The 115,343-nt window shown below is 62.3% G+C and carries 91 protein-coding genes, 1 tRNA gene and 1 pseudogene (2 of these 93 cut by a window edge); 43 read left to right on the plus strand and 50 right to left on the minus strand.

Features of this window, described 5'->3' with window-relative positions; genetic code table 11:
- The 3 genes from M1D43_RS15705 to M1D43_RS15715 form a co-directional block, all read left to right on the plus strand.
- Positions 1-41 carry the 3' portion of a MarR family winged helix-turn-helix transcriptional regulator gene (locus M1D43_RS15705; protein ID WP_003528917.1) on the plus strand. Its footprint begins 463 nt before the window's first position, so 41 of the gene's 504 nt are visible here — the last part of the coding sequence; the start codon falls outside the window, past its left edge; its stop codon occupies positions 39-41.
- 108 nt (positions 42-149) lie between these two features.
- Entirely contained in the window at positions 150-1,172 is a 1,023-nt protein-coding gene (locus M1D43_RS15710) for a LacI family DNA-binding transcriptional regulator (protein ID WP_003528919.1), read from the plus strand.
- A gap of 73 nt (positions 1,173-1,245) precedes the next feature.
- Positions 1,246-2,214: a 2-hydroxyacid dehydrogenase gene (locus tag M1D43_RS15715; protein ID WP_153313047.1), complete on the plus strand. Its 969-nt coding sequence runs from the start codon at positions 1,246-1,248 to the stop codon at positions 2,212-2,214.
- On the opposite strand, the gene M1D43_RS15720 is transcribed toward M1D43_RS15715, so the two are convergent.
- On the minus strand, positions 2,211-2,966 hold the full coding sequence (locus M1D43_RS15720; protein WP_003528923.1) for a gamma-glutamyl-gamma-aminobutyrate hydrolase family protein: 756 nt from the start codon (positions 2,964-2,966) through the stop codon (positions 2,211-2,213). The genes M1D43_RS15715 and M1D43_RS15720 overlap by 4 nt on opposite strands.
- Before the next feature lie 222 nt (positions 2,967-3,188).
- On the opposite strand from M1D43_RS15720, the gene M1D43_RS15725 reads away from it, so the two are divergent.
- The 5 genes from M1D43_RS15725 (at position 3,189) to M1D43_RS15745 (ending at position 9,226) form a co-directional block, all read left to right on the plus strand.
- Complete coding sequence (locus M1D43_RS15725; RefSeq protein WP_153313046.1) at positions 3,189-5,510, plus strand: putative bifunctional diguanylate cyclase/phosphodiesterase; 2,322 nt, start codon at positions 3,189-3,191, stop codon at positions 5,508-5,510.
- Positions 5,511-5,712: 202 nt separating this feature from the next.
- A complete protein-coding gene (locus tag M1D43_RS15730) occupies positions 5,713-5,937 on the plus strand; it encodes an aa3-type cytochrome c oxidase subunit IV (RefSeq protein ID WP_003528928.1) in 225 nt (74 codons plus the stop codon).
- A gap of 318 nt (positions 5,938-6,255) precedes the next feature.
- Entirely contained in the window at positions 6,256-7,404 is a 1,149-nt protein-coding gene (locus M1D43_RS15735; protein WP_318853645.1) for a Re/Si-specific NAD(P)(+) transhydrogenase subunit alpha, read from the plus strand.
- A 1-nt stretch (position 7,405) separates the two neighbouring features.
- The gene (locus M1D43_RS15740; RefSeq protein WP_003528932.1) at positions 7,406-7,816 is read left to right on the plus strand and encodes an NAD(P) transhydrogenase subunit alpha part 2; all 411 of its coding nucleotides are present in this window, start codon (positions 7,406-7,408) and stop codon (positions 7,814-7,816) included.
- A gap of 9 nt (positions 7,817-7,825) precedes the next feature.
- Positions 7,826-9,226 carry an NAD(P)(+) transhydrogenase (Re/Si-specific) subunit beta gene (locus M1D43_RS15745; RefSeq protein ID WP_028009841.1) on the plus strand — a complete coding sequence of 467 codons (1,401 nt, stop codon included), beginning with the start codon at positions 7,826-7,828 and terminating at the stop codon, positions 9,224-9,226.
- Between the two features lie 512 nt (positions 9,227-9,738).
- Here M1D43_RS15745 and M1D43_RS15750 read toward each other — a convergent pair.
- The 5 genes and pseudogenes from M1D43_RS15750 to rpsU form a co-directional block, all read right to left on the minus strand.
- Positions 9,739-10,918 (minus strand): annotated as a pseudogene (locus M1D43_RS15750) (IS110 family RNA-guided transposase).
- A 227-nt stretch (positions 10,919-11,145) separates the two neighbouring features.
- A complete protein-coding gene (locus M1D43_RS15755) occupies positions 11,146-12,417 on the minus strand; it encodes an adenylate/guanylate cyclase domain-containing protein (RefSeq protein WP_192923421.1) in 1,272 nt (423 codons plus the stop codon).
- A gap of 107 nt (positions 12,418-12,524) precedes the next feature.
- Positions 12,525-12,998 (minus strand): DUF992 domain-containing protein, encoded by a 474-nt coding sequence (locus tag M1D43_RS15760; protein WP_153313655.1) that lies wholly within the window; start codon positions 12,996-12,998, stop codon positions 12,525-12,527.
- 239 nt (positions 12,999-13,237) lie between these two features.
- Complete coding sequence (locus M1D43_RS15765; RefSeq protein WP_013844854.1) at positions 13,238-14,161, minus strand: tetratricopeptide repeat protein; 924 nt, start codon at positions 14,159-14,161, stop codon at positions 13,238-13,240.
- Positions 14,162-14,312: 151 nt separating this feature from the next.
- The gene (gene rpsU, locus M1D43_RS15770) at positions 14,313-14,525 is read right to left on the minus strand and encodes a 30S ribosomal protein S21 (RefSeq protein ID WP_003533884.1); all 213 of its coding nucleotides are present in this window, start codon (positions 14,523-14,525) and stop codon (positions 14,313-14,315) included.
- A gap of 305 nt (positions 14,526-14,830) precedes the next feature.
- Here rpsU and M1D43_RS15775 point away from each other — a divergent pair, with 305 nt between their 5' ends.
- From M1D43_RS15775 to M1D43_RS15795, 5 genes are all read left to right on the plus strand, one after another.
- Entirely contained in the window at positions 14,831-16,084 is a 1,254-nt protein-coding gene (locus M1D43_RS15775; protein WP_010970244.1) for a sarcosine oxidase subunit beta family protein, read from the plus strand.
- 114 nt (positions 16,085-16,198) lie between these two features.
- Positions 16,199-16,540: a sarcosine oxidase subunit delta gene (locus M1D43_RS15780; protein ID WP_010970243.1), complete on the plus strand. Its 342-nt coding sequence runs from the start codon at positions 16,199-16,201 to the stop codon at positions 16,538-16,540.
- On the plus strand, positions 16,537-19,530 hold the full coding sequence (locus tag M1D43_RS15785) for a sarcosine oxidase subunit alpha (protein ID WP_153313654.1): 2,994 nt from the start codon (positions 16,537-16,539) through the stop codon (positions 19,528-19,530). The genes M1D43_RS15780 and M1D43_RS15785 overlap by 4 nt, the downstream gene beginning before the upstream one ends.
- Complete coding sequence (locus tag M1D43_RS15790; protein WP_153320917.1) at positions 19,523-20,077, plus strand: sarcosine oxidase subunit gamma; 555 nt, start codon at positions 19,523-19,525, stop codon at positions 20,075-20,077. The genes M1D43_RS15785 and M1D43_RS15790 overlap by 8 nt, the downstream gene beginning before the upstream one ends.
- A gap of 247 nt (positions 20,078-20,324) precedes the next feature.
- Positions 20,325-21,449 (plus strand): zinc-dependent alcohol dehydrogenase family protein, encoded by a 1,125-nt coding sequence (locus M1D43_RS15795; RefSeq protein WP_192923502.1) that lies wholly within the window; start codon positions 20,325-20,327, stop codon positions 21,447-21,449.
- A gap of 16 nt (positions 21,450-21,465) precedes the next feature.
- Here the strand turns inward: M1D43_RS15795 and M1D43_RS15800 are convergent, their stop codons facing one another.
- The 12 genes from M1D43_RS15800 to M1D43_RS15855 form a co-directional block, all read right to left on the minus strand.
- Positions 21,466-22,542: a DUF2332 domain-containing protein gene (locus tag M1D43_RS15800; RefSeq protein ID WP_107608398.1), complete on the minus strand. Its 1,077-nt coding sequence runs from the start codon at positions 22,540-22,542 to the stop codon at positions 21,466-21,468.
- Positions 22,535-23,023: a MaoC family dehydratase gene (locus M1D43_RS15805; protein ID WP_003533898.1), complete on the minus strand. Its 489-nt coding sequence runs from the start codon at positions 23,021-23,023 to the stop codon at positions 22,535-22,537. The genes M1D43_RS15800 and M1D43_RS15805 overlap by 8 nt, the downstream gene beginning before the upstream one ends.
- A 152-nt stretch (positions 23,024-23,175) precedes the next feature.
- Positions 23,176-25,164: a glycogen debranching protein GlgX gene (gene glgX / locus M1D43_RS15810; RefSeq protein WP_153315180.1), complete on the minus strand. Its 1,989-nt coding sequence runs from the start codon at positions 25,162-25,164 to the stop codon at positions 23,176-23,178.
- Between the two features lie 230 nt (positions 25,165-25,394).
- Positions 25,395-27,023, minus strand: coding sequence for an alpha-D-glucose phosphate-specific phosphoglucomutase (locus tag M1D43_RS15815; protein ID WP_153315178.1), 1,629 nt, complete (start codon positions 27,021-27,023; stop codon positions 25,395-25,397).
- A gap of 4 nt (positions 27,024-27,027) precedes the next feature.
- Positions 27,028-28,470, minus strand: a complete 1,443-nt coding sequence (gene glgA, locus M1D43_RS15820; protein WP_027992155.1) for a glycogen synthase GlgA — start codon at positions 28,468-28,470, stop codon at positions 27,028-27,030.
- A 6-nt stretch (positions 28,471-28,476) separates the two neighbouring features.
- Positions 28,477-29,739: a glucose-1-phosphate adenylyltransferase gene (gene glgC, locus M1D43_RS15825; RefSeq protein ID WP_003533906.1), complete on the minus strand. Its 1,263-nt coding sequence runs from the start codon at positions 29,737-29,739 to the stop codon at positions 28,477-28,479.
- 113 nt (positions 29,740-29,852) lie between these two features.
- A complete protein-coding gene (gene glgB, locus M1D43_RS15830) occupies positions 29,853-32,018 on the minus strand; it encodes a 1,4-alpha-glucan branching protein GlgB (protein ID WP_318854086.1) in 2,166 nt (721 codons plus the stop codon).
- A 41-nt stretch (positions 32,019-32,059) separates the two neighbouring features.
- Positions 32,060-34,537 (minus strand): glycogen/starch/alpha-glucan phosphorylase, encoded by a 2,478-nt coding sequence (locus tag M1D43_RS15835; RefSeq protein ID WP_017263123.1) that lies wholly within the window; start codon positions 34,535-34,537, stop codon positions 32,060-32,062.
- Positions 34,538-34,734: 197 nt separating this feature from the next.
- Positions 34,735-35,991 (minus strand): vWA domain-containing protein, encoded by a 1,257-nt coding sequence (locus tag M1D43_RS15840; RefSeq protein ID WP_153315174.1) that lies wholly within the window; start codon positions 35,989-35,991, stop codon positions 34,735-34,737.
- A gap of 177 nt (positions 35,992-36,168) precedes the next feature.
- Positions 36,169-37,056 carry a transglutaminase family protein gene (locus M1D43_RS15845; RefSeq protein ID WP_153315171.1) on the minus strand — a complete coding sequence of 296 codons (888 nt, stop codon included), beginning with the start codon at positions 37,054-37,056 and terminating at the stop codon, positions 36,169-36,171.
- Positions 37,057-37,061: 5 nt separating this feature from the next.
- Positions 37,062-39,470 carry a circularly permuted type 2 ATP-grasp protein gene (locus tag M1D43_RS15850; protein ID WP_153315169.1) on the minus strand — a complete coding sequence of 803 codons (2,409 nt, stop codon included), beginning with the start codon at positions 39,468-39,470 and terminating at the stop codon, positions 37,062-37,064.
- A 177-nt stretch (positions 39,471-39,647) separates the two neighbouring features.
- Positions 39,648-40,682 carry an aldo/keto reductase gene (locus tag M1D43_RS15855; protein WP_498814020.1) on the minus strand — a complete coding sequence of 345 codons (1,035 nt, stop codon included), beginning with the start codon at positions 40,680-40,682 and terminating at the stop codon, positions 39,648-39,650.
- A 105-nt stretch (positions 40,683-40,787) separates the two neighbouring features.
- Between M1D43_RS15855 and M1D43_RS15860 the strand changes: the two genes are divergently transcribed.
- Entirely contained in the window at positions 40,788-41,744 is a 957-nt protein-coding gene (locus M1D43_RS15860; protein ID WP_153315165.1) for a LysR family transcriptional regulator, read from the plus strand.
- 66 nt (positions 41,745-41,810) lie between these two features.
- Here M1D43_RS15860 and M1D43_RS15865 read toward each other — a convergent pair whose 3' ends face one another.
- On the minus strand, positions 41,811-42,572 hold the full coding sequence (locus tag M1D43_RS15865) for a VOC family protein (protein WP_003533923.1): 762 nt from the start codon (positions 42,570-42,572) through the stop codon (positions 41,811-41,813).
- Positions 42,573-42,771: 199 nt separating this feature from the next.
- Positions 42,772-43,245: a DUF1579 domain-containing protein gene (locus M1D43_RS15870; RefSeq protein ID WP_153315163.1), complete on the minus strand. Its 474-nt coding sequence runs from the start codon at positions 43,243-43,245 to the stop codon at positions 42,772-42,774.
- A gap of 152 nt (positions 43,246-43,397) precedes the next feature.
- Between M1D43_RS15870 and M1D43_RS15875 the strand changes: the two genes are divergently transcribed.
- The 7 genes from M1D43_RS15875 (at position 43,398) to M1D43_RS15905 (ending at position 49,027) form a co-directional block, all read left to right on the plus strand.
- Positions 43,398-43,844, plus strand: coding sequence for a MarR family winged helix-turn-helix transcriptional regulator (locus tag M1D43_RS15875; RefSeq protein WP_003533927.1), 447 nt, complete (start codon positions 43,398-43,400; stop codon positions 43,842-43,844).
- 149 nt (positions 43,845-43,993) lie between these two features.
- Complete coding sequence (locus M1D43_RS15880; protein WP_027992149.1) at positions 43,994-44,530, plus strand: RNA polymerase sigma factor; 537 nt, start codon at positions 43,994-43,996, stop codon at positions 44,528-44,530.
- A complete protein-coding gene (locus tag M1D43_RS15885; RefSeq protein ID WP_027992148.1) occupies positions 44,527-45,300 on the plus strand; it encodes an anti-sigma factor family protein in 774 nt (257 codons plus the stop codon). The genes M1D43_RS15880 and M1D43_RS15885 overlap by 4 nt, the downstream gene beginning before the upstream one ends.
- A 144-nt stretch (positions 45,301-45,444) precedes the next feature.
- On the plus strand, positions 45,445-46,644 hold the full coding sequence (gene sorT, locus M1D43_RS15890; RefSeq protein ID WP_192923501.1) for a SorT family sulfite dehydrogenase catalytic subunit: 1,200 nt from the start codon (positions 45,445-45,447) through the stop codon (positions 46,642-46,644).
- Positions 46,645-46,716: 72 nt separating this feature from the next.
- The gene (gene sorU / locus M1D43_RS15895) at positions 46,717-47,058 is read left to right on the plus strand and encodes a SorU family sulfite dehydrogenase c-type cytochrome subunit (RefSeq protein WP_003533937.1); all 342 of its coding nucleotides are present in this window, start codon (positions 46,717-46,719) and stop codon (positions 47,056-47,058) included.
- Between the two features lie 46 nt (positions 47,059-47,104).
- Entirely contained in the window at positions 47,105-47,548 is a 444-nt protein-coding gene (locus M1D43_RS15900; RefSeq protein ID WP_003533939.1) for a pseudoazurin, read from the plus strand.
- Positions 47,549-48,622: 1,074 nt separating this feature from the next.
- Positions 48,623-49,027, plus strand: coding sequence for a GFA family protein (locus M1D43_RS15905; RefSeq protein ID WP_010970222.1), 405 nt, complete (start codon positions 48,623-48,625; stop codon positions 49,025-49,027).
- A gap of 172 nt (positions 49,028-49,199) precedes the next feature.
- On the opposite strand, the gene ilvD is transcribed toward M1D43_RS15905, so the two are convergent.
- From ilvD to M1D43_RS15920, 3 genes are all read right to left on the minus strand, one after another.
- Complete coding sequence (gene ilvD, locus M1D43_RS15910) at positions 49,200-51,038, minus strand: dihydroxy-acid dehydratase (protein ID WP_010970221.1); 1,839 nt, start codon at positions 51,036-51,038, stop codon at positions 49,200-49,202.
- Between the two features lie 193 nt (positions 51,039-51,231).
- Positions 51,232-51,576, minus strand: a complete 345-nt coding sequence (locus tag M1D43_RS15915) for a hypothetical protein (protein WP_153314315.1) — start codon at positions 51,574-51,576, stop codon at positions 51,232-51,234.
- Positions 51,577-52,123: 547 nt separating this feature from the next.
- Positions 52,124-53,095: a hypothetical protein gene (locus M1D43_RS15920; protein WP_153314317.1), complete on the minus strand. Its 972-nt coding sequence runs from the start codon at positions 53,093-53,095 to the stop codon at positions 52,124-52,126.
- Between the two features lie 260 nt (positions 53,096-53,355).
- Here M1D43_RS15920 and M1D43_RS15925 point away from each other — a divergent pair, with 260 nt between their 5' ends.
- From M1D43_RS15925 to M1D43_RS15935, 3 genes are read left to right on the plus strand one after another with little or no spacing between them, the layout of a single operon-like run.
- Positions 53,356-56,940, plus strand: a complete 3,585-nt coding sequence (locus M1D43_RS15925) for a helicase-related protein (RefSeq protein ID WP_153314319.1) — start codon at positions 53,356-53,358, stop codon at positions 56,938-56,940.
- Entirely contained in the window at positions 56,937-59,861 is a 2,925-nt protein-coding gene (locus M1D43_RS15930; protein ID WP_153314321.1) for a DUF1156 domain-containing protein, read from the plus strand. The genes M1D43_RS15925 and M1D43_RS15930 overlap by 4 nt, the downstream gene beginning before the upstream one ends.
- 12 nt (positions 59,862-59,873) lie before the next feature.
- Positions 59,874-63,206 (plus strand): DUF499 family protein, encoded by a 3,333-nt coding sequence (locus M1D43_RS15935; protein ID WP_153314323.1) that lies wholly within the window; start codon positions 59,874-59,876, stop codon positions 63,204-63,206.
- A 206-nt stretch (positions 63,207-63,412) separates the two neighbouring features.
- Here the strand turns inward: M1D43_RS15935 and M1D43_RS15940 are convergent, their stop codons facing one another.
- From M1D43_RS15940 to M1D43_RS15955, 4 genes are all read right to left on the minus strand, one after another.
- Positions 63,413-64,078 (minus strand): recombinase family protein, encoded by a 666-nt coding sequence (locus M1D43_RS15940; RefSeq protein WP_153314325.1) that lies wholly within the window; start codon positions 64,076-64,078, stop codon positions 63,413-63,415.
- Positions 64,079-64,267: 189 nt separating this feature from the next.
- Complete coding sequence (locus M1D43_RS15945) at positions 64,268-64,978, minus strand: hypothetical protein (RefSeq protein ID WP_153314327.1); 711 nt, start codon at positions 64,976-64,978, stop codon at positions 64,268-64,270.
- On the minus strand, positions 64,975-65,388 hold the full coding sequence (locus tag M1D43_RS15950; protein WP_153314329.1) for a hypothetical protein: 414 nt from the start codon (positions 65,386-65,388) through the stop codon (positions 64,975-64,977). Before M1D43_RS15950 ends, M1D43_RS15945 begins: the two co-directional genes overlap by 4 nt.
- Positions 65,389-65,390: 2 nt before the next feature.
- Positions 65,391-66,449 carry a hypothetical protein gene (locus M1D43_RS15955; protein ID WP_153314331.1) on the minus strand — a complete coding sequence of 353 codons (1,059 nt, stop codon included), beginning with the start codon at positions 66,447-66,449 and terminating at the stop codon, positions 65,391-65,393.
- A gap of 929 nt (positions 66,450-67,378) precedes the next feature.
- Here M1D43_RS15955 and M1D43_RS15960 point away from each other — a divergent pair.
- Positions 67,379-67,642, plus strand: coding sequence for a helix-turn-helix domain-containing protein (locus M1D43_RS15960; RefSeq protein WP_153314333.1), 264 nt, complete (start codon positions 67,379-67,381; stop codon positions 67,640-67,642).
- A gap of 70 nt (positions 67,643-67,712) precedes the next feature.
- Here the strand turns inward: M1D43_RS15960 and M1D43_RS15965 are convergent, their stop codons facing one another.
- The 6 genes from M1D43_RS15965 to M1D43_RS15990 form a co-directional block, all read right to left on the minus strand.
- Positions 67,713-68,825, minus strand: coding sequence for an HNH endonuclease (locus tag M1D43_RS15965; RefSeq protein WP_498814023.1), 1,113 nt, complete (start codon positions 68,823-68,825; stop codon positions 67,713-67,715).
- A gap of 344 nt (positions 68,826-69,169) precedes the next feature.
- On the minus strand, positions 69,170-69,901 hold the full coding sequence (locus tag M1D43_RS15970; RefSeq protein WP_210251806.1) for a hypothetical protein: 732 nt from the start codon (positions 69,899-69,901) through the stop codon (positions 69,170-69,172).
- A complete protein-coding gene (locus M1D43_RS15975) occupies positions 69,882-70,655 on the minus strand; it encodes a terminase large subunit domain-containing protein (RefSeq protein WP_153314339.1) in 774 nt (257 codons plus the stop codon). The genes M1D43_RS15970 and M1D43_RS15975 overlap by 20 nt, the downstream gene beginning before the upstream one ends.
- A 739-nt stretch (positions 70,656-71,394) precedes the next feature.
- Entirely contained in the window at positions 71,395-71,880 is a 486-nt protein-coding gene (locus tag M1D43_RS15980; protein ID WP_153314340.1) for a hypothetical protein, read from the minus strand.
- A gap of 190 nt (positions 71,881-72,070) precedes the next feature.
- Positions 72,071-72,574 (minus strand): hypothetical protein, encoded by a 504-nt coding sequence (locus tag M1D43_RS15985; protein ID WP_153314342.1) that lies wholly within the window; start codon positions 72,572-72,574, stop codon positions 72,071-72,073.
- The gene (locus M1D43_RS15990; RefSeq protein WP_153314344.1) at positions 72,571-72,843 is read right to left on the minus strand and encodes a hypothetical protein; all 273 of its coding nucleotides are present in this window, start codon (positions 72,841-72,843) and stop codon (positions 72,571-72,573) included. The genes M1D43_RS15985 and M1D43_RS15990 overlap by 4 nt, the downstream gene beginning before the upstream one ends.
- Positions 72,844-73,061: 218 nt before the next feature.
- Between M1D43_RS15990 and M1D43_RS15995 the strand changes: the two genes are divergently transcribed.
- The 3 genes from M1D43_RS15995 to M1D43_RS16005 all read left to right on the plus strand — a co-directional run bounded on the left by M1D43_RS15995 (position 73,062) and on the right by M1D43_RS16005 (position 75,997).
- Positions 73,062-74,036 carry a hypothetical protein gene (locus M1D43_RS15995; RefSeq protein ID WP_153314346.1) on the plus strand — a complete coding sequence of 325 codons (975 nt, stop codon included), beginning with the start codon at positions 73,062-73,064 and terminating at the stop codon, positions 74,034-74,036.
- A 334-nt stretch (positions 74,037-74,370) separates the two neighbouring features.
- Positions 74,371-74,826: a helix-turn-helix domain-containing protein gene (locus M1D43_RS16000; protein ID WP_153314348.1), complete on the plus strand. Its 456-nt coding sequence runs from the start codon at positions 74,371-74,373 to the stop codon at positions 74,824-74,826.
- 19 nt (positions 74,827-74,845) lie between these two features.
- Positions 74,846-75,997, plus strand: coding sequence for a tyrosine-type recombinase/integrase (locus M1D43_RS16005; RefSeq protein ID WP_340086019.1), 1,152 nt, complete (start codon positions 74,846-74,848; stop codon positions 75,995-75,997).
- Between the two features lie 217 nt (positions 75,998-76,214).
- On the opposite strand, the gene M1D43_RS16010 is transcribed toward M1D43_RS16005, so the two are convergent.
- Positions 76,215-76,289 (minus strand) — tRNA-Val (locus tag M1D43_RS16010).
- Positions 76,290-76,572: 283 nt separating this feature from the next.
- Positions 76,573-76,935, minus strand: coding sequence for a response regulator CpdR1 (gene cpdR1, locus M1D43_RS16015; protein WP_003531148.1), 363 nt, complete (start codon positions 76,933-76,935; stop codon positions 76,573-76,575).
- A 190-nt stretch (positions 76,936-77,125) separates the two neighbouring features.
- Here cpdR1 and M1D43_RS16020 point away from each other — a divergent pair, with 190 nt between their 5' ends.
- Positions 77,126-78,007 carry an N-formylglutamate amidohydrolase gene (locus M1D43_RS16020; protein WP_010970220.1) on the plus strand — a complete coding sequence of 294 codons (882 nt, stop codon included), beginning with the start codon at positions 77,126-77,128 and terminating at the stop codon, positions 78,005-78,007.
- Positions 78,008-78,308: 301 nt separating this feature from the next.
- A complete protein-coding gene (hisN, locus tag M1D43_RS16025) occupies positions 78,309-79,088 on the plus strand; it encodes a histidinol-phosphatase (RefSeq protein WP_003531143.1) in 780 nt (259 codons plus the stop codon).
- On the opposite strand, the gene M1D43_RS16030 is transcribed toward hisN, so the two are convergent.
- Positions 79,085-80,068, minus strand: coding sequence for an alpha/beta fold hydrolase (locus M1D43_RS16030; RefSeq protein WP_003531142.1), 984 nt, complete (start codon positions 80,066-80,068; stop codon positions 79,085-79,087). The genes hisN and M1D43_RS16030 overlap by 4 nt on opposite strands.
- Positions 80,069-80,442: 374 nt before the next feature.
- On the opposite strand from M1D43_RS16030, the gene M1D43_RS16035 reads away from it, so the two are divergent.
- Positions 80,443-80,904 (plus strand): Hsp20 family protein, encoded by a 462-nt coding sequence (locus tag M1D43_RS16035; protein WP_003531141.1) that lies wholly within the window; start codon positions 80,443-80,445, stop codon positions 80,902-80,904.
- A 108-nt stretch (positions 80,905-81,012) separates the two neighbouring features.
- Here the strand turns inward: M1D43_RS16035 and M1D43_RS16040 are convergent, their stop codons facing one another.
- The 5 genes from M1D43_RS16040 to M1D43_RS16060 are packed head-to-tail and all read right to left on the minus strand — an operon-like array spanning position 81,013 to position 86,974.
- Positions 81,013-82,527, minus strand: coding sequence for an ABC transporter substrate-binding protein (locus M1D43_RS16040; RefSeq protein WP_498814025.1), 1,515 nt, complete (start codon positions 82,525-82,527; stop codon positions 81,013-81,015).
- 18 nt (positions 82,528-82,545) lie between these two features.
- Positions 82,546-84,249, minus strand: a complete 1,704-nt coding sequence (locus M1D43_RS16045; protein WP_153314354.1) for a dipeptide ABC transporter ATP-binding protein — start codon at positions 84,247-84,249, stop codon at positions 82,546-82,548.
- Positions 84,246-85,097, minus strand: coding sequence for an ABC transporter permease (locus M1D43_RS16050; protein WP_010970214.1), 852 nt, complete (start codon positions 85,095-85,097; stop codon positions 84,246-84,248). The genes M1D43_RS16045 and M1D43_RS16050 overlap by 4 nt, the downstream gene beginning before the upstream one ends.
- Complete coding sequence (locus tag M1D43_RS16055) at positions 85,094-86,032, minus strand: ABC transporter permease (protein ID WP_010970213.1); 939 nt, start codon at positions 86,030-86,032, stop codon at positions 85,094-85,096. Before M1D43_RS16055 ends, M1D43_RS16050 begins: the two co-directional genes overlap by 4 nt.
- Before the next feature lie 51 nt (positions 86,033-86,083).
- Positions 86,084-86,974: a proline iminopeptidase-family hydrolase gene (locus M1D43_RS16060; RefSeq protein WP_153314356.1), complete on the minus strand. Its 891-nt coding sequence runs from the start codon at positions 86,972-86,974 to the stop codon at positions 86,084-86,086.
- Between the two features lie 124 nt (positions 86,975-87,098).
- On the opposite strand from M1D43_RS16060, the gene M1D43_RS16065 reads away from it, so the two are divergent.
- Entirely contained in the window at positions 87,099-87,881 is a 783-nt protein-coding gene (locus tag M1D43_RS16065) for a LuxR family transcriptional regulator (protein ID WP_010970211.1), read from the plus strand.
- Between the two features lie 53 nt (positions 87,882-87,934).
- Entirely contained in the window at positions 87,935-88,858 is a 924-nt protein-coding gene (locus M1D43_RS16070; RefSeq protein WP_028009817.1) for a proline iminopeptidase-family hydrolase, read from the plus strand.
- Positions 88,859-88,889: 31 nt separating this feature from the next.
- Here M1D43_RS16070 and M1D43_RS16075 read toward each other — a convergent pair whose 3' ends face one another.
- Both M1D43_RS16075 and M1D43_RS16080 read right to left on the minus strand, forming a co-directional pair.
- A complete protein-coding gene (locus tag M1D43_RS16075) occupies positions 88,890-89,885 on the minus strand; it encodes a bile acid:sodium symporter family protein (protein WP_027992140.1) in 996 nt (331 codons plus the stop codon).
- 234 nt (positions 89,886-90,119) lie between these two features.
- A complete protein-coding gene (locus tag M1D43_RS16080; protein WP_153314358.1) occupies positions 90,120-91,166 on the minus strand; it encodes a threonine aldolase family protein in 1,047 nt (348 codons plus the stop codon).
- A gap of 577 nt (positions 91,167-91,743) precedes the next feature.
- Here M1D43_RS16080 and gltB point away from each other — a divergent pair.
- Both gltB and M1D43_RS16090 read left to right on the plus strand, forming a co-directional pair.
- Positions 91,744-96,468: a glutamate synthase large subunit gene (gene gltB, locus M1D43_RS16085; protein WP_013844846.1), complete on the plus strand. Its 4,725-nt coding sequence runs from the start codon at positions 91,744-91,746 to the stop codon at positions 96,466-96,468.
- Between the two features lie 100 nt (positions 96,469-96,568).
- The gene (locus tag M1D43_RS16090; protein ID WP_003531126.1) at positions 96,569-98,026 is read left to right on the plus strand and encodes a glutamate synthase subunit beta; all 1,458 of its coding nucleotides are present in this window, start codon (positions 96,569-96,571) and stop codon (positions 98,024-98,026) included.
- Between the two features lie 325 nt (positions 98,027-98,351).
- Here the strand turns inward: M1D43_RS16090 and M1D43_RS16095 are convergent, their stop codons facing one another.
- Together M1D43_RS16095 and M1D43_RS16100 are read right to left on the minus strand one after the other, a co-directional pair.
- Positions 98,352-99,614 carry an SGNH/GDSL hydrolase family protein gene (locus M1D43_RS16095; protein WP_153315410.1) on the minus strand — a complete coding sequence of 421 codons (1,263 nt, stop codon included), beginning with the start codon at positions 99,612-99,614 and terminating at the stop codon, positions 98,352-98,354.
- A 102-nt stretch (positions 99,615-99,716) separates the two neighbouring features.
- Positions 99,717-100,934 (minus strand): lytic murein transglycosylase, encoded by a 1,218-nt coding sequence (locus M1D43_RS16100; protein WP_498814027.1) that lies wholly within the window; start codon positions 100,932-100,934, stop codon positions 99,717-99,719.
- 302 nt (positions 100,935-101,236) lie between these two features.
- Here M1D43_RS16100 and galU point away from each other — a divergent pair, with 302 nt between their 5' ends.
- Positions 101,237-102,124, plus strand: coding sequence for a UTP--glucose-1-phosphate uridylyltransferase GalU (gene galU / locus M1D43_RS16105; RefSeq protein WP_003531120.1), 888 nt, complete (start codon positions 101,237-101,239; stop codon positions 102,122-102,124).
- A 45-nt stretch (positions 102,125-102,169) separates the two neighbouring features.
- Here the strand turns inward: galU and M1D43_RS16110 are convergent, their stop codons facing one another.
- The 5 genes from M1D43_RS16110 to M1D43_RS16130 form a co-directional block, all read right to left on the minus strand.
- Positions 102,170-103,606 carry an outer membrane beta-barrel protein gene (locus M1D43_RS16110; RefSeq protein ID WP_153315408.1) on the minus strand — a complete coding sequence of 479 codons (1,437 nt, stop codon included), beginning with the start codon at positions 103,604-103,606 and terminating at the stop codon, positions 102,170-102,172.
- Between the two features lie 105 nt (positions 103,607-103,711).
- Entirely contained in the window at positions 103,712-104,167 is a 456-nt protein-coding gene (locus tag M1D43_RS16115) for an NfeD family protein (protein WP_153315406.1), read from the minus strand.
- Positions 104,168-104,176: 9 nt separating this feature from the next.
- Positions 104,177-105,163 carry an SPFH domain-containing protein gene (locus tag M1D43_RS16120; protein ID WP_003531115.1) on the minus strand — a complete coding sequence of 329 codons (987 nt, stop codon included), beginning with the start codon at positions 105,161-105,163 and terminating at the stop codon, positions 104,177-104,179.
- A gap of 144 nt (positions 105,164-105,307) precedes the next feature.
- Positions 105,308-106,813, minus strand: coding sequence for a xylulokinase (locus M1D43_RS16125; protein WP_153315404.1), 1,506 nt, complete (start codon positions 106,811-106,813; stop codon positions 105,308-105,310).
- 124 nt (positions 106,814-106,937) lie between these two features.
- Positions 106,938-107,924: a sugar-binding transcriptional regulator gene (locus M1D43_RS16130; protein WP_033048848.1), complete on the minus strand. Its 987-nt coding sequence runs from the start codon at positions 107,922-107,924 to the stop codon at positions 106,938-106,940.
- A 110-nt stretch (positions 107,925-108,034) separates the two neighbouring features.
- Between M1D43_RS16130 and M1D43_RS16135 the strand changes: the two genes are divergently transcribed.
- From M1D43_RS16135 to M1D43_RS16165, 7 genes are all read left to right on the plus strand, one after another.
- A complete protein-coding gene (locus M1D43_RS16135; RefSeq protein WP_027992132.1) occupies positions 108,035-109,390 on the plus strand; it encodes a sn-glycerol-1-phosphate dehydrogenase in 1,356 nt (451 codons plus the stop codon).
- Between the two features lie 4 nt (positions 109,391-109,394).
- On the plus strand, positions 109,395-110,207 hold the full coding sequence (locus tag M1D43_RS16140; RefSeq protein WP_003531108.1) for an HAD-IIB family hydrolase: 813 nt from the start codon (positions 109,395-109,397) through the stop codon (positions 110,205-110,207).
- A complete protein-coding gene (glpD, locus tag M1D43_RS16145) occupies positions 110,204-111,739 on the plus strand; it encodes a glycerol-3-phosphate dehydrogenase (RefSeq protein WP_153315402.1) in 1,536 nt (511 codons plus the stop codon). The genes M1D43_RS16140 and glpD overlap by 4 nt, the downstream gene beginning before the upstream one ends.
- 135 nt (positions 111,740-111,874) lie before the next feature.
- Positions 111,875-112,762 carry a carbohydrate ABC transporter permease gene (locus M1D43_RS16150; protein ID WP_003531104.1) on the plus strand — a complete coding sequence of 296 codons (888 nt, stop codon included), beginning with the start codon at positions 111,875-111,877 and terminating at the stop codon, positions 112,760-112,762.
- Position 112,763: 1 nt separating this feature from the next.
- Positions 112,764-113,645: a carbohydrate ABC transporter permease gene (locus tag M1D43_RS16155; protein ID WP_003531102.1), complete on the plus strand. Its 882-nt coding sequence runs from the start codon at positions 112,764-112,766 to the stop codon at positions 113,643-113,645.
- A 70-nt stretch (positions 113,646-113,715) separates the two neighbouring features.
- The gene (locus M1D43_RS16160; protein WP_003531099.1) at positions 113,716-115,212 is read left to right on the plus strand and encodes an ABC transporter substrate-binding protein; all 1,497 of its coding nucleotides are present in this window, start codon (positions 113,716-113,718) and stop codon (positions 115,210-115,212) included.
- Positions 115,213-115,284: 72 nt separating this feature from the next.
- A protein-coding gene (locus M1D43_RS16165) for an SDR family oxidoreductase (protein ID WP_153315400.1) crosses the window boundary here: on the plus strand, positions 115,285-115,343 show its 5' portion. 667 nt of this gene lie beyond the right edge of the window; 59 of the gene's 726 nt are visible here — the first part of the coding sequence; it begins with the start codon at positions 115,285-115,287; its stop codon lies off the right edge, out of view.

The following is a 115,343-nucleotide window of genomic DNA, read 5'->3' on the forward strand; positions in this document are numbered from 1 at the left end:
CCGTCGACAGCAATCTGCAGGCCGCCAGAGCTGCGGATTGAGCCCGGGTTTGAGAACCGGGCGGCTTGAACTTCCCGATTGCAGCGATAATTTAAACAGTTTAAAGGAATTTAAACTGGCTGACGGCAGCGACTGCAACGGGGGATATGGTGGCGCAAAAGGTCAAGCTTTCTACAATCGCGGAAACACTCGGCCTTTCGACGGCGACGGTATCCCTGGCATTGCGCGACAGCCCGCTGGTGGCGGCGGTCACACGCGACAAGATCAAGGAACAGGCGCGCGCACTCGGCTACATCTACAACCGCCGTGCCGCAAGTCTCAGGACGTCGCGCTCGGGCATCATCGGTGTCGTCGTGCACGACATCATGAACCCGTTCTACGGCGAGATCCTCAAGGCGATCGAGGCTGAGCTCGATCGCGACAAGCAGACCTTCATTCTGTCCAATCACTACGATTCCGTCGAGAAGCAGCGCGATTTCATCGAGACGCTGCTGCAGCTCGGTGGCGACGGCGTCATCATGTCGCCCGCTATCGGCACGCCGCCGCAGGACATTCAGCTTGCCGAGGACAACGGCATGCCGGCGATCCTGATCGCCCGCTCGATCGAGGGGCTCGACGTCCCCATCTTCCGCGGCGACGACGCCTATGGCATTTCGCTCGCGACCAATCATCTCATCGGGCTCGGCCATCGCTGCATCGCGATGGTCGGGGGAACGGACCAGACCTCGACCGGCCGCGACCGCTACCAGGGCTACGTCAACGCGCTGCGCAAGGCGAATATCGAGGTCGACCCGGACCTGCGCATCCCGGGGCCACGCTCCAAGCAGGGCGGTTTCGAGGCCGCGGTGCATCTCCTTTCGCTGCCGCAGAAGCCCACCGCGGTCGTCTGCTGGAACGATCTCGTCGCCATCGGCATGATGAACGGCATTGCCCGCGCAGGCCTCGTGCCGGGCGTCGACATCTCCGTCACCGGCTACGACGATCTCGAGGAAGCGTCGATCGCGACGCCGGCGCTGACGACCGTCTGGAACGGCCAGGCGGAGGTGGGGCGCAGTGCTGCGCGCGCGCTCCTGGACAAGCTTTCCGGCAGCCACGAACCCGACGGCATCCATCTGATCAAGCCGGAAATGCGCATCCGCCAGTCGACCGGTCCGCTGCGCGTAACGGCTTGATCGATCCCTCCGAGTCTGAACAGGATGCGTGAGTGTTCGTCCGCATTCCCGTCATGTCCGGAAAGGAAACCCGATGAGTCGTCCTAGAATTCTCGTGCCCGGCAAGATCAACCCGAGGGTCCTCGAACGATTGCCGGAAATGTTCGAGACCGTGCGCATCGAGCGCGCCGATGCGGCCCTCGTGACAGCCGACATGCGCGACGTTTCCGGCATTGCCGTTTCGGGCAAGCTGCCGGTGCCGCTGATGGATGCATTCCCCAGCCTCGAGATCGTTGCGAATTTCGGCGTCGGCTACGACGGCGTCGATGTCTCGCGTGCAGCAGCCCGAGGGATTGTCGTCACCAATACGCCTGATGTCCTGACCGAGGAAGTCGCCGACACGGCCATCGGCCTCCTCCTCAACACGCTGCGCCTCCTGCCGCAGGCCGAGCAATGGCTGCGCCAAGGCCGGTGGGTGCGCGAGGGGGCCTTCCCGCTATCCCCGCTTTCGCTCCGCGGCCGTACGGTCGGGCTGTTCGGCCTGGGCCGGATCGGCCTCGCGATCGCACGGCGGCTCGAAGCCTTCGGCGTCTCGATCGCCTACCACACGCGCACGCCGCGCGAAGGCCTCGGCTTCACCTATCATCCGACCCTCGTGGGTATGGCCGAGGCCGTCGACACGCTCATCGTCATCGTGCCCGGAACAGCGAGCACGCTGAAAGCGGTCAATGCCGATGTCCTTTCGGCGCTCGAACCGAAGGGCGTGCTGATCAATGTGGGTCGCGGCTCGACGGTGGACGAGGCGGCGCTTGTCACCGCACTTCAGAACGGCACCATTGCCGGCGCCGGCCTCGACGTCTTCGAGAACGAGCCCAATGTTCCCGAGGCGCTTCTTTCGTTTCCGAACGTCTCTCTGCTGCCGCATGTGGCGTCGGCCTCTGTCGTCACCCGCAACGCCATGTCCGATCTCGTCGTCGACAACCTGAAGGCATGGTTCTCGACCGGTGAAGCTTTGACACCGGTGGTCGAGACGCCGTTCCGGCGTAGAGCGATCCAAAACTAACTGGCCTTGCTCTCACGATAGGCGCGCGCGGCATCGCCGAAGGCCTTGAACAGGGCGGCCGACGGGGCGTCGGTCCGGACCCAGTATTCGGGATGCCACTGCACGCCGACGGCGAAGGCCTTGGCGCCGATGACCGAGACCGCCTCGATGGTCCCGTCGTCGGCCACGGCTTCGACCGCAAGCCGCGGAGCGGCGGCTCCGATCGCCTGGCGATGCAGCGAATTGACCCTTACGCGGCCGGTGCCGAGGACCGGGGCCAGACAGCTTCCTTCCTTCACGACCACATCCTGGCGAATGCCATAGGCGACATCGAGATCCGGAACCTCCGGCTTGCGGTGGTCCCATATGCCGGGCTGCTCCTGGATCTCGCTCGCAAGCGTGCCGCCAAGCGCGACATTGAGCTCCTGTATGCCGCGGCAGATCGCGAACAGGGGGACGCCGCGGTCGAGTGCGCGGCGGATCAGCGGCAGGCTGGTCGCATCGCGGCCCGGGTCGAAAGGCCCGTCCGCTTCGCTCGCCTCCCTGCCATAGAGCGAAGGGTGGACGTTGGAGCGGGCGCCGCTGGCGAGCACGCCGTCGACGCGGTCGAGAATCTCGTCCACATCGTTCCCGGCCTCCAGAGCGGGAACGAGAAACACCATCAGCCCGGCGCCCTCGACCGCCGCGCGGACATATTGGTGGGCGGCAACATGCCAGACATTGCCGTCGAATTCGCGGAAATCGCAGGGGATGGCAACGACAGGTTTCGACATCGTCAGACTCCGGTTATGATCCGCAAAAGCCTTGCCGCCAGAACCCTCAAAAAGTCAACTGGGGGAGAGCTCGGACACCGTCGCCAGTCGGCGACTGTAACGTCGCGCATAGCACGGGGACACATATCCGAAACGCTGATACCGACAGGGGCCAATATCTGCCGGGGCAATCTTTCGTTAAGTCCTCGACCCTAACAATCCGGCAAACCGGAGCTTAGGTTCATGACCCGCAATGAACGGGGCGCTCTTCCGGCAGACATCTATCTGTCGTTCGTAAGCTCGCTCTACCAGAATCGAGGGACGTTGGTGATCGGCATGCTATCGCATGTCGTGACCTTTCTGCTTGTCTTTCTGAAGACCTCCGACACGCTCTATCTCGGCTGCACCGTCGCGATCGTCGTCCTGTGGATCGTGCGCAATCTCGACATGATGCGCTTCGACCAGCTGGATCTGTCCGGGGCGGACTACGCGGCCATCAGAATGTGGGAGAACCGCTACATCGTCGGCGGCGTCGCCGTTACGCTGACCTGCGGCATCGCCTGCGGATATGCGATAGCGGTCACCCGGGACGTGTTTTCCCAGGTTGCATGCGTGTCGGTGACGCTTGCCTCGATGATCTCACTGGTGGGCCGCAACTACGGTTCCGAGCGGGCGGTACTGCTTCTTTCGTCTTCGGCCTGCCTGCCGATGATGATCGGCGCCCTGTCGCTGGGCGATCCCTTCATGGCCGTCCTCGCGGTTCTGATCGTGCCCTTCATCCTGACGACCTGGATGATGGCGAATAATGTGCGCGGCTATCTTTTCGAAAAAATCCTCGCAGCCCGGGACGAGAACGTCCTTGCGGCACTGGAAACGAAGACGATCGCGGGGCAGTTCGACGCGGCACTCAACAACATGACTCACGGTCTTTTCATGCTGGACGACCGGCATCGCATCGTGGTGGCGAACGAGCGTGCCTGCGAACTTCTGCACCTAGGCGACAAGGCGCAACTCAAAGGCTGGCTGCTCGGTGATGTCCTCGAGCGCGGGAGCGATGCGCTGGCGCTCGACCCGGAAAGAAGCGACAGCATAGCGCGGCAGCTGGACCTGCTGATCGAGGGAAAGCGTTCGCGCGCGCTCGTCACCATATCGGAGGAGCTCCTTCTCGAATTCTCGGCGAACCGCCGCGAGAACGGCGAAATCGTTCTTATCTTCGAAGACGTGACGGCGCGCGTTCAGGCAGAAAGGCAGGTTCTGCAGATGGTGCGCTTCGACACGCTCACCGGTCTGCCGAGCCGGGACTATTTCGCCGAGCTCACCCACAATGCGGTTGCGGCCGGCACGGCGCATGATCGCGACATCGGCCTCCTGCTCGTAGACATCGCCGAATTCAAGCACGTCAACGACACGAGAGGCCACGTCGTCGGGGACAAGCTTCTTCAGGCCATTGCCGATCGTCTCAAGGGTCTCGCAGGCAGTGAGGCGATCGCCGCCCGGCTGATGGGCGACGAGTTCGTCGTGTTCTTTCATAACAGGGTGGGCCGTTCCGGTCTGGAGGAACGGATTCGCGCCGTCCATGCGAAGCTGCACGGCACCTATATGGCCGACGGTTTCACCTTCAACATGGCGATGAATGCCGGATTCGTCATTGTGAGGAAGAGCGAATTCCGGTTAGAGGAACTACAGATCAAGGCCGATCTGGCGCTATCCGAGGCCAAGGCCCGAAACAACGGCGGCTGCACCGCCTTCGAGGCCGAGATGGAAGCGCGCTACCTCGACCGCCAGAAGCTCAAGAGCGACCTGCGCGAGGCGGTTGGAAGAGGCGATCTCAGCCTTGCCTACCAGCCGATGTTCACGCCGGATGGATCGCGTGTCGTAAGCTGCGAAGCGCTGGCGCGCTGGACTCATCCGGAGCGCGGCCCAGTCCCGCCCGACATTTTCATCCCGCTTGCAGAAGAGATGGGGCTTGTCACGGACATAACGCGCTTCGTTGTGCGGCATGCCTGCCGCGATTGCCTGACTTGGCCGGCCGAGGTGGCGGTTTCGGTCAATCTCTCCGTTCTCGACCTTCACGGGGACGAGATCGTCGCGATCGTGGCGGAAGCACTTGCAGAGAGCGGCCTCAACCCCGCCCGCTTGCATCTCGAAGTCACCGAAAGCTGCCTGATGGACGAGCCCGTCAAGGTCCAGGCCGTGCTTCGGGAGCTGCGCGAGCGCGGCATGGCGATCGCGATAGACGATTTCGGAACCGGTTATTCGAGCCTCAGCTACCTCGATGCGCTTCCGGTCAGCATCATCAAGGTCGACCGGTCCTTCGTGCGCGACATCCATGTGAATTCCCGGCGCTTCAAACTCCTGCTCGGCACGGTCAATCTTGCCCGCGCCCTGGAGCTCAAGGCGGTCGTCGAGGGGGTCGAGACGGCCGAACAGCTGCAGCTCATAAACGAGTACAATTGCGCCGATCTGATCCAGGGCTTTGTCTTCGCGGCCCCGATGCCCGCCTCTGCCGTGGCCGTCCTGTGCGGGCATGGCATGCCGGAACCGGTTGCGGAGCGGTCCGCCTGACGCCTTTCGGCGCAATGTCGCCCCTGCGCCGGCCGCACTATCGATTATGCCGCAGGGCTCGCGGGGCGGTTTTCGTTGCGAAGGGGCGGCGCATTGTGTATGCGGAGCTAAAGGAACCGATTGCGCCTCGCGGGCAAGCGGTCATGGGTGGATAAGACAGGGCCGCCATCGGCGGTGCCGCAGAATTTTGGAGAATTGGACGATGGCAGAGCATCATTCGGGACCGGTCGAAACGGGCGCTCCGATGGACTATTCCGAGCATGAGAAGACATATGATTTCTTCATCAGCGCCACGAAATACGGCACTCTGTTTTGCGTCGCGCTGCTGATTGCGATGGCTGCTGCTTTCTTCACGACGATGGGCTTTTTCAGCTCGCTCGTTCTTTTCATTCTCATCAACGTTGCCGGTTACTTCTTTCTTCGCTGACCGGCGTCGCTGATCCGTCCCGCCGAAGATGGGGAGGGGGTCCCCATCTTTGTCGCGGGCCGATCGAGTTTTTCCCGCACCACGTGGGAGTATCGTCTCGGCGGCGGATGTTTCCGCCCCGCAGGAGGAGTTCTGTCGCTACGACGATGCGCCAAGGGTGCACTAAGGTCGCTGTAGCGCATTGAGGTGCCGCATGGTTCTCTCCCGAAATCGGCTCGATTCGGGGACCGTGTGAGTGAAGAGGCGGCGTGCAATGCTGTCGCCTGGAGGACAACGTCCGCAACCCGGCCAGCCGGGGCGGACCGGGGAGGGGGATTTGTGAGCGAGATCGTCTTTATCGCCAAGGAATCGGATCCGAACGAGGGACGCGTTGCCGGTTCCGTCGAAAGCGTGAAAAAACTGAAGTCGCTTGGCTTCGACGTGGTTGTCGAAGCGGGTGCCGGCCTCGGTTCACGCATACCCGATCAGGAATACGAGAAGGCCGGTGCGCGTGTCGGTACGGCGGCGGATGCGAAAACCGCCGACGTGATCCTCAAGGTCCGTCGGCCGAGTGCGCACGAGATTTCCGGCTACCGGTCCGGCGCTGTCGTCATCGCCATCATGGACCCCTACGGTAACGAGGAAGCGATATCGGCCATGGCCGGCGCGGGCCTCACAACCTTCGCCATGGAGCTGATGCCGCGCATCACCCGCGCCCAATCCATGGACGTGCTTTCCAGCCAGGCAAACCTTGCCGGTTATCAGGCGGTGATCGACGCCGCCTACGAATATGACCGCGCGCTGCCGATGATGATGACCGCTGCCGGCACCGTGCCCGCGGCCAAGATCTTCGTCATGGGCGCGGGCGTTGCCGGCCTGCAGGCGATCGCTACCGCCCGCCGCCTGGGCGCGGTCGTCTCGGCGACGGACGTTCGCCCCGCCGCAAAGGAGCAGGTAGCCTCTCTCGGCGCCAAGTTCATCGCCGTCGAGGACGAGGAGTTCAAGGCGGCCGAGACCGCCGGCGGCTATGCCAAGGAAATGTCCGGGGAGTATCAGGCCAAGCAGGCGGCGCTCGTCGCCGAGCACATTGCCAAGCAGGACATCGTCATCACCACGGCGCTGATCCCCGGCCGTCCGGCGCCGCGGCTCGTGACCCGCGAAATGCTCGATTCCATGAAGCCCGGATCGGTCGTCGTCGACCTCGCGGTCGAGCGCGGCGGCAATATCGAGGGGGCCGAAGCCGGCAAGGTGACGGAGGTCGGGGGCGTCAGGATCGTCGGCCATCTGAACGTGGCGGGCCGCATCGCCGCTTCCGCCTCGCTGCTCTACGCCAAGAACCTCGTGACCTTCCTGGAGACGATGGTCTCGAAGGAGACGAAGGCGCTGGCATTGAACATGGAGGATGAACTCGTCAAGGCCACGGCGCTGACCCATGGCGGGGCAGTCGTGCACCCGGCCTTCGGTGGTGCCATGAGGGGGGAGAAGTAAGATGGCAAACGAACTTCTGGACAAGGCACTGACCGATCTCGAGCGGGCGGTCGAGGCGGTGAAGACCGCCGCCGAATACGTGCCCGATGCGGCCGGAGCGGTGGCGCATGGCGCGACCGGCGGCGCGATCGATCCCTTCGTCTTCCGCCTCGCGATCTTCGTGCTGGCCATCTTCGTCGGCTACTACGTCGTCTGGTCGGTGACGCCGGCGCTGCATACGCCGCTGATGGCGGTGACCAATGCGATCTCGTCGGTGATCGTCGTCGGCGCCTTGCTCGCGGTCGGGATCTCCGCCTCGGGGCTTGCCACCGGCTTCGGCTTCGTCGCACTGGTACTTGCTTCGGTGAACATCTTCGGCGGCTTCCTGGTCACCCAGCGCATGCTCGCCATGTACAAGAAAAAAGAAAAGTGAGGCGGGCCGATGAACGCTAATTTCGCTGCCTTCCTCTATCTCGTCTCGGGCGTGCTCTTCATCATGGCGCTGCGCGGCCTGTCGCATCCGACCACCAGCCGCAAGGGCAATACCTACGGCATGGTCGGCATGGGCATCGCGATCGTCACGACGCTGTTCCTGGCACAGCCGTCGATCGGCGGGTTTCTCCTGATCGTCGCAGGTCTGGCCGTCGGCGGCGGTGCCGGCGCCTATATCGCAAAGCGCATCCCGATGACGGCGATGCCGCAGCTCGTGGCCGGCTTCCACTCGCTCGTCGGTCTCGCCGCCGTTCTGGTGGCGGCCGCCGCACTCTATGCCCCGTCCTCCTTCGGCATCGGCGAGGTCGGCTCGATCCCCGCGCAGGCGCTGGTCGAAATGGCGCTCGGCGTGGCGATCGGCGCCATCACCTTCACGGGCTCGATCATCGCCTTCCTGAAGCTGGACGGCCGCATGTCCGGGAAGCCTATCCTTCTGCCCTACCGCCACGCGATCAACCTCGCGCTTGCCGTGCTCGTCGTCTTCTTCATCATCGGGCTGGCGCTCAGCGAAAGCCATTTCGACTTCTGGGCGATCGTCGCGCTGTCGCTGGCGCTCGGCGTGCTGATCATCGTTCCGATCGGCGGCGCGGACATGCCGGTCGTCGTATCGATGCTGAACTCCTATTCCGGCTGGGCAGCGGCCGGCATCGGCTTTACCCTCGGCAACCTGGCGCTCATCATAACCGGGGCGCTCGTCGGCTCGTCGGGTGCGATCCTCTCCTACATCATGTGCAAGGGCATGAACCGGTCCTTCATCTCGGTGATCCTGGGCGGCTTCGGCGGCGAGACGGCGGCTGCCGGCGGCGACGACGGAGTCCAGAGGACGGTGAAACAGGGCTCGGCCGACGACGCCGCCTTCCTGATGCAGAACGCCTCGAAAGTGATCATCGTGCCGGGCTACGGCATGGCGGTCGCCCAGGCACAGCACGCGCTCCGGGAGCTTGCCGACAAGCTCAAGGAGAACGGCGTCGAGGTGAAATACGCGATCCACCCGGTCGCCGGCCGCATGCCCGGTCATATGAACGTGCTGCTCGCCGAAGCGAACGTCCCCTATGACGAGGTGTTCGAACTGGAGGACATCAATTCGGAATTCGCCCAGGCCGACGTCGCCTATGTCATAGGCGCCAACGACGTCACCAATCCGGCGGCGCGCGACGACAAGTCCTCGCCGATCTACGGCATGCCGATCCTCGACGTCGACAAGGCCAAGACCTGCCTCTTCGTCAAACGTTCGCTCGGCTCCGGCTATGCCGGCATCGACAACACGCTGTTCTACAAGGACGGCACGATGATGCTGCTCGGCGACGCCAAGAAGATGACCGAAGAGATCGTCAAGGCGATCAATCACTGAGGGGAGCGAGGCCGGCCCCTCACATGAGGAATTCGCTGTCAATCCCTGCCGTGTAAGAGGACTTTCCTCGTTGTTCGACGGGTGCGGTCTTCCTCTCGTCCCGACCTTGTGCGTTTTTCTGGGATCGGGGGTGGATCGGGGCAAGGGTCGGCCATCGGCCGGCCGCGCAGCGGCTTGCCCTTGCGGCGATCCACCCCCGATCCCACGATGGCGTGTCGGTCGGGGGTCCGTGGTTGCATGCCCGTGTGTCGAGGCATTGCCGCGTTGCCTGCGATCGTTTTCGCGAGAAGCCGGGGAGCCCTTGTCACCATGCGCGTCGGACGGGCCGTTCGGCGCATAACCTCACATACGGTCGCCGCCGGCCGGCGGCTGCACCAATCTTCCGCTTGCAGCGGGAGGGCTCGGGAGAACGGGACCAGTCTCATCCACGGCGTTGTCTGCCAAGGGGCAGTCGGTTCGTTCACCCGGATTCTCCGAAGCCGATCAGGCTGCGGAGAAAGCGTGCAGCGGCATCAGGCGGTGGTCATCGCCATGCCCTCGATGTCGACGCCTTGGGTGACGTATTTCCACACCGCCACGAGAAGCTTGCGCGCCAGCGCTGTGATCATCACCTTTTTGAAGCGGCCGCCGTTCTGCCTGACCCGGTCGTGGAACCAGCGGCTGAGTGCGGTCTGCGGCTGATGGCGCAGCCACAGCCAGGCCAGCTGGATCAGCGTCGCGCGCAGCCGCGGATTGCCCGCCTTGGAGACGCCCTGCTCGTAATCGATCGTGCCGCTTCGCCAGGGCGTCGGCGCCAGTCCGGCATAGGCGGCTACTTGCCGGCGGTTGGCGAACGGCCGGAACAGGCCTTCGGTGAAGAGGACGCTGGCAAAGCCCCAGGCCGATGCCCTTGATCTCGAGTAGCCGCGCCATGACGGCGGCGTCCGTCCCACTGGCGGCCGCCTGCGCCTCGGCCGCCAGTGCCTTGAGCGCCGCCAGCAGCGCCTTCAACTGCTCAAGAAGCAATTCCAGCCGCTCGAGCAGCCGCGCGAGTTGCGCCTGCAGATGCGGCCCGAGCGCACGCCCGTCGCCGCCGCGCAGCTCCGCCAGGCGCTGCCGGCGGTCGCGGCGCAGCGGCCGGTAGTCGCGGATCCCCTGGGCGAACAGCAGGCCCTTGATGCGGTTGACCGCGCGGACGCGCTCGGCGGTCAATTCCTGGCGCTCCCGCACCAGCCGGCGGCGATCCTCATGCTCCGGCGTCGGCGCCTTGACCATCGCGCAGACGCGCGGCTCGCCGCGCTTGAAGGCCAGCAGCGTGCGCACCAGCATCTCGCCATCGATCCGGTCCGTCTTCGTCCGCCGGCGCCGCCGCGGCATGGCGATCGAGGCAGGATCGACGACATGGCTCTCGATCCCCTCGGCCTCCAGAGCCCGGTGGATCCAGAAGCCGTCGAGACCGGCCTCCTGGACGACGATCACCGGAAAGCGGCGACCGGTGCGCGCCTCGGCCTTGCGCCTGAGCGTCGCGAAGCGTTCGAGAAGCCCGGCCAGATCGCCGCCATCCACCTGGTGCCGCGACATCTTCTCGCCCCCGCCCGGCGACAGCGACGTCACCAGCCATGTCGACCGCGACAGTTCCAATGAAACGAAAATTGCGCCAAGATCAGTGCGGATAGTGCCCGTGCAATCGGGGCTTCGTGTAATCACAGCCATGAGACCCTCCAAGGTGCTGGGTTGGTAACACCACCACTTTGGCAAAAGCCGCGGCGCTATCCACCCCCTCATGGAATCTCATCCGGCTGCCGCCACCTTCTCCCCGCAGGCGGGGAGAAGGGATATGCCGCGCTGCCGAAGTCCCCTCTCCCCGCCTGCGGGGAGAGGGTTAGGGTGAGGGGCTTTTGGGCCCTGAACCGGCTATCGTCATCGTATCTCGGCTCCGCTCAGCCGCCCGCGATCTCCGGATCCCAGGTGAAGAGTTCCTTCGCTTTGGCAATGCCGCGGAGCGCAAACCGGCCGAGCGAAACGGCATTCGCGCGATGCTCGACCGGGCAGGCCGCGATGAATTCCGAGGACATGATCACATGCCGCTCGACTGAGCGGCACATGGCGGAGATACGGCTCACCTCGTTGACGGCTGGTCCGACGACGGTGAAATCCAGCCGGTCCTGGCTGCCGATATTGCCATAGAAGACTTCGCCGATGTGCAGTCCGAGATAGACGTCGGTGGTCGGCTTTCCCTCATCGAGCCGCCGCGCGTTCAACTCCGAAAGCATCACCCGCAGTTGACGCTCGGCCGCGATGGCGGCGCCGCAGGCCTCGGCCGGTTTGCGGCCGTTGAAGATGGCAAGCACTCCGTCGCCGATAAGCTTCAATACGCTGCCGCCATGATCGTGGACGGCGGTGATCACCATGCCGGAATAGTCGTTCAGAAAGGGGATGACATCCTCCGGCGCGACGCTGTCGGCTATGCGCGTGTAGTTGCGCAGATCGGAGAACCACATGACCGCCTCGATCCGCTCGGCCGAGCCCCTTTCGATGCTGCCCTCGACGACGCGGCGGCCGGCATCCCGGCCGAGATAGACATCCGCAAGCGTCCCGATGATGCGCATGCACGAGGCTGTCTTCACGGCGAGCGCGAGGGTGGGCAACAGCACTCTCAGTGCCGCGATGTCCTCCTCACGGAAGCCGGCTTGCCTTTTTGTGGTCCAATAGGAGTACAGGCAGTCCATCTGCCCTATGCGGCCGCGATCGGTGAAGTGATGAATCATGCTGACGCAGTCGGTGTGGCCCTCTGCCTTGAGCGTGTCGAGCACGGTGAAGGGAATATGCTTCTCCCCGGCAAGGCGGGTGCGGCGCTCGGTTTCATTGTCCCTGAGCATATGGAAGAAGACGGAGCGCTGCCAGTTGGCCTGAGCCTCGCCGCCGCTGGTCGAGCCGTATTGCACGACCTCGGGAACCTCGTCGCTTTCGCTGTTCCATTGGAAGGCGCGCCCTTCGAACTCCGGGTGCAGCGTGTCGATGATGCCGAGCGCGCGATCAATGGGCAGGCCCGCGGAGTGGCACCGGTCACAGAAGCCGGCAAGAAGGTCCTGCTCCTTCAGGCCTCGAATTCCCTCTTCCGACATCCACTGAACGATGTCGCGGATCAGCTGTTCCTTCATCCTGCATCCCGTCGTGCCGGCGTTACCGCGTCCGGCAACGATCATCACCATCACAGTGCCGCGCCTTGCAGCGGCGCGCAAGGTGGGCCGTACGGATCACGCAATGTGCCGCGGACGGGAGGAGGGGAGAGGAGCCGGCTTCATCGCTCGCGAAGCGATCAACCGGCCGGCGCCAGGACCAGGTGATCCACGCCGAGGGCGACATTCAGGCCCTCCTGCACCTGGACATTGACCGGTTGCAGCATGAAGGCCTTGTTCGTGCCGCCGGCAATGACCTTGGCGCCGCCACCGACTGCGAAGCTCGCATCGGCGCCGACACCGACATATTCGCCAGCCAGCGCAAATTCGTTCAGCGGAGTGCCGGTTTTCGCCAGCACGTCCCAGATCATGACGGTTTTGCCGGTGGAGCCGATATCCAGGCCGATCTTGGTGATCTTGCCCGCATAGACCCCTCCAGGCGAGCCATCCGCCGGCGAGAAGGTGCACATCAGGTTCTTGGTCGAGGTGACGATAAGCCCGGTGCCGCCTTCCGAGCCGCATGTGAGACGCCCGAGCGTGACGTAATTCTGGGCGGCGGCAGCTCCGGAGAGCGCCGCAAAGGCGATTGCGGTAATGAGGGTCTGTCGAATCATGGCTCGGATCTCCGTGCTGAAGCGTTTCACTGCTCATTCAAACTGTGAAACGCTCGAACCCCTTTGAAACTGCGCGCTTCCGGACGGAAAACCGCTACGCTTTTCCTGGAAGTGCTCTAGGCCATGGTCAAACGGATTGAATTCAGGATGGTTCCGCAACCCTGATCGGCGCAGATGAAACGACGACGCCCGCGACAGGGCCGCGGGCGTATGATGTCCGACGGAGGGTGGGCGAAGTTTCAGGACATCGCCTTGGCGCGGGCAAGGCCGGCACGCGCCGGCTCGTATTTGGGATCGAGCGACAAAGCATGCGAATAGGACTTCGCCGCCTTGGCCTTGTCGCCGCGGCGCTCGTAGATCAGCGCCTGGTTCGCCCAGGACTCGGCCAGCTTGCCATTCAGGTTGATGGCAGTGTTGAAGTCGGAGAAGGCGTTGTCGTCGTCGCCCTGCGCCACATAGGAGATGCCGCGGCCGTTATAGGGTTCGGGTGAGCTCGGCGAGAGCGAGATTGCCTTGGAGAAATCTTCGATAGCCTGCGCGTGCTGATTGCGCGCCTGATAGATCAGGCCACGATTGTGGTAGGCGCGGGGGTCTGCCGTATCGAGTTCGATCGCCTTGTTGAAGTCGTTGAAGGCGGCGTCGAGCTGGTTCGCCTGACGGTAGAGATTGCCGCGGCCGATATAGGCGACATCGTAATTCGGATTGATCTGCAGTGCCGCATTGTAATCCGCAAGAGCGGCCTGCTGGTTGCCCAGGTTGCGCTGAACCAGCGCCCGATTGGCATAGGCCTGATAGAAGCGCGGGTTGAGCTGGATCGCCTGGTCGAAATCGGCGACCGCCCGGCGGAATTCGCCGGCGCGCCCGTAGGCCGAGCCGCGCACATTGTAGCCCTCGGGGTCGCTCGGATTGGAGGCAATGACGCTCGAGAGCGAGGCGATGTTTTCTTCCGAGCCCTGAGCCCGTTCGACGCGGAACATCGATTCGGGCTTGTCGGTCTGGCATCCTGCGATGAGCAGGGCCGAGCCGAGCACGAGAAAGGCGGCAAGCTTCGGCTTGCGCTGGTGGCGGCGGTTCGCCTCCTCGGTGATGAGGCCGGAGACGTCCGCAGTCATGGCAGCAAGTGTCAAAGTCGATCCCTCAATGCGACAAGGCCCGAAAGCCATCGGCTTTCCGTTTACGGAGCACGCGAGTGCGGCGGCTGACCGTCGCCAGCTGTCACGCTAGACTGTCGACGGACTGGGTGTCCATACCAAAATGGCGGCGGCGATCCCTCGCCTCCGCCACTTGCATTGGAAAGCGTCGAAAAAAAGACGATCAGCGGGCCACGATGCCTTCGCGCTGCGCCCGCTTGCGGGCCAGCTTGCGAACGCGGCGGACGGCTTCTGCCTTTTCGCGCGCACGCTTCTGGGACGGCTTTTCGTAGAAGTCACGCATCTTCATTTCGCGGAAAATGCCTTCGCGCTGCATCTTTTTCTTAAGAGCGCGGAGCGCCTGATCGACATTGTTATCGCGGACAAGTACCTGCACGTGAATCCCGTTCCTTTGCTTCGAGTTGGTAAGCCTCACCATCAGGTTTGGAGAGGCAATAAATTTGCGTTCGCTGGGCGAGAACCCTACGATTAGAAGAGCGGATAACAGATCGCGTGCCGAAAGTCCAGCGGCGAGAGAGCGCGCGTGGGGAAAAAGCGCCGATGGCTCTGCGGCGGCGGCCGTCGATGTCGCAAGACCGCGCAAGTCCGCCGGATCGCGTCGCAAAAGAAACGTTGCGTGGTCCTCGGATTTGCGATTTCTAACGCCAACGAACGTTACCGGGTTCATGGAGTAGCAGGCGGATGCGCAAATATTCTGTTTTTGCCGTGGCGCGCGAGGCGCTGCGCGGCCACAAGGGGTGGGGCCCGCACTGGGCTTCGCCGGAGCCGCGCAAGCAATATGACGCAATCATCATAGGCGGCGGCGGTCATGGCCTCGGCGCCGCCTATTATCTCGCCAAAGAGCACGGCATCACCAATGTCGCCGTGCTCGAGAAGGGCTGGATCGGCGGCGGCAACACCGGCCGCAACACGACGATCATCCGGTCCAACTATCTCTATGAAGAGAGCATGGACATCTACGAGCATTCGCTGAAGCTCTGGGAAAACCTGTCGCAGGACCTGAACTACAACGTCATGTATTCGCCGCGCGGCGTGATGATGCTGTCGCACAACATCCATGACCAGCAGTCCTTCAAGCGTCACATCAATGCCAACCGGCTCTACGGCATCGACAATGAATGGCTGACGCCGGAACAGGCCAAGGCCTACTGCCCGCCGCTCGACATATCGAAGACTGCCCGCTACCCGATCAACGGCGCGGCACTGCAGCGCCGCGGCGGCACTGCGCGCCATGATGCGGTCGCCTGGGGCTATGCGCGCGCGGCTTCGGATCGCGGCGTCCACATCATCCAGAATTGCGAAGTGACCGGCATCCGCCGCGACGAAACCGGCCGCGTGACCGGCGTCGATACCAATCGCGGCTTCATCGGCGCGAAGAAGGTCGGCATCTCTGCTGCGGGCCACTCGTCGGTCCTGATGCAGATGGCGGATGTGCGCGTGCCGCTGCAGAGCCAGCCGCTGCAGGCGCTCGTCTCCGAGCCCTTGAAGCCGATCTTCCCCTGCGTTGTCATGTCGAACTCCGTGCATGCCTATATCTCGCAGTCGGACAAGGGCGAGTTCGTCATCGGCGCCGGCACCGACCAGTACAATTCCTACTCGCAGACCGGCGGCCTGCAGATCATCACGCATACGCTGGATGCGATCTGCGAGCTTTTCCCGATGTTCCGCCGCGTCAAGATGATGCGGCAATGGGGCGGCATCGTCGACGTCACTCAGGATCGTTCGCCGATCCAGGGCGTGACGCCGGTGCCCGGGCTCTACCTCAATGCCGGCTGGGGAACGGGCGGCTTCAAGGCGACGCCGGGTTCGGCCAATCTCTTTGCCCATCTCATCGCGCGCGGCGAGCCGCACCGGCTTGCCGCGGGGCTCACGCTCGAGCGCTTCCGCACCGGGCGGCTCATCGACGAGGCAGCCGCGGCCGCCGTTGCGCACTAAAGCATGATCCGACGGAGCGAAGCGAAGATCGATGATTACGCTTCAGAGAAAAGAACGTAGAGCGGCCTTGCGCCTTCCAAGAAAGGTGCGGCGCTCTGATCGAGGACATTCCAGATGCTTCTGATTTACTGCCCCTATTGCGAGGAAGAGCGCTCGGAGCTCGAATTCCGCAATGCCGGCGATGCCCATATCGTCAGACCGGCCAACATCGCCGAGATCAGCGACGAGGAGTTCGAGGAATACTTCTTCCTCCGTCAGAATCCGAAAGGGCTGATCTATGAAAGGTGGCGGCATATCCACGGCTGCGGTCGCTTCTTCAATGCGGCCCGCGATACCGTGAGCGACCGCTTCCACGTGACCTACAAGGCCGGTGAGCCGAGGCCGGATCTTAACGCCGAGCCGAAGACGAGCGAAACGGTCGAGACCTACGAGGCGCTGGAAGGAGTGGCAGAATGACCGGGGTCAACCGAATTTCGGGCGCCGGGCGCCTGACGCCGGCGCGCACCGCCCGCTTCACCTTCGACGGCCGGACGCTGACGGCGCTCGAGGGCGACACGATCGCCTCGGCGCTCATCGCCAACGACATCCATCTCGTCGGCCGCTCGTTCAAATATCACCGCCCGCGCGGCATTCTTTCGGCAGGCGCCGAAGAGCCGAATGCGCTGCTCGACGTTTCGCGCGATGCCGCGCGCCGGCAGCCGAACGTCCGCGCCACCGTGCAGGAAGTCTTCGACGGCATGAAGGTGTTGTCGCAGAACCGTTGGCCGTCGCTCGCCTTCGACGTCGGCGGCTTCAACGATCTCCTGTCGCCCTTCTTCGCCGCGGGCTTCTACTACAAGACCTTCATGTGGCCGAAGGCCGCCTGGCACAAGCTCTACGAGCCTTTCATCCGCCGCGCAGCCGGTCTCGGCGTCGCGCCCACGGAGCCCGATCCGGATCATTATTCAAGCCGCTACGTCCATTGCGACGTGCTGGTGGTCGGCGCCGGCGCTGCCGGACTTGCGGCCGCACTCGCGGCCGCGAATGCCGGTGCGAAGGTGATCCTGTGCGACGAGCAGCCGGCTGTCGGCGGCGCCCTGCATTACGACAGCGGCACCATGATCGACGGCAAGCCAGGCTATGACTGGGCGCTGGCGACGGGCAGGGCGCTTGCGGCGATGGACAATGTCACGCTGCTGACCCGCACGACGGCCTTCGGTTACTACAACCACAATTTCGTCGGCCTCGTCGAGCGAGTGACGGACCACCTCCCGGCTCCCGATAAGGGGCTTCCGCGCGAGCGTCTGTGGCAGGTGCGCGCGAAGAAGGTCATTCTCGCCAATGGCGCGATCGAGCGCCACATGGTCTTCGCCAACAACGACCGCCCTGGAATCATGCTGGCCTCGGCCGGCCGCACCTATCTCAACCATTTCGGCGTCGCAGTCGGCAAGAAGGTGGGCATCTATACGGCCCATGATTCCGCCTATGAGGCGGCCTTCGACCTGAGGAAGGCCGGCGTCGACGTTCCCGTGATCGTCGACTGCCGCGACAAGCCGGGCGACATGGTGCTCGCGGAAGCCCGCAGCCTCGGCATCGAGGTGCTGAGCGGCCACTCGGTCGTCGATACCGCCGGCAAGCTCAGGATCGCATCCATGAGTGTCGCTCGCAACGGCGGCGGAGCATCCCGCAAGATCGCGGTCGACGCACTGCTCGTCTCGGCCGGTTGGACCCCCTCGGTGCATCTCTTCTCCCAGTCGCGTGGCAAAGTGACCTTCGATGCGGCGACGGAGCGGTTCCTGCCGGGAACCTATGCACAGGAATGCCTGTCCGTCGGCGCCTGCAACGGCACGGACGACCTGCAGGCGACGATCGACGAGGCGCTTGCCGCCGGTGAACTGGCGGCCCGTGCCGCGGGTGCGGAAGGCGGCGCGCAGGTCGCGCTCTCCGGCCGCAACGCCTTCGAATGGACGGGCGGCATGATCGGCGCGGCGGAAGGCGCGGGTGCGGATAAGACGGTCAAGGCCTTCATCGACTTCCAGCACGACGTCTGCGCCAAGGACATCCGTCTCGCGGTGCGCGAAGGAATGCATTCGATCGAGCATATCAAGCGCTTCACCACCAACGGCATGGCTTCCGACCAGGGCAAGCTTTCCAACATGCACGGTCTCGCGATCGCGGCGGAAGCGCTCGGCAAGGAAATCCCCCAGGTGGGGCTCACGACCTTCCGCCAGCCCTATACGCCGGTGACCTTCGGGACGATCGTCAGCCACTCGCGCGGAAGCCTCTTCGATCCGGCCCGCAAGACGCCCATCCATGCCTGGGAGGAGGCGCAGGGCGCCGAGTTCGAGGATGTCGGCAACTGGAAGCGCGCCTGGTTCTATCCGAAGGCGGGCGAGAATATGCATGAGGCGGTTGCGCGCGAGTGCAAGACCGTTCGCGAAGCGGCCGGCGTCTTCGACGCATCGACCCTCGGCAAGATCGAGGTGGTCGGCCCGGATGCCGCCGAGTTCCTGAACCTCATGTACACCAACGCCTGGGACAATCTGAAGCCCGGCCGCTGCCGCTACGGCATCATGCTGCGCGACGACGGCTTCGTCTACGACGACGGTGTCGTCGGCCGGCTTGCGGAAGATCGCTTCCATGTGACGACGACGACCGGCGGCGCGCCGCGCGTCCTCCACCACATGGAGGACTATCTCCAGACGGAGTTCCCGCATCTGAACGTGTGGCTGACCTCGACGACCGAGCAATGGGCGGTCATCGCCGTGCAGGGTCCGAAGGCGCGCGAGATCATCGCGCCGCTCGTCGAGAGCATCGATCTCTCGAACGCAGCCTTCCCCCATATGAGCGTTGCCGAAGGCCGCATTTGCGGTGTGCCGACCAGGCTCTTCCGCATGTCGTTCACCGGCGAGCTCGGCTTCGAGGTCAACGTACCGGCCGATTACGGCCAGGCCGTGTGGGAGGCGATCTGGGCACGGGCCGAGCCGATGGGCGCCTGCGCCTACGGCACCGAGACCATGCACGTGCTGCGCGCCGAAAAAGGCTACATCATCGTCGGCCAGGATACGGACGGAACCCTCACGCCGGACGATGCCGGCCTCTCCTGGGCGGTATCGAAGAAGAAGCAGGACTTCGTCGGCATTCGCGGCATGAAGCGCCCCGACCTCGTCAAGGAAGGCCGCAAGCAGCTCGTCGGCCTCCTCACGAAAGACCCGCAGGTGGTGCTGGAGGAAGGGGCGCAGATCGTTGCCGATCCGAACGAACCGAAGCCGATGACCATGCTCGGTCATGTGACCTCGTCCTACTGGTCGCCGAACTGCGGCCGTTCGATCGCGCTCGCGGTCGTCGCCGGCGGCCGCGCGCGCCTCGGCCAGACGCTCTACGTGCCGATGGCCGACCGGACGATCGCCGTCGAGGTGAGCGACATGGTGTTCTTTGACAAGGAAGGAGGTCGCCTCCATGGCTGACCAGGCAATCGCTACCCGCAAAGCCCCGCTTGCCGGCCGCCGTGGCGGCTCGCCGGCGGCAATCCTGACGCCGGCGGAGCCGGCCTCGCGCGTATCGCTGCGCGCCGGGGCCGACGCGGTTCCCGCACTCTCGGCCGCGCTCGGCGTGACCATTCCCGTGCGGCCGAAGACGTCCGCCTCGACCGGCCGGCGTCATGTTCTCTGGCTCGGTCCCGATGAGTGGCTGGTGATCGACGAGGACGGTGCCGACCTGATGGCGGCGGCGGCCTCGAGCCGGACGGTGCACGCGGCCGTCGACGTTTCGCACCGGAACACGGCCGTCATCGTCAGCGGGCCGGGCGCGGAAGCGGCAATCAACAGCGGCTGCCCGCAGGACCTTTCGCTCTCCATTTTCCCCGTCGGAGCCTGCTCGCGCACGATCTTCGGCAAGGCGGAAATCGTTCTCTTCCGAACCGCCGAGGATACGTTCCGTGTCGAGTGCTGGCGGTCGTTCTCGCCCTTCGTGTTCGGGCTGCTGGCCGAAGGCGCGGAAGACGCGGGGCACTGACGGGCAAATTCCGGCCCCTCATCCGGCCTGCCGGCCACCTTCTCCCCGCAAGCGGGGCGAAGGAGACTCGTAGCAAGCTCCAATTCCTTTCTCACCCGTAGTAAGGGGACGAGGCGGTGCAGCATCTCCCTTCTCCCCGTAAAGCGGGGAGAAGGTGGCGGCACCCGGATGAGGGGCATTCCATCCTCACGAACGGATGGCTAAGTTCTGCCGGTCGAACCGGGATTCGGGAACGGGAGGAGCGAGCTTGAAGACGCGTGCGGCGGTGCTGAGGAAGTCACCGGTCGAGAGACCCTATGCCCATACGAGACCGCTCTCGATCGAAACGATCGATCTCGCCCCGCCGGGACCGGACGAGTTGCTCGTCAAGATCGGTGCGGCCGGGCTTTGCCACTCGGACCTGTCGGTCATAAACGGCGACCGGCCGCGGCCGGTGCCGATGGCGCTCGGCCACGAAGCCGCCGGCACGGTGGAGGCGGTCGGAAGCGGCGTTCGCGACATCTCCCCGGGAGACCGGGTGGTGATGAGCTTCATGCCGAGCTGCGGCCACTGCCTTCCCTGCGCGGAAGGGAGGCCGGCACTGTGCGTTCCTGGAGCGGAAGCGAACGGCAAGGGCACGCTGCTTTCTGGCGAGCGCCGGCTCTCTTGCGGGGAAGTCCCCGTCAATCACCATCTCGGCGTCTCCGGATTCGCCGATTATGCGGTGGTTTCCCGCCACTCCGCGGTCAGGATCGAGGCGGATCTGCCGATGGTGGAGGCGGCTCTGTTCGGCTGTGCGGTGCTGACCGGCGTCGGTGCGGTCGTCAATACGTGCCGGGTGCGGCCGGGTGAATCCGTTGCCGTGGTCGGGTTGGGCGGGGTCGGGCTGGCAGCCCTTCTCGGGGCCATCGCCGCCGGCGCCGAGCGTATCGTCGCCATCGATCTCGCGGAGGACAAGCTGAAGCTCGCCCGCGCGCTCGGTGCGACCGACACCTTCCTCGCAGCCGATCCGGATGTGGCCGAGAATATCCGCCAGGCGACCCGCGGCGGCGTCGATCACGCGATCGAGGCGGCGGGCTCCGTCAGGGCCTTCGAACTTGCCTATCGCATCACGCGGCGAGGCGGGCTCACGGTTTCCGCGGGCCTTGCCCATCCATCGAGCCAGATCTCCATCCCCGCGGTGAGCCTCGTGGCCGAAGAGCGCAGCGTGCGCGGCAGTTACATGGGAAGCTGCGTTCCGGCTCGGGACATACCGCGCTTCATCGCCCTCTACGAGCGCGGCAGGCTCCCGGTCGACCGGCTGCTGTCGAGCACCGGGCCGCTGGAAGAAATCAACGAGGCCTTCGACCTTCTCGATCAGGGCCGCGTGATCCGCCACGTGATCACTTTCTGACGGCTCACATGAGCGATCAACTGCGGCTTTCCGGCCATCCTTTCCAATCGACCCATCGGCCGTGGAAATCCGCACGGCCGACGGCATGCGTCTCGCCGGCAGGCCATATCTGAAGCGATAGGGCTGCTCCGGGTGTCTGTCCGTCCGCCTCCATTTGCAGCCGGGCAATCGGCGCCTCCTGCGTTGCCGCCGCGCCGGCGGCAGCAATCAAGGCGTCTCCTTCTTTCCGGGCGGCTTCCGGCAGATACTGCCAGGCAATCGAATGGTAGACGACGTGGGCAGCGCCCGGATAGATGCGCGCCAGCCGCGTTTTCAGCCAGTCGATGGCATCCGCCCGTTCAACCGGATTGCTCCGTGATGCGGCAATTTTCAGCGCCTGCCTGGTGCGATCGATCCGATCCTGCTGGTCTGCCCATATGTAGGAGAGAAGCCGCAGCCGATCGTCGCCGTCCCCCGGATTGAGCGGATGGAGGTCGCAGCCGGCTCGGTCGATGATTTCGACGGGCCGGAGGGGAGGAGGTCCGCCAGACCATTCAGGGGCAATGACCACAGCAGCGGCTTCATCGCCCCAGCGGCCACTTGCCAGATCGTAACGATAACGGTCCCAGTGCAGGTTCAAACCGGCGCTGGCGCCGATCTCCGAGATGACAAGCGGCTTCCCGAAAAGCTGCGCTACCGTAAGGAATCCGGGAAGCAGGGCGCCGGAGCGCCGCACTTCGTTCGTCTGCGGCGCTGAGGTGAGCCGGTCGAGGAGGAAGCGGGATTCCTGCCGGATGGCCTGATCGATCGCCCGCCAGAGGGTTTCGTCATCGGCGGAGTTCGGCGGGTAACTTGCTCCGAGGCTTTCGCTGCGGCCCGAGAGAACCAGGGCATGCAGGGCGCCGGCAAGGCGAAGGGCGACAGAATCGCCCTTGGAGGTCGGATCGCCGCGCCAGCCGAGAATCCGCTCCCCGACCGCCGAGCTCGCATCCAGCCGGTCGGCCACCAGACGGCAGAGCCGGGCGGTAAAAGGCGAACCCAGTTCGTCGCAGGACTTCGCCTGACCGCGGAAGGCGTTGCGTACGCACGTCTCGCCCGCCACCGCTTCAGACATCGGCCGGACGGTCCTTCGGGTCGAACTGGATGATCGTCTGCCAGGTGGCGGTCAAGGCCGGTTTTCTTTCGCCCTCGATCTCGACCGTGACGTCATAGGTGATCATCAGCATTCCGGCCCCGCGGAAGCGTGCATCTGCCATGGTGAAGCGGCCGCGCACGCGCGCGCCGCTCTTGACCGGCGCCACGAAGCGCACCTTCTCGAATCCGTAATTGATGCCCATCGTCTGCTCGCGGATCTTGGGCAGGCAATTGTAGTTCATCGCCGAAAGCAGCGACAGCGAGAGGAAACCATGCGCAATGGTGCCGCCGAAAGGCGTCTCCGCCGCGGCGCGCACCGGGTCGGTATGGATGAACTGGAAGTCACTCGTCGCCTCGGCAAAACGATCGATCGTCTGCTGCGTCACGGTGATCCAGTCGGAGACGCCGAGCTCCTTGCCGATCAGATCCTTGATATCGGAAAGTGAAATATCCTGCGGCATATGATTTTCCTGAAATGGGCCTCCCCGCTGATCTATAGGCCGGCTCGGCAAGGTCTAGCAAGTGGTCCTAAGTCTTGAGATGGTTTCACTGTTTTCATGAAACAGCGAAACCATCCAACTCTCTGGAACTGGGCACTTCCGGACAGAAACCGTTAGATGCGTTTCCTGGAAATGCTCTCGAAAACCTCGACGAGAAAGGTGACCGAACGGGCCGGTGCGAAGGATGGAACGGTAAGGTCCGAGAGTGCGTCGCGCCATTCGCCCTCGAGGCTCAAAGGCAGGCGGAACGGGTGCGGAGCGTGGCTGCGGTTGATGACCACCGCAAGTCGGGTCGGGCGCTTCTGACGGCGATCTTCGGTCGCGAGCATCACGACGAGATTGTCGGTTGCTGGGTGCTCCCAATCCTCCACCGTCAGCGGCTCCCCGTCGAGGCGCAGCCAGGCGACGTCGCCGTTGCCCGTGAAGAAACCGGTCTCGCCGAAGACCGAGAAGCGCCGGCGCATGGCGGAAAGCCTGGCGGTGTGCTCGACGAGCTTATCGTCGAGTTTGCTCCAGTCGAGCCAGGTCACGGCATTGTCCTGCGCATAGGCATTGTTGTTGCCGCCCTGGCTGCGCCCGCCTTCGTCGCCGGCCGTCAGCATGATTGCGCCGCGCGAGGTGAAGAGCGTGCCGAGGAGCGCCATGACGTCGCGTTGCCGGAAGGCGGCGATCTCCGGATCTCCGGTCGCGCCCTCGGCGCCGTTGTTCCAGGAAAAGTTCTCGTCGTGGCCGTCACGATTGCCTTCGCCGTTCGCCTCATTGTGCTTGCGGGCGTAGGAAACGAGATCCATCAGCGTGAAGCCGTCATGGGCGGCGATGAAGTTGACGCTGCGCGTGGCCGTCTCGCCCCAGCGGGAAAAGCTGTCCGAGGAGCCGGCAAGCGCGGTCGCAAGGACGCCGATCGCGTGCCGGTCGCCGCGCCAGTAGCGGCGGATGTCGTCGCGGGCCCGGTCGTTCCATTCGAGGAAGGAATGAGGGAAATTGCCGAGCTGGTAGCCGCCGGGGCCGGTGTCCCAGGGCTCGGCGATGAGCACGCGGCCGCAAAGGATGGGGTCGGCGGAGATGGCCGAGAAAAGCGCGGCATCGCGGCGGAAGCCGCCCATGTCGCGGCCGAGGATCGATGCGAGGTCGAAGCGGAAGCCGTCGACGCCGGCAGCAAGAACGAAATGGCGCAGGCTGTCGAGGATCAGACGCTGGACGACAGGATGGTCGCAGGCGATCGTGTTGCCGCAGCCGGTGTCGTTGATGAGCTCGCCCGGGCGGCCCGCCGCGTGGCGATAATAGGTCAGGTTGTCGAGCCCGCGCATCGAAAGCGTTGCACCGAAGCGGTCGCTCTCCCCGGAGTGGTTGAAAACGAGATCGAGGACGACGCCGATACCAGCCTGGTGCAGGACCTCCACGGTCCTGCGCAGTTCCTCGATGCCGCCGGGCACCAGGCGTGGATCGAGCGCCATAGGCGCGATCGGATTGTAACCCCAGCCGTTGTGGAGACCGAGCGGAGGCAAGTGCCGCTCATCGATCCAGGCCACGACCGGCATGAGTTCGACCGCGGAAACGCCGAGGCTTGTGAGGTGATCGATGATGACGGGTTCGGCGAGAGCAGCCACCGTGCCACGCTTCCTTTCGGGCACGCCCGGATGAAGGATGGTGAACGGCTTGACTGCAATCTCGTAGATCAGCCCCCCAGCCTGAAATAGCGGCGGCCTCGGCTCTAGCGGTTTCACCTCGGTCACGATGGCCTTCGGCACGAGGTCCGCCGTCTCCTCGCCGAAGACCGTCAGCCGCTGGTCGTGACGAAAGGGCCGGTCGAGTTGCGCCGCATAAGGGTCGACCAGAAGTTTCGACGGATCGAACCAAAGCCCGTGGTCCGACGAGTAGACCCCCTCGGCGCGCAAGCCGTAGCGGGTGCCGGCAGCTATGTCGGGCAGCGCGATGCTGTGGACATCGCCGTCGCGCTGCATCGGCAGGCGGCTGAGTTCGGTGTTGCCCGCTTCGTCGAACAGGCAGAGATCGATGCGGGCGGCATTGTGCGACCAGACCGTAAAGCGCGTCCCGTCGGGTGTGCGCGTCACGCCGAGAGGTGGAATTCCGGTCGTCGGCATGGGGGTGCTTCCCTTCTTGACACTGAGTTGAAGACAGTGGTCCGCTTACCCCCTCTGGCCTGCCGGCCATCTCCCCCACAAGGGGGGAGAATACAAGCGGCTGCCTCGCGCTCGACAGACAGGTCGCTGAACGCGGAATGCTTGGTCAGAGCGAGAAGCGTGCCGCATCCTTTCTCCCTCCTTGTGAGGGAGATGGCCGGCAGGCCCGAGGGGGTAAGCGGCGTGCACCCTCAGGTGATGACGCTCGGTTTATCGCGGCCGGTGCGCGCCTTGATCTCGGCGATCTCGTCGGCAACGGCGATCAGATCGGCAAGCGCTTCCTGGGTGTCGAGATCGTGGCGGGCCGGATCCGGCTCGTAGCGCTCGATATAGACGCGCAGCGTCGCACCCGACGTCCCCGTGCCCGACAGGCGGAAGACGACGCGGGATCCGCCCTTGAAGAGGATGCGGATGCCCTGGTTCTTGCTGACCGATTTGTCGACCGGATCGTGGTAGGAGAAATCGTCGGCCGTCTCGACCGTGAGCGCGCCGAAGCTCTTGCCGGGCAGCGCGGGGAGCTTGTCGCGGAGCGCGGCAATCAGGCCGTTCGCCGCATCGGTGTCGACCTCTTCGTAGTCGTGGCGGGAATAATAGTTGCGGCCGTAGGTCGCCCAGTGCTTGCGGGCGATTTCGAGTGCGCTTTCCTTGCGCGCGGCGAGGATGTTGAGCCAGAGCAGCACGGCCCAGAGCCCGTCCTTCTCGCGTACATGGTTCGATCCGGTGCCGGCGCTTTCCTCGCCACAGATCGTCGCCAAGCCCTCGTCGAGCAGGTTGCCGAAGAACTTCCAGCCGGTCGGCGTTTCATAGATGCCGATGCCGAGCTTTTCGGCGACACGGTCGGCCGCGCCGCTCGTCGGCATGGAGCGAGCGATCCCGGCAAGTCCCTTGACATAGCCCGGCGCCAGATGCGCATTGGCGGCAAGCATGGCGAGGCTGTCGGACGGTGTGACGAAGATTCCCTTGCCGATGATCAGATTCCGGTCGCCGTCGCCATCGGAGGCGGCGCCGAAATCGGGCGCATCCGGCGCCATCATCGTCTCGTAGAGTGCTCGGGCGTGGACGAGATTCGGGTCCGGATGATGGCCGCCGAAGTCGGGCAGCGGTATGAAGTTCATGACCGAGCCCTTCGGGGCGCCGAGCCGTTTTTCGATGATCTCCTTGGCATAGGGCCCGGTGACCGCGCTCATCGCGTCGAACACGACCCGGAAGCCGCCGGCGATCAGCTTGCGGATCGCATCGAAGTCGAACAGGCTCTCCATCAGTTCCGCATAGTCGGCGACGGGATCGATGACCGTCACCGTCATATCCTCGACCTGCTGGCTGCCTTCGACGTCGAGATTGACGTCGGGCGCGTCGGCGATCTTGTAGCTGTCGATCGCCTTGCTGCGGGAGTAGATCGCGTCCGTGACCTTTTCGGGAGCCGGGCCGCCGTTGCCGACATTGTACTTGATGCCGAAGTCCTCGGTCGGTCCGCCGGGATTGTGGCTCGCCGAGAGCACGATGCCGCCGAAGGCCTTGTATTTGCGGATGACATTGGAGGCGGCAGGCGTCGAGAGGATGCCGCCGCGGCCGACGAGCACGCGGCCGAAGCCGTTCGCCGCCGCCATCTTGACGGCTTTCTGGATCACCTCGCGGTTGTAGTAGCGGCCGTCGCCGCCGATCACCAGCGTCTGGCCTTCGAAGCCCTCGAGCGAGTCGAAAATCGACTGGATGAAGTTCTCGGCATAGTTCTTCTGCTGGAAGACCGGGACTTTCTTGCGCAGGCCCGAGGTGCCGGGTTTCTGGTCCCCATAGGGGTTGGTCGAGACGGTTCTTATCATCTGTTTAGCCTTTCGCGAGAAGAGCGGAGTAAAGCGAGACGTAGCGTTCCGCGCTTTTGGCCCAGGAAACGTCGGATTTCATGCCCTGGTTCTGCAGGCGTGCCCAGAGCTTGGGTTCATTGTATGCGCGCAGGACGCGCCGGATCGCAAGCCTTAGCCCGTCGGTCGTCACCGGCAGGAAATGAAAGCCGGTGGCGCACTTCGCCGACAGCGCCGCCTCGTTGGCGTCGATGATGGTGTCGGTGAGACCGCCGGTGCGGGCCACGACCGGAACGCAACCATAGCGCAGGCCATAGAGCTGCGTCAGGCCGCAGGGTTCGAAACGCGACGGAATGAGGATCGCATCGGCGCCTGCCTGCATGAGATGCGACAGCGGCTCGTCATAACCGGTCACCATGCCGATATGCCCGCGGTGGCGCGACGCGGCCGCCATAAGCGCGCTTTCGAGCGCCGGATCGCCCGAGCCGAGCACGACGAGCTTGCCGCCGAGTGCCACGATATCGTCGGCGGCTTCGGCGACGAGGTCCATGCCTTTCTGCCAGGTGAGGCGGCTGATGACGCAGAAGATCGGCCCCGGACCTTTTTCGAGGCCGAAACGCTCTTCCAGCGCCTTGCGGTTGCCGGCGCGCCGTTTGAGCGTTCCCGGCCCGTAATGCGCCGGAATGTGCGGGTCCGTCTGCGGGTCCCACGTCTCTCCGTCGATGCCGTTGACGATGCCCGTCAGGTCCGCGACACGGCTCGACAGGAGTCCATCAAGACCCATGCCGAATTCGGGCGTCAGGATTTCCTGCGCATATGAAGGGCTGACCGTGGTGATTGCGCTTGCCGTCTGCAGGCCGCCTTTGAGGAAGCCGACATCGCCGTAATATTCGACGAATTGCGTGGAGAAGGCATCCGGAGGCAGCGCCAGTTCCGGGAACACCGAGGCGCCGAACTGGCCCTGGAAGGCGATGTTGTGGATCGTCATCACCGTCGGCAGGTCCGGCGCCGGGCCGAAGCGCATATAGACGGGGGTGAGCGCCGTCTGCCAGTCGTGGACGTGAACGATGTCCGGCTTCCAGTTGGGGATGATGCCGTTCCCCGCGATCTCCGCAGCTGCCAGCGAGAGTGCGGCGAAGCGCCGGAAATTATCGGGATAGTCGCGCCCGGTCGAATCGAGATAAGGGCCGCCGTCCCGTGCATAGAGTGCGGGCTGGTCGAGGACGAGCAGGTCCACTCCGTTGACCTCGGCGGCAAGCACCGTGGCTGGATGGCCGAAGAGATTGTCGAATCGGCCGACCGGTTTTTTCTTCTTCAGCTTCTTCAGCACCGAGGGATAGCCGGGCACCAGCGTGCGCGTCCGCACACCATGCGGGAGAAGTGCGGAGGGCAGCGCGCCGACGACATCGGCGAGGCCCCCCGTCTTCACCAGCGGGTAGACTTCGGACGCAACTGACAGGATGTTCATACTCGGCTACATTCCCAGCTTGTCGATCATCGTTTGCGTGATCAGGCAAACGCCGCTCTCCGTGCGGCGGAAGCGTTTCGCGTCGAGCTCCGGATCGTCACCGACGACCAGGCCCTCCGGAATGACGACGCGGCTGTCGATGACGACATTGCGCAGAATCGAATGCCGCCCGATCGTCACGTCGGGGAGAACTACGGCATTTTCGAGTCTGGAGTATGAATTCACCCGGACCCCGGTGAAGAGCAGGCTCCTGTTGAGCGCGGCACCCGAGATGATGCAATCGCCCGAGACGAGCGAGGACGTGGCCGAGCCGCGGCGGTTCTCGTCGTCATGGACGAATTTGGCCGGCGGCTTGATTTCAGAGAAGGTCCAGATCGGCCAGGTGCTGTCGTAGATGTCGAGCTCGGGCGTGATATGGGTGAGATCGATATTGGCCTGCCAGTAGGCGTCGATGGTGCCGACGTCGCGCCAATAGGCCTCGCGCTCGAAGTCGGACCGGACGCAGGAATGGGTGAAGCGGTGGGCCACCGCTTTGCCGTGTTCGACGATATAGGGAATGATGTCCTTGCCGAAGTCGCGGCTCGATTTGGGATCAGCGGCATCCCGACGCAACATGTCCATCAGGAATTTCGTGTGGAACACGTAGATGCCCATGGACGCGAGTGCCATGTCCGGATTGCCGGGGATGCCCGGCGGATCCGCCGGCTTTTCGACGAAGGCGATGATACGGTCCGCGTTGTCGACATGCATGACGCCGAAGCCCGTCGCCTCCATGCGCGGCACTTCCAGGCAGCCGACGGTCACGTCGGCGCCCGAATCGACGTGCTGCTGCAGCATCAGTTCGTAGTCCATCTTGTAGACGTGATCGCCGGCGAGAATCACCATGTATTCGACGCCATGGTCCTCGATGATATCGATGTTCTGATAGACCGCGTCGGCGGTGCCCTCGTACCACTGCGTTTCGGAAACGCGCTGGCTCGCCGGCAGGATATCGAAGCTCTCGTTACGCTCCGGCCGGAAGAAGTTCCAGCCGCGCTGGAGATGCCGGATCAGCGAGTGGGCCTTGTACTGCGTGGCGACGCCGATTCGACGGATGCCGGAATTCAGCGCATTGGAAAGCGCGAAATCGATGATCCGCGCCTTTCCGCCGAAATAGACGGCAGGTTTCGCACGCCGGTCGGTGAGTTCCTTGAGCCGGCTGCCGCGGCCGCCGGCGAGCACATAGGCCATGGCATCACGGGCCAGGGGTTGCGTACGTTTTTCCACCATTTATCCTCCCCAAAATCATTTCGGGGGACTGCTTGGCGCCTCTTCGGCGCCTCGAGCCCAAACGATTTCCTCCTGTTCCGCCCGTCGAGCCAGTCCCCGTCGGGCGGGACGCTCTAATCCTGCTCCAGCATCAGCGTCGCCAGAGGCGGCAGCGTGATGGTGGCGATCGTCTCTCCGTTCGCTCTCTTCTCTGCATGGACGGCGCCGCCGTTGCCCTTGCCACTTCCTCCATAGATTTCCGCGTCGGTATTGAGGACTTCCTTCCAGCGCCCTGCCACCGGAAGCGGTATGTCGTAATGCTCCCGGTAAACCGGAGTGAAGTTGGTGACGACCGCGACCAGCTTCTCTCCGGGCGCTTTCCTCAGCCAGGCGAAGACGGAATTCTCACGATCGTCGGCAATCAGCCATTCGAAACCGTCGCCCTCGCAGTCGCGCGCATGCAGCGCCGGCTTCGAGCGATAGGTGCCGTTCAGGTCGCGCACCAGACGGCGCATCCCCTCATGCAGATTGTATTCGAGCAGGTTCCAGTCGAGACCGCGGTCCTCCGACCATTCGCGCCATTGGGCGAATTCCTGTCCCATGAAAAGGAGCTTCTTGCCGGGATAGCCCCACATGAAGCCGTAATAGGCGCGGAGATTGGCGAACTTCTGCCAGTCGTCGCCGGCCATCTTGGCGATCAGCGACCCCTTGCCGTGGACGACCTCGTCATGGGACAGCGGCAGCACGAAATTCTCGCTGAAGGCGTAGAGCAGCCCGAAGGTCATGTCGTTGTGGTGGAACTTTCGGTGCACGGGCTCGCGCGAGAGATATTGCAGCGTGTCGTGCATGAAGCCCATGTTCCACTTGAAGCCGAAGCCGAGCCCGCCGGCATGCACCGGGTGCGAGACCTTCGGCCAGGACGTCGATTCCTCGGCGATGGTCAGCACGCCCTGGTGGATGCCGTAGATGCGGGTGTTCATCGTCTGCAGGAAACGCACGGCCTCGAGATTTTCGTTGCCGCCATATTCGTTCGGCACCCATTCGCCATGCTTGCGCGAATAGTCGAGATAGAGCATCGAGGCGACCGCATCGACGCGCAGGCCGTCGACATGGAATTTCTCCGCCCAGTAGAGAGCGTTGTTGACCAGAAAGGCGACGACCTCCTGACGGCCGAAATTGTAGATCGCCGTGTTCCAGTCGGGATGGAACCCCTGGCGCGGATCCGCATGCTCGTAAAGCGCGGTGCCGTCGAACCAGCGAAGCCCGTGTTCGTCGGTCGGAAAATGCGCCGGCACCCAGTCGAGGATGACGCCGATGCCCACCTTATGGCAGCCGTTGACGAAACGGGCAAAGCCCTCCGGCTCGCCGAAGCGTGCGGTCGGCGCATAGAGGCCGGTGGTCTGATAGCCCCAGGACGGATCATAGGGATATTCCGAAATGGGCAGGAACTCGATGTGCGTGAAGCCCATATCGACGCAATAGGGGATCAGCCTTTCCGCCAGTTCGTCCCAGGTGAGCATGTCGCCATTGTCGCGGCGCTGCCATGAGGCCGCATGGACCTCGTAGATCGAGATCGGCTGCCGGCGCGGATCGATCTCGGCCCAGTGACGCCGATGCGCCTCGTCCTCCCAGTTCTGGGCGATCTCGTCCGCGGTCATCGAAGCGGTGTCGGGCCTGAGCTCCGAGCGCCGGGCAAAGGGGTCGGCCTTCAACGGCAGCAGCGTGCCGTTGCTGTCGACGATTTCGTATTTATAGGGCGTACCCACGGGCACGCCGGGGATGAAGATCTCCCAGATGCCCGTGTCGACACGCAGGCGCATGACGTGCCGGCGTCCGTCCCAGTCGTTGAAACTCCCGACCACGGAAACACGGCGGGCGTTCGGCGCCCAGACGGCGAAGTGAAAACCCTCGGCGCCGTCATGCCGGATCGGATGCGCGCCCATCTTGTCGAAGAGGCGAAGGTGCGAGCCCTCGCGGATATAGTAGTCGTCCATCGGACCGAGCACGGGGCCGAAGCTGTAGGGATCGATGACGGTCCACTCGCCGCCGTCGTTACGGGCGCGGTAGCGGATGGGCTGCTCTTTGCGGAGCGCCACCGGACCCTCGAAGAAGCCGGCCTCGTCGCGCCGCTCGAGCGTGCCGAGTTCCTTGCCGCTGAGCGTTTCCGCAACTACCGTTTCCGCGCCCGGCACGAAGCACCGGGCGACATAGGTCTTGCCCGCGGCATGCACTCCAAGGACGGCGAAGGGGTTGCTGTGGGTACCGGAAAGTATTGCCGCGATTTCCGGCGCTGGCAGCATGCCTGGCGGGGCGGGGGCTGGATCCTTGCCGGGCGGAACCGTCATCCGGCTCTCCAGATCTCTCCGGCATATTGCCGGATCGTGCGATCGGACGAGAACCAGCCCATCCGGGCGGTGTTGCGGACCGCCTTCGAATACCAGGCGGACGGGGTGGTCCAGAGCTGGTCGATCTCGCGCTGCGCCTTGGCATAGGCCTCGAAATCGGCTGCAACCATGAACCAGTCGTGGTTGTAGAGCCCGTCCACGAGGCCGGAGAAGCGATTGCGGTCGTCGGGCGAGAAGACGCCGGAAGCGATCGCATCGAGCGCCTGCGAGAGTTCGCGCGAATTTTCGATGACGGCGCGCGGATTGTGTCCTTCCGCTCGCGCCTTGCCCACCTCCTCGGCGGTCATGCCGAAGATTTTGATGTTTTCCTCGCCGACCCAGTCGCGCATCTCGACATTGGCGCCATCGAGCGTGCCGATGGTCAGCGCTCCGTTGAGCGCGAACTTCATGTTGCCGGTACCCGAGGCTTCCATGCCCGCCGTCGAGATCTGCTCGGAGAGATCGGCCGCCGGTACCATCACTTCCGCAAGCGACACATTGTAGTTGGGGACGAAGACGACCTTCAGAAGGCCGCGGACGGCCGGATCGTTGTTGATGACGCGGGCGATGTCATTGGCAAGTTTAATGATCAGCTTGGCGTTATGATAGCTCGGTGCCGCCTTGCCGGCGAAGAGCTTGACGCGCGGTACCCAGTCGAGCTCGGGATGGGAGCGGATCTGGTCGTAAAGCGCCACCGCTTCGATGAGGTTCAGCAACTGCCGCTTATATTCGTGGATTCGCTTGATCTGGATGTCGAACATCGCCGACGGATCGATCCGGATGCCGAGATTCGCCTGGACCAGCTTTGCCAGCCGCACCTTGTTGGCGCGCTTTACGGCTGCGAAGTGCTCCTGGAAATCCGCCTTGTCGGCAAAGGCGTCGAGGGCCTGAAGCGCCTCGGTATTGTCCATGAACTCGTCGCCGATCGCCTCTCGGATCAGGCCGAAAAGACCCGGATTGCACTGCATCAGCCACCGGCGCGGCGTTATGCCGTTGGTCTTGTTGTTGATGCGGTCCGGATAAAGCGCGTGAAGGTCGGCGAAGACCGTTTCCTTCATCAGCTCGGTATGGAGAGCCGATACGCCGTTGATCGAGTGCGAGCCGACGAAGGCGAGATTGCCCATGCGCACGCGCCGGTCGCCGGTTTCGTCGATCAGCGAGATGTTGCGGATCGCCTCGTCCGTCGCGTGCCTCTCCCGGCGTGCCTCGATCAGGATCTTGGCGTTGATGGCGTAGACGATCTGCATGTGGCGCGGCAGCAGCCGCTCGAAGAGCGGAACCGGCCAGCTCTCGAGCGCTTCCGGCAGCAGGGTGTGGTTCGTATAGGAGAAGGTCCGCCGCGAAATGTCCCAGGCCTGTTCGAAATCGAGCCCGTGCACATCGGTCAAGAGACGCACCAGCTCGGCGACGGAGACCGCCGGATGCGTATCGTTAAGCTGGATGGCGACGGCGTCCGGCAGCGACGTGAAGTCGGGATACTGCTGCAGATGCCGGCGCAGGATGTCCTGGAGCGAGGCGGAGGAGAAGAAATATTCCTGCCTGAGCCTGAGTTCCTGGCCGGCCGGCGTGGCGTCGGCCGGATAGAGCACGCGCGTCAGGCTTTCCGCCTTGTTGCTTTCGCGCAGCGCCCCGATATGGTCGCCGGCATTGAAGGCGTCGAGCAGGATCGGGTCGATCGGCTGCGCGGCCCAGAGGCGAAGCGTGTTGACGCGCGTTGCCCGCCAGCCGACGGCCGGTGTGTCGAAGGCGGTGGCGATAACGCGCTCGGCCGGCTTCCACACGTAACGCTGCACTTCCTCGTCGATATTGACCGTTTCGACGCTGCCGCCGAAGCCGATCTCGTAGGAGCTTTCGCGGCGCTCGAATTCCCAGGGATTGCCATGCGCCAGCCAGGTCTCCGGCAGTTCCACCTGCCAGCCGTCGGCCATCTGCTGGCGGAAAAGACCGTGCATGTAGCGTATGCCATAGCCGTAGGCAGGCACGTCGACGGTCGCCATGGATTCCATGAAACAGGCGGCGAGGCGGCCGAGACCGCCATTGCCGAGCGCCGCATCCGGCTCGAGAGCGGCAACGACGTCGATATCGACGCCGAGCGAGGCAAGCGCATCGCGCATCTCGTCCATGAGGCCGAGATTCGTCATCGCGTCGCGCATCATACGGCCGATGAGGAACTCGAGCGACATGTAATAGACGCGCTTGGCGCCGGTCGAATAGGTCTTGCGGGTGGAGTCCATCCATTTGTCGGTGATGCGGTCACGCGCCACGAGGATGGCGGCCGTCAGCCAGTCGTGCGGCTTGGCGACTTTCGGGTCCTTGCCGATGCGGTATTTCAGACGCTCGAGAATCTCGACTGCAAGCTGGCTGGGTTCCGAGGATCTGAGGGCGGGTTGCGGCAGTTCGGTGGTTGAGAGCCGAGTCATCATGAGAACTGTCATACCCTTATTGCATTCCGGAAAGCCCCAGGTCGGAACCGACCAGGTACAAGGGCAATTTATGCATCGATCCGAAGCGCTTGCAACAGGTGTTTTTAAAAGGATTAAAACAGCAGATGCTTGTCAGCGCCCACTTCCGGTAGCAGTTGAGCTTTAGGCCGCCCGGCAAGACCGGGCGGCACTTCAGCCGGACTCCCGGTTCATTTCGTCAGGCGGGAAGCCAGTGCGGCGGCGCGCTCGCCGATCGCCTTGAAGGCCGCGACCAGATCGGATGCCTCGTCTGCTTCGAAATAATGCGAGGAGGACGAGGCGCAGTATTTCAGCAGCTTCTGGCCGCGATCCGGCGCCATGAAAGCTACGCTGTATATCTGAACCTTGCTCGCTTTGGCCGTGTCGCACCATTGCTTGGTTACGGTATCGTCATTGGCGTAGTTGTTTTCGCCATCGGTCATGAAGACGATGTATTTCGTCGGCACCTGTCCGTTCTTGGCGCCGTGCGCGCTGTCTTCCGTCAGGGCTGTCACCTTCTGGTAGGCGGTCTTGAAGGCGCTGCCGGAGGCAGTCCCACCCGTGGCCACCAGCGCGTTGACATAGCTGGCTGCACCATTCGTTCCCCAGGAGAGACTGCTCGCCATGTCCTGGGCGGAGTTGTAGGAAACCGCGCCGGTACGAACATAGATCGATTCCGGGTCCGCCGTCACAAGTTGCGCAAGGAGGTCGCCAACGGCCGCTTTCAAGGCGTCGACCTTGGTGACGTAGCAAGGGCTGGTCGCCTTCAGGTCCGGAAACTTGCTCCAGTTCGCTTCCGTGTAGTTTTGGCATTTCGCCTTTGCAGTGTTGACCGTGTTGGTCTTCCACGCCATCGAACCGGACCGGTCGAGCACCAGATACATGGACAGGGCGTTCTTGCTCTCCGTTGCGCTCTCGGCGATCGACTGCGTTTCGATCTCGATCGACTCCTGGCCGAGCAGACGCGTCATCGCATTGAACTGGAGGCGGTGTTTGTTGGCGACGGTAACCTGGAACGTCTTCCCCTTGGCGCCGTTCGCCGTCTCGGCGATATTGATCTCCGTCGTGTTGACGTCGTCCCATTGTGGTGCGGCGGCGGCCGATCCCTCGCCTCCAGCCTGGCGGCTCGCAACCTGCTGTTCCTCGCCCGGCGTATCCGTCGCGGAGGCCACTGCCGTCTGGGTCTTCAGGAACTTGCGTGCGATCGCCTTCGCTTCTTCGATGTCCGGTCTCGCATCGGAAACGAGCGCGGAAGCCGCCGCGAGCGCTGCCGCGTCGGTTGCGTCCTGAAGTTGGTTCTTGGTCATCAGCATGTTGGCGACATCGACGGACACTCCGCCGACGGCCAGGAGCAGCGGCGCGATCAGCGCCGTCATCATTCCGAAATTGCCGCCCCGATCCCGCAGCATCGCCAAGAAGGATCGGCCTATGGTTGATCGTCTTCGCATCTGTGAACACCCCAGCAAATACATTGCAAGCCCGGGGCGACAATTAGCGGCGATACCTTGCTCTTATGTTCAGGAAATCGGTTCAATTTTAGCGAAGTTCCTGAAAAACCCATGGCTTCTAGTGGGAATTTCGCCCGGTGCGGCCGTGCAGAAGCGGGACATATGTGCCGTTTCGGATCAACCGACAGGGACGACGTCGACGGCCTGTTCCGTCGTGTGACGGCCGTAGCCTTTCAGCACGCCGATCACGGGCGCGACATCGCCGTAGTCGCGGCCATGGCCGACGACGATGTGGTCGGTGCCGGCTGGAATATTGTTGGTTGGATCGAGCTCCATCCAGCCGCCCGTGGTGCCGCACCAGAAGCGGACCCAGGCATGCATCGCGTCGGCGCCCTCCAGCCGTTCCTGACCCGGCGGCGGCAGGGTTCTCAGGAACCCGCTGACATAGCCGGCGGGAATCCCGAGACTGCGCAACGCCACGATCATCACATGGGCGAAGTCCTGGCAGACGCCGCGCTTCAGATCGAAGGCCTCGGCGGGGGTGGTGTTCACGGTGGTCGCTTCGGAGTCGTAGGCAAAGTCGCGGTGGATGCGATCGCAGACGGCGGCTCCGATCTGCTCGACCGTCATGGTATCGCGGGCGATCGCGCGGGCATAGGCGGCGATCTCCGGGACGGCGGGAAGGAGCGGGCTCGGACCGAGGAAATGATGCGGGGATTCGGCGTCGACCGACCAGCAGGCGGCAAGCTCGGGCGCAAGACCGCCGAGTGGAGGCGAAAGGTCGGCCGTGAGCGCCGGCGCCTCAGCCTGGACACGCGCCTGCATCCGGATGACGAGATGATCATGCACGGAGCGGAACAGGATGGACGTCGTGGGGTTGGCGAAGAAATCCCTGCCTTCCCGGCGTTCGAAGGGCACCGGCTGGCAGGTCACCGATCCGGCCACAAGACGTTGCCGTCCGGGAATGGACACCGGCAGCACACGTACGAGATGTCTTCCGCCGCTTACCGGGGCCTCGTAACCGTAGGTGATCTTCAGGCTGATGTCGTAGAGCACGGCAACCATCTCCTTCAGCCGAGATAGGTCTGCGCCAGCAGTTCGGACAGGTGTTCGAGATCCTGCATCAGGCGCCTGTAGACGGCCCTGTCCATCTGCTCCGGCGTCATGATCGCAAGGCCGGAATGGAGCCGCATCGTTTCCCGGTAGAAGGGTGACATCTGCCCGTTGACGAAGGCGTTCGGCAGGAGCTCGACCTCTTTCTTGATCTCGTTGAGCTGATAAAGGACCGAGCGCGGATTGAGCGGATCGAGCGCCAGAAGGTCGGTGACCGTCGGTGCCGCCGTGTTGACGTTGTAGCGCCGGCGGTGCGTCATGACGCTGTCGCCGATCTCCAGCAGCATGTCATAGGCGCCGTCTGGAGCCTCTGGTCCGGACATGTGGCCGAGCAGTCCCGTCATATGCAGGCCGCGTTCGAGATAGCGTCCGATCGACAGGAACCGCCATCCGGTGAAGCGGTACATGTTTTCGTGTACCAGGCCCGCGAAGCCGGCGAGCTTTCGCAGGAGGATCGTCATCGCGTGCGTGGCGTCGTCGCCCGCCTGAACGGTCGCGTGGAACTTCCGCGCCGTTCTGGAGAGGTCGTTGAGCGCGAGCCACCCGTCCGGCGAGAAGCGGTCGCGGATGTTTCCGGCGCTGAAAAGGGCGCTGTCGATACTGGAAAGCAGGCTATCCGGTACCGGCTCCCCGGTGCTGATGCCGAGCACGGCGAGGTAGTCGCTCACATCTTTCAGGAGCGGCATGTTCGGATCGGCGGATTCAGCGAAACGCCCGTGCCAGGCGCGCAGAACCCGAAGGGCGCCTTCCGCCCTTTCTATGTAGCGGCCGAGCCAGAAGAGGTTGTCCGCTGCCCGGCTGGGCAGGCTGCCGGGCAGGTTACGGGTGAAGCTCTCCTCCGCCGGCAGCAAGGTCGTGCGGTCGACGGGCTTGGCGCTGACGATCCAGACGTCGGCGGCAGTGCCGCCGGCCTGCATTGCTATCGCCGCCACGTCGTCGCCGGAGCCGATGCGGGCGAAGCCGCCCGGCATGATCTGCCAACCGTCGCGCGTGCGCGCGGCAAACACCCGGAGGCTCATCGGTCGAGGTGTGAGCCGGCCATGCACCCAGGCCGGCGTCGTCGACAGCGTAACGACCTCCTGGCCCACCAGCTTGCCGCCGTCCGCGGCGAGCCATTCGCCGATGGAGGTCCCGGCGCTTTCGCGGAAGGAGGCGCCGAGTACCGATTGGCCTTCGTCGTCGAAGAAGGGCCGCGTCGAATAGGCCGGGCCGATGACCATGCGCTCGATATTGCCGGCGACATGCCGTCGTTCGGCTTCCTGTCCGCACCACCAGGTGGCGATCGACGGCAGCTTCTGCTCCTCGCCGAGCAGATGACGGCAGATCGCCGGCAGGAAAGCCAGGAAGGCGCGCGTTTCCAGAATACCGGAGCCGAGTGCATTGACGATCGAGACGGAGCCGGCCCTCAGCGCCTCGACGATACCCGGGGTGCCGATATGCGAGGATTGGTTGAGCTCCAGCGGATCGGCAAAGGATGCGTCGAGGCGCCGCCAGAGCACGCCGACGGGTTTCAGGCCGGCCACCGTGCGCACCATGACCCGTCCGTCGACCACGGTCAGATCTTCGCCCTCGAGCAGCATGAAGCCGAGATAGCGGGCGATATAGGCATGCTCGAAATAGGTCTCGTTGGCGATGCCCGGTGAGAGCACGGCAATGCGGTCGTCCGCATGTTGCTTGTGCCCCTGCAGCGTGTCGCGGAAAGCACCGAAGAATCCCGCCAGCCGATGGACATGGCTTTCGGCATAGAGGTCGGAAAAGGCCCGCGTCGTCGCCACCCGGTTCTCGAGCGCAAAGCCTGCGCCGGAGGGGGCTTCGGTCCGGTCGGAGAGCACCCACCAGTTTCCGTCGGGGCCGCGTCCGATCTCGAAGGAGCAGAAGTGCAGGAAATGTCCGTTCGCCGGTTCGAGACCGACGATCGGGCGCAGGAACTCCGGATTGGAAGCGATGAGGGCGGGGGGCAGCAGGCCGGCCTTGACCAGCCGGTTCTCGCCATAGACGTCGGCAAGCACCCGCTCGAGCAGTTCGGCCCGCTGGACGAGGCCGGCGGAAACCGTGGCCCATTCCGCCTCGTCGATCAGCACGGGAATGTGCGAAAGCGGCCAGCTGCGCTCGGAATTCTCCTTGCCGTAGGCGCGATAGAAGACCCCGGCATCGCGCAGATACCGGTCTGCGCGTGCGAAGCGGTTGGCAAGATCCGTCTCGTCCATGCGGCCGAGCGTCGCAAGCAGCCGCTGCCATACCGGCCGAACGTTGCCGCGCGCGTCGAGCATTTCGTCGGCGACGCCCGGCAAGGCGCGATAGCCAAAGGCCGGGCCGCCCTCGATTCGGCTCATCTGTTCCGGCCCTGCGGCCTGCTTCTTCGCCATTCCAACCCCTGCCGGACGCCCCGCTCGCGCAACATCATCGGCTGAGCCGCCGATCCCGATTCGACCATGTATCACAAATCTGGAGTGTTTCGCTGGCGAAGCTTTAGGCAGACGGCCGGCAGCCCCGTTTTCGATGGAGCTGCCGGCTTCGTCGCTTGCGTGCATGTCTCGTCTTCTTCAGACGACCGGCGGGTTGATCCGCGCGAAGCCTTCCTGCCGGTAATAGGGGAAGTATGGGTAGGGGGCGGTCGTCGCACTCGCCGCGTCGAGCCGGGCGACCTCCTCGGGGGTGAGCGACCAGCCGGCGGCACCGAGGTTCTGTCTGAGCTGCTCTTCATTGCGCGCACCGATGATGACACTCGAAACGATCGGGCGCTGGAGAAGCCAGTTGATGGCGATCTGCGGAACGGTCTTGCCGGTTTCCTGCGCGATGGCGTCGAGGACTTCGACGACGTCGTAGAGCTTTTCCTCGTCGACCGGCGGCCCGAAGGCGGCGGTGTCGTGCAGGCGGCTGCCCTCGGGCCAGGGCTCGCCGCGGCGGATCTTGCCGGTGAGCCGCCCCCAGCCGAGCGGGCTCCAGACGAGTGCGCCGACGCCCTGATCGAGACCGAGCGGCAAAAGTTCCCATTCGTAATCGCGGCCGACAAGCGAATAATAGACCTGGTTGGCGACGTAGCGCGGATATCCCTGGCGGTCGGCGGCGGCGAGGGATTTCATCAGCTGCCAGCCGGAAAAGTTGGAAACGCCGACATAGCGCAGCTTGCCCGAGCGCACGAGCGTGTCGAGGGTCGACAGGACCTCTTCGACGGGCGTTCCGGCATCGAAGGCGTGCAGTTGCAGCAGGTCGATATAGTCGGTTCCGAGCCGTTTCAGCGCCTTTTCCACACCGCTGATCAGGCGCGAGCGCGACGATCCGGCGGCGTTCGGTCCTTCGCCCACAGGAAGCGACAGTTTCGTCGACAGAATGACGTCGTCGCGCCGGCCCTTGATCGCGGCACCAAGGACCTCTTCCGAAGCGCCGTCTGAATAGACATCCGCGGTGTCGAAAAGATTGACGCCCGCCTCGAGGCAGATGTCGACGAGGCGGCGCGCCTCGGCCGCATCCGTGCTGCCCCAGGCGCCGAAGAGCGGCCCCTTGCCGCCGAAGGTGCCCGCTCCGAAGCTGAGGACCGGTACTTTCAGTCCCGAGGAACCAAGCCGTCTATATTCCATAGCTGCAACTCCACTCTTGCTCATGAATCGGTAACATGAAGATGGAGCTGTACTCGCTTTGGATATAGACTGTCTCCGGGAATATTATCTGTGAGCTGAATTCATATGTCGAGACCCTCGGTCAACCGCTCGGGCGAAATGGAGATCTTTGCGAAGGCGGTGGAGCTGGGCGGATTTTCGGCTGCTGCCCGCCATTACCGCATGACGCCTTCGGCCGTCAGCAAGCTCGTGCTGCGTCTTGAGGAGCGGCTCGGCGTGAGGCTGGTGAACCGCTCGACGCGCAAGCTTCAGCTGACGCCGGAGGGACATGCATTCTACGAGCGTACGGTGCGCATCCTCGCCGATATCGACGAGGCGGAGCGCTCTGCATCGGCCGGCGAGAGCCCGGTCGGCCGGGTCCGGCTGAACGTCAACGCCTCGTTCGGCACCCACGTCCTGATGCCGCTGGTGCCCGAGTTCCGGGCGCATTTTCCTGCCGTCAGCCTCGACATCGTCATGACCGACGCCGTCGTGGACCTGATGGAGGCGCGCGCCGATGTGGCTATCCGCGCTGGACCGCTGAAGAGCTCGACGCTGATTGCGCGCAAGCTCGGGGCGACGCGGATGATGATCGTGGCGGCACCGTCCTACACAGAACGGTACGGAATGCCCTCGTCGCTCGAGGAGCTCAAGGGGCATGAGCGGCTCGGCTTCTGCTACGCGCGCGCCGTCGACGGCTGGCCGTTGAGGACGGATGGGGAAACGGTCGTGCTGCCGGCCTCGGGAGCGGTACAGGTGAGCGATGGCGAGGGGTTGCGCCAACTGGCGCTTGCCGGCGCCGGGCTGGCACGGCTTGCGGAGTTCACGGTAAGGGAAGACGTCCGCGCCCGGCGCCTCGTGCCGGTTCTGGAAGACCTCAATCCGGGCGATCTCGAGGAGGTTCACGCCGTCTATCTCGGCCAGGGCGGCGCGCTTCCCGCGCGCGTGCGCGCCGTCCTCGATTTCCTCGCCCGCCATGCCCGCATCACGCCGGGGCAGGACGCGGGCAGGCGCCGGACTTCACCCATACCGGCTCCGGCATGAGGATGATCGCCGAAGCAGGACAGCGGCGGAGATGTCCGCCGCGTTCCCGTTGAGATGCGCCAACCCTCAGCGTTTCGGCGCGACCAGCGCGAAGAGCGCCCCTTGAGGGTCGGTGAACTGCGCGATCCACGCTCCGCCGGGCACTTCCATCGGACCCATCAACAGCTTCGCGCCGCCGGATTGCGCCCGATCGATTGCCGCGTCGATCGCCTCGACATTGAAGTAATAGAGCCAGAAAGGATTGGGAACCTCTCTCGGCCTGGTCATCATCCCGCCGATCGGCTGACCATTATGGGCGAAGATCTGGTAGACGCCCATCTCGCCCATATCCATCGCCTGGTCCTTGGTCCAGCCGAACAGCTTCGAATAGAAGCTGAAGGCCGTGTCGAGGTCGCCGGCCATCAGTTCGTGCCAGCCGATGTTGCCGGCAGCCATTTGCTCCATTGCCGGTGGCGGTTCGCCGTCGCCCCTGAAGAGGGCGAAGGCGGCGCCGTGCGGGTCGGTCACGATTGCGAAGCGGCCGATATTCGGAATGTCCTCCGGCGCGCGATGGACCGTTCCGCCCTCGGCGGCAAGCTTGGCGGCGGACTCGTCGACATCGTCGACGGCGATATAGCCGAGCCATGCCGGCGGTATCTGCATGTCGAGCGCACCTTCCGGCATCGTCATGAGACCCGCTACCTGGTGGTCTCCGGCGGAAAGGAGCGTGTAGTTCATGCCGGGCATTCCCGCGTCACGCGCGCTCCAGCCAACGATGTCCTTGTAGAAGGCTTCCGCCGCCTTCATGTCCGTCGTCATCAGTTCGTACCAGACGAATTTCCCATGCATTGTCGGTCCTCCGGTTTTTCTGGATGTGCCGTTGCGGTCGGCGACGACGGTCGCGTGGGGGAACGCGAACGCAATCGAAGGCTGCTTTCCGGTCCGTCCGCACGCGCTTCATGTCGGTGTGTCGACCTAAAATCGTGAACGTGATCGAATATAAGTTAAAGCGGAATGCGGGCGGAAAACCGCACGCACTTTTCCCGCTCTAGCGGCGGCGGTATTCCGCGCTCATCATTTCTTTCCAGTCGCCGTTTTCGGTCTGGACGCGGGCGGTAAGGGTCCGGCGGTTCGCGTCGATGAGGGTTATTCTATCCTGATATCGGGCGGTCCTGCCGGGATTTTCGAAGTCGGGGCCTTCACAATTGAGGGCAAGCGTCTTCCCGTCGTCCTCTATAACGCCGTCATAGACCCACATATGCGTCATCATGGAGCCGACCCACGTACCGAGATAACGCTTTGTCTCGGGATTGTAGCCGAGCGTCATCAAAGTCTGGCCGGGGCTGCCCCCCGGCATGATGCCCTCTCCCTCGCACACGACCCAGAGACCGTGCATCGAGCGGACGTTTTCGATCCAGGGCCGGCTGTCCTCGCCGCTTCCCGTCGAATCCTCGGACGTGACCGTCCACTCGCCGAGCAGCTGTTCCAGCCATCGGTGTTCTTCCTGCGGCTCTACTTTCATTGATTTCCCTCCCGGGTCGTGCACAGCCATTCCCGTCGGGCGGGTGCGGCGCTGAAACGCCGCTCAGCGTCCGAAGGTTCCTGCCACGCTTCCTTTGCGCTCGCCTCATGCCGGCGCTTGACTAATTATGTTGATATCAACATTACTATTTTATGTCAAAGCCGCTGCCGATACCTTTTTCCACCACGCTCTTCGTCAGGGACACCTGCCTGTGCCTGCATGTCCAGCGCGCCGCCCGGGCGCTCGCCCGTCGGTTCGACGAGGCGCTGAGACCGCTCGAGATTACCAATGGTCAGTTCTCGCTGATGATGTCGCTCAACCGGCCGGACCCGCCGAGCATGAGCGCGGTGGCCGCCGTGCTCGCCATGGATCGCACCACGTTGACGGCGGCGCTGAAGCCGCTGGAGCGACGAGGCATTGTCGAGTCGTTCGCCGACCCTGGCGACAGGCGTCTGAAACGCGTGCGGCTGACGACGGAGGGCGGCCGGCTGCTCGCCGAGGCGCTGCCGATCTGGAAGGCAACCCATGAAGCGCTCGACGAACGTCTGGGAGAGGGCGGCGCGGAACGTCTGCGGGCGGATCTGATCGCACTGACCTGATGGGACCGGCAAGCGCGCCGAGAAATCGCCAGCGGACGTAGCGCATCATGGAATAAGCGAGGCAGCTCGCTCGTCTCTACGCCGCGGAGGAAAAATGGAACGAACCGGAAGCTTCGAGGCGGGAACGCGTGCAGCCCTGATCGGGTGTCATGTCGGGTATCATGCGCTCGCGCGTTGAACGGAGACTGGAACCGCATTATGCGCGGCTTTTCGCTTATGCCGTCGCGCTTTCGCGCGATCGCGACGGAGCACAGGATATTTTCCAGGAGTGCATCGCCCGCGCCTTGGATGCGCGAAGCGTGCCCGAAACGGAGCCCGCATTTCGTGCATGGCTCTTCGCGATCCTTCGGAACATCTGGATCGACCAGTCGCGCCTGCGCCGCCGGCGTTCCGACCTGGAACAGGAGTTCGTCACGGACCTGGTGCCCGCGCCGGTCGCCCCGGAAACCGTGCTGGTCGATGCATTTTCGGTCCGCCAGGCGTTTACCCGCCTCAGCACCGAGCATCGCGAAATCCTCGCGCTGGTCGACATATCCGGTTTCAGCTACGAGGAGGTGGCAATGATGATCGCAGTGCCCAAGGGTACCGTCATGAGCCGGGTCAGCCGTGCAAGGCGGGCGCTGGCGTCTCACCTCGGCGATGCCAATGTCGTCGAACTCGCGCGGCATCGAGAAGGCCGAAAATGACAGAAAACGACCTGAATCCCGATATTTTGAGTGCCTATGTCGACGGCGAACTCGAGCCGGAGGAGGCGTCGCGCGTCGCCCGCCTGATTGCTTCCGACGAGGCGGTGGCGCGGCGCGCGGCCAAACTGTCCGAGATGAAGGCGGCAGTTGCGGGAATGGCTCCGGAGATCGTGGTGGTGACGGTGCCGCGTCCGCGGCCGGCCAGCCGATGGATGCTGTCGTTTGCTGCGGGTGCGTGTGCCAGCCTGCTGGTCTTTGCGGTGGCCTGGTTCGGCCTGGCAAGGGCTCCGGTGGGGGGGCCGGCGGGACTGCCGGGGGACGCGGCGGTTCGCGATGCCGTGCTGGAGCATGCGGCCTGGGTCGGAGGTTCTTTCACGCCGCCAATGCTTCCGGCCTCCGCACCCGCTGATGTGTTTGTGCCGGAGATGAACGCGGCCGGATTGACGCCCGTCTTTGCGCGCGAAACCTCCGTGAATGGCGAAGCCGCGTTGCATACAGGCTACGTCGGCAGTTCCGGCTGTCGGCTGAGCCTGTTCCGGACCGCTCGCCCGGACGTTGAGCACGGTTTCGACATGTCAAGCGACGACGGCCTGCTTCATGCCTCCTGGTCGGGCGACGCCGCAAGCTTCCTGCTTGTAGCCCGGGGGATGGACGAAGCCCGCTTCGCCCTTCTCGCCGGCGCTCTGAAGCTGGCGAGCGAAGAGAATGGCCGGGGAAAGCAGAAAATAATCGCAAGCCTCGGCGCGATGCGTCAGCCGTGCATCGGCTGACGCATCGCCGGATCGGACGCGCGATGCTGCCGGTTCACAAAAATGATCGGCGCGAGGGAATTTTCCGGGGCGTCAGTCGTCTCTTCCAGTCATTTCGAGGACGATCGGATCGGCATGCTGCCATCCGGGAAAAGGAGACGCGACTTGACTGAGATGCTGACCATGAAGCGGCGGAGTTTTCTGACCGGGAGCGCCGGAGCTGTCGTTGCTGCCGGAACCGGTGGGCTTGCTGAGGCCAAGGAGACGAAGCCTCTGCCCGACTACGTGGCCTGGAAGGACGCCGATGCGCTGATCGTCCATAGCGACAAGACGCTGGAGACGAAGCGAAGCGAATTCGGCACCAGTATCATTACGCCGGAAGAGAAGCTTTACATCCGCAACAACGTCAACACGCCTCCGGAATCGATTCTCGCCGACCGCGACGGATGGAAGGTGGAGATATCAGGCGTAAAGGAGCCCCGGACGCTCACTGTCGCCGAACTGAAGACTCTGGGTCTGGTGACGGCGGCGACTGTACTGCAATGTTCGGGCAATGGCCGCAAATACTTCAAGGATCAGCTGACGGGTGACCAGAAAATGAGCGGCACGCCCTGGACCGTCGGCGCTGCGGGTTGCGTCATCTGGAGCGGCGTGCCTCTCAAAGCGGTGGTCGGTGCCCTGGGTGGGCCTGCCGAAGGGGCTCGGTTCATCACGGGAACGGGCGGTGAGGAGCTTCCGGCGGGGCTCGACCCCAAGCTTCTGGTGGTCGAGCGCTCGGTCCCGATCTCGAACCTCGACAATGTGATTCTTGCCTGGGAAATGAACGGGAGGCCTCTTTCCCTTGCCCATGGGGGCCCGCTGCGCATGGTCGTCCCCGGCTATTCCGGCGTCAACAATATCAAATATGTCAAGGCCGTCGCCATGACCGAGGTCGAGACGGACGCGAAGATCCAGAAGACCAGCTATCGCGTGCACGCGCTCGGAGAAAAAGGCTCTCCCGACCAGCCATCGGTCTGGGAACAGCCCGTCAAGTCGTGGATCACCACGCCGCACGAGGCTGCAAAGGCGGGACAGGTGCAGATTGCCGGCGTCGCCTTCGGCGGCATGAATGCTTGCAAGAACGTAGAGGTCTCGGTGGACGGCGGTCAGACGTGGCAGGAAGCCGAGTTCATCGGGCCCGATCTCGGCCGTTTCGCCTGGCGCGTTTTTGCCCTGTCGGCCGATCTGGCGCGGGGGACCTACACGCTCGTCAGCCGCGCGACCGATACCGAGGGTAACGTGCAGCCCGAGGAGACCGAGATGAATGGAGCCGGCTACGGCCACAACGGCTGGCGTGCGCCCGCCGTCAAACTCACCGTTGCCTGACCGCAACCGAAGGGTTCCGCATGTTGCGGAACCCTGTTTCACGATCTTCTCCTATCAGTTTCGGATCAGAACATGACCCATGCTTCAAGCCGCCGGATCGCGGCCGTGCTCACCTGTGTAACCATCGGCCTGTCGCCGCGCATGGCATCCGCCGAAGAAGACAAGCTTGCGCTCGGCAGAGAGATATTCCTCGAACGGTCGGAACCGCAATGCGCGCTCTGTCATACGCTGGCGGATGCCGAGGCCGTCGGGGAGGTTGGACCCAATCTCGACGAACTCAAACCCGACGCGGAAAGGGTCAATACGGCTGTCACCAACGGCATCGGGCCGATGCCGGCCAACGAGATCCTTACGGACGAAGAAATCGAGGCCGTCGCGCTTTATGTCTCGACGGTCGCCGGAAAAGCCGAGTGATCGGCGTCATGCGGGCGTTGACGCCCGCCAAGGAGAGGAAAGTACGTTGAAGACAAAGATGATGCTTTTGGCGATGTTGTGCGCGACCTCTGCAGGCCAGGCAAATGCCGAGGAATATCGTGTCGAAATGCTGAACAAAGCCGCTGACGGCCGCGTGATGGCATTCGAGCCCGCCGTCATCCGCGCCCAGCCCGGAGACACCGTCACCTTCGTCGCGAAGGACAAGGGGCACAACTCCGCGCTGATGAAGGGGGGCGCCCCCGAAGGTGCGGAGACCTGGAAGGGCAAGATCAACGAGGAAGTCACCGTGACGCTGAGCAAGCCCGGCGTCTACATGTATCAATGCGCCCCGCATGTCGGCATGGGCATGATCGGCGCAATCGTGGTTGGAGAACCGGCGAACCTCGAAGCCGTCAAGGGCATCAAGTATCCCGGAAAATCGAAGGCGGCCGCGGAGAAGATCTTCGCGGAAATCGAGAGCGGCGGCTGACGGACCGGTTGCTGCTGCGTGTAGCGGGATGAGGAAAATGTGTGTGCGGTTTTCCGCCCGCATCCCGCGTTTCAACTAAGGCCCGTTGAGATTCATCTGGAGTTTATGACGGCTGCTGCGGGAGGGCTGTGGTGGGAGCCGTTGCCATGGGGAGAAACCGGCTGGCTTTCGCTTCCAGTGATGCGGTCTGCCGACGGCATCGTTTGTGATAGGTGAAGGTCAAGCCGCTTGTCGTCTCCCCCCTTGTGGGGGAGATGGCCGGCAGGCCAGAGGGGGTTTGAACGCCAAACTCTGCATGCCGCCGAAGACGAATTTGCCGCGAGGATACCCTGCGGCATTCCGAAGATGCGGTCATACGACTGCGTCGTGTAGTCCTGATGGGCGAGCGGGAGAGCAGACCCCCTCTGGCCTGCCGGCCATCTCCCCCACAAGGGGGGAGAATATATGCGGCAGGCCCTCGCTTCCGCTTCTGCGTTCTGTCCGTGGCATCGTTTGGGATAGGTGAAGGTCAAGCCGCTTGTCGTCTCCCCCCTTGTGGGGGAGATGGCCGGCAGGCCAGAGGGGGTTAAACGCCAAACCCTGCATGCTGCCGAAGACGATTTGCCGCGAGGATACCCTGCGGCATTCCGAAGATGCGGTCATACGACTGCGTCACGTAGTCCTGATGGGCGAGCGGGAGAGCAGACCCCCTCTGGCCTGCCGGCCATCTCCCCCACAAGGGGAGAATATTTGCGGCGGGCTCTCGCTTCCACTTCTGCGTTCTGCCCGTGGCATCGTTTGGGCATGCGAACGTCAAACCGTTTACCATCTGCCCCCAAGGCAATGGTCCCGTGAGAGGATCAGAATATGCCCTAGTGTGCTCGTCACAGGGATGAGGAGTGCAAACAAGCCGCTGCGGGTTGCCCGAATCTCAACAGGCCTTGGAGCGGAATGAGGAAAAGTGTGTGCGGTTTTCCGCCCGCATCCCGCTCTTACTTATTAGAATGGATCACCTTCATGATTTACGTTGACCGACCTAAATCATGAAGGTGATCCAGATCTCGAAAATCTAGATTCAAGCGGGGAGAAACGAGGATGAAAAAGACCCATAAGGGTAGCTGCCACTGTGGACGGATCCGCTTCGAGGTCGATATCGATCTCGAAGCGGGAACCAGCCGCTGCAATTGCTCATACTGCTCGAAGCTGCGTTATTGGGGCGCAAGCGTGAAACCGGAGGATTTCCGGCTCATGTGCGAGGAGGCAGGCATCGGCGACTACCAGTTCGGCACGATGAGCGGCCATCATCGGTTCTGCACGGCGTGCGGTGTGACGCCCTATGGCCACGGCTATGTCGAAGAGATCGGCGGTGCCTTCGTCTCCATCAATGTCGCATGCCTCGACGGTGTCGATCCGGCCGAGTTTGCGGCCCTGCCGATCCAATATATGGACGGGCTCCACAACAATTGGTGGAACGCACCGGCCGAGACGCGGCACATGTGAATTCACAGCTCCGAAACGAAAAGGCTCCCCTCGCTGCGGGAGCCATTTGGGACAGCTGCAATGCTGTTGAGAGCACTTCCAGGAAAAGTGTGTAACGGTTTTCCGTCCGGAAGTGCGTTGGGTCAAACGGTAGAGCATTTCAGTGTTTCCATGAAACAGTGAAATGCTCGACTTAACGGTCGCCCAGATCTCTCACGGCGCCGCGGTCGGCCGATGTCGCGAAGGCCGCATAGGCCTTGAGCGCGGTCGTCACCCGGCGCTTGCGCTGCTCGACCGGCTTCCAGCCCTTGGCATCCTGTTCGGTGCGGCGTGCGGCAAGCTCGGCCTCGTCCACCCGCAGACTGATGGTGCGGTTCGGAATGTCGATATCGATCATGTCGCCTTCGCGCACCAGCCCGATCGTTCCGCCATTCGCCGCTTCGGGCGAGACGTGGCCGATCGAAAGACCGGAGGTGCCGCCGGAGAAGCGTCCGTCGGTGATCAGCGCACAGGCTTTGCCGAGACCCTTCGACTTCAGGTAGCTCGTCGGGTAGAGCATTTCCTGCATGCCCGGTCCGCCCTTCGGCCCCTCGTAGCGGATGACGACGACGTCGCCGGCCTTGATCTCGTTGGCGAGGATGCCCTTCACGGCTGCGTCCTGGCTCTCGAAGACGCGCGCCGGGCCGGAGAATTTCAGGATGCTCTCGTCCACGCCCGCGGTTTTCACGATGCAGCCGTCGAGCGCGATGTTGCCCTTGAGTACTGCGAGGCCGCCATCCTTGGAGAAGGGATGTTCGACCGAGCGGATGACACCGTTTTCGCGGTCTGTATCGAGCTCGTCCCAGCGTGCCTCCTGGCTGAAGGCAACCTGCGTCGGAATGCCTCCGGGAGCGGCGCGGAAGAATTTTCGGACAGTGTCGCTCGACGTGCGGGTGATGTCCCAGCGGTCGATCGCGTCGCCGAGCGTCTCGGCGTGGACTGTCGGGCAGTCGCGGTTGATGAGGCCGCCCTTGTCCAGCTCGCCTAGGATCGACATGATGCCGCCGGCTCGGTGTACGTCTTCCATGTGCACGTCGGCTTTCGCCGGAGCGACCTTCGACAGGCACGGGACCTTGCGCGACAGCCGGTCGATATCGTCCATGGTGAAGTCGATCTCGCCCTCATAGGCGGCGGCAAGGATGTGGAGCACCGTATTCGTCGAGCCGCCCATGGCGATGTCGAGCGCCATGGCGTTCTCGAAGGCCTGCTTGGTGGCGATGTTGCGGGGCAGCACCCGCTCGTCCTCCTGCTCGTAATAGCGGCGCGCCAGGTCGACGATGAGGTGGCCGGCCTCGACGAACAGGCGTTTGCGGTCGGCATGGGTCGCGAGCGTCGAGCCGTTGCCGGGCAGCGACAGACCGAGCGCCTCGGTCAGACAGTTCATCGAATTGGCCGTGAACATGCCGGAGCAGGAGCCGCAGGTCGGGCAGGCGGAGCGCTCGATGATCTGGACGTCCTCGTCGGAGACTTTGTCGTCGGCGGCCGCGACCATAGCGTCGACGAGGTCGAGCGCATGCGTCTTACCGTGCAGCACCACCTTGCCGGCCTCCATCGGCCCGCCGGAGACGAAGACGGCCGGAATGTTGAGGCGCAATGCCGCCATCAGCATGCCGGGGGTGATCTTGTCGCAATTGGAGATGCAGACCATGGCGTCGGCGCAATGGGCGTTCACCATATATTCGACGCTGTCGGCGATGATCTCGCGCGAGGGCAGCGAATAGAGCATGCCGTCATGGCCCATGGCGATGCCGTCGTCGACCGCGATCGTATTGAATTCCTTGGCGACGCCGCCGGCCGCCTCGATCTCGCGCGCGACGAGCTGGCCGAGGTCCTTCAGATGCACATGGCCCGGCACGAACTGCGTGAACGAGTTCACCACCGCGATAATAGGCTTGCCGAAGTCGCTGTCCTTCATGCCCGTCGCGCGCCAGAGGCCGCGGGCGCCGGCCATGTTGCGGCCGTGGGTGGTGGTGCGGGAGCGATAGGCAGGCATGAACGTGTTCCTTCACGGACGAATGTCATTAGGCGGATGTGGCGATCGCAGAGCGCCGTTGCAGGGGGTAGTAGCGCAAAATTGCGCGCGCGTCATCTTCCGCGCCAGATTATTTCCGGGCGGCGCGCGCCAGCGCCGGCGCGGCTCCACGCAAGAAAAAAGGCCGGGCTGAACCCGACCTTCCTCAACACCTTCAGCCAATGCCAGTACATCCGTGGTCAATGGCGAGGTAGGTATCTCTTAACAGGCGAACATGAAGAACGCGTGACAACGCTTCGGAAAACCCGCGCGCTTTCGACAGGCTAGCAGAATCGCCGCCGTTCAAAGTTCCGGTCTCGGCTTCAGTTGCTTGTGTCGGCCGGCGCGTGCAGTGGAGGTTGGGGGAATTGAAAAAGGGCTTGCGGTTTCCCGTAAGCCCTTTTGAAACTTGGATGGTGGGCGTGACAAGGATCGAACTTGTGACCCCTACGATGTCAAAATTGCGCCCGCCATCCATCCTCTCATAGCTGCGCGATAGCCGGTTGGCAATTTTCTGCACGCTTTCCGATGGTTAGCAATTGTCGTAACACTTTGGCTCCCCATCACTGACCAATCCGGTTGCCGCGACATGTGTGTGAATTGGTGTCTGTTTGAACTGTGTTTGGGAGTTCAATTGGCACCAGTTGGCACCAGGAGAGGATCTAACCGGAGGGATGGCCTTCAGGCGTTGAACGATGTTGACCATGAATTTTTTCGAGGGCCGGAGCGGCAGCGAACGGGAATTACCTTGCGGAGAAGACCGGAACCTGCGATGTCGCCACACTGCTGCGGCAGCTCGCCGCGATCTCGAAAGCCGCCACGCAGCGTTTAGAGCCTGCCGCCCTCGATGTCGTTGATGTCCTAACGGTTTGCTTGTCACTGTCTGCCGCTCGAAAACCGATCAGGACGCGCACGGGCGCAACATCGCAGTTCCGTTGGGTCGACCGCGATGTTGCCCCGGCCACCGCATTGCGAGGGGCCGATCTTCATCACCATCAACAAGCACGGGTACGGGCCGGGAACGTGATCGATCCCGATCGCTCTACCCTCTCTAGGCGGCGCATTTATTACTTCGTTGCATTCGCTGCGGCCAAACCGAGCCGTTTCTCAAGGCTTGCTCTATCTTGCTCGACGAAATCCTCGACAAAGCCGTCGTCTAAGCATGCCGAAACCGGCTTCGATGTACGTGATATGCCCAATTGATTGAGTACTTTCTCGAATAGGATACGGCGTCCCACTTTGTTGTTGTTCCACACGGCGCAGTATTCATCCCGGCCCCCCTCAGAGTTCCATCGTTCTCGCAACAGACTTTCCGTAAGGTATATTATCCCATCCCTTGTTTTTGCTATGTTTCGGATCGTGGCCTGATCGAGTATCCGAGCTAAATTTTGACAACTCGCGATCAACACTGTCGTATCTTTACGTCGTGGCTGCTCTCCACTCTCAAAGCGATTAATCGTTAGCGAAACATCAATGTTGGAGTATTTTTTCGATAAAAGGTCTGAATTTTCCATAAGCACGTTCCTTGAGCTGTTCCCAATCGACCGCTTTCTTGTTTTTGCGCCGTGGACGATGCTATTTCTCCACTCGATCAGCAACGCTAGCATTGCAATGCCGGTGCGCTCATCGACGTTCAGGTAGTCAGCCAATTTCTCTACTCGCTCAGTAACCGAATAGGCTTTGCCCTCTGGCTTGGTAACTTCTTTAGAAACAACCTTCACAACCTCTTCCGGGAAGTCGGCCCATTTCAGCCTGACCAACTGCCTGAGAAACTGATCAAAGAGATCTGAGCTGTAGACAAGAGCTGACGTAAGCGCAAACTGCCGCGCTTGATCGGCCACCTGCCGGGCTTTTTGCGGAGTATCAGGCTTTTTCCAAACAACCGGGAGATCAATTGCTTTGCTCCCGCCGTCGGCTATCAACTCTAGGCCAACGACAATTGTGTTCAGTCGGAACGTCGACTGACCAATCCCCTGCTGCAAAGAACGAAACGGGGCTGATCGCGAAATCGCTAATGGGAATGTGACCTGGTCGGGCATCGAACCCCAACATCTCGAGAATTTGAAATCGGCGGGCCATAAGCCCGGATACAACTCGCGTTTTAACCAGCTTTAAACTACAGATCGAAATCTTCGTACTGCCTTCGATTTGTTCTGTCCAGCTTGGTGCAAGCCTGGAGCAACCATTCTCCGATAGGGGTTAACAATTTCATATTGCAACTCAGCTGGGCTAACTCGGGGGCGATCTGAAATCCACTTTCTCTGTAATTGGTGTTGAACATGCCGCCGAAACTCGCAAGATGGGCGCGCATTTGTGCGCGAGAGCAACCGGGGGAGTTAGTATTGTGCTTCGGCTGGAAGAACTCAAACGTGGGTCGCTTATAGACGGGCTTTCGCCAACCGGAACAGCCGAGATCATCTCAGTTGATTGGTTGAGCGATCGGCAACTGGAAGTCACCTACCGGACCCCAAAAGGCCTCGACCAGCGTATACTCATCCGCGAAGATCAGGATCGCCTTTTTTCGGCAACGGCCTCGGCGCCGTTTTCTTTCGGGGGAAACGCAGAGAATTTCCGTCTCGCGGCGGAAGCGCATCGCATAGCGCTGGCTCATCTGTTCGACCCCTATCTCGCTCTTACCAGTTCCGACATTGAGGCGCTGCCGCACCAGATAACCGCCGTCTATGGCGAGATGCTGGAACGTCATCCGCTTCGCTTCCTGCTCGCCGATGATCCCGGCGCTGGCAAGACCATCATGGCAGGTTTGTTCATTAAGGAATTGATGATCCGTGGCGATCTCAAGCGCTGCTTGATCGTTGCGCCCGGCTCTCTGGTTGAGCAATGGCAGGACGAATTGAAGGAGAAGTTCGATCTTGACTTCAAGATCGTCGGCCGCGAGATGTTCAGCGCGAGTTACAGCGGCAATCCGTTCAACGACGAGGACCGCCTCATCCTGCGCCTCGACATGGCCGCCCGGTCAGAGGAGGTGCAGACACTGATTGAAGCCTCTCGTGACTTCGATCTCGTGATCTGCGACGAGGCGCATCGCATGTCGGCCAGCTATACCGGTGGTGAGGTCAAATATACCAAGCGCTTTCAACTTGGCCGCATGCTGGGACGTAACGCGCGCCACCTCCTGCTGATGACCGCCACGCCGCATAACGGCAAGGATGATGATTTCCAGCTTTTTCTCTCGCTGCTCGACAACGACCGCTTTGAGGGCGCCTATCGCGAGGGTGTGCGCACGTCCAATGCGAAGGATTTGATGCGCCGCCTCGTTAAGGAGGAGCTTTACTGGTTCGATGGCCGGCCGCTCTTTCCCGAGCGCCGCGCTTACACTGTCGACTATCCGCTTTCCGCTGCCGAGGCTGACCTCTATGCGTCCGTCACCGAGTATGTCCGCGAGGAGATGAACCGCGCCGAGCGTTTCGCCAAGACAGACGAGAAAAAGCGCAACAATGTCGGCTTCGCCCTGCAGTCACTTCAACGCCGACTTGCCTCCTCGCCGCGCGCGATATGGAAGTCACTGAAACGACGCCGCGAGCGTTTGCAAACTCGACTTGAGGAAGAGGAACTGAAGCTCAAGGGCGCGCATCCCTCCTCCATGTCGTTGCCTTCGCCCATCAACGTGCCGGATGACGATGATCTGGAGGAAATGCCGGAAGAGGAATTAGAAGCCCTCGAAAACGAGGCTATCGACACCGCCTCCAGCGCCCGCTCGCTGAATGAATTGAAAATCGAGATCGAAAGCCTAAAGGTTCTCGAGGAAAAGGCATACGTGCTTTGCCGCTCCGGCGAGGATGCGAAATGGACGCAGCTTGCGTCCATCCTCGACCAGCCGCCCGTCTACGATCCGGGGACAGGTCGCCAGAGGAAAATTCTCCTCTTCACCGAGCCGCGCGATACGCTCGACTATCTGGAAGAGAAGATCGTTGTCCGACTAGGCGACCCGGAGGCGGTGAAGGTTATACATGGCGGCGTGCCGCGCCAGCAACGCCGCGCCGCCGTTGCTGCCTTCAACGACGATCCGAAGGTGCGCGTCCTGATAGCTAATGATGCAGCCGGCGAGGGCGTTAACCTCCAGCGCGGCGCACATCTCATGGTCAATTACGACCTACCGTGGAACCCGAACCGGCTCGAACAGCGCTTTGGACGTATTCACCGCATCGGCCAGACTGAAGTGTGCCATCTTTGGAATTTGGTCGCCGGCGAGACCCGCGAGGGCGCGGTCTATCAGCGCTTGCTGGAAAAGCTCGAGGAGGCGCGCAAGGCGCTCGGTGGCAAGGTCTATGACGTGCTCGGCGAAGCCTTTGAGGACAAAAGCCTCAAGGACCTGCTCATGGAAGCCGTGCGCTATGGTGACCGTGAGGACATCCGTGCACGCCTCCACCAGAGCATCGACGGAGCAGTTGATCAGTCGCGTCTCAACGCTCTAACCAAGCGTGCCCGACTTTCGCAGGAAACGCTCGATCCCGAGCGCGTCAGGGTATTGAAATTCGACATGGAGCGGGCGCATGCGCGCCGTTTGCAGCCCTACTACATCCGCATGTTTTTCGAGGAAGCCTTCAAGCGGCTGGGCGGCCACATCGTCGCGCGCGAGGAGGGCCGCTGGGAAATCTTGCGAGTACCGGCGCTAATCCGCAGCCGCGATCATCTCACAGGTCATGGCGAGCCCGTGCTAGAGCGTTATTCCCGTGTCTGCTTTGACAAGGCGCATATGCACAGCGCCGACGGGCAGCCTAACGCGGCCCTGGTCGCGCCCGGCCATCCATTGCTGGATGCGGTGGTGGACCTGACAATCGAGCATTACGAGAGTGCGCTGAGAGAAGGAACGGTGTTCCTGGCGGAGGCGGATGGCGGCGAGGAGCCGCGCCTTCTCGTCATGGCCGAACATGAGGTCAAGGATGGCATCACCGCGCCGAGTGGGCAGCCGCGCGTAATCTCCAAACGGCTCCAATTCGTCAGCCTCGGTCAGGATGGAAACCAGCGCGACGAAGGAGCCGCGCCCTATCTCGATCTGCGCCCATTGGCGGCCGATGAGCGTGAGCTGTGCGGGGACGTCCTTGAAGCCGACTGGCTGAAACAGGATCTTCTGGCCCGGGCGCGAGCTTATGCTAGCCAACATCTTGCGACGGAACATCTGGAAGGAGTGCGGCATCGCCGTCTCGATCATATCCGCAAGATCGAGGAGGAGGTCCGCGTTCGGCTCAGGAAGGAAATTGCCTATTGGAGCCGTCGCGCCGACCAGCATCGCCTCAACATCAAGGCGGGTAAGGATGAGCGCCTTGCCCTCGCGCAGGCCGAGGAGCGGGCATCGCGTCTCGCCGACCGGCTGGAGCTTCGCCTGATGGAACTGAAGAAGGAACGCGACATCTCGGCCGCGTCTCCCTCCATTCGTGGTGGTGCACTGGTAATTCCCGCCGGACTGCTGGCCAGACTGAAGGGTGAGACAGTTTTCCACGGCGGATTTGCCAAAGAAACGGAAGAAACCGAGCGCTTGTCGATGGATGCTGTTATGCAGGCCGAGCAGGCGGCCGGGCGCATGCCGGTCGATGTTTCGATGCACAATCGCGGCTGGGACATCGAGAGCGTGACGATCGAGGGTGAATTGCTGTTTCTGGAAGTAAAGGGCCGCGTTGTTGGCGGGCGTGAAATAATTGTGACAAAGAACGAAATGCTGAAGGCCCGCAATGCCGGCGACCGCTACCATCTGGTCTATGTACCCATCGACGCAGGCTTTGCCGGTCAGCCACTCTATCTAAACGATCCTGCCCGGCATCTGTGGGATGAGGGGGAGTTCCGTGATATTTGCCGTCACTATGCGGTCAAGGACATTGTGGCGCGGGCCGCGACAGCCCCGAAGGTTTCGGGGTTTGCCGAACAATGACAGATCGTGCACGTATCAAGCTCATCGAGCATTCCCTTCCTCTTGAAGCCATCAATCTAGCGAACAAGACCAAGAACAAGGCTCCAAAATACTACCCGACGAAGGTTCACAAATACTGGGCTCACCGGCCTCTGGCGACGAGCCGAGCCGTTCTGTTTGGCCAACTTGTCGATGACCCGTCGGCATGGAAAGACAAATTTCCGAGTGACGAGGACCAGGCGCGGGAACGACGTCGCTTGCACAAAATCATAGAGGAGATGGTCGAGTGGCCGAAGCCTGACAGTAAAGACCGAAAACGTTTCGAAAGGGCAATTGAGGCAGCTAGGTATGAAATCGCTCGGTCTCTGGCTTGGGGGTTGGGCGAAGAGCCGCCTACCGAACCGAAGGCCGTGATTGCATACCTTCAAGAGAAGGGGCCGCCCGTCTACGACCCCTTCTGCGGCGGTGGCTCGATCCCACTGGAGGCGCAGCGGCTTGGACTTCGCGCCTATGGGTCCGACCTTAACCCTGTCGCCGTTCTCGTTACCAAGGCGTTGATCGAGTTCCCGCCGAAATTCGCCAACCTGCCACCGATCCATCCGGCTGTGGATGGTGAGCGCGATTTAGCCGGTCGCGACTGGAAGGGCGCGCAAGGCCTTGCGGAGGATGTGCGCCGCTATGGCCGGTGGATACACGACGAGGCGGAAAAGAAAATCGGCGACCTGTATCCACAGGCTACCTTGCCCGATAGCTCCGAGGCAACGGTGATCGCGTGGCTATGGGCACGCACGGTCGCTTCGCCCGACCCGGCGCAAAGAAGTGCACATGTGCCGCTCGCCTCCTCCTTCGTGTTGTCATCCAAGGCAGGAAAGGAAGCGATCGTCGTCCCGGTTAAGGACGCAACAGCGAAAGACGGCTGGCGCTTTACGGTCAAGCCGAATGGCGTGACCAAGGAAGAACTAGCTGCTGCGGTAAATGGTACGAAGACCGCGCGCGGCGCGAACTTCACCTGCCTGTTGAGCGGGGCCGCTATCGATAGCGAATACGTAAAGGCCGAAGGCAAAGCTCGCCGAATGGGCGTGCGGCTCATGGCTGTTGTGGCGGAAGGCGCGCGAGGACGGATATATTTGGAGCCAAGCTCCGAACATGAAGCGGCAGCAATAGTCAATGCGCCAGATATGGCTGAACTCGAACAGGATTTGCCAAAGAACCCAAGGTGGTTCTCGCCGCCAGACTACGGCATGCCGCAATATAGTGATCTCTTCACCGCGCGCCAACTAACCGCTCTGGCGACCCTATCCGATCTAATCGGCGAGGCGCGGCAAAAAGTGCTTGCAGACGCTAAGGGCGCGCGTGTCTTCGCCAATCATCCTGATCCCGAGAAGTCGCTCACCGAAGGCGGCACCGGTCCGGCTGCCTATGCGGATACCGTGGCGACATATCTGGCTTGTGCCCTTAGCCGGGCCTGCGAATACAATAGCTCAATTGCAACATGGCTTCCTAAAGACAGTGCCATAAGGTCCACATTTTCCAGACAGGCAATTCCAATGATCTGGGATTTTTCAGAGGCCAATCCTTTTGCAAAATCGAGCGGCGGATGGGTTTCTGCGGTCGAAACATCGTCTGAGTATCTGATGATGTATGATGCAGGCTCTCAGGCCAAATGCTTTGCCATCAACGCCCCAGAGAACTCCTATCCGATTAAGCCGGCGCTAATTTCTACCGACCCGCCCTACTATGACAACATCGGTTATGCTGACCTATCGGACTTTTTCTATGTTTGGCTTCGTCGCAGCCTCAAAAACATTCACCGTGATCTCTTTCGCCGGCTAGTTACTCCCAAGAAGGAGGAACTGGTGGCGACACCCTACCTGGACAACCGAGGGACTGAAGCTGCAGAACAGCACTTCATGTCCGGAATGAGTGAGGCGTTGGCCGCAATGCGCCGAGCCTCCACAGAAGCGCCGCTTGCGATTTATTACGCTTTCAAGCAATCCGAAGCACGGGCCGACGGAATTTTGTCGCCGGGCTGGGCTGCCTTCTTGCAGGCGGTCGCTGACAGTGGCCTCCAGGTAGACGCAACATGGCCGGTCCACACCGAAGCTTCGAATAGGAGTATTGGAAACAACGCCAATGCTCTCGCCTCATCCGTCGTGCTCGTCTGCCGCGCGCGTGCTGAAGATGCCAGGACAATCAGCCGCCGCGATTTCCTGCGCGAACTGAAACCGGTGATGAAACGGGCCATTGAGGATCATCAGAAGGCTGGCGTGCCATTGCCCGACCGGCGGCAAGCTGCGATAGGCCCCGGCATAGGCATCTTCTCCAAATATGCGGCGGTACGCGAGGCCGACGACAGTGAGATGAGTGTTGCGTCAGCTCTGGCGCTGATAAACCGCGAGATCGATGAGGCGTTGAGCGAAGGAACAGAAGCCCTCGACCCCGAAAGCCGCTTCGCGCTCGAATGGTATCAAATCAGCGGCTACAGGCTCGTTTCCGGTGGTGCGGGGACCGCTATCAGTATGTTGCAGGGCTTCAACCTGGCTGAAGGCCGCATGAACGCGTCCGGCCTGTTCCGATCGCGCGGTGGTGACGCCAAGCTGTTGACCCGTGCCGAAATGCACGAGGCGGACCCTAAGTGGCGGCCTACGAGCGACGGCATCTTTACCGTCTGGGAAATGGCGCAGCACCTCGCCCGCGTCTTCCATGCCGAGGATGGCGGCATCGACAAGGCCGGGCACATTCTCGCCGAGAACCGCCGCTCCGGGCCGGATGTCCTGCTCGTCGCCGAACGCCTTTTCGAGATCGCCACCACCAAGGGGGAAAATGACGAGGCGCTGATCTGGAACCAACTTCAGACCGCGTGGCCTGAGATCGAGCGCGCCGCCGACCGGGCCGAGGAGGCGGGCGTTGGACTGCATTTGGTGCAGGGCAAGTTGTTGTAGGGGTTGAGAGCAATGAACAATCGCGACCGTATCGCACAATTGCTGGCGCTGATCGAGCGCGGGTGTCTGCCCTTCGTCGAGACGGCGCTGAAATCCGGCTTCGGCGCGCAATGGCGGCAGACGGCACGGCTGCCGAAATCGCTCTCTCCTGTGGCGGACCTCGACGCCTATGCGCTGCTTTACGCGATCATCCATAACTGGCGCGATGTCTTCGAGAATTCGCTGAAGCCGGAAATGCGCGACGCGGCCTCTGCCGCGCTGGCCGGCCGCAACAAGCATTCCCATTCGTCAAGCGAGATCGACAATCAGTTAACCTTGCGTGCGCTGTCCGGCGGCGCTGATTTGCTCAATGCAGTCGGCGCGAAGGACGAGGCCGGCAAGGCTTCTGCGCTTCTGAACGGGCTTCTCACGGCGATGACCGGAGTAACCGCTGCGGCAAACGCGAAGCCTGCGGGCTCATTGGCTGCTGGCACCGAACCAGCCCGCCGTCCAACACTCACGTTGACTTCAACGCGCGCCAGAACGGAGGAGCCACGTCAGGAGGATTTCTTCGGCGGCGGCGAGGTTGAGGGATTGAAGCCTTGGCGCGTGGTATCGCCGCCGCGCGAGGACGTGCTGACCGGCCGGCTCGACAAGGACAAGTTCGCCGCCAATCTAGCTGCCGCCGACCGTGAAGAAGGCGAGGACACATACGCCGATCCGATTGAATTCTTTAATGCCACTTATCTGACTGCCGGCTTGCGCATGACGCTCGAAAACGCCGCCAAGCGGCTGACGGGCGGTGGCGGACCTTCGACAATCGGACTGCAAACCAATTTCGGCGGCGGCAAGACCCACACGCTCTTGTCGCTCCTGCACATGACGCGGCTTCAGGACTTGAGCAGAGCCGACAATCTTTCGTCCATCGCCGCTGCTGTCAGCGCCTCCAGCCTGGGGGAAGTCAACCTCGCCGTCTTCAGCGGCAGCGACAAGGGGCCGGACGTGCCACTCGCAATGGCCGATGGCCATGCCATCCGCACGCTTTGGGGTTATCTCGCGTGGCGGATCGCCGGTCGCGATGGGTTGGCGCTCGTGCAATCTTCCGAAAATGCCGGGACCAGCCCAGGCGGCGAAGTCTTCCAGAAGGTTCTGGCGCTGAACGGCAAGCCCTCGCTGATCCTGCTTGATGAGTTGGTCGTGTTCGTGCGTCAGCTTGTCGGCGAGCGTTACAACGCGCATATCTCGTTCCTGCAATCGCTGACGGAGGCGGCGGCGCAAATCCCCAATGCGCTGATCGTCGGCTCGCTACCGGAAAGCGATCTTGAGGCGGGCGGCACCGACAAGGGCCGTGAGACGCTGCATACGCTGGAAAAGCTGTTCGGCCGTACGCAGTCGGCATGGCAGCCGGCGCAAGGGTCCGAAACCTATTCGGTAGTCAGGCGACGGCTGTTTCAGGAACTCGACACCGAGGGCGAGAAGCAGCGCAGGCGAACTGTGGACCGCTTCATCAAGCTCTACCGCGACCACAAATCGGACTTCCCATCGGGCACGGGCGAGCGCGACTATGCCGACAAGATCATGGAAGCCTATCCGATCCATCCGATGCTGTTCGACAAGCTCTCGACGGAATGGGGAGCGCTCGAAAAGTTCCAGCGCACACGCGGCGTGCTGGCGCTTCTGGCGCGAACGATCTTTGCTAGCTACCGCGAGCGCAGCGACGAACCGCTGATCCTGCCGAGTTCTTTGCGCGTAGATGATCCAGCCGTGCGCGGCGCGCTTCTGGAACCGCTTTCCGGTCCGGTATGGGGTTCGATCATCGAGGGCGAGGTCGATGGGGACACGTCGCTCCCGGCCGAAATGGAGGCGCGACGGCAGCGTTACCGTAACGATCAGGTGGCACGGCGCGCGGCGCGTGCCGTGTTCGTCAGCACCGCTCCGGCGGGCGATGCCCGTGGCGGCATCACCGGCCCGGAACTCAGGCTCGCCTGCGTCAAGCCCGGCGAACAGATTTCCATCTTCGGCGATGCTCTGCGCGAAATCGCGGAACGGTCAGCGCATCTCTATGAAGCGGAAGGCCGATACTGGTACGGCCCGCGCGCCACGCTCAACAAGCTCGCCGACAATCGGCAACTTGACGTGGATGACGATGCGGCCGACGCCGAGATCATCAAGTTCCTGAAAACCGACGAGCGGGCGCGCAGCAATTGGGGCCGCGTTCATACCGCACCCGACCGAGCTTCCGAGGTGGAGGATCGACCGACTTCGGGTCTGGTCATTCTTGGTCCGAGCCACGTTTATCAGCCTGGCGGCGGATCGCTGGCGGAAGTGGAAGCAATGGACGGTCTGGATCGCCGCTCCGGCGGACAGCGCAAGTATCGCAACGCGCTTGTTTTCCTCGCGGCCGACGAACGTGGACTTGAAGATGCACGGCGTACGGTCAAGCGCATGATGGCGTGGAAAAGCATCGTCGATGACCTAAGCCTCGATCTGACCGACAGCCAGAAATCGGATGCGCAGAACCGTTTCGCGCAGGCGGAGAAGGCAGCGAAGGATACCGTGCGCAAGGCATGGTCGCATCTGTTGGTGCCTACGCCATCGCCATCGGACCACAGCGTCGTGGTGCTGGAGCATTTCGGTATGCGGTTGGGCGCGCAGCGCACGCCAGCGGAAGCGGCGTGGGATAAGGCGTCCGAAGTGGCGGTGATCGCCACTACTCTTGGGCGGCAGAGCTTCACCGAGCGCATGCTGGAGCTTTGGCCGCAAGGCAAGCCGGACCTGCCGGTCGATCAGGTCCGCGATTGGTATTTCGAGTTCCTCCATATGGAGCGGCTACGGGACGAGGTTGTGCTGGCGGGTGCGATTTCTGACGCCGTGGCTGACATGGACCCGGCGCGCGCCAAATTCGCGCTGGCGGCCGGCAAAGCGGCCGAGGCGTATCAGGAACTCCAGTTCTCCAAGAGCGTGCCTGTGCGCTTCGGTCAGAACATGCTCATCGTGCTGCGAGATGTTGCCGAAGCAGCCAAGAAAGAGGATCAGGCGGGTGAAGGAGGAGATACCAGCAGGGCGACAGCCGGCGGCGCCACCATACAGGGAGCGTCGGGATCGACAGATACCGTAATCCAACACGTGCGGCCGAAGCGGTTCTCCGGAATGATCGAACTGGACACTATTCGCGGCGCGATGAAGGTTTCCCAAGTTTTTGAGAGCGTCATTGCCGAGCTCGATCGCGCCGAGGGCACAACATTCCGTATCGTGCTCGAAGTTCAGGCGGAATGCAGTGAAGGCTTCCCAAGTGATGTCGAGGGCGACGTGACGGCCAATGCGGGAGCGCTCGGCTTTATGCGGAAACAGTTCGACCGTAATTGAATGCGGCTGGCGCCCGTTTCCCGAGCAGCGGCGTATCGTGGCGAAGATTGACAGCCTCACCGGCAAATCCAAACACGGAAGCGATCACCTCGACCACATCCCCCGCCTCGTCGAGAAGTACAAGCAGTGCGTCCTCGCGGCGGCGTTTCGGGTGAACTTCAGCGACCAGCGATCGGTTGCTTGTGAAGTCGCTGGAACGCCTTGCGTCAAGAACCTTGGACCCGTTCTAAAACGCGCTTGACCTGAACGGCGTTCCAGTCACCACCACGCGGCGTTGGTATGCCGCGTGAGGTCAGCTCTGCGGCGATGATGCGGAGGGAAGCGCCACCGGCTTGAAGTTCACGAGCAATCGGAGCGACTTGGGAAGCAAATTCAAAAGCCTTGGCGGCCTTGGCAGCGCGCCCGAGTTCGGGGTCCACCTTCACCCCACGGAAGCCACCGAGCACCTTGCCGCGGTCTTTGGCAGCCTTCAGCGCTGCTTTCGTGCGCTCTGAGATGAGACCGGCTTCGAGCTGGGCCACCGCTGCCATCTGCTGAAGGATAAAGCGGCCCATTGCACCATGGACTTGGGGGATGTCGCAGAAGACGACTTCCACGCCGCTGGCAAGGATGGCCTCGAGGAACGCGACGTTGCGAGCGAGGCGGTCTACCTTGGCCACCACGAGGGGAAGGCGGAGCATCTTGGCGGTAGCGAGCGCCTTGGCAAGCTCGGGGCGCGACGCGAGCTTGCCGCTCTCCACTTCGGTGAACTCCCGGACGGGCGGATAATCGTCAGTCATGAACCGGCGGACGGCCTCACGTTGAGCTTCAAGACCGAGGCCTGAGCGGCCCTGCTTGTCCGTTGAAACTCGATAGTAGGCCACACCGCGCATCCGTTTCGCTCCTGTCAAGGTTCATTGACTAGAATGTAACATCGATTTTGCCTTTCTGGAAGGGCCGTTAGCGAAGCAGAAAGTGCCAGCGCTGAAGGTCGGTTGATGTCCGAGATCACGGCTGAAAAGTGAACGGCGCCTCAGGCCATAAGACGCGAGTTGTATGCATAGAATTGCGAAGAAGGCACTTCACCTTGCTTTTTCGGCGCGACTTGCTTTTGCTTCCGCGCGACGCGTTCTTGGGGGAGGTGGAGCGCTATCGGTGGGCTCGTGGAGCAGTGGCACCGGCATATGGCAGACGACGATTGGCTGCTCTGTAGCGCGATGAAGTTCGGTAGTGCGGAATTGTAACGGCTGGCCATCCACCGGCTCAGTTTTGAGATCGTGACGAGCATCTTTCAGGTAGTCGCACCATGATTTCATCATGCTCTGAACTTTTGCACCAAACATGTAGATAATCATCGCTCCGCGAGATTGACACTCAAGACCGGTGGAGTATCTGTCGCAAAGCTGCTGGAAGCCGCCCATGAGCTTGCCGTAGTCTGAAAATATCTTTGCTTCACCGAGCCACAAATAATCGTCCGGCCCTTGGATGTGGATGTCGCAATTTCCGCCGACGTTGGTGGAGTGAGAGATATCAAAGCCCATCCCCAAGAGGGGTGCAGATAGCAGAAGGGTGAGTTGATCCTCATCCATCCGACGATGGCCACCTTTCCCCGCTACGATATTCTTAGATGAAACCATTTTTGTGACAGAGAAATTGATCGCCTTCTCTACTAGAGTGACGAATTGCTCATACGGAGTAGTCTCGAATGATAGAAGTTGAAGCTCTCTGATTATCTTCTTTGGTGTGCTATTAGCGGCATTCTCAAGTTCTGCCCACGAAGGTCCGTCGATCAACGTCGAACCTCTTCCAGAAGAGCTTGCGGCTGAGCTATGTAATATGGAAATATACGGTCCTTAGCATCTTGAACGATTTCGCCACTGTGCGGATGTGCTAGTGTACCGGTCTTTACGAAGTCAGATTGCTCTTCTTTGTCGAGGTACAGGGGACCATCTTTTTCATCAAAGAAAATTAGTCTCATCTCCAATGCTGAATAGCGCGACACAAGGATAGCTATAGCGCGTTGTAACTCTTCCTGATCAAATGAAGCGCCTGTTAACTTCGAAAAGTCGCCAAATGTAAGCATCACAGATGTCTCGTCAGGCTTAGAAACAGCGTAATCTAGTATGGCGCAGCACATCCCAGCGGCTGGGTCGCCTGCCCAACGTTCCTGTATCGCCTTTTCTATTGCCTGAAAGCGCTTCATATCTAAATCGACTTGGAGCCGGATATGTGATGCATCAACTCCGCAATCGTCTCTTCTAGTTCAACCTGTGTTGCACACCCTTCTATGGTCGCGTCTTCGACGCGCGGATTTGTCTCATATGTCATGCGATAGGTGCCATTAATCGCCAACGAAGGCCGAGGAATGTAGCCGTGAACCTTATCCAACGGATATTCAATCTCGATACCGTAAGATTTGAAGCCGCCGGCAAGTACCGTCATCCCCGCTTTGTGAGCAAGCTCTTGCCTCAGACAATTCCCACCTCCTCGCATCCACTCTTCCTTACCTGATGACGTTGTCGTTGTGTAGTGCAAACGCTTCACAGCGCCGTCAGGAGAGTTATAGATTGGTTCTATGAAGGGCAGTAGATTTATGGAAGTTTCAAGAACCGTGGTTTTGGCGATCGTGTTGATTGCTGCTTTCATATTGGAATGGAGAGCATTTCGGGTCCCCTGGGTGGTATCGATATGAGCGTCTGTGAGCACATAAGCGTAGTTTTTCGACTTGGAGACGATCAGCGCATCAAAAGTCTGAGACTTTATCTTTTTGATCCCTATGACTTCGTCGTATGCCGATGCGGTAGGTCCGATTTGGGCAGCCGTTAACCGCTCTCTCTGCTCTATTATACTGATTGATGAGAATAATATGCCGGTTGCCTGTTGACCCGAAAATTTGCTGACAGGTACCGCTGGCTGAGGTGGCAAACCACTCAAGATGTTGTCTGGCACTGGATAAGGATGATGTGTGGTGAATACGCCTGATGGCGGGATCGCCAGAGATGCCACAGTCGCGCGAAGAGTTGCGACGTCACCGGCTGAGAGCTGGTACACGCGGAGGCTCTTATCACTTGCGATCAGAATTTCGCTTAAACCGCGTTCCAAGCCAGGATAATCTGCCTTAGCGGCAGCATCCTTGTCCTTTAACTTCTCAACAATCTGGTCCCAACCGCTGCCCCTTGGGAACCGATATTCGGCAAGCACGCGTCTTGCTACCCGTATAGAGGTTCGTTTTCTGAGAGCGTCAATCAGTGGCGATGGCTTCATCTGTTCTCCGAGAAGCTGTTTGATAGCAATGCGGAAGACATGCACCCCGGACCTACGGTTCGTCAACAGCCGAGACCGCCCTGGACTACCTACGTCGTCCATCGTTCAGCTCGCGGCCGACGGGCGCGGCGTGCGGACGCTGATGCGGTCTTGAGGGCGCTTGAAGCGCCATCAGACGGCAACTGATTAGATTGCCCTTCGACAGGACGGGAGACGGCGGGTCCCCATAGATGGGACACGGCCGTGGATCGTCACTGCAATTGTTCAAGTCAGCAGAGTGAAGCATGTCCAAGATTGGACGGCCCGCTCGTGACCTCCCGTGATTGCTGGGATAGGTTTTTTTCGGTACGGCCGAGCGTGCAACCGCTCCGGCCGCACGGTAGCCGGCTCCGATCTCTAAAGTTGTCCGGGGTGTGCGCGGACGCTCAAGACTGTGTGTGTCGTCGGGTCATAATCACATTCGTACGTGTGAATGATCCATGCCCCGAAGCCATTCTGAAATTTGATCTTGTCGCCCACGTAAGTGACTGTTTTCTGGCTCTGATTAAGCCAAAGCGCTCGGGGCAGTTTGGGTTCCGACCATCCGTCCGTCCATTCAAAGTTGTTCTTTGCCAGACGCTGGATTGGTGCCTGGCAGTCTCGGCCGGCTCGGACTTGCCATTTGCTAGCCCAGCAGTCCAAGTCCGCTGCGCACTCAGCTTCTTCCCTCTCGCTTGCGGCCGCGGCCGACGCTTGCTCCGCTGGGTTTGGGTCCTTCCCCCACCCGAAATACCAGTAGGCCCCGACAAGCAGTATTGCCCCCCAAATGAGGTTCTCGGCAGCATAGTTTTTCTTTTCCATCATCAACCCCCAGCATCCAACGTTTAGATAGCGAAATCCTGTGGCAATCGCCAGTGGGTTAATAGCCTCCAGACCGCTTCATTGTGCCGATGAACGGTCGTGCGCTTATCGCCTGGAATTTGCGTCGGATCAGAGTTTCGAAGGGTCTCTCCCAAGAAAAGCTGGCCGCTGACGCAGGCGTGGATCGTGCCTATTTTGCAAAGCTGGAGCGTCAAACCGCCAATGCCGGAATTGACGTCCTCGACAAGCTTGCGCAAGCTCTTTCGGTGGAATTATCGGACTTCTTCGCAAAGCCTCCAGAAGGGGCGGCACCGCCGGCTACCTTGAAAGGCGGTCGCAAGAAGACAGGTTAGCTCGCGACAAGGAAAGTCAGTCTCATCGTTCGTCATTCACACCCTGGCGCTTGTAACAATGTTGCGCGCCTTAAGGAACGAAGATTTCCGATCTGTGATACTTCAGATAATACTGATTGCCGGACGTAATGAGAGACAACGGCCTTAAAGCATCGAGACCGAATGCTCTTCTCACCGTTTCGCTCACCTTCGAAGAAACCATTACGGCTCCTTTCTCATCGAATGAGATTAGGCCCTTGTCGAACAAGCTATCCAGATGCACGGCCAGCAGAATGCCGTTGTCGGGATCGCGCTTCTCCTTCGGGCTGGACTGGCTCCACGGTTTAATATGTGAGGCACGAAGCGCTTCGAGCATATCGACGTCGGTGAGTGCACATCGACCCGTAAAACGTTCGATAAGGTCACTCCTGAATTGCTGCTGGCCAAGGCGGGCCGCGCGGGTTACCTCAGTTTCGGTTGCGGGGTCGACATCAGGCTCTTTGGCCAACTCTAATTGATCGGGGATGCGCCCTTTGCCCGTGAGTGTTCTCAGGAAATTATGAAGCGATCTGTCGTCCCCAAATCCGAAATCTAGGCCGTAAGGTATTTTGCCTTCACCGTGGTTCAAGCGTTGGGGAAACTTGCGCATGGTCGCATTGTGATAATAGACGCGCTTTGCCGGACGAATTGCACCCGTCAACTTTAATTCGGTCAGCCGCTGTTCCCACTCCGGGCCGATGACGAGAGGGAAGGACGTGGTCAGTTGCTTCACATACACGGTCACGTCGCCTCTCGTCGCGCGTTGTGTGTGGACACCGGGAGCGTCTAGGCGGAAGCCGTTCGCGGCGAGCGCATCGGCGATTTCTGAGTTCATGCTAGCTTCAGCAAAGGACCAGCGCATAAGCACCGGGCGAGTATCTTGGGTGTCGATAACTCGGCCGGCGCCTGCATACACAAAGGGTGTGCGATCTTGAGATCGGTGGAAGATGTGTACGGGAAAGTCGCCAGACCGCAGCTTAACTATTTGTGGCTGATTAATGCTCGATCCCCGTTTGCCGTACCAAACGAGGATGTCGCCATCCCAGTGGTTGTCGTAATCATGTCCGGTGCGACCAGCGACGCCAATGTTGCAGAATATGAAGAACTCGTTTTCGTACTGAGTGTATCCAGTCGCCCAGTCTCCGCCGCGTCGATCTTCAGGCACTCCGAGAATGTCCTGCACCTGGGCACGTGTGTAACGTTGTCCCTTTTTGCCCCTGAACGACACAGACCGCCCCCATACACGATTGATGTTCGAAACTTTTCGTGCAGGCTACGATCGGAGTTGTAAACATTTAACGAGTGCTGGAGCAAATTGTGTCGAAGTATTTTTATGGTTTCAGGCAAACGCTTCCTTTCCCGCCAGGCAGCTGGGTTCCATGCGGACCATTCGAGACTTATGAAGAAGCAGTGACCGATCGGAAGCGGAGCAAGGAATGGGATTGTGAGCTCAGTCACGTTTTTGCAAGCGCGACCAAGGAAGACGCTGAAAAGGTGCTAGCTGGCTGGTCATGAAGAACAAGCCGTATGAGCCGCACGCTCAGCCCGCCATACCGCAAGCGCGAGAGCGAGCACTAAATCATCATGCTCACCGTCTCGCCAAACTCCATAGCTGTCGTGTCCAGCGGCGGAGAGCTTCCGGCGCATTTCGGACAGTTCCCGCGCGAGTGTGCCCGCGTGCTGGAGTTCACTTGAAATCTTCAAAGCGCCCGCTTGGAGCACCACGAGAAGTGTGTTGATAAGGTCGCGCTTAGGCACACGGGGCGCGCGTCGCGCACCTGTGACCTTGTCCCCACCGTGAATAGTCACTGCAACGGGTTGCAAATCGGCGCTGCGAAGCATGTCCAAAACGGCGCGGCCCACGCCTGTGGCGTCGACGACAAGCTGAGAGGCGCCAGCGAGCGGGGGCCGGGCCATGAGATCGGCTGTCATTTCGACGAGCTGCGGATAGGGGAGGCCCCGAACGCGGTCCAGATGAGGCACGGTAAGACCAGTCTCTGCCTTCTCGACTACGGCGAACGCCGTGAAGTCGACAGCCTGCCCGAGATCGAGACCAACGAAGTATTTGACAGGGCTCGCTTCATCGCGACGGGAGCGCCATCGCCCCGTGTCCGGATCGACATAAAGACTGCCACGCGGGCGTGTTCCGGGAGCATTCGCCCGGTCGGGCTCATAGATCACCCTTCGGGTGTGATTGGGATCGGAGAAGTCGCGAACGATCTTAAGCGGCATGATGTGCACCGAAATTCGTTGGGGCAGAGAAGAGTGGCGGCACGTCTGGCGTCATCGCTCGGGCAATTATGTCGGTGGGGAAGAGCTGTTCGTCCGTGTCGACAAATTCACACAGGTATTCCTGCCGATAGCGCCACTCGGGCTTCGCGGCCCTCTCTAGGGCCAAAAATTCGGGTGTTATGCGCGGACTTTCGAGAGCGGTGACGCGGGTGCGGGACCATGCCGGGTCTTCGCCAGCCCACGCCTCATAGAACCATCCGCGCCGCCCGTTCGGTGTCGTCATGGCGATGAGGCGGCCACCGGCGGCGAGCATCGGCGTCACCGCGTGGAAAAGCTCGTCCTCAATCCAAGCTGCCTCATCGAGAATGACAAGCCTAGGACCGGAGAAGCCGCGCACCGTAGTTGGGTTACCTGACAGAGAGACGATGCGGGAGCCGTTCGGCAGTTCGATACGCTGTGCGCTCTCTGCTTCGGGGGCGGTGTCGGCTGCCTCGCGGTGAAAGGAGCACACCTTGCGGAAAAGTTCTCGCGATTGCTGCTGAGAAGGAGCAAGCAAGAGCACCAGCGAGCCGGGCAGATAGATTGCAGCGTGTGAGGCCAATGCTCCGGTGACGGTGCTCTTCCCGAGCTGGCGGGAGCTGAGGAGAAGGCTTCTCTTGGACGTCGAGCGGAGAAAAGCGCGCTGCCAAGCGTCAGGCGGGTAGCCCGCTTCCGCCATGAAGAGAGCGGGGTCAAGGGCCATCGCGAGATCGTGGGAGATCATTGCAGAGCCTCCGTCTCGGCAAGCACCTCAGCAACAGCAATCCGCGCTTCTGCGAAGGGCCCAAGAGCGGTCATGAGAGCTGACCTGAGACGAGCCCATTCGGGAGATAGCTGGAGAGGCGGCGAGGAGCTATCACCGACGCGGGGCATCAGACGAGCAAGTCGGTCCAGGACATTGACCGCTGCCCGATTGGCATCCAGGGCGAGCTTGGCGTCACCGGAGGCGGAGGCGCTTCGAAGGATTTGGACGGCGCTGTCTCTCAGTTCGCATGCCAGTGCGTAGGGGTCGAGCGGTGCCGAAGGCGCTGCGCTGATGGCTGATGTCTGGTTTTCCTGTGCTCCGCTTCCCTCCTCGTATTGCAGGGTACACGTGGGGGAGGGCAGAGCCGGTCCTCCATCCTCAATTTGCAACGCACGAGGCGGTGTTGACGAAGACCGCTCTGTAAGCGCGTCCGGTGCAACGGGTTGCAATACTGTCAACGTGTAAGCCTCGCTTCTCAGCTCCGTTTTGCACCGAGATGCGGAGTAATGCGCCTGAGCAGAGGCTCCGAGGCTTGCAGATAAATGGTTCTGAGCATGCCGGTGAAGAGCTGCCGGTCTCAGGCCGAAGTCAGCCGCAACAGCTCGAAGCGAGCGACCCGACACGAGCTGTGCTTCAATCGCTGTCCTTTGAGGATGTTCGCAGCAAACACATACTCGGGCCATTTCAGTTCATTCCTTGGGATGTCTCGTTTGTTGTTCTAGTCCGCCGTCTCGATTGTCTCGTTTGCAGCGGTGTTGCCCTGGTGGCCTGCGTCGATTGCTGAGGCATTGGTCACGCGGGCGCGAGCATTCTTCGTGGCCGGTGCGGTGACGGTGTCCTTGAGGATCAGCAGAGTGGAGAGCCGCACGCTGTCCTCCGTGAATAGCTGGCAGGCTGCCTCCAGCGCTTCTTTGTTAGGTCCCGACCGTTGCTCCGCCTCCTCGCCCATCAGGCGCGCAATCGTCACGAGACCGGCGCGCACCATCTCGGTGGTAAAGATGACTTGCTCGTCCAGGTCTTCGATCATGGATGCAACGGCGGGCGGGATAGCGGCGTTCGTGCTGGTGCGGAAAAGGTCAATCACAGACAGAGACAGAAGGAACTCCGGCGATGACCGGAGGAGATCGCGAGGTGACACCAACTCGAAGGGCTCGGGATTGGTCGCCGCTTCGAGAGCGTCTGGGAAATCGGGGCTCATGGTCATCGTGCGTATTCCTGTCTGGTCCTGGTGGAGTTGGGGAGCGAATGCTGGCGACGGACTGGGCCTGATCTGGACACTGTCGTCGCTCGCCTCCCCCGAAGGGGTGCGGTGCCGGTCCGACGAAGGTATGCCACCGGCACCGCATATCCCCGCCCGGCGAGATGCTTCCGAGCAGGAATAAAAGAAAGAGATTTCAGGGCAGGCGCGGATAGAAGCCGCGATGCCCGCTGCCGTTGTCGTGGAAGATGATGAGGCCATGGCACTCCAGCTCGGAACGGGCAGCGATGGCTTCATTTTCCGACACACCAAGCGCGGTCTTGACGGTGAGAGCGGAGAGATCAATGAGCTGAGCACCGCGGTATGCTTCATCGGCCCTCACTGCGAGGCTGAGGAGCTGTGCAGCATCGGGGGACAGATCGACCTTCAGAGCCCTCACGCGGTAGTGGAGATCAACCGGCGCGGCCTTCTCTGCTTTGATCCCGGCGGAGGCGTTGTCGTCCACGATGAGAATACTCTCGATGCCCGACGATGACCGAGTGCCGGCTCCGGTAGCGGGAATTTTGCCACGGTTGATGTCGTTGAGTGCTGCGTCCATTGCCTTCGCCTTCGCAACGCGCTGCTGGTGCTCCAGTTCGGAGCGAGAGAGGCTCATGTCCGCTTTCTTGGCGGCGGTGTCAGGAATGAGTGGGGCGGTCATGGGCTTTTCCTTTCGGTGGGTGGAGGTAAGGCGCTGGCCTGCGGTGCAACGGGTTGCATCGGCATGCGTTGAAGAATATCGGGGTCGATGCCCTCAATGCGGCTCATAAGGTCCAGAAGAGCTACTCTGAAGAAAGCGCTCTTGGTCGCGAAATAGAACTGGTCGCCAGGACGGCCCAGCCTCACAAATGAGTTCAGCTTATCGTTGAAGTCATTATCCACGTGCAGCCCAACAAGCACGTCATCTTTCCTGTCACTCCACTTGCGCATTGATGTTACCTGAGATCTATTGTTATCTTGTATCCAACATATACCGAGGTGCACATGGCATCAAACTATTTATGAGCTTAAATAATTTATTCTTTTATATGTCTAAGTGTTCGTCAAATATATAATATGATATACACTAGTTTTTTGTGGTAACCACAAGTTATTTTTGCTAATCCTCTTCTTAAGAGTGGCGCGAACACGTGAAAAGGATTGCTCGCATGACTTCTAGCCATGATTACGAATATTCAGAGTGGGGTGGTGATGGACCAGACTACGATCCGAATGCCATTGAGGCCGATAGGGGTTTGGCATTGCGGAAGTGGGTCACTCATCCTGGTGCCGATTTTCTCAATCGGCTTTGCCCCTTCGGGCACCGCGAAGATTTTCCTGACTTCGCTTGGCTCGAATACCCGGAGCCTGCAGCGCTCATCGACGCGCTGAAGTACGGCTTCAACGCAGTCCAGGACTACTATCAGGCGATGTATCTGGACCGCGTGCTTGGAGGCGGGGCCACCGATGAGGAGCAACGTGTGCTGCATGTGGTCATGCGGAAGACCTTTCAATTCGGGAAGCTGTGCGAGGCGCTGACACTTGGCGTTTTCGTCGATGGTGCCTGCTCAAGAGACGGCTCTCTCCAGCGGTCGCATACATACGGCTTCATCGTCGCTCCACCGACCGGACTTAATAAACCGCGGACGGTTAGGGCACTTAAAGGGCTCATCGCGAAAAGGTTGATCGACCGAGTGAAGTCGAATTGGAGCCCTCGCAGCAACGTGGTCTCATACGTCTACTGCCCGCTTCCAATGGAGGAGGCGGTGGAAATGATGTTGTCCTATGCGCAAGCCGAACTGGCGAAAACACACCCCCGACGCGCGTTTGAGATATGCCGCGCTCTGGCGAACGAGATCAGCGAACGGTGCGGGGAGTTTTTCTCAGCGGCCGATGAAGAGCGGAATGAGGCGACTGCAAAGCGCGCATCGGCCTTAGCAAAACAGAACGAGCGCAAAGCAGCTAAGCCCTGTGCTCAGGAGCCTTCGTTGCAACTGGTTGCGACGGCTGCCGAAGTACAGCACCCGGATACCCGTCAAATTGGCGGGTGTTCCCGTTTTGATCGTTCCCTCCGGAGAGAAAGGGCCATTCTCTCTGGAGATAAATCGTCATTCTCTGCAGCGAGAAACACAAGCGTAAAATAATTTAAGCTCAGAAAGTCCAAGCCACCGCCGGCTTCCGCTTCGCTCCGCCGGAGCTGGTTTCTCCGGCCGAAGAGAACGCTACAGATCGTCCCCGGAAGGAAATGTCAGTCAAAGTGTTTCGCCCGGCGGTGAATGTGTGACCCTTCGGGCGGCTGTCGGAGAGCAATGAGTAATGGTGACAGGCATGACTTTAAGAAAAACTGGAGAAGGCATGTCGCTCGGAAGTCACGTCTTCAAGCGCATGCGCTTTGCGAGCGGAGCGTCGGAAACACCGTTCGAGGGGTTCGACTTTTCTCTCCATCTGTGCGCGCAAAAAAAGGAGGCTCGCTGAAGGATGTCTAAGCAGAATACAGTCGAGAACCTACTCGATCGCCTCGGAGCCTTTGTGTGGGCTTCCTACGAGGCTGACAGGCGGGACAATCCTCATCGCTTCGTCGGCAGCCCGGACGGACTGGGCAGCGAGTTCCTCTTTGTCGAGAACGTCGCTCGAATGCTGGGGTGCGGTGTGGACTTCGTTCGCCGCATTCCCCGAGGCGAGCTGCCTGCGTCAAAAATTGGCGCTCGCCTGATCTATCGGCGGGCCGACGTGGTCGATTTCATCAACTCGCGACGGGATCAGGGAGCCGGTGCCAAGCTGGTGCCAGCTCGAAAAGTGCGCACGCCCGTCGCAAGGGAGCCGTTGCAACTTGTTGCATCGGACAAGGGTGGGTCATTCGACCCGGTGAGCTACGTGCGTAGTCTGACGAAAAGGGAAAACCAAAGAGATGACAAAGGCAAAACTAGAGGCTGAGAAGATAGGACCATTCCGAGTGGCCCCGCGCATCCGAGACGGTGCGCATACAGGTACGTGGATTGTAGATGTTCCGCCGCACCTATCACCCAACGGAAAACGTGCCCGTCACACGCTGCCAACGAAGGCTGAGGCGCTGGCAGAAGCCAAGCGAATGCTCAGAGAGCTTCAACTTGACGGCGCTTTATCAGGGCGCGGGTTTGCTCCGAAGGTGAGCGGTGTCACGCTCGCTGAAGTGTCGAAGCGATGGCTGGAGGAGCAAGCCGACCGCGTTGCAACCGGCAAAAAGCGGCAATCATCCTTGGACGCGGACGGCTTCAAGCTCAAGGCCATCCTGGGGAAGTTCCTCGACACCGATGTCTCCAGCATCGGGACCAAGGAAATGGCGGACTATCAGAAGCACCGTGTTGACGTGGGATGCGTAGCGGCGACGATCAACGCCGAAACCTCTCTCTTTCTCCAGGTGCTCCGGTGGGCGCACGAAAAAGGTCTTGTGGAGAAACTCCCCAAGGTTGAACGCATCCCCGTGCCGGTGAAGCGTGTGGATGTGCCCACGCCTGAAGAGATGTCCCGCATCATGGACGCTCTCGGGGAGCAGAGGGCGTTGCTGGTGCGCTTCCTAGCGGAAACTGGTGTCCGCAAGACAGAGGCCTACACGCTCGAATGGTCGGACCTGGACACGGCAAATCAGCTCGTCTCCATTCGCCGCAAGGATGGCTTCACGCCCAAGACGCGCCACTCGGACAGAGACATTCCGATAAGCGCTTCCCTGTGTGAGGCACTCTCGGCAGCGAAGCAGGCAGCCCGAGCCACGGCAATGAAGGCAGGCGAGACGCCACCCGCCCTTGTCTTCCCAGGGCGATTTGGCGGCAAGCTCGTAAACATTCGCCGTGCGCTTGCTAGCGCGGTGAAGAAGGCTGGGGTGAAGCGGAACGGACAGCCGCTCAAGGTCTCTCCGCACGTTCTACGGAAGGCGATGGCGACTTGGCTTCACATGCGCGGTGTGCCGGACGCTCTCCTCCAGCCGCGCCTGGGTCATGCGCCGGGAAGTCGCGTGACGAAGTCGGTCTATGTGAAGGTGACCACCGAGGACATGCGCGCCTCGGTGATCGATCTGGAGGCGGAGCGCCGTGCTCGCATGGGCGCTGCGGAAGCTGCGAAGACGGCCTAAACCACCCGCTGCCCGGTGCCAGATTTGGCACCAGGAGAGAGGTGGCGAATGCCCGGTGCAACGGGTTGCAATCGGGGGTCGGCAAAGGTCTGGTGAGAATGCATTTCGTGCCTACCGAGTGCCAGATTTGGCGCCGTTTCACCGCCCGAACTTGGCACCATCTGGCACCAGAAACATAAAAGGGCTCAGCAGTTTCCCGCTAAGCCCTTGAAAAGGATGGTGGGCGTGACAAGGATCGAACTTGTGACCCCTACGATGTCAACGTAGTGCTCTCCCGCTGAGCTACACGCCCATCCGATGCGGCGCATAGACCACAAAACCGGCGCCCGCGTCAATAGGCTTTTCGAAGGTTTTTGGCAGAAATTGCGCAGGGTCTGAGCGGCGTGATTTCAGGGGTATCGGCGTTCTTTTCGGACATCTCGAAGTTCCGTCGAGCGCGCTAAGGCGTTGAAATAACGAAGCCGCCATCGATGCTGATGATCGAGGGCGGCTTCGAGGCAATGCTTGCGCGGAAGGAGCCTTTGGCCTTCGGCGAAGGGTGCGCCGGAAAGCTGCGGCGCACATATGTTCGCTGCTCAGGCGGCCAGCATCTTGTTGACCTCGTTGACGAGGTCGCGCAGGTGGAAGGGCTTGGAAAGAACCTTGGCGTCTTTCGGCGCCTTGGAATCCGGGTTCAGCGCAACGGCGGCGAAGCCGGTGATGAACATCACTTTCAGGTCGGGGTCGAGTTCGGTCGCGCGGCGCGCGAGTTCGATGCCGTCCATCTCCGGCATGACGATGTCGGTCAGGAGAAGCGAAAAGGGTTCTTCGCGAAGCCGGTCATAGGCGCTGGCGCCGTTGTCATAGGAAAGAACCTTGTAGCCGGCTTTTTCCAGCGCCTTCACAAGAAACCGGCGCATGTCGTTGTCGTCTTCGGCAAGGAGGATTTTCGCAGTCATATCTGGCCGTGGCTACTTCTTCTGGGTGCTGGTGGATTGCGGCAGCTCAGCAAACCGCAACATGGTAAATATCTGGTGAACGGGCGCGATCAAGTCCCTTGAACCAGCGGGCGGCCACTATGGACACAGAGGCGACCAACTGGCAACATGATCTGAATAGCAAGAACCGGACATGGTAAAAAGGGTTCCGATGGGGGAAGCGGTTGAGTGGGAGTTTTTCGAGGTTCTGGAACCCGCAAGCCAGAGGATACCTTTCGTTTTCAACTCCCCGCATAGCGGCCGGCATTATCCCCAGTTCTTTCTCGACCAGTCGCGCCTCGATCCGCATTCCATCCGCCGTTCCGAAGACCATTTCGTCGATGAACTGTTCCGCAGCGCCACGTTTCTGGGGGCGCCCTTGCTCCGGGCGCATTTCCCGCGTGCCTTCCTGGACGTAAACCGCGAACCCTACGAACTCGACCCGCGCATGTTCGACGGCGCCTTGCCGCCGCACGCCAATATCAGTTCGATGCGCGTCGCCGGCGGCCTCGGCACCGTGCCGCGCCTCGTCGCCGAGAATATGGAAATATATCGTGGCCGTTTTCCGGTCGAGCAGGCGCTCGAGCGCATCGAGACGATCTACAAGCCCTATCATGCGACGCTCAGAAAGCTGATCGCCCGCACCCATGTCGAGTTCGGGATGTCGATCCTCATCGACTGCCACTCGATGCCGGGCAACGTGCATCTGCCGGGAAGCGGCCATCGCCCGGACTTCATTATCGGCGACCGCTACGGAACGAGCGCGGCGGCGGAACTGTCCCGGGTGGCGGTGGAGCTTCTGGAGCAACTCGGCTATGCGGTCGCGCGCAACAAGCCCTATGCCGGCGGCTTCATCACGGAACATTATGGCCGTCCGACGCGCGGACTGCATGCGTTGCAGATCGAAATCAACCGCGGCCTCTATGTCGACGAGGCAACCCTGATCAAAAAGCCGGGATTCGCAGCTCTCGAGGCCGACCTCGCAACCTTCATCGCGGCGCTCGCGCGGCACGTCGAGGATTTCGGCGCCTATCTGCCGCTGGCCGCGGAATAACAATTCGAAAAGGCTTTTGAGCGCCCGGCGGCGGAACGCTGCTCAAAAAGAACCGCGCCAGCGGCGCGGTCAAGTCTAGGGAGGAAACACCCAAGGAGGGTATTTGCAGCCACGAGTGACTGCAGAAAAACTGTAATGCTGCGGTGCACAATTGTCAAGATTCGAAGACGCAGACTTTCGTATCGGTGCAGGGTGCGCTCTTCCGACATGCCCATTCAGCGACTGCCGGCGCCGGTCCGGTCGTTGCCTTTCCCTGAATTTCGTCTATTCAGATCGAACCTCCTCCCTCGCAGAGAGCGACATGCTGCCCGACCGTACTTTCTTCGACCGTCTCGCCGACGCCGCCAAGGCCGAAACCATGCCGCGCTTCCGGGTTGGCACGAGTGTTCTCAACAAGCTCGAAGGCGGCTTCGACCCGGTGACGGAAGCCGACAGGTCGGCTGAGGCGTCGATCCGCGCGCTGATCGAGAGCAGTTTTCCGGAACACGGCATTCTCGGCGAAGAGCACGGCAATATCGGTCTCGACCGCGAACTCGTCTGGGTCATCGACCCGATCGACGGGACCCGTGCATTCATCTCCGGCCTGCCGGTGTGGGGCACGCTGATCGGCCTCTACCGGAACGGCAAGGCCGTCATGGGGCTGATGGACCAGCCCTTCACCGGCGAGCGTTTTTTCGCCGACGGCGAGAAGGCGCTCTATCGGGGACCTGACGGAGAGAGGGTGCTCGCCACGCGGCCCTGCCATGCGCTTTCGGATGCCGTTCTGTTCACGACATCCCCGCACCTCTACACGGGCGAGCTCAAGGAGCGCTTCGAGGCATTGCAGGAGAAGGTGCGGCTCTTCCGCTACGGCTGCGACTGCTATGCCTTCGCGCTGCTTGCAGCCGGCCATGTCGATCTCGTCGTCGAATGCGGCCTGAAGCCCTACGACGTCGGCGGGCTCATTCCGCTGATCGAGCAGGCGGGCGGGTTCATCACCGACTGGCAGGGCGGGCCGGCGGAAATGGGCGGCGAAATCATCGCTGCCGGCAGCCGCGAATTGCATGCGCACGCGCTTGAGGCGCTCAAGGGTCGGGTTTAAGCCTCTTCCAACTGTCGCGGCAGGGAGGCGGGGTCCTCCGCATCGGCGCCCGGCAGAAAGGCCAGGATCGCGGCCATCGCCTGGGCGCGATAGCGGTCGGCCTCCTGCAGGAGTTCGTGCCGCGCGCCGTCGATCGGGATCAGATGCCCTGCACGGAAATTGCTGGCCAACCGCTCGACCGGGAGATACGGCACGAGCTTATCGGCCGTCGGGGCGAGTATGACGGCCGGTATGGTGATCCTCGTCAGATGTTCGTGCTTGAGGACGCGCCGGATCGTTCGGAAGGCTTCGCTCAGCCAGCGGGCCGTCGGCGGTCCGACCCGCAGTTGCGGACGCGCATCGATGAGCGCCAGGTTACGGGCGTAGCGCCGGTCGTCCGCGGTCAGAACATTGCCCCTAAAGGGGGTACCGTTGCCTTTGTCGGAACTCAGCGCCAGCCTCCCGAGGCCGATCCAGCGCATGACCGTCGCGATCGCTGCGATACCCCGTTCGCCGATCGCCTGGCCCCCCAGACCGACGAAGGGGGCAAGCAGCACCATCCGGTCGATGCGGCTTGCGAGCATGGGAGCGAGCGACAGGGCGACGAGCGCCCCCATCGAATGGGCGACGATCGAGAAGGGCAGGCGGGTGTCGGGAAGGACGATCTCATCGAGAAAAATCGTCAGGTCGCGCTCGTAATCGGTGAAATCCTCCACATGGCCGTGGGTCCATTGCGGCGACAGCCGCTCGGAGCCGCCCTGTCCGCGCCAGTCGAAGGTCGCGACCCAGAAACCGGCCGCCATGAGATCGCCGATCGTTTCGAAGTATTTCTCGATCGACTCGTTGCGACCCTGCAGCAGGACGATGGTGCCGCGAATGACCGGGGCCTTCGACCTGAACACCGCGTAGCGGATCTTGCGGTTGCGGGCTCCGTCGAAAAAGCCAACCACCGGATCGCCCGGCATCGGATTTTCCGGCATCGAGTGAAGGAGCGTGGTCATGGGGCGTGGGCCAGAAGGAACATGCAAGTAGGGATAGGCGGCGGCCCGCCACCCGTCAAAGAAAAAAGCCGGAAACGGTGGATGAAATCCGGACGATCACCGTTTCCGGCCGCTGAAGGGAGAAGGGACATGTCACTTCAGCCCTGGGAAGACCCAGTGTCTCCTTTCTAGCCCACGGCGGCTGAACGGCGGCCGAACCCCTCGTTCATCTATTGTTCAGGATGCGCTGGCGGCATTCCTCTTGAACTCGTGCGCGGGCATTCCCATGTCTTCTCCGCGGGCGCCGAAGAAGGGTCCGTTCACCGGTCGAGCCACAGCCGGAACGGGGTGGCAGGCCAGATATCGCAACCGTTGCTCTTATGGAGGACGACATCATGCGTCATTTTGATTTTTCTCCCCTCTACCGCTCCACTGTCGGCTTCGACCGCCTGTTCACCATGCTCGATAGCCTTGGTCAGCCGGATCAGTCGCAGACCTATCCGCCCTACAACATCGAACGCACCGGCGAAAACGCCTATCGCATCACCATGGCCGTTGCCGGTTTCGACGAAAGCGAGCTTTCGGTCGAAGCGCGCGAAAACACGCTGACGATCAAGGGCGAAAAGAGCGAAGAGAAGGGTGAGGAAACCCAGTTTCTCCATCGCGGCATAGCCAAGCGCGCCTTCGAGCGCCGCTTCCAGCTTGCCGACCACGTCGAGATCAAGTCCGCTTCGCTGAAGAACGGCCTGCTCCACGTCGATCTTCTGCGCAATATCCCGGAAACAGCCAAGCCGCGCCGGATCGAGATCACCGCGGCGGCTTCGCAGCCGAAGCAGATCGAGGCGCAGACCGCCTGAGTCCGGAAACAGGATCGAAATGAAAGACGGCGCCCGAAAGGGCGCCGTCTTTGCTGCAGGAAAACCCCTGGCGTTTTCCGGGAATGCCTGTGACCGGCTAGCTAACCGTCAGTTCTTCACCGTGTCTTCCAGGAAGAATCGGCCGAGCGGGTTCTGGTAGAAGTTCTCGATGTTCTTGCGCGATACGTTCAGATAAGGGCTGTAGTATAGGTCGATCCAGTGGACGTCATCCTTCGCCGTCTTCTGAATATCGACGTACATGGCCTCACGCTTTGCCGGATCGAGTTCCAGACGTGCCGCTGGGACAAGCTCCTTCACCTTTTCGCTGTTGTAGCGGGTCATGTAGTTCATATTGGTGTCATGGCCGAGCACGAAGGTGGTCTTCTGGTCCGGATCGAGGACGTCGTTTGTCCAGTACATGACCGAGATATCGTAGTCGCCGGCGACCAGCATGTCCCAGCTCTGGCTCGCGTCGACCTTCTGCAGATTGACCGTGACGCCCGCCTTGGCAAACTGCTGCTGCAGCAGCACCGCGATCTGCTCGTCGACCTCGTTGCCCGCGTTTACGACATAGTTGAGCGTCAGGTCGGATGCCCCCGCCTCGGCCAGCATCGCCTTGGCCTTCTCCGGATCGTAAGGATACTGGTAGTTGGCGTCGTAGTGATAGAGCGAGCCCTTTGGGATGTAGGAATTTGCGACCGTGCCGATGCCGAACGTGACCGTGTCGACGATCGCCTTCTTGTCGATCGCCATATCCAGGGCCTGGCGCACTTCCTTTTTGGCAAGCATGCCGTGCTCATGGTTGATGAGCAGATGGTCTTCGCGGGTCGAGGTGTCGATGTGGACCGTGAGGTTCGGGTCCTTCTTCAGCTCCTCGACGCGCGAGAACGGGACGAAGATCGCTGTGTCGAGCTGGCCGGCCTGCACGTTCAGCATGCGCGTGTTGTCGTCCGGAACGGAAATCCATTCGACGCCGTCTAGTTTCACACGATCCGCCTGCCAGAAGTTCGGATTCTTTTCGAGGATCACCCGATCGCCGCGCCGCCATTCCTTGACGGTGAACGCGCCGGACGATGCCGTCGGCAGTTCGGCGAAAGCGTCCTCGCCAGCCTCGACGGCTTTCTTGGAAAGCACCGAGACGTTCGGAAGGGCAAGCGTCGACAGGAAGGGTGCGGAGGGCGTCTTCAACTTGACGACCAGAGTCTTTGGATCGGCCGCCTCGGCGGTTTCGATGATCTTGTAGCTGTCGCTCCACAGAGAACCTTCGTGGTCGCGTATGCGCAGCAAGCTGAAGGCGGCATCCTCGGCCGTTATCGGCGAGCCGTCCGAGAACTTCGCGTCGCGGATCTTGAACGTGTAGGTCAGGCCGTCATCGGAAAGGGTCCAGCTTTCGGCGAGCCCAGGCTCCAGCTTGGTGCCGGTCTTGTCCACGCGGACAAGCACGTCGAAGACGTTGGAGAACACCCAGTTGTCGACGTTCTGGGCCGACTTGATCGGATCGAAAGTCGTTGAATCTTCGCGGCGGCCGATGGAGAGGATACCGGCGGCCTCCGCGTAACCGGCACTGAGCATCAGGGCGGCTGCGAAAGCGGCCCGGCCGATTTTGTTCCACCTTTTGGTCATCGTTCGTTCCCTTCGTTATTATGGCAGGCGTTTGACGGACTGGATCGGTTCCACCGGCGGCGCATCGGTATGGCCGAGTAATGACCTGTCGGGATCGATGTCGGGGATCGCGGCGATCAATGCGGCGGTGTAGGGATGTTTCGGCCGGGAGAAGACGTCCTCGGAGCGGCCCTCCTCGATGATCTCTCCGCGATGCATCACCACGGTGCGTTCGCACAGGTTGCGCACGATCGCGAGGTCATGGGCGATGAAGATCAGCGTGAGGTTAAGGTCGCGGGCGAGCTTGCGGAAGAGGTCGACGATCTGCGCCTGGATCGTGACATCGAGTGCTGCGACGCATTCGTCGGCGATAATCAGCCTCGGGTCGACGGCAAGGGCACGGGCGATGCCCGCCCTCTGGCACTGGCCGCCGCTCATGCTGCGCGGTTTGCGATGGGCGAATTCGCGCTCGAGGCCGACAAGGTCCAGCAGCTCGCCGATGCGTGCCGGAATGTCGGCTCCGCCGATCTTTTTCTGCACTTTCAGAACTTCAGCAAGAGTCTGGCCGATGGTCAGGCGCGGGTTCAATGCATTGAACGGATCCTGAAAGACCATGGCGGACTCGTGTCGCAGCCTGGTGAGACCCGCACCCCTCTGCTGAGAAAGATCGATACCGTCGAAGCTGACGTGACCGGCGGAAATCGGCGTCAGGCCCAGCATGGCGCGGGCAAGCGTACTTTTGCCGCTGCCGGATTCGCCGACGATACCGACCGTTTCGCCGGGCATGATCCGCAGGCTGATCCCCGAAACGGCGCTGACGGCCCTGGCGTTCTTTCCCCTGAAAAGGCTGCCGCCCGACGGGAAGCGCACATGCAAGTCATCGATCTCCAGAAGCGGCCTTGTCGCTCCATGTGAGGGCGCTGGGAGACTGGTGGCGGGGAGCACCGCCTCGGGCATGGATGGATGGCTGTGGATGAGCCGAACTGTATACGGGTCCTGCGGTGCGGACAGGATCGTCCGTTTAGGACCCTGTTCCAGCAGCTTTCCGCCGCGCATCACGGCAATGCGGTCGCAGGTCTGCGCCACGATGCCGAGATCATGGGTAATGAGGATGATCGACAGGCCGCGCCTGTCGCGGATGTCCATCAGGAGTTTCAGGATCTGCGCCTGGATCGTCACGTCGAGGGCGGTGGTCGGTTCGTCGGCTATGAGGATTTGCGGATTGCAGGACAGTGCCACGCCGATCATGGCCCGCTGACGCATGCCGCCGGAAAGCTCGTGCGGGTAGCTGTCGTACTGGCGGACGGGTTCAGGGAACCCGATCTGCCCCAGTATCTCGACCGCTGCCGCCCGCGCATCGCGGCCGCCGAGGCCCTGATGGTAGCGGATGCCCTCGGCGATCTGGTCGCCGATGCGCATGACCGGGTCGAGGTGGCTGGTCGGGTTCTGGAAGATCATGCCGATCTCGGCGCCGCGCACCTCCAGCATCTCGGCGTCGGTGACGGCCGTGAGGTCGCGCCCTCCGAGGAGAACCGCACCGCCTTCGATCTTCAGCAGGGATGATGGCAGGAGGCGAACCAGCGCGCGGCAGAACAGGCTCTTGCCCGATCCGCTTTCGCCGACGAGGCCGAGGATCTCGCCCTTGGCGAGGTCGAGCGAGATGCCATCCAGCAGCGTGCGCGTCTCTCCCTGGAGATGCGCCTTCACGGTCAGGTCGCGGACAGACAGGACGGAGGCGCTCATTCGTGCACTCCGAGCAATTCGCCGAGCGCATCGCCCAGCATGCTGAAGCCGAAGGCAAGGCTGACGATGGACAGGCCGGGAAACAGCGTGATCCACCAGGCGGTGGTGATGAAGCTCTGGCCCTCCGCGACCATGACGCCCCATTCGGCGACCGGCGGCTGGACGCCGAGACCGAGATAGCTGACGGCGGCCCCGCTCAGCAGCACCAGGACGGCATCCGACATGGCAAAGACGATCGAGCCGGCAATGGCATTGGGTAGCAAGTGCCGGAACATGATGCGGAAGCGGCCGAAACCGAGGCTGACGGCGGCGACGGCATAGTCGCTGTTCTTCAGAACGAGAATCTGTGCCCGGATCAACCGGGCATATGAAACCCATCCGACCAGCGCCATGGCGATATAGAAGCTGCCGAGGCCCGGACCGAGAATGGCGATGATCGACAGCATCAATACGAGGAATGGAAAGGCGAGGATGATGTCGACGAGGCGCATGAACAGCGCGTCTACAATGCCGCCGAAGAAGCCGGCGATGGTGCCGACGATCGTTCCTATGACGAAGGGGAAGGCGACCCCGATCAAGGCGATCTGCAGGTCGATGCGTGTGCCCCAGATGACCCGTGAAAGGAGGTCGCGGCCGAAGTTGTCGGTGCCGAACGGATGCAGAAGCGACGGCGGCTGCAAGCGGGCTGCGCCGTTCTGCAGGATCGGGTCATAGGGGGCGACGACGGGTGCGCCGATCGCCAGCAGCAGGAAAAACAGCAGGATGCCCGCGCCAATGACGAGGGCCAGCCGCCGGCCGAAGAGCAACCGCCAGCCGGCCGGCGACGAGGACACCGTACCGGCGCTCATAGTTTCACCCTCGGATCGACGGCGACGGTGACGATGTCGGCGATGAAGTTGACGAGCACAGTGGCGCAGGCAAACACCATGGCGACACCCTGCACGACCATGTAGTCGCGCGAGAAGATGGCGCGTACCAGCAACTGTCCCATGCCCGGCAGGGCAAAGACGCTTTCGACCACGACCGTGCCGCCGATCAGCCAACCGATGTTGACCGCCAGAAGGTTGATGGTCGGCACCAGCGAATTCGGAACGACATGCCGCCAGAAGACGATGCGCTCAGGCATGCCGCGCGCGCGGGCGGCCGTCGCCACGTCTGATTTCAGGGACTCGATCATTGCCGCGCGCAGGCTGCGAACCAGCACCGTCGACAGGGAAAGAGCGACCGTCAGGCTCGGCAGGATCAGATGGGCGAGCTTGTCGCCGAAGGTCGCCCCGTAGCCGGACACCGGCAGCACGTCCAGTTTGACGCTGAAAAGGATCATCAGCATCAGGCCGAGCCAGAACGGCGGAAACCCGATGCCGAATGTGGAAACAACCCGGACGATATGGTCCGGCGCCTTGCCGGAATTACGCGCTGCAAGCGCCGCCATGGGCACGGCGATGAGAACCGCCAGAACGACGCTCGACAGCACGAGCGCGATGGTCGGCTCGACACGAGTGGCGATAAGCTTCAGGACATCGATCTTGTAGAGGATCGACTTGCCCATCTCGCCATCGGCAAGATTCTTCAGAAAGTAGAAATATTGCTGCCACATCGGCTCGTCGAGGCCGTACTGGGCGCGGATCTTGGCGATGGCCGACGGGGTGGCGCGGGCTCCGAGCAGGTTGCGCGCCGGATCGCCGGGGATGAGCCGCACCAGAATGAAGGTTATGATGCTGATCCCGAAGATGACCGGCAGGAACTGCAAAGGTCGAGTGAGAACGAACCTATAGCGATGCATGGCGATGCCCGCGCCTCCGTCTTGTTCGGATGTCTCTCGCCATGTTTTGCATCAGTTCGGCCTGTGCCGCGACAGGAAATCGATCAGCGCAGGATAATAGTCCGCGGGGTTCTCGTAGAACGGCATGTGGCTTGCATTGGCAAAAACCCTGAGCTGGGCATCCGGGATGGCGAGCTTCATCTTCAGTGCGCAGGCCGGCGTGAGCTCGTCGTGTTCTCCCGTGGTGATCAGCGTCGGCACCTTAATGCCGGGGAGGTCGGGAGTGCGGTTCCAGTCCTTGAGATTGCCGATATAGAGAAACTCGTTCGGGCCTTGCATCGTGCCGTAGGGACCCATATTCCAGTCGTCCAGGGACCGGCGTACCGGTGCGGGCCATTCCGGCAGGCGGCAGACATGGCGATAGTTCAGGATGGTAATGGCAGCCATATATTCGGGATGATCGTATGTGCCCTGCGCCTCGTGCTTCTGCATCATGGCGACGGTCTCCGGGCCGAGCGCGGCGCGCAGCCGCTCAAGCTCGGTGACGAGGTGCGGCATGTCGGCGACCGTATCCTCCAGGATCAGCGTCTGCAGGTTTTCCGGGTATGTCAGCGCGTAATCGATCGCCAGCCAGCCACCCCAGGAATGGCCGAGCATGTGCACCTTGCCGAGTCCCAGCGCCTTGCGAACCGTTTCGGTTTCCTCGACATACCGGCCGATCGTCCAGAGCGAAGCATCGGTCGGGCGGTCGGAGGCGCCGGTGCCGAGCTGATCGAAGGCGACGACGCGATAGCCCTTGTCGATGAGGCACGAATGGGCTTCGCGCAGATAGTCACAGGGTAGTCCCGGCCCGCCATTCAGGCAGAACAAGGTCTCCGGACCCGAACCGAAGCTGTAGGCCACCACCTTGTAGCCATCGACTTCGATTTCGTGTCGCGCCTCCGGCTCGATATCACGCCACATTGACCGCCCCGGCAAAGAAACTGCTTGCTCAATAATTGAGCACGGCTAAATTTTATCCGAAACGCCAGTCGGCGCCCAGCTATAAGAAGTGATAGGTTGGCCAGTGACCGGACCGGAGACAAGGATGTTTGACGAACTCGGGACGATCAGGAACCAGTTCACCGCGCACGACACGCTGGATGGCCGTATCGACCAGGTGTTCGAGGCGATGAAGTCGATCGGCTTCGAGGCTCTGATCTACGACTATACGCCGGTGCCCCGCGATCTCGACGGCACGATCATGGTCCCATCGCTGCTGAAACTTCGCAACATCTCGGAGGACATGCACGACTACTGGTTCGATCGCGGCTATTTCCGCATCGATCCCGTGCAGCAGGTGGCGCTGCGCACGTCGACGCCGTTCTTTTGGAACTATGATCCCGATGCGGACACGCTGATCAGGCGCTTCATGAGCGATGATACGGCGCCTGTCGCCCGTTACCTGAGCGAACGGGACATGTCGACCGGCGTCACCGTTCCGGTTCACATGCCGCGCGGCGACTATGCGACCGTCACGGGCGTGCGTTTCGGCGGCAACCGCGCATTCGAGGGGCATGCGCTGCGGTACATCGCCGATTTCAACCTGCTCGCCCATGTGTTTCACGAGGCGGCCTATTCGCTGTTCGACGCGCAGGCCTTCAACGCCGGCACCGCGAGGCTGACGGAGCGGGAGCGCGAATGCCTTCGCTATTCCGCCGAGGGCCACTCGGCCAAGGAAATTTCCCGTATCATCCACCGCTCTGTGCCGACTGTCGTCATGCACCTCAACGCCGCGGCCAAGAAACTCGGTGCGAAGAACCGAACCCAGGCGGTTGTGCGCGCCACGCACTACCGCCTGCTCGAAGAGCGCCCGTCCTATAACTTGTGATAGCTGCCACGGCTCGAAACCCCGCGTTATGTTGCCTCCGTTGTCCGTCAGACATGGAGATGCACGTGGCCGCCGTCGCGTCGAAGGAAGCCTTCCTGCCCTTTCGCGAATACCAGACCTGGTATCGCATCACCGGTTCGCTTCACAGCGGCAAGCTGCCGCTCGTCGTTGCCCATGGCGGACCGGGCTGCACCCATGACTACGTGGATTCCTTCAAGGGGATCAGCGAGATCGACGGACGCGCCGTCATTCACTACGACCAGCTCGGCAACGGCAACTCCACGCGCCTTCCGGACAAGGGCCCGGATTTCTGGACGCCCGCCCTGTTCCTCGGGGAACTCGACGCGCTGCTGAAGCATCTGGGCATCCAGGATCGCTATGCCTTTCTCGGACAGTCCTGGGGCGGCATGCTGGGTGCGGAACATGCGGTTCTAAAGCCTGCGGGGCTGAAGGCGCTGGTCATCGCCAATTCGCCGGCCAACATGCATACCTGGGTGGCGGAAGCCAATCGCCTGCGCGAGGAACTGCCGCAGGCGGTTCAGGATACGCTGCTCAGGCATGAGCAGGCCGGCACGATTACCGATCCGGAATACATCGCCGCCTCGCGCGTCTTCTACGACCGCCATGTCTGCCGCGTCACGCCGTGGCCGGCGGAAGTCGCGCGCACCTTTGCGATCATGGACGAAGATAATACGGTCTATCGCAACATGAACGGCCCGACCGAGTTCCACGTAATAGGTACGATGAAGGACTGGACGATCGAGGACCGGCTGATGCGGATCGAAGCGCCGACCCTCTTGATTTCCGGAAAATACGACGAAGCCACGCCGCTCGTCGTCAAGCCGTATGTGGATCGCGTGAAGGGCTGCGAATGGGTGCTGTTCGAGCATTCCAGCCACATGCCGCATGTGGAGGAGAAGGCCTTGTGCCTGGAAACGGTCTCTCGATTCCTGTCGTCCCACGATACCGACGCTTGATAAGGGAGACGCGCCGTTTCGTTTGTGCTCTTCAGGTGAGGGTAGCCGGGACAGCGGTTCCTTCGAGCTCTGCCGCCTTGGCGGCATAGCGCTGGGCAATGACCGCACAGGCCATCAACTGAATCTGATGGAACAGCATGACCGGCAGAACGATCATGCCGATGTTCTGCCCGGCGAAGATCGCGCTTGCCATCGGAATGCCGCTCGCCAGGCTCTTCTTCGATCCGCAGAAGGTGATGGCGATTTCGTCCGCGCGGTCGAACCCGAGCAGCCGGCTACCGAATGTGGTGGCCGCCAGAATAAGCGCGAGGAGGACGATCTCGATAGCGATGAGGATCGTAAGGTCGCTCAGCGTGAAGGCGTGCCAGAGGCCGGCCGTGACGGCCTGGCTGAAAGCCAGGTAGACGACCATCAGGATCGAACCGCGGTCGACCGGCGCGAGCAGTTTCTTGCGGGCGCGAATCCAGTCGCCGATCCAGGGCTGCAGGATCTGGCCTGCGACGAAGGGGGCAAGCAGCTGCAGGAGGATCTGTTCGATCGCGTCGAGCGATACGCCGCCATGTCCGCCGGCCGAGAAGATGATGCCGACGAGAAGCGGCGTCAGGAACACGCCCAAGATGTTGGAGGCCGATGCGGCGCAGACGGCTGCCGGAACATTGCCGCCGGCCATCGACGTGAATGCGATCGACGACTGTACCGTCGAGGGCAGAACGCAGAGGAAAAGGATGCCGGTATAGAGCGACGGCGGCAGGATCCATGGCGGGACGAAACCGATGAGGAGTCCGATGAGCGGGAAAAGGGCGAAAGTCGAAAAGAGAATCGCAAGGTGCAGCCGCCAATGCAGGAAGCCGGCAATGACGACCTCGCGCGAAAGCCGTGCGCCATGAAGAAAGAAGATCAGGCCGACACCCAGCTTTGTCGCGATTGCGAACCAGGCCGCGGCGGTACCGTCGATGGGCAAAACCGCTGCGAGAGCGACTGTCAGCATCAGGAGGATGGTAAAGGTGTCGGGGAGATAACGGCGCATGGTGCTTGCCGTGTAAGCCCATCCGGAAGCCGGATGCAAGCCCTAGATCATGTTCATGTTTTTAGGTCGGGTCGACCTAAAAACATGAACATGATCGATTCCAGGAAAGTTGAGACGCCGGATGCGGGCGGAAAACTGCACACATTTTTCCTCATCCCGCTCTATCGGCCGCGATACGCGGCGCATTCGAACGATTTCATGCGGCGCGCTTCGATATCTGCCGTGCGGCCCGCATCAGCAGGCGGCGACGAAACGGTCGACGTCCTCGGCGCGGGTGGCGAAGCTGGTAACCAGGCGATAGAGCCCTTCGTCTTCCGCGAGGCTGCCTTCGAGGTCGTGCGGCACTTCCCAATCGTAGAAAAGCGCGCCCTGCCGCTGCAGCCGGCCCGCGGCCTCCCGTTTCAGCACGACGAAGACCTCGTTGGCATCGGGCGCCCAGGCAAGCCGGCTCCCGGCCGAAGCGGTGATGCCGTCGGCGAGGCGCTGTGCCATCGCGTTGGCGTGGCGCGCAAGATCGAGCCAGAGATCGCCGGCAAGATAGGCGTCGAACTGGGCGGCGACGAAGCGCGACTTGGAGAAGAGTTGAGCCGAGCGCTTGCGCAGGAAGTGCATCTCCTGCGCCTTCGGAAGGTCGAAGAGCACCAGCGCCTCGGCGCACCAGCAGCCGTTCTTGGTTCCGCCGAACGAAAGCAGATCTACGCCACGCTTCCAGGTCATCTCGGCCGGTGTCGCACCAAGGCTGACCAGGGCATTGGCGAAACGGGCGCCATCCATGTGCAGCGGCAGTTTATGGGAGCGGGCGATCGAGCCGATCGTTTCGATCTGGTCGAGCGAATAGACGGTGCCGCTCTCGGTCGCCTGCGTCAGCGTCACCGCCATCGGCTGACCGCCATGGACGTTCTCCCTCGGGAACCGCCGAATTTCGGCCTCGAGCTTCGCCGGCTCCATCCTGCCGCGGGCGCCCTCGACCGGGCACAGCCTCGCGCCGTGCGAGAAGAACTCCGGCGCGCCGCACTCGTCGACGTTCACATGCGCTTCGCGATGGCAGAAAGCGATTCCGCCCGCCCGATTGGCGCTCGAAAGCGCAAGGGAGTTTGCGGCGGTTCCGGTGCCCACGAAGAATACCGCGACGTCCCTCTCGAAAATCTCCGAAAATCTCTGTTCCACCCTCCGGTCGAGTTCGCTCGTGCCGTAGGCGGAAGCATAGCCCTGCGCATTCGTGACCAGACTTTCGGCAATCGCCGGATGGGCGCCGGCCCAGTTGTCGGAGGAGAAGATCATCTGAAGCTTACCCTGTTTACATCGAGCCACGCGGCGCGGAGAGGCGCGCCGGCGCGACCATAGCCGAGTCCCGTCGGCAAGCAAGCGGCTGCGCTTAACTGTGCCTGCCTTGAGTGCCAACCGGAGACCAGTTTGAAACCAAAGTAAAGAAAGTGCCCGGTACCGGTAATTAAATTTCAAAACCGCGCAATTTCCGGCAATGTTCGGCAAAATCTCTCGCATTATTTGCGGCCGAGGCCCTTGCGAAGGGGGGCGGTTTCTGGCATAGAGCGCATGAAATAGGACAGGTTTGCTGTCCTATTTCGGTCTAGGGGCCGGAACAATCGCCGGAAGCACCGTGAAAAGCGGCAGCCGGCGTGAAGCGCGAGGGGGTTTCGCCGGATTTCATCCGGTCGTTATTCCTTGGCGTCAGTATGGTCGCGGACATCAGTGCCTGACGCGGCCGCGCTTCATTTGCGACCTGATCAGGATCATGCGACGATAATGCCCGGTTTGCCGCCGTGCGAAAAGCGCCATGCGGCAACAGCGTGCGGGCCGCGTTATGCCCGGAATTCCCGGGTTCAACAGGAGGGAAAAGATGACGGATCATTCGCCATCACGACAGATTGGGCTCAACCTCGCACAAGACGCTGCGACGGCTGTGAAAACGCCCGCATTCCCCTCCGGGCTGCCGCGAAAACAGGGGCTCTACGATCCACGGAACGAACATGATGCCTGCGGCGTCGGCTTCGTCGCCCATCTCAAGGGCGAGAAGTCGCATCAGATCGTGCGCGATGGCCTCTTCATGCTGGAAAACCTCACCCATCGCGGCGCGGTCGGTGCCGACCCGCTGATGGGCGACGGCGCGGGCATTCTCGTCCAGATCCCCGACCGCTTCTTCCGCGAGGAGATGGCGAAGCAGGGCGTGACCCTGCCGAAGGCGGGCGAATATGCCGTCGGCTATCTCTTCATGCCACGCGACGAGGCGCTTATCGCCCACTTCAAGGAGGTGATCAGCGAGGTCGTGGCCGAGGAGGGCCAGATCGTGCTCGGCTTCCGCGACGTGCCGGTCGACAATTCGTCTCTCTCCAAAGCGCCCGACATCGCCGCGACCGAGCCGCACCATGTCCAGGTGTTCATCGGCGCTGGCCGGGAGGCCGCGAGCAGCGACGAATTCGAACGGCGGCTGTTCACGCTTCGCAAGGTGATCTCCAACCGCATCTATGCGGAAGCCGATGGTGGCGATCTCGGCTTCTATATCGTGTCGCTGTCGACCACCACCATCGTCTACAAGGGCATGTTCCTCGCCTATCAGGTGGGTGCCTATTACAAGGACCTCGCCGACGAGCGCTTCCAGTCGGCCGTCGCACTCGTGCACCAGCGCTTCTCGACCAACACCTTCCCGTCCTGGAAGCTCGCGCATCCCTATCGCATGGTTGCGCATAACGGCGAGATCAACACGCTGCGCGGCAACGTCAACTGGATGGCCGCACGGCAGGCTTCCGTTTCCTCGCCGCTCTTCGGCGACGACATTTCCAAGCTCTGGCCGATCTCCTATGAAGGTCAGTCGGACACGGCCTGTTTCGACAATGCGCTCGAATTCCTCGTGCGCGGCGGTTATTCGCTCTCGCATGCCGTCATGATGCTGATCCCCGAGGCCTGGGCCGGCAACCAGCTCATGTCGCCGGAGCGCAAGGCCTTCTACGAATATCATGCGGCGCTGATGGAGCCGTGGGACGGACCGGCGGCGGTCGCCTTCACCGATGGGCGCCAGATCGGCGCCACGCTCGACCGCAACGGTCTGCGCCCGGCGCGCTACATCGTCACCAGCGACGACCGCGTCATCATGGCGTCGGAGGCCGGCGTTCTGCCGGTCGCCGAGGACAAGATCGTCAAGAAATGGCGGCTGCAGCCCGGCAAGATGCTGCTGATCGACATGGAAGAGGGCCGCATCATCTCCGACGAGGAGGTGAAGTCGTCGCTCGCCGGCAAGCATCCCTATCGCCAATGGCTCGACAACACCCAGCTGATCCTCGAAGAGCTGAAGCCGGTCGAGCCGCGGGCGCTGCGCCGCGACGTGTCGCTGATCGACCGCCAGCAGGCCTTCGGTTATACCCATGAGGACACGAAGCTCCTGATGTCGCCGATGGCGACGACCGGTCAGGAGGCGATCGGCTCGATGGGCACCGACACGCCGATCTCGGCGATGTCCGACAAGCCGAAGCTGCTCTACACCTATTTCAAGCAGAACTTCGCGCAGGTCACCAACCCGCCGATCGATCCGATCCGCGAGGAACTGGTGATGAGCCTCGTCTCGTTCATCGGTCCCCGCCCGAACATCCTCGACCATGAGGGGATGGCGCATGCGAAGCGGCTGGAAGTCCGCCAGCCGATCCTGACCAATGGCGACCTCGAGAAGATCCGCTCGATCGGCCACACCGAGGACCGCTTCGACACGAAGACGCTCGATTTCACCTACGACATTTCCCGCGGTGCCGAAGGCATGCTGGAAATGCTCGATCGTCTTTGTGAAAGGGCGGAAGCGGCAGTCAAGGGCGGCTACAACATCATCGTGCTTTCCGACCGGCAGATCGGTCCGGATCGCGTGGCGATCCCGGCGCTGCTCGCGACCGCAGCCGTCCATCACCACCTGATCCGCAAGGGTCTGCGCACGTCGGTCGGCCTCGTCGTCGAGTCGGGCGAACCGCGCGAGATTCATCATTTCTGCCTGCTCGCCGGCTACGGCGCGGAAGCGATCAACCCCTATCTCGCCTTCGACACGCTCGTCGACATGCACAAGCGCGGCGAGTTTCCGAAGGAAGTCGACGAGAAGGAAGTCGTCTACCGCTACATCAAGGCGGTCGGCAAAGGCATCCTCAAGGTCATGTCCAAGATGGGCATCTCCACCTACCAGTCCTATTGCGGCGCGCAGATCTTCGACGCCGTCGGCCTTTCGTCCGCGCTGGTCGGCAAGTACTTCTTCGGTACTGCAACGACGATCGAAGGCATCGGCCTCGAGGAGATCGCTGCCGAAACCGTGGCGCGTCACAAGGCTGCCTTCGGAAGCGATCCGGTGCTTGCCAATACGCTCGACATCGGCGGCGAATATGCCTTCCGGATGCGCGGCGAAAGCCATGCCTGGACGCCGGACGCCATCGCGTCGCTGCAGCATGCCGTGCGCGGCAATGCCGAGGACCGCTATCGCGAATTTTCCGCGATGATGAACGAGTCTGCGAGCCGCATGAACACGATCCGCGGGCTATTCACGATCAAGGGAGCCGAGGAGGTTGGCCGCAAGCCGATCCCGATCGAAGAGGTCGAGCCGGCTGCGGAGATCGTCAAGCGCTTCTCGACCGGTGCCATGTCCTTCGGCTCGATCAGCCGCGAGGCGCATACGACGCTCGCCGTCGCGATGAACCGGATCGGCGGCAAGTCCAACACCGGCGAAGGCGGCGAGGAGAGCGATCGCTACCTGCCGCTGCCGGACGGCTCGACGAACCCCGAGCGGTCGGCGATCAAGCAGATCGCCTCCGGCCGCTTCGGCGTCACCACCGAATACCTGGTCAATGCCGACGTTCTGCAGATCAAGGTGGCGCAGGGCGCGAAGCCCGGCGAAGGCGGCCAGCTGCCGGGTCACAAGGTCGATGCGACCGTCGCCAAGACGCGGCACTCGACGCCGGGCGTCGGCCTCATCTCGCCGCCGCCGCATCATGACATCTATTCGATCGAAGATCTGGCGCAGCTGATCTACGATCTGAAGAACGTCAACCCGGAGGCCGATGTCTCGGTCAAGCTGGTATCGGAAGTGGGTGTCGGCACCGTTGCGGCCGGCGTCGCCAAGGCGCGCGCCGATCACATCACCATTGCCGGCTTCGACGGCGGCACCGGCGCTTCGCCGCTGACCTCGCTGAAGCATGCGGGTAGCCCGTGGGAGATCGGCCTTGCCGAAACGCAGCAGACGCTGGTGCTCAACGGTCTGCGCTCCCGCATCGCGCTGCAGGTCGATGGCGGCCTGAAGACCGGCCGTGACGTCGTCATCGGAGCGCTGCTCGGCGCCGACGAATTCGGCTTCGCGACCGCGCCGCTGATCGCGGCCGGCTGCATCATGATGCGCAAGTGCCACCTGAACACCTGTCCTGTCGGCGTCGCCACCCAGGATCCGGTGCTCCGGAAGCGTTTCAAGGGGACGCCGGAGCATGTCGTCAATTACTTCTTCTTCGTTGCAGAGGAAGTGCGCGAGATTCTCGCATCGCTTGGCGCCAGACGGCTCGACGACATCATCGGGTCCTCGGATCTGCTCGACCGCGACCGGATGATCGAGCACTGGAAGGCGAGGGGCCTCGACTTCTCGAGGATCTTCCACAAGGTGGAGGCTCCGAAGGAAGCGACGTATTGGACGGAGCGCCAGAACCATCCGATCGACGACATTCTCGACCGCAGGCTGATCGAGAAGGCGAAGCTCGCCCTCGAGACCAAGGTGCCGGTCGCCTTCGAGGCCGCGATCAAAAACGTCGACCGCTCGGCCGGCGCCATGCTTTCGGGCGCGCTTGCCAAGCGCTGGGGCCACAAGGGGCTGAAGGACGATACGATCCACGTGACCCTTAAGGGCACGGCGGGCCAGTCCTTCGGCGCGTTCCTCGCCCGCGGCATCACGTTCGATCTCGTCGGCGACGGAAACGACTATGTCGGCAAGGGACTTTCGGGCGGGCGCATCATCGTCCGGCCGCCGGAGAACGCGCGGATCGTGCCGCACCAGTCGATCATCGTCGGCAATACCGTGCTTTACGGCGCGATTTCCGGAGAGTGCTACTTCAACGGCGTCGCCGGTGAACGCTTTGCCGTGCGCAACTCCGGTGCGATCGCGGTCGTGGAAGGCGTCGGCGATCACGGCTGCGAATACATGACCGGCGGTGTCGTCGTCGTTCTCGGCGGCACGGGCCGCAACTTCGCCGCCGGCATGTCGGGCGGTGTCGCTTACGTGCTCGATGAGGAGGGCGACTTCGCCCGGCGCTGCAACATGGCCATGGTCGAGCTGCAGCCGGTTCCGGAGGAGGACGACATGCTGGAGAAGCTGCATCACCACGGCGGCGACCTCATGCACAAGGGCATGGTGGACGTCTCGGGCGACATGACGCGCCACGACGAGGAACGCCTCTACCAGCTCATCTCGAACCACCTGCACTATACGGGTTCGGTCCGCGCCAAGGAGATCCTCGATCACTGGGCGGATTACCGGCCGAAGTTCCGCAAGGTGATGCCGGTAGAATACCGCCGCGCGCTCGAGGACATGGAGCGCATGAAGATGGCTGAAGCGGCCGAGTAACCGGCCCCCGTGAAAGCGGCTCCCGGCCCGATCGGGTTCAGGGGGCCATCACGCGCGCTCGAGGCGCGCCTGTTGAGATTGAAGATGTCAGGATCATAAGATGGGCAAGGTTACTGGGTTTTTGGAGATCGACCGGCAGGTGGCGAAGTACCAGCCGGCATCCGACCGCATCCGCCATTTCCGCGAATTCACCATTCCAATGTCCGATCAGGAAGTGCAGAAGCAGTCCGCTCGCTGCATGGACTGCGGCATCCCCTATTGCCATGGGCCGACCGGGTGCCCGGTGCACAACCAGATCCCCGACTGGAACGACCTCGTCTATAACGGCAATTGGGACGAGGCGATCCGCAACCTGCACTCCACCAACAACTTCCCGGAATTCACCGGCCGCGTCTGCCCGGCGCCCTGCGAGGAAGCCTGCACGCTGAACCTCGAAGACGTGCCGGTGGCGATCAAGACGGTCGAGCAGGCGATCGCCGACAAGGCCTATGAGATGGGCTATATCGTGCCGCAGCCCGCCGTAACCAAGACCGGCAAGAAGGTCGCGGTCATCGGCTCCGGGCCGGCCGGCATGGCGGCTGCCCAGCAGCTGGCGCGCGCCGGCCACGAGGTGCATGTCTACGAACGCGAGTCCAAGCCCGGCGGACTGCTGCGCTACGGAATCCCGGACTTCAAGATGGAGAAGAACTTCATCGACCGGCGTGTCGAGCAGATGCGGGGCGAGGGCGTGACCTTCCATTGCGGCGTCAATGTCGGTGTCGATGTCGCGGTGCAAAAACTCGTCGATGAAAACGACGCCGTGCTCTATTGCGGCGGCTCCGAGACGCCGCGCGACGCCGGCATTCCCGGCGTGGAGTTCTTCGGCGTGCACGACGCCATGCCTTATCTGGTACAGCAGAACCGTCGCGTCGGCCGCGAGAACATCGACAGCGTGGGCTGGCCGTCCGAGCCGATCCTCGCCGGCGGCAAGCACGTCGTCGTCGTCGGCGGCGGCGACACGGCATCCGATTGTGTCGGTACCGCCTTCCGCCAGGGCGCCGTCAAGGTGACGCAGCTCGACATTCGTCCGCAACCGCCCGAGAAGGAAGACAAGCTTGCGGTCTGGCCCTTCTGGGCAACGAAGATGCGCACCTCCTCCAGCCAGGCCGAGGGCGCTGTCCGCGAGTTCCAGGTCGCGACGCTCGAGTTTGTCGGCGACGAGGACGGCAATCTCACCGGCGTCAAATGCTGTCAGGTCGACGAGCGCCGCAAGCCGATCGCCGGTACCGAGTTCATCATCAAGGCCGATCTCGCCTTCATCGCGATCGGTTTCCGTGGTCCCTTCGCAGACAGCGTGCTCAAGGATCTCGGCGAGAAGCTGACGGTCAACACCGACCGCCGCGGTTCGACCAATGTCGTCGCCAACGAGCGCGACTACAGGACTTCGGTCGACAAATTGTGGGCGGCAGGCGACATTCGCCGCGGCCAGTCGCTCGTCGTATGGGCGATCCGCGAAGGCCGGCAGGCGGCACGCGCGATCGACGAGGCGCTGATGGGCTCGACGGTGCTGCCGCGGTAGGCTGCCTAGGGCACAGCCCTCGCCTCCCGCAAGCGGGAGGCAGCCTGTGGCACGGGCGCCCCTCATCCGCCTGCCGGCACCTTCTCCCCGTTTGACGGGGAGAAGGGACTCGCGGCACACTCTCAAGTCCCCCTCTCCTCTTGTGGACCGCAGCGGGTGAGAGGGAGCGAGCGTGCACCGCTTGCCCCTTCGCCCCGCCTGCGGGGAGAAGGTGCCGGCAGGCGGATGAGGGGCAGAGGCGGTGTTCCCGGCGAGCCCCATTTCCGCATTAGAGCGGGATGAGGAAAAGTGTGCGCGGTTTTCCGCCCGCATCCCGCGTCGTGATCTAGCGTGTGGTGCTGCCGGCTTGCCCCTGCTTCGTCAGCCGGAAATCGTCGATACGCCCGGGCGGCGCGACGACCACCTCGCCCTTTTCGATGAGCCGGTCGCGCGGGCTCTTGCCCGTGCTCTTGAGGGGCGTGTCGCCGCCGAGAAGGGCGGTCGCTCCGTCGAGTTCGGGATCGATGAGGCTGATCGGCTGCGTCTTGATGATATCTTCGTTGGCAAGCGGCTTGCTGACGACCAGGTCCTTCAGGCCTTCCGCACCCGGAACGTCCGTCGTCGCGGCCGCTTCGCCCAATAGCTTGCGGATATCCTTTTCGACGTAGAAGGCCAGTTTGCGCTTGCCGGCCTTCGTCAGGTTGATGCCGTCAGACCCCCTGAGGCGGACCTGCTGGCCGTTGATGTCGGAGCCGGTCAGAACGAACTTCCCCCCTTCATCGACGAAGCCGTCCCAGATGTCGATGAACTGGCCGCCGACCTTCTCCACTTCTTCGCGGTAGATGCCGTTGAACGTCACCATGTCGGCGGTCATGGACGTCGATTGGAAGGACGGCATTCCGACCCAGAGGACCGGAAGATTATCCTTGCGCGCGAGCGTCGCCAGTGCGTTGACGCGCTTGCGGTATTCTTCCGTCCAGGCGTCGGTCCGGAACTTCTCCTGCACGTCGCCGATCCGCATCATCTGGCGATCATTGGCGCCGAGGCTCACGACGATGACGGCGGGCTTGAGTTGCGCGATGGCGTCCGGCAGCGCCTTGGGCCAGTCGAAATAGTCGTCGCGGACGATACCCGAGGAGCCGTTGGCGCGCGTCTCGATCACGATGCCGGGCGTCGTTTCGAACGCAACTTTCAAACCGTCACCAAGGCTGCCGGCAACGAAGTCTCCGACGACCAGGACCTTCTTGGCGTCCGGAGACTTCTCCACGACGACCGGCGCGGGCGGCGGTGCTGCGGCTGGCCGCGGCTTGGCCCGACTCGGGCGAGACTGCCTTGGCTCCGAAGGTTGCGCCCGGCGCTTCTGTATGCGCTGCGGCCGCGGCTGGCGCCGAAGATCGTATTGATCCTCGTAATAGACGCGCCTTTGCGGCGTGAAGACGCCGAAGAGTCTTTGCAGCACGTTGCGCCGCGGCACCCGCTCCTGCGCCTCGGCCACAGTGGCAAAGAAGCCGGCGGCGACCATCGCCGCGGCGCCGAGCAAGACGGGAGCCAGCCGAAGCAAACGCGAAAATAGTCCCTTTCCCCGGGATAGGATCGTCAGCATGATCATTTCACCGTCGAATGGCAGACACTCCCGCAAGCATACGCCAGATCACGGCGATTGGCACCGTTTGATGGGAATCGCCGTGACCGGAGAAAGCGACGGGTGTGTTTACCTGCGCAGGGCGCGCAACAGATGCTGTGTAGGCTCCCCGTCCGGCGCCAGGCCGTTCTGGTTCTGGAACGCCTGGATTGCGGCTTTCGAGCCCGAGCCGAAATTGCCGTCGACTTCGCCGTCGTAATAGCCGAGTTCCTTCAACCGGTTCTGCAGCTCGAATTTTTCGCTGATGTCGAGCGAACCGTCCGGACGCGGCCAGCGTTGCTGCATGCCGGCATAGCCTGCGATCTGATCGGCAAGAAGCCCGACCCCGAGCGCGTAGGAATCGGAGGCGTTATAGCGCTTGATGACGAAGAAGTTCTTCGTCATCAGGAAGCCGGGACCGTTACCGCCCCCGGGCAGCTTCAGTTCGGCCCGCATCTTCGGATTGCTGAAGCCCTTGCCGCCCGGGCGGGCGAAGCCGAGGGCCGCCCACTGACCGAGCGTCTTCGTCTGGCCCGAATATTTTGCCCCATTGGCCGGCGGGACGACCTCGTAACCCCATGTTTCGCCGGGTCGCCAGCCGTTCTTCCGCAAGAGATTGGCGGCCGTTGCAAGTGCGTCGGGCACCGAGTTCCAGATATCCCGATGGCCGTTGCCGTCGGCATCGACCGCATAGAGCAGATAGCTCGTCGGAATGAACTGGGTGTGTCCCATTGCGCCCGCCCAGGAACCTGTCAGCTCCCGCGGGGTGATGTCGCCGCTCTGCAGGATCTTCAGTGCCGCGATGAGCTGGGTCTTGGCAAATTTGGACCGTCTCGAATCGGCATAGGCAAGGGTCGCCAGCGCGCGCGGCACGTAGTGCAGCCGGTCGTCTTTCTGGAGAATCGCGCCGTAGTTCGATTCCATCGACCAGATGGCGAGCAGGATGGATTTGTCGACGCCGTAGTGCCGTTCGAGGGCGTTGAGCGTGCGGGCATGCTTCGCCGCCATTTCCTGTCCTATCCGCTTGGTGTACGGATTGACACGCGCGTCGACATACTCCCAGATCTTGTGCTTCAATTCGGGCTGATAGGCCGCCTTCTCCAGCACGGCCGGGTCAGGCGTCTTCACGCCGGCGAAGGCCTTGCGATAGGTCGCCTGGCTGATGCCGTTCTTGGCAGCCGTTGCATAGAAGTTATTGATCCAGTTTTGAAAACCTTGATCCGCACGCGCGGGCGACGACCCAAAAGCGGCGGCAACAACGAGAGCGGCGGCGATATGTCGGAAGAACGTCCTGCGGTTTCTCATCATCTGCTGTCGGTTCCGTTTCTCGGTGGAGCGTTCAGCCGGCGTTCATGCCGGACCGACTACTCCGAGGTTCGCAATTTGCCCGCACCAGGCCACTGGAAAGGGCAGTATGCGGTTCTTCTAGTGACCGGACGGCAAAAAACCGTACCTGGTCGAGGGAGAAGCCTACAGAAACGAAGTCAACAAAGTCTTTACCATGAAAAAACCGAGTCGTCTTCCTTCGCAAAAAATTGGCAATCGGCGACTAAATCCAATTCAATTATCCTGTTTCAGGCTAGACTGAGATGCACTGCAAGGAGGTGCCAATGACCGACAAGCGCAAAGTCCGCAAAGCCGTTTTCCCCGTTGCAGGTCTCGGGACCCGTTTCCTTCCGGCGACCAAGGCGGTTCCGAAGGAGATGCTGACGGTGGTGGACAAGCCGGTCATCCAATATGTTGTCGATGAGGCGCTCGAAGCCGGCATCGAGCATCTGATTTTCGTGACCGGCCGCAGCAAGGCGGTCATCGAGGACTATTTCGACATCCAGGTCGAATTGGACCAGACGCTGCGCGAGCGCAACAAAAAGGCGGAGATCGAGCTCCTCGAAGCCATGCTGCCGAAGGCCGGCACCACGAGCTTCACCCGCCAGCAGGCACCCCTGGGCCTCGGCCATGCCGTCTGGTGCGCCCGCGATCTCGTCGGCAATGAGCCCTTCGCTCTGCTCCTGCCCGATATGATCATGAAGGGCGAGAAGGGTTGCCTCAAGGGCATGGTCGAGCTCTACGAAGAGTCCGGCGGCAACGTCGTCGCGGTGGAGGAATGCGCGCCCGACCAGGCGCATAAATACGGGATCGTCGGAGTGGGCGAGACGGTCGGCGACGGTTTCAGGATCACCAGGATGGTCGAGAAGCCGGCCAAGGGGACGGCTCCGTCGAACTTCTTCATCAATGGCCGCTACATCCTGCAGCCGGAGATTTTCCCGATCCTGGAAACGCAGGAACGCGGCGCCGGCAACGAGATCCAGCTGACCGACGGCATGGTGAAGCTTGCCGAGGCCCAGGCCTTCGCCGCCTATCACTTCCGCGGCGATACGTATGACTGCGGCGCCAAGGACGGCTTCATCCTGGCGAACGTCGCCTTCGCTCTCGAGCGCGGCGATATCCGCCCCATCGTGGAAGGACCGTTGAAGACGCTCCTGCAGGGTCTTAAGTAATCTCGCTTGTATAGCCGGGAAAGCCGCGCAACGCGGCCTTCCCGCTCAGCGCCGCAGCGTCAGGCCGAGGCCAACCCGCGTGGTATCGGTCGAGGTGCCTTCGTCCCTGTCCGTGCGCTCGTAGCTCACGTCTCCGGTGAGTGCGAGATAGCGGCTCATGTCCCAGGTGAGCCCGGCGCCGGTTCGCCAGGTTGTCTCGTCGGAGGCGGTGGCATCCGAAGGAAAATCGCGCAGGGTGAGACTGTTCGAAAGCCGGCCGACGAGGGTCGAACGCAACTGATGCGTGACCACGTTCGTCAGTTCGTAGTTGATCGATCCCGCCTCGCCCGGAGTGGTCGACGGATCGACATAGGTCAGCACGCCGAAAAGGACGTCGGTGCCGCGGTGCGGCGACCAGTTGACGCGGCCGTCGAGCGAGAGCCCGCTCAGGTCTGCGAGCCGTGCATCGTCGAAGCGGAAGGTCTCGTAACCGAGCGCCAGTTCTCCGTTGAGCTTCTCGCCGAGATCGACCTCCATGCCGGCGCGGCCCGCATAGCTCTCATAGGAGCGCTCGAAGCCGAACGTATCCCGACGCAGATCATAGATCGATTTGCCGACGGAGGCCTCGAGGAAGGGGATGAGGGCGGGCGAAAGCTCGTAGCCGATCCGCCCGGTGAGCGTGCCGAGATTGCGGTCGCGGTCCTCCTGCGAGAGCGTCGTCCCATTGTCGAGCTCGACATCGCCATAGGTGCGGCGCTCGAAATCAACGCCGAGCGAGCCGCGAATGAGACCGAGGTCGCGCTCGACCGCGGCGCCCAGCCGATAGCTGTCGACGCCGGATTGGCTGTCCGCATTGGCGATGGCATTCGGGTCGTTCGCATCTTCGCGTTCGAAACTGTAGCCTGCCCTCAGCCGCGCAATGGTCTGCGCGCCGAGGTCGAGGCGCAGTTCTGCGTCGATGTCGGCGCGCGGCTCCTCCTGGCCTTCGCCGGATATGTTGTCCTGGATCACGCCTTCGCCGGTCACGCTGAGCTGATGGCGGGACCAGTCGGAAGTGAGCGAACCCTTGAGCCCGGTCTCCATGAAGCTCCGGCTCTGGCTGCTACCGCCGTTCTTCTGCCGTTCGTGGCTGAAGGTCTCGCTGAGCGCCGGCTTCAGAACGAAGGTGCCGATGCGAATGCCGGGTGCCTGGCCATCATCGGGATCGATCCGCCTGCGCAGCCCGTCGATCGTCTCCTCGCGCCGGTTCAGGCGGTTGAAGTCCTCGTCCAGAGCCGGCGAAAGGTCGGTGCCGGCAACGGCGCCGGTCGACTGCGGGTCGATCGTGGCGGGAAGCGGCTGACCTGCAGGGATGGCGACGGCGGCGCTCGCGGGCGGTGGATTGCCGAGGCTTTGCGCGCTCGCCGGCGCGCAGGCGAGAAAAGCGCAGCCCGCCAGCAGCCATGCCGGCGGCTTCACACGCAAGGCGCCCGCCATCATCGAGCGTGAGATATTGGGCACCATGCGCCGTCTGTCCGCAATTGATTGCAATCGTTTCGCAATCGTAAAGGCGCGTGGTTAATCAATCGTTTCTCTGCCGCACTTTCCGAACGCGGTTTTCCGACGTGCTCAGATCTGCTCGACCGTCAGGTGGCGGCCGCTGCTCGCGACGATGCGAACGCGTGTGCCGACCGGAAGGTCGGGGCCTTCGACGGACCAGGTCGTGTCGTCGAGCCGGACGCGTCCTCGGCCTTCCGCGATCGGCTGCTCGAGCACTGCCGTCCGTCCGACCAGGCTTTCGCCGCGCCTGTTGAGCAGCGGCTCGTCGCTCTCGGCGGAAGAGGAGACGAAGCGCCGCCCGATAAGGACGGAGGCGACCGAAAGCAAGGCGAAGGCGACGAACTGCACCTGCCAGCTCCAGAACGGCGCCTCCCAGAAGAAAAGCGAGAGGGCCCCGGTGACGAGCGCGGCGAGTGCGATCCACACGAGGAATACGCCGGGCAGGATCAGCTCCGCCGCCAGCAGCAGGAGACCGAGGACCCACCAGCTCCAGGGGCCGAGTTCGAGGATGATGCGCGTGATCATGGGCGATCCTCAAGGCGTTTCCGAGGGAACGGAAGGACCGGTTCGGGGCGTGGACTGGCGCTGGCGCGGGGAGGACGCGGTGCCTTCACCGAAGACCTCCTTCGCGATCGCGCCTATGCCGCCGAGTGATCCGATGAGCGACGAGGCTTCCATCGGCATCAGGACGATCTTCTGGTTATTCGCCGTCCCGATCGCGGCAAGGGCCTCGGTGTATTTCTGCGCGACGAAATAGTTGATCGCCTGCACGTCGCCGGCGGCGATCGCCTCGGAGACCATCCGGGTCGCCTTGGCCTCCGCCTCGGCCAGGCGCTCGCGCGCCTCCGCCTCGCGATAGGCGGCCTCGCGCTGGCCTTCGGCCTGGAGGATCGCCGATTGCTTCGCGCCTTCGGCACGCAGGATTTGCGCATTTCTCGAGCCCTCGGCTTCGAGCACCTGCGCGCGCTTCTCGCGCTCCGCCTTCATCTGCCGGGCCATGGCGTCGACCAGGTCTTTCGGCGGCGCGATGTCCTTGATCTCGATGCGGGTGATCTTGATGCCCCAGGGATTGGCGGCCTCGTCTACGACGTGGAGCAATCGATCGTTGATCGTGTCGCGGTTCGACAGGAGTTCGTCCAGGTCCATCGAGCCCATGACGGAGCGGATATTGGTCATCGTCAGGTTGAGGAGCGCGTTTTCCAGATTGGCGACCTGGTAGGCCGCCTGTGCGGCGTTCAATACCTGGTAAAAGGCGACCGCATCCGCGGAGACGCTCGCATTGTCCTTGGTGATGACCTCCTGCGTCGGAACGTCGAGCACCTGCTCCATCACGCTCAGCTTGGAACCGATGCGATCGATGAAGGGGACGATGAGATTCAGCCCCGGCTCCATCGTCCTCGTGTAACGGCCGAAACGTTCGACCGTATATCGGTAGCCCTGCGGCACCGTCTTGATCCCGGCAAAGAGCACGAGGATCACTACAACGACGAATGCGACGACTGCGATATCCATACCGCCCATGACAGCCCCTTCCTTTTGCAACTCCAGCGTTTGGAGTCGCGCCCGAGTGATCAGGTGGCGATTCGCCGGGATAATTCAAGCGTGTCGGGAAGGTCCGCGCGTTTCTGCGATGCCTCACGGCCGAATGCCGTCAAGACAAATGGGTCAGGTCCCGTTATCGGCATGATCGAGGTGGCGGATTGCGCGGTAGAGGTTCGCCTGCCGGCGGGACAGCGCCGCCCATGCTTCCGCGGTAGCAGGGCGAGGTTCAACCTGTTCGGCGAGGCGCGACATGGCGTCGGCGGCCTCGCTGAAATGCCCGTACCAGCCGGCGCCGACGGCGGCGGACATGCCGGCGCCGAGCGCGGAGGCCTCGTTGGAAAGGCTGCGAATGACAGGCAGGCCGCTGGCATCGGCGACCATCTGTCGCCACAGAGGGCTGCCGGCGCCGCCGCCGATGACGAAGATGCGGTCGGCGGCCACTCCCATCGATTTCATCTCGAGAAGGGATCGGACGAATTCCAGCGTAATCGCCTCCATCGAGGCACGGTAGAGATGGCCTATGCCTGTCTCCGGACCCATGCCGGTGAAGGTGGCACGGGCATTCGCGTCCCAGTGCGGGTCCATGCAGCCCATCAGATAGGAGCACACGGTAACGCCGCCCGAGCCGACATCCAGGCTGCTGGCTTCCGATTCGAGCCGGTCGAAAATGGCAGGGTCCGAACGGCCGCCGGCAAAGGCGTCCAGCAGCCAGTTGACGAAATAAGCGCCAGCGCGCTGGCAGCTTTCGAGCAGGTAGCCTTCGCCGCTTGGCGAGACCAACGTGCGCCAGTAGCGGCTGAGCTTGCGAGTGGGCGACCAGCAGCCGCCGACCGCGGCCGTTCCGAGATTGAGATAGACGACCCCCGGCTTGATCACGTTGACCCCGAGGCCGGCGCAATGGCCATCGCCGCCGCCGGCATAGACCGGCAGCCCTGCCGCAAGGCCCGTCGCCATCGCGGCATGCGCGGTGACCCGGCCGATCAGGATGCCGGGGCGGTAAAGCGGCGGCAGCTTGGTGACTGGAATGCCGAGGTGATCGAGAATCGCGCGGGACCATTGCTTCGTCTCGATATCCAGGAGGCCGAAGGGATCGCCGCTGGTCCAGCTCGCCGCGGCTTCATCCGTCAGCTTTTGAGTCAGGAAATCGTGAACGCTCAGGATCTGCGCCGCGCGGTCCAGAAGTTCCGGCTCGTGCTGGCGATAATAGCGAAGGCGATAGACGCAGGGAATGACGTCGACCGGCTTGCCCGAAATCGCATGCAGCCGCTCGCCGCCGAATTCATCGGCCAGCGACTGCACCACATCCTGTGCGCGGCGGTCGAGCCAGACGGTTGCCGGGGCGAGCGGTTTTCGGTTCTCGCCGAGCAGGACCATCGTTTCGCGCTGGTTTGAAATCGCGATGCCGTCGACGCGGTCGGCATCGATCTGGCTCATGAGCGATGACAGCGCCTGGCAGGCGGCCGACCACCAGTCCTCGGCGTCCTGCTCCGCCTTGTGCGGATGCGGCGTCGAAATGCGGTGCGGTGCGCGGCCCTCGGCCCGCGGTGTGCCGTCGGCCGTCCAGGCGACTGCCTTGACGGATTGGGTCGATGAATCCATCCCGATGACATAGCGTTCGTCAGGCTGCATGCGCATCTCCTCCACGACGAAAGGCCACGCGGTCCTTCCGTCCTCCTCAGGCCGCAGCAGATGCAGCAGCCTTTCCTCCCCATCGGCCCTGACGCCGGTCCTGCCTACCGGCCGGGCAGCCGGCTCATGCCGCCAGCAACGCCTCTCCCGTGGCGATGTCGGTAACGAAATGGGTGGCGTAGCCGGCTTCGAGAGTGGCGGTGATCGCAGCGATCTTGACCGCGCCGCCCGCCACGCAGATACGGCTCGCCACCTGCTTCAGCTCGTCGAGCGAGATGCCGACCATCCGTTCGTCATGGTCGCCGCCGATGGCGGCGCCGTGCGAATCGATGAAGCGCCCGATAATCACGGCTGCGGCGCCGCGCGCCACGTAGTCATCGATCTCCTCCTTGCTGGCGATGCCGGAGGCCCGCACCGTGCTCTTCGGCCCGATGTCGCCGACGCCGAAGAGAATGCGGTTGGTCGAATGCACCAGTTCCATCTGCTTCTTGAGCACGGGCTCGTTGAGCAGCGCCGCCTTCAGTTCTCGCGTCGACAGCACGGCCGGCGCCAGAAGGTTGACGCAGCGCGCGTGGATACGGTTCGAAAGCAGAGACGTGCAGAGTTCGGGCGAGAAATTCGGCTCCCCAGTCGAGCTGCCGGAGACTTGCACCACAGTCAGGTTGCCGACCGGGCGCGCCAGCGAAATGCGGTCGGCGACTGCGAGCACGGTGCGACCCCAGGCGACGCCGATCGTATCGCCATCCTCGATCTGGTCGGCCAGTACGCGTGCGCCGGCGTCGCCGAGCCGCTGCGACAGGCTGTCCTCGTCTCCGCTCGGGATGACGAAGGCGCCCTGGAGGCCGAACTTCTCCATCAGAGCGCGGGCGACGCTGGTGCGGCCTCCGGCCTTGGGATTGATGTTGACGGAGACGATGCCGCGCTCTCGCGCCTCCTGCAGGTAATTGACGATGGTTGCGCGTGATACGTTTAGCTGCTTGGCGATCTCGCTCTGCGTCATCTGGTCCGCATAGTAGAGCCATGCGGCCCACATGACGGCGTCGTCGAATTCGGTGGGCACACCCGCCGGGGGCTCCTCGCCAGTTCTGCCTGAAGTCTTTTCCCTTGCCATGCCGTTATCTGGCAGAGGCTGGTGGCATTTGTCAATCATCCCTGTCATGTGTATTGACATATGCCAACGTGTGTTGTCATATGCTATCCAACTTAAGAGCGGATCGAGGAATGGAAACGGCAAGCCAGCAGAATATCGCCGCAGATGCACCCGAAGGAGGCTGGACGGCCCTCATCGACGACATTCTCACCGGTGACTGGATCAATCCTGAGACGGGCAGCCGGGCGACCGTTCCCTATGAGAAAATCGTCATCAAAGAGAGCCTCGACGGCGCGGAGGCCGATCTCGTTGCCAGTCTCGGATTAGGCGAGCGCTACACGGTGGTCGCGGACGAGGCTACCTGGGATGCGATGGGCGGGCGCGTCGCAGCCGCGCTGAAGAGCCTCGGGCCGGTGGACACGGTCATCCTCGACCATCCGCATGCAGACATGGGTGCCGTGAACGACCTGACCGAAAGGCTTGCGAATGCCGACGCCGTGGTGGCGGTCGGCTCCGGCACGATCAACGACCTCTGCAAGTTCGTCACCGGCCGCACCAACCGCCGTTATGCCGTTTTCGCGACGGCCGCCTCGATGAACGGCTACACCTCCACCACGGCCTCCATCACTTTGCAAAACGGCCTCAAGGTCTCGCTACCGTCGCATGCGCCGGCTGGCTTCTTCGTCGATCTGGCGGTTACCGCCGCGGCTCCTCGCTATCTCTCGGCGGCGGGTTTTGCCGATTGCCTCGTGCGCTCCGTCGCTCAGATCGACTGGTGGATGTCCCACCGGCTGATCGGCAGCCTCTATTCGAGCGTGCCCTATATCATCCAGGATGCCGACGAACGCGCGCTGAACGCGCGTGCGGCCGGTATCGCCCAAGGTAGCATCAGTGCGAATGGCTATCTTCACCGCGTCCTTACGCTTTGTGGCTTCGGTGTCTCCTTCACCGGCATGTCGAACCATGGTTCGATGGGCGAGCATCAGGTCTCGCACTATATCGACTGCTTTGCCGGCGAGGATCATCCGGGCACGCTGCACGGCCAGCAGGTGGGCGTGGCGACGCTGACCATGGCGCGGCTGCAGCGCATCTTCCTCGACAGCGACAAGCCGCCGGTCATCCGCCCCACAAGGATCGACCCTGCGGATATGGCCCGGCGCATGGGCGGCGACATCGCCGCCCAATGCTACGCCGAAATTCAGCCGAAGATTTTCGATGAGCGGTCCGCCGCCGAGATCAACGAAAAGCTCACCGAGCTGTGGCCGACGCTCCGCCGGGAACTGGAGGCTTTCGCGCTGCCGGTCGCCGAAATGAAACAGCTCTTGCGGGATGCCGGCGGCCCGATGACGGCAGCCGATCTCGGTCTGTCGGCCGATTTCTACCGCGAGGCGGTGCTGCACTGCCGCGAAATGCGCAACCGTTACACTTTCCTCGATATTGCCGCCGATGCCGGCCTCCTCGAGGATTTCGTCGGCGGGGAGACGTGAGACGATGCGCGCGGTTACCGAGATGCCGATCGATGTCGCCGCCCGGATCACGGTGCTCTTCGCCGACATCGACGATACGCTGACCAACGAGGGGCTGCTGCCGGCCGCAGCCTATGACGCGGTCGAGCGCCTGACGGAAGCAGGGGTGGCGGTAGCTCCTATTACCGGCCGGCCGGCAGGATGGTGCGACATGATCGCCCGCATGTGGCCGGTCGCGGGCGTCGTCGGCGAAAACGGCGCCTTCTATTTCGCCTATGACCGAACGAGACGCCGCATGCGCCGCAGCTTCGCCATCGCCGATGCCCAGCGCGCCGCCGACCGGGAGAAGCTCGCCCGGGTGCGCGCCCGCATCCTCGCCGAGGTGCAGGGGGCGGCAGTCTCCGCGGACCAGCTCTATCGCGAGGCCGACCTCGCAATCGATTTTTGCGAGGATGTGCCAACGCTTCCGGTCTCGGACGTCGACCGAATCAAGCGCATCTTCGAAGAGGAAGGCGCCGTCGCCAAGGTCTCCTCCATCCATGTCAATGGCTGGTATGGAGCCTATGACAAGTTGACCATGACGCGCCGGTTTGCCGACGACATCCTCGGCGTCGACATCGACGCCGAGCGCGACAGGATCGTCTTCGTCGGCGACAGCCCGAACGACGCGCCGATGTTCGGCTTCTTTCCCAATGCCTGCGGCGTTGCGAACGTGCTGGCCTTCCAGGGCCGCATCGATGCGGAGCCGGCTTATGTGGCCGAGCGCGAGGGCGGCCATGGTTTCGTCGAAGTTGCGAACCGCATTCTCGACGCCCGGTCGGGAAGGAGTGCGGCATGAGGAGCGCGGTGTACGACATCGCCATTGTCGGCGGCGGCATCAATGGCGCAGGCGTCGCCCGCGACGCGGCCGGTCGAGGCCTGAAGGTACTGCTGGCCGAACAATCCGATCTCGGCTCGGCCACCTCCTCGGCCTCGACCAAGCTCATTCATGGCGGCCTGCGCTATCTCGAACACCACGAATTTCGGCTGGTTCGCCACGCTCTGGAAGAGCGTGAACGGCTCTGGGCGATTGCGCCGCACATTATTTGGCCGCTGCGCTTCGTGTTGCCGCACCGCAAGGGCCTGCGTCCCGCCTGGCTGCTGCGGCTCGGCCTGTTTCTCTACGATCATCTCGGGGGGCGCAAGCTCCTGCCGGGGACGAAGACGCTGCGGCTAAGGACCCATCCGGCGGGCGAGGCGCTGCGCGACGTTTCGGCGATCGGCTTCGAATATTCCGATTGCTGGGTGCAGGACAACCGGCTTGTCGTGCTCAATGCGCGCGATGCGGCGATGAGAGGGGCTGATATCAGGGTACGCACCCGTTGCGTCGCTGCACGCCGCGACGGCGCTCTCTGGCGGCTGACGCTCGAAGACGCCGAAACCGGTCGCAAGAGCGAGGCCACGGCCCGCGCACTGGTCAATGCCGCAGGCCCTTGGGCCGACAAGGTGGTGTCCGATGTCGCCGGCATCGGGGCGCGAGGCTACGTTCGTCTCGTGCAGGGCAGCCATATCGTCGTCAGAAAACTCTATGAGCACGATCGCTGCTACATCTTCCAGAATCCGGACGGCCGCATCTTCTTCGCCATTCCCTATGAAGAGGACTTCACCCTCATCGGCACGACGGACCGTGATTACAAGGGCGCTCCCGAGGCGGTCGCAGCCTCGGCGGAGGAAGTCGACTATCTGCTTGCCGCAGCATCGTCCTATTTCCGCACGGAGCTTTCGACAGCCGATGTCGTCTGGACCTATTCCGGCGTGCGCGCCCTTTTCGACGACGGCGCCGCCAACGCGCAGGAGACGACGCGCGACTATGTGCTGCAACTGGACCGGCCGGGGGCGCAGGCGCCGATGCTTTCCGTATTCGGCGGCAAGATCACCACCTATCGCTGCCTTGCGGGTGACGTTCTGGACAAGCTCGCCACAGTCTTTCCGGATTGGAGCAGGCAGCGAGGCTGGACGGCGACGCAGCCGCTGCCCGGCGGCGCCTTTCCGGCCGGAACGGCCGATGATCTCGCAAGAGCCATTCTCGATGAGCATCCCTACCTCACCGAGCGGGAGGCGCGCCGGCTCGTACGCCATTACGGGCTGGAGGCGCGGGACATTCTCGGCAAGGCGCAGGACCGCCTCGATCTCGGCCGCGATTTCGGCGGCTCGATGACCGAGGCGGAAATCACCTTCCTTATGGAACGCGAATTTGCACTGACGGCTGCCGATGCCGTCTGGCGGCGCACGAAGTCCGGATTGCGGATGACGAGCGAGGAGATCGAGGCGCTGGACCGATACATGCGGGAGCGGCGCGGCGCCGGTGCGACTTCGCGCGCAGCCGGATAGGCCTGCCGCTTCCTGAAAAGGGCGGGGGTCCGAAGGAGGAGACGACGGTTTTATCCATGCCGTCGCGGAATGGTTGGAGGGGACGGGCAAGGGGCGGGAGACCGCCGCCCGTGATGTCCGTGGGAGGAGAAGGCAATGTCCATTGCACAGGTGAAGCGCATCGCGATCTCGGATTCGCCGTGGCCATGGCTCCTGCCGCTGATCGCGCTGCTCGTCGTCTTCACCATCTATCCGTTCTTCTACAATATATGGCTCAGCTTCCACGAGTTCGTACCGAAGAGCCGCGGCCTCAAGTTCGTCGGCGTGGACAACTGGATTCAGCTTTGGAACGACAGCCGCTTCTGGGGCGCGCTTGGCGTCACCTTCCTCTATTTCGCCGTGGCCCTGATCATCGAGATCACCCTCGGCATGGCGATCGCGCTTCTGCTCGACGCGGAACTGCCCGGTTTCGGGATGCTGCGCGCGGTGCTTTCGATGACGCTGGTCATCCCGCCGGCTATCGCCGGCATGATGTTTCTCCTGATGGAGGATTCGCAGTTCGGTGCGCTCTCCTATCTCCTCGGCCTCGTCGGCCTGCTCGACAAAGCGACGCCGATGCTTGCCACGTCCTCGCTGGCGCTGATCGGCGTGCTGATCGCGGAGGTCTGGCAATGGACGCCGTTCATGGTGCTGATCTTCCTGGCCGGGCTGCGATCGCTGCCGGCTGAACCGTATGAGGCGGCGATGATCGACGGAGCATCGTCCTTGCAGATGTTCCGCCGGCTGACGCTGCCGATGATGTCGCGCGTCATCGCCGTGGCGGTGCTCCTGCGCGGCATCGATCTCTTCCGCGTCTTCGACTACGTCTTCGTCATGACTTCGGGCGGCCCCGGCACCGCGACGTATACGGTCAGCCTCTATGCGTGGCAGCAGACCTTCTCCTTCCTGAAATGGGGCTACGGCGCAACGCTGAGCCTGACGAGCCTGATCATCGTCATGGTCATGGCCAACATATTCATCCGCGTTGCAAAGGTGAGGTGGTAACATGCATCAGAGCGCTTTCACCCGCACGCTGCGCACCATTGCCGGCTGGCTCGTCGTCGGGGCTTTCTTTTTCCCGATCTATTTCTGGACCTCGGTCGCGTTCCGTGACGCCAAGGACATTTTCAACTGGCCGCCGATCTTCTTCGGCTTTCAGCCGACCGTAAGGAATTTCGAACAGGTCTTCGGCATCTCGCTGGGCTTCGGTTTCGGCAGCCAGGAAACCGTGACCCCGGGCGGGGGCAACTTCTACATGGGCCCCCGCCTCTGGGACTCTATCGTCGTGGCATCCTTCTCGACGGTGCTGGCGATCGTGGTCGCGACGCTTGCTTCTTATGCGCTGTCGCGCATGCACTTCCGCGGCCGCCACGAATTCGTCAACTGGGTGCTGTCGACCCGCATGATGCCGCCCGTTGCGGTGGCGATCCCGATGTTCTTCATCTTCAAGCAGTTCAACCTGCTCGACACCTATACGGGCGTCATTCTGGTTCATGGTCTGATGAACCTGCCGCTGGCGGTGTTGCTCCTGAAGAGCTTCTTCGACGACATCCCCGCGGAAATCGACGAGAGCGCGCTGCTCGACGGCGCGTCGCGCTGGACGATCTTCCGCCGCATCGTGCTGCCGATGGCCAAGGGCGGCATCGCCGCCACCGCCGTGCTCTGCTTCATCTTCTCGTGGACGGAGTTCCTCTTCGTCCTGACCTTGACGCAGACGGGCCTGAAGACCGTGCCGGTCGTGTCGTCGACCTTCGTGACATCGATCGGAACCGCCTGGGGCAATATGGCGGCCCTCGGCGCGGCGGCGATCGTGCCCGCCTTCATCGTGATCCTGCTCGTTCAGCGCCACCTGGTGCGTGGTCTGACGATGGGTTCGCTGAAGCAGTGAGAATGCGGCGCGCGCGCCGACAACAGGAGATATCGGAGCCACTTCCGGCACCCGATAGAGGAGGAGAGACATGAAAGAGAAAGACAGAAAGTTTTATCTCGCATCCGTGACCGACCGCTTCGTCCGCGGCCAGATGGACCGCCGCAGCTTCCTGCGCACGGCCGGCACGCTCGGCCTCGGCGCGACTGCGCTCGGAATGGGCTTCGGCAGCCGGCCCTTCGGGGTGACGAGGGCGCTTGCCCAGGAACAACTCCAGCCGTCCGCCGAAGTGCTCTCCTGGCTCAAGGAGGTGGCCAAGCCCTTTGCGGGAACGACGCTGAAGCTCGCGACGGAATCGACGCCGCCGTCGAATGCCATCAACTCGCAACTGAAGAAATACTTCGAAGAAGCGACCGGCATCAGGGTCGAGATCGAGGTTCTGCCGCTCGAGCAGGTTCTACAGAAGCTCACGCTGGATGTCGCCTCCTCGCTCGGTAGCTACGACCTCTACTACATCGACCAGAGCTGGTCGGCATCCTTCAGCGAAGACGTATTCGATCCGCGCGAGCAGCTTCAGGAGAAGCCCGACCTCGCCATGCCGAACTACAATATCGACGACTTCATGCCGGCGCTCGTCGACGGCATCGCCAAATACGGGGACCGCTGGGTCGGCGTGCCCTATGATATCCCCATCTTCATCATGATCTACCGCAAGGATATCTACGAGAAACTCGGGCTCAAGGCGCCGGCAACGTTCGAGGATCTGCTGAACAATTCCGCCGCCATCACCAAGGAAATGGGGCCTAACCTCTACGGCTATGCCGGCCAGATGAAGTCCGGCCATTATGCGCTGGAATGCGAATGGACCTCCATGCTCTGGGGGAATGGCGGCTCGATCTTCAACGCCGACAAGAAGTTCGTCGGCAATGATGAGCGGGGCATCGCCGCGCTCGACTATTATACCAGGCTCAAGGAAGCCATGCCGCCGGGCGTGGACCAGTGGACCTGGGACGGCCAGGGCCAGGCGATTGCTCAAGGCGTTGCCGCCTCGATGCTCTCCTGGGGCGAGTTCTTCCCCTATTTCGACGATGCGAGCCAGACCAAAGTTTCCGGCCTCTGCGAGGCGGTCGTCCCGCCGCAGCCGGTCGCGCTCAGGAAGCCCGAAGAATGCGGCTATGGCGAAATCCCAGGCGTCGGCCACCAGGGCGGCTCCTCGCTGGCGGTGTCCAGATATTCGAAGAGCCCGGACGCGGCGTGGATATTCATGCAATGGGCGACCTGCGCCGATACGCAGGCCCTCATCACCACGCTCGGCGGCGGCACCGGCCCCACCCGCGCCTCGGTCTATGACGACCCACGCGTCAAGGCCAATGCCCGCGTCGGCGCGGGCACGACTCGCCACCTGTCGGTCGTTCGCGAGACGATCGACAAGTACATGGGCTCGGAACCGGATCTGCCGGAATGGGCGCAGCTGTCGAGCGACACGATCCCCGTCGGCCTCGGCAAGTATTTCGCAGGCAGCTACGGTTCCTCCAAGGAAGCGATGGACGACATCGCCTCTCAGGTCGAAACCGTGCTGAAAGGTTGACGAATATGGGCGGGGGCGCCGCTGCGTCGGCGCCCTTTCCGGCCGGGATAAGACGAAAGACAGGGGAACACGATGTCTGAAAAACCGCTGATCGCGATTACGGGCGCCAGCTCCGGTATAGGCGAGGCCGT

This window comes from Ensifer sp. R1-3, from assembly GCF_056739175.1.

Bases quoted from the DNA above. Each gene is read 5' to 3' on its own strand.
- M1D43_RS16065 (WP_010970211.1), top strand. From the start codon at position 87,099: ATGTTTGACGAACTCGGGACGATCAGGAACCAGTTCACCGCGCACGAC.
- M1D43_RS16000 (WP_153314348.1), top strand. From the start codon at position 74,371: ATGTCTAAGCAGAATACAGTCGAGAACCTACTCGATCGCCTCGGAGCC.
- M1D43_RS15755 (WP_192923421.1), bottom strand. From the start codon at position 12,417: ATGGTGATGATCGTTGCCGGACGCGGTAACGCCGGCACGACGGGATGC.
- gltB (WP_013844846.1), top strand. From the start codon at position 91,744: ATGACGGATCATTCGCCATCACGACAGATTGGGCTCAACCTCGCACAA.
- M1D43_RS16060 (WP_153314356.1), bottom strand. From the start codon at position 86,974: ATGTGGCGTGATATCGAGCCGGAGGCGCGACACGAAATCGAAGTCGAT.
- M1D43_RS16020 (WP_010970220.1), top strand. From the start codon at position 77,126: ATGGGGGAAGCGGTTGAGTGGGAGTTTTTCGAGGTTCTGGAACCCGCA.
- M1D43_RS15870 (WP_153315163.1), bottom strand. From the start codon at position 43,245: ATGAAAGTAGAGCCGCAGGAAGAACACCGATGGCTGGAACAGCTGCTC.
- ilvD (WP_010970221.1), bottom strand. From the start codon at position 51,038: ATGCCTGCCTATCGCTCCCGCACCACCACCCACGGCCGCAACATGGCC.
- M1D43_RS16080 (WP_153314358.1), bottom strand. From the start codon at position 91,166: ATGATCTTCTCCTCCGACAACTGGGCCGGCGCCCATCCGGCGATTGCC.
- M1D43_RS15860 (WP_153315165.1), top strand. From the start codon at position 40,788: ATGTCGAGACCCTCGGTCAACCGCTCGGGCGAAATGGAGATCTTTGCG.
- galU (WP_003531120.1), top strand. From the start codon at position 101,237: ATGACCGACAAGCGCAAAGTCCGCAAAGCCGTTTTCCCCGTTGCAGGT.
- M1D43_RS15775 (WP_010970244.1), top strand. From the start codon at position 14,831: ATGCGCAAATATTCTGTTTTTGCCGTGGCGCGCGAGGCGCTGCGCGGC.
- M1D43_RS16075 (WP_027992140.1), bottom strand. From the start codon at position 89,885: ATGCGCCGTTATCTCCCCGACACCTTTACCATCCTCCTGATGCTGACA.
- M1D43_RS16095 (WP_153315410.1), bottom strand. From the start codon at position 99,614: ATGATCATGCTGACGATCCTATCCCGGGGAAAGGGACTATTTTCGCGT.
- M1D43_RS15925 (WP_153314319.1), top strand. From the start codon at position 53,356: ATGGGCGCGCATTTGTGCGCGAGAGCAACCGGGGGAGTTAGTATTGTG.
- M1D43_RS15760 (WP_153313655.1), bottom strand. From the start codon at position 12,998: ATGATTCGACAGACCCTCATTACCGCAATCGCCTTTGCGGCGCTCTCC.
- M1D43_RS16035 (WP_003531141.1), top strand. From the start codon at position 80,443: ATGCGTCATTTTGATTTTTCTCCCCTCTACCGCTCCACTGTCGGCTTC.
- M1D43_RS15930 (WP_153314321.1), top strand. From the start codon at position 56,937: ATGACAGATCGTGCACGTATCAAGCTCATCGAGCATTCCCTTCCTCTT.
- M1D43_RS15740 (WP_003528932.1), top strand. From the start codon at position 7,406: ATGGCAAACGAACTTCTGGACAAGGCACTGACCGATCTCGAGCGGGCG.
- M1D43_RS15875 (WP_003533927.1), top strand. From the start codon at position 43,398: ATGTCAAAGCCGCTGCCGATACCTTTTTCCACCACGCTCTTCGTCAGG.
- M1D43_RS16140 (WP_003531108.1), top strand. From the start codon at position 109,395: ATGCGCGCGGTTACCGAGATGCCGATCGATGTCGCCGCCCGGATCACG.
- sorU (WP_003533937.1), top strand. From the start codon at position 46,717: ATGACCCATGCTTCAAGCCGCCGGATCGCGGCCGTGCTCACCTGTGTA.
- M1D43_RS15865 (WP_003533923.1), bottom strand. From the start codon at position 42,572: ATGCATGGGAAATTCGTCTGGTACGAACTGATGACGACGGACATGAAG.
- glgC (WP_003533906.1), bottom strand. From the start codon at position 29,739: ATGGTGGAAAAACGTACGCAACCCCTGGCCCGTGATGCCATGGCCTAT.
- M1D43_RS16040 (WP_498814025.1), bottom strand. From the start codon at position 82,527: ATGACCAAAAGGTGGAACAAAATCGGCCGGGCCGCTTTCGCAGCCGCC.
- M1D43_RS15800 (WP_107608398.1), bottom strand. From the start codon at position 22,542: ATGTCTGAAGCGGTGGCGGGCGAGACGTGCGTACGCAACGCCTTCCGC.
- M1D43_RS16125 (WP_153315404.1), bottom strand. From the start codon at position 106,813: ATGCAGCCTGACGAACGCTATGTCATCGGGATGGATTCATCGACCCAA.
- glpD (WP_153315402.1), top strand. From the start codon at position 110,204: ATGAGGAGCGCGGTGTACGACATCGCCATTGTCGGCGGCGGCATCAAT.
- M1D43_RS16055 (WP_010970213.1), bottom strand. From the start codon at position 86,032: ATGCATCGCTATAGGTTCGTTCTCACTCGACCTTTGCAGTTCCTGCCG.
- M1D43_RS16130 (WP_033048848.1), bottom strand. From the start codon at position 107,924: ATGGCAAGGGAAAAGACTTCAGGCAGAACTGGCGAGGAGCCCCCGGCG.
- M1D43_RS15730 (WP_003528928.1), top strand. From the start codon at position 5,713: ATGGCAGAGCATCATTCGGGACCGGTCGAAACGGGCGCTCCGATGGAC.
- M1D43_RS16070 (WP_028009817.1), top strand. From the start codon at position 87,935: ATGGAGATGCACGTGGCCGCCGTCGCGTCGAAGGAAGCCTTCCTGCCC.
- M1D43_RS15785 (WP_153313654.1), top strand. From the start codon at position 16,537: ATGACCGGGGTCAACCGAATTTCGGGCGCCGGGCGCCTGACGCCGGCG.
- glgB (WP_318854086.1), bottom strand. From the start codon at position 32,018: ATGCTGCCAGCGCCGGAAATCGCGGCAATACTTTCCGGTACCCACAGC.
- M1D43_RS15790 (WP_153320917.1), top strand. From the start codon at position 19,523: ATGGCTGACCAGGCAATCGCTACCCGCAAAGCCCCGCTTGCCGGCCGC.
- M1D43_RS16115 (WP_153315406.1), bottom strand. From the start codon at position 104,167: ATGATCACGCGCATCATCCTCGAACTCGGCCCCTGGAGCTGGTGGGTC.
- M1D43_RS15980 (WP_153314340.1), bottom strand. From the start codon at position 71,880: ATGACCATGAGCCCCGATTTCCCAGACGCTCTCGAAGCGGCGACCAAT.
- M1D43_RS15855 (WP_498814020.1), bottom strand. From the start codon at position 40,682: ATGGAATATAGACGGCTTGGTTCCTCGGGACTGAAAGTACCGGTCCTC.
- M1D43_RS15960 (WP_153314333.1), top strand. From the start codon at position 67,379: ATGAACGGTCGTGCGCTTATCGCCTGGAATTTGCGTCGGATCAGAGTT.
- M1D43_RS15840 (WP_153315174.1), bottom strand. From the start codon at position 35,991: ATGCGAAGACGATCAACCATAGGCCGATCCTTCTTGGCGATGCTGCGG.
- M1D43_RS16160 (WP_003531099.1), top strand. From the start codon at position 113,716: ATGAAAGAGAAAGACAGAAAGTTTTATCTCGCATCCGTGACCGACCGC.
- M1D43_RS15940 (WP_153314325.1), bottom strand. From the start codon at position 64,078: ATGCGCGGTGTGGCCTACTATCGAGTTTCAACGGACAAGCAGGGCCGC.
- M1D43_RS15845 (WP_153315171.1), bottom strand. From the start codon at position 37,056: ATGGTTGCCGTGCTCTACGACATCAGCCTGAAGATCACCTACGGTTAC.
- M1D43_RS15920 (WP_153314317.1), bottom strand. From the start codon at position 53,095: ATGCCCGACCAGGTCACATTCCCATTAGCGATTTCGCGATCAGCCCCG.
- M1D43_RS16090 (WP_003531126.1), top strand. From the start codon at position 96,569: ATGGGCAAGGTTACTGGGTTTTTGGAGATCGACCGGCAGGTGGCGAAG.
- hisN (WP_003531143.1), top strand. From the start codon at position 78,309: ATGCTGCCCGACCGTACTTTCTTCGACCGTCTCGCCGACGCCGCCAAG.
- M1D43_RS15765 (WP_013844854.1), bottom strand. From the start codon at position 14,161: ATGGCTTTCGGGCCTTGTCGCATTGAGGGATCGACTTTGACACTTGCT.
- M1D43_RS16045 (WP_153314354.1), bottom strand. From the start codon at position 84,249: ATGAGCGCCTCCGTCCTGTCTGTCCGCGACCTGACCGTGAAGGCGCAT.
- M1D43_RS15805 (WP_003533898.1), bottom strand. From the start codon at position 23,023: ATGCCGCAGGATATTTCACTTTCCGATATCAAGGATCTGATCGGCAAG.
- M1D43_RS15850 (WP_153315169.1), bottom strand. From the start codon at position 39,470: ATGGCGAAGAAGCAGGCCGCAGGGCCGGAACAGATGAGCCGAATCGAG.
- M1D43_RS15885 (WP_027992148.1), top strand. From the start codon at position 44,527: ATGACAGAAAACGACCTGAATCCCGATATTTTGAGTGCCTATGTCGAC.
- M1D43_RS15905 (WP_010970222.1), top strand. From the start codon at position 48,623: ATGAAAAAGACCCATAAGGGTAGCTGCCACTGTGGACGGATCCGCTTC.
- M1D43_RS15950 (WP_153314329.1), bottom strand. From the start codon at position 65,388: ATGAAGCGCTTTCAGGCAATAGAAAAGGCGATACAGGAACGTTGGGCA.
- M1D43_RS15715 (WP_153313047.1), top strand. From the start codon at position 1,246: ATGAGTCGTCCTAGAATTCTCGTGCCCGGCAAGATCAACCCGAGGGTC.
- M1D43_RS15955 (WP_153314331.1), bottom strand. From the start codon at position 66,449: ATGAAGCCATCGCCACTGATTGACGCTCTCAGAAAACGAACCTCTATA.
- M1D43_RS15975 (WP_153314339.1), bottom strand. From the start codon at position 70,655: ATGATCTCCCACGATCTCGCGATGGCCCTTGACCCCGCTCTCTTCATG.
- M1D43_RS16135 (WP_027992132.1), top strand. From the start codon at position 108,035: ATGGAAACGGCAAGCCAGCAGAATATCGCCGCAGATGCACCCGAAGGA.
- M1D43_RS15990 (WP_153314344.1), bottom strand. From the start codon at position 72,843: ATGCGCAAGTGGAGTGACAGGAAAGATGACGTGCTTGTTGGGCTGCAC.
- M1D43_RS16120 (WP_003531115.1), bottom strand. From the start codon at position 105,163: ATGGGCGGTATGGATATCGCAGTCGTCGCATTCGTCGTTGTAGTGATC.
- M1D43_RS15835 (WP_017263123.1), bottom strand. From the start codon at position 34,537: ATGACAGTTCTCATGATGACTCGGCTCTCAACCACCGAACTGCCGCAA.
- M1D43_RS16150 (WP_003531104.1), top strand. From the start codon at position 111,875: ATGTCCATTGCACAGGTGAAGCGCATCGCGATCTCGGATTCGCCGTGG.
- M1D43_RS15780 (WP_010970243.1), top strand. From the start codon at position 16,199: ATGCTTCTGATTTACTGCCCCTATTGCGAGGAAGAGCGCTCGGAGCTC.
- M1D43_RS16030 (WP_003531142.1), bottom strand. From the start codon at position 80,068: ATGACCACGCTCCTTCACTCGATGCCGGAAAATCCGATGCCGGGCGAT.
- M1D43_RS15745 (WP_028009841.1), top strand. From the start codon at position 7,826: ATGAACGCTAATTTCGCTGCCTTCCTCTATCTCGTCTCGGGCGTGCTC.
- M1D43_RS15985 (WP_153314342.1), bottom strand. From the start codon at position 72,574: ATGACCGCCCCACTCATTCCTGACACCGCCGCCAAGAAAGCGGACATG.
- M1D43_RS16050 (WP_010970214.1), bottom strand. From the start codon at position 85,097: ATGAGCGCCGGTACGGTGTCCTCGTCGCCGGCCGGCTGGCGGTTGCTC.
- M1D43_RS16100 (WP_498814027.1), bottom strand. From the start codon at position 100,934: ATGATGAGAAACCGCAGGACGTTCTTCCGACATATCGCCGCCGCTCTC.
- M1D43_RS15725 (WP_153313046.1), top strand. From the start codon at position 3,189: ATGACCCGCAATGAACGGGGCGCTCTTCCGGCAGACATCTATCTGTCG.
- M1D43_RS15880 (WP_027992149.1), top strand. From the start codon at position 43,994: ATGTCGGGTATCATGCGCTCGCGCGTTGAACGGAGACTGGAACCGCAT.
- cpdR1 (WP_003531148.1), bottom strand. From the start codon at position 76,935: ATGACTGCGAAAATCCTCCTTGCCGAAGACGACAACGACATGCGCCGG.
- M1D43_RS15935 (WP_153314323.1), top strand. From the start codon at position 59,874: ATGAACAATCGCGACCGTATCGCACAATTGCTGGCGCTGATCGAGCGC.
- M1D43_RS15995 (WP_153314346.1), top strand. From the start codon at position 73,062: ATGACTTCTAGCCATGATTACGAATATTCAGAGTGGGGTGGTGATGGA.
- glgA (WP_027992155.1), bottom strand. From the start codon at position 28,470: ATGAACATCCTGTCAGTTGCGTCCGAAGTCTACCCGCTGGTGAAGACG.
- M1D43_RS16110 (WP_153315408.1), bottom strand. From the start codon at position 103,606: ATGGTGCCCAATATCTCACGCTCGATGATGGCGGGCGCCTTGCGTGTG.
- M1D43_RS15815 (WP_153315178.1), bottom strand. From the start codon at position 27,023: ATGATAAGAACCGTCTCGACCAACCCCTATGGGGACCAGAAACCCGGC.
- M1D43_RS15720 (WP_003528923.1), bottom strand. From the start codon at position 2,966: ATGTCGAAACCTGTCGTTGCCATCCCCTGCGATTTCCGCGAATTCGAC.
- glgX (WP_153315180.1), bottom strand. From the start codon at position 25,164: ATGCCGACGACCGGAATTCCACCTCTCGGCGTGACGCGCACACCCGAC.
- M1D43_RS16155 (WP_003531102.1), top strand. From the start codon at position 112,764: ATGCATCAGAGCGCTTTCACCCGCACGCTGCGCACCATTGCCGGCTGG.